A 115,343-nucleotide genomic window follows, 5' to 3' on the forward strand; every position below is an offset into this window, starting at 1 on the left:
CGGGCGAGATCCACGTCGGCGGCGCGGGCGTGGCGCGCGGCTACCTGCGGCGGCCCGAACTCGATGCGCAGCGTTTCGTGCCCGACCCGTTCAGCGAGGTGCCGGGCGCGCGCATGTACCGCAGCGGCGACATGGCCCGCCTGCTCGCCGACGGCAGCCTCGAATACCTCGGCCGCAACGACCAGCAGGTCAAGATCCGCGGCTTCCGCATCGAGCCGGGCGAGGTCGAGGCACGGCTGATGCGACTCGGCGGCGTCGCCGACGCGGCGGTGATCGTGCGCGAGGACCTGCCGGGTGACCGGCGCCTGGTCGCCTACCTCGTGTTCGCCGACGCCAGGGCCGGCGGCGCCTTCGACCCTTCCGGCGCCCGGGCCGCGCTCGGCAGGAACCTGCCCGACTACATGGTCCCGTCAACGTATGTGCCACTGGACTCACTGCCGCTGACGCCCAACGGCAAGCTCGACCGCAAGGCACTGCCCGCGCCCGAGCTTCAGGCCTGGCCCCGGCGGCGCGAGCACGAGCCGCCGCAGGGCGCGGTCGAACAGGCGCTGGCAAGGCTGTGGGCCGAAGTGCTTGGCATCGGGCAGGTAGGGCGCGGCGACAACTTCTTCGAGCTCGGCGGGCATTCGATGCTCGCGGTGCGGCTGGTCGAGCGCATGCAGCGCGAGGGGCTGGAGGTCGACATCCGCCAGCTCTTCACCGAGCCGACGCTGGGTGCACTCGCGGCCAGCGTGGAGCGGAATGGGCAGCCCGCCGCATCGATGCCCGTGCCGCCCAATGCGATTCCCGCGCAATGCGAGCGCATCACGCCGCGGATGCTTCCGCTCGCGAGCCTGACGCAGGCGCAGATCGACCTGATCGCCGCCGGCGTTCCGGGTGGCATGCGCAACATCCAGGACATCTATCCGCTCGCGCCCCTGCAGGAAGGCATCCTGTTCCACCACCTGCTGCAGGGCGAAGGGAAAGGGCAGGGCGATGCCTATGTGCTGCCCGCGCTGCTGCGCTTCCACGATCGTGCGCGGCTCGACCAGTTCGCGGCCGCGCTGCAGCAGGTGATCGCGCGCCACGACATCCTGCGCACCGCCGTGCAGTGGGAGGGGCTGGACACGCCCGTGCAGGTGGTCTGGCGCAACGCCTCGCTGGCGCTGCAGGAACAGCATTTCGACCCGGCCAATGGCGACGTGCAGGCGCAGCTGCAGGCCCATGCCGATGCACGGACCGTGCGCCTGGACCTGCGCCGCGCGCCGATGCTGCAGGCCCATGCGGCCTTCGACCCGGTGTCGCGCCGCTGGCTGCTGCAGCTGCTGCATCACCACCTGACGCTGGACCACACCACCACCGAGCTGATCCTGCACGAGGTGGTAGCGCTGCTGCAGGGGCGCGGCGAAAGTCTTGCCGCGCCGGTACCGTTCCGCGACTTCGTGGCGCGCTCGCGCCAGGGCGTGAGCGAGGCCGAACACGAGGCCTTCTTCGGCGCGATGCTCGGCGACGTGGACGAGCCGACGGCGCCCTTCGGCCTGCTCGACGTGCAGGGCGACTGCTCGCAGGTAGAGCAGGCGAAGTCGATGTTGCCGCCAGCCCTGTCGTCTCAGCTGCGCGCACTCGCCATGCGCCACGGCGTGAGCACCGCCAGCATGTTCCACCTGGCCTGGGCGCGCGTACTGTCTGTTTGCAGTGGCCGCGACGACGTGGTGTTCGGCACGGTGTTGTTCGGGCGCATGCAGGGCGGAGCCGGCATCGACCGCGCGATGGGCATGTTCATCAACACGCTGCCGGTGCGCATCAGGCTTGGCGGGCGAGCTGCGGCGCAGGGGCTGCACGAAACCCATGCGGCTCTGAGCGAGTTGCTTCGCCACGAGCACGCATCGCTCACGCTGGCGCAGCGCTGCAGCGGCCTGGCGCCGAACACACCGGTCTTCTCGGCGCTGCTCAACTACAGGCACAGCCGTAGCGACAGCTTTTCCGGCGAAGGCGAGATCGAGATCGCCGAAGGCATGCACTACCTCGGCGGCCGCGATCTCACCAACTATCCGTTCAGCCTGTACGTCGACGACCTGGGCGGGGATTTCGTGCTTACCGCCGAGATTCATGTCTCGGTGTCCGCGCAACGCGTGTGCGGGCTCGTGGAGCAGGCGCTTCGGGCTCTTGCGCAGGCCCTGGAAGAAGAGCCTGGCAGGGCGCTGTCGGCGCTCGATGTCCTGCCGGCCGAGGAGCGTCAGCGTGTTCTTCATGGCTTCAACGACACGCGTCGCGCGTACGACCCGGCTGCCTTGGTACACGAGGCCTTCGAGCGGCAGGAGGCAGTGCACCCCGAGCGCATCGCCGTGGAGTTCGATGGCGCACAGCTGAGCTACCGCGCGCTCAACGAGCAGGCCAACCGGCTTGCGCGGCATCTGCGCGGACTTGGCGTCGGGCCCGATGTCCGTGTTGCCATCTGCGCCGAGCGCAGCTTCGCGATGGTGGTCGCGATCCTCGCCACGCTCAAGGCAGGCGGAGCGTGCGTGCCGTTGGACCCGGCGTATCCGGCCGAGCGCTTGAGCCACATGCTGCGAGACAGTGCGGCGGCGGTCGTGCTGGGCCAGCAAGCCTCGATCGAAGGGCTCGCACCGCAGGTGGCAGCGGTCCCGCTCGATGAAAAGGACGAAGCCTGGCCCGAAGCCTCCGCCGACAACCTGCAGGTCGAAGGGCTCGCGGCATCGCATCTGGCCTACGTGATCTACACATCCGGCTCCACGGGCGAGCCCAAAGGCGTGGCGATGCCACATCGCGGGCTGGCCAACCTGCTGGAGTGGCAGCGAGAGCAGTTGCCCGAGCCCGCTCGCACGCTGCAGTTCGCGGCGCTGGGCTTCGATGTCGCCTTCCAGGAGATCTTCTCGACGCTGGCCGGTGGCGGCACGCTGGTGCTGGTGCGCGAAGAACTGCGCCAGGATCTTCCCGCGTTGGCCGAGTGGCTGGCGCAGGAATCGGTCGAGCGGCTGTTCCTGCCTTACATCGCGCTGCACAACCTCTGCGAGCTTTGGTCGCAGCGCAGTGCGCCGCTGCCAATGCTGAGGGACGTGATCACCGCGGGCGAGCAGTTGCGCATCACGCCGGCAATCCGCCGGATGTTCGCTCGGCATCCGCAGGCAAGGCTGCACAACCACTACGGACCGACCGAGACGCATGTAGTCACCACGCAGACCCTGAGCGGCGCACCCGAGCAATGGGAAGACCTGCCGCCGATCGGCCGACCCGTCGGCAACGGCCGCGTCTACGTGCTCGATGCCGAGAGAAATCCGGTGCCGGCAGGTGTGGTGGGGGAGTTGTATCTGGGCGGCGTTCAGGTCGCACGGGGCTATCTGTCGCAGCCGCATCTCAACGAAGCGCGCTTCCTGCCCGATCCGTTCGACGGCCGGGAAGGCTCTCGCATGTACCGCAGCGGCGACCTCGGCCGCTGGCGTGCCGACGGCAGCATCGAATACCTGGGGCGCAACGACCATCAGGTGAAGCTGCGGGGCTATCGCGTCGAGCTTGGGGAAATCGAAGCGCAGCTTGCGAAGCTCGACGGCGTCAGAGAGGCGGCCGTGATCGCTCGTGAAGATCTGCCGGGCGACAAGCGGCTGGTCGCTTATCTCGTCCTGGCCGGCGCATTGGACGCATCATCACTGCGCAGATCCTTGCGCGAACGCCTGCCGGACTACATGGTCCCCTCGGCCTACGTTTCACTCGACGCACTGCCGCTGACCCCCAACGGCAAGCTCGACCGCAAGGCGCTACCCGCACCCGAAGGCCACAGCCAGCGCACATACGAGGCACCGCAGGGCGAAGTCGAACAAGCCCTCGCCGACATCTGGTCAGAGCTTCTCGGCATCCAGCAGATCGGATGCGACGACGATTTCTTCGAACTCGGCGGCCATTCGCTGCTGGCCATCCGGTTGCTCGAACAGCTGCGCCGGCGCGGCTGGTCCACCGACATCCGCTCGCTCTTCGCGCACCCGAAGCTGCACGCATTCGCCACCACGATCCGGCGCGAAGAGGACGCGGCAACGGTTCCGCCCAACCTGATCCCGCCGGATTGCCTGGTCATCGAGCCCGAGATGCTGACGCTGGCCCGGCTCGACGCCGCAGCGATCTCGCGGATCGTGCAGGCCACGCCGGGCGGCGCGGCCAACATCCAGGACATCTACCCGCTCGCGCCGCTGCAGCAGGGCATCCTGTTCCATCATCTGCTGGAGCGCGACACCGACACCTACGTGCTGCCGACGCTGCTCGAGTTCGACAGCAGGCCGCGCATGGACAGCTTCGTCGCGGCGCTGTCGCGCGTGATCGAGCGCCACGACATCCTGCGCACGGCGGTCCACTGGGAAGGCCTTTCGGAGCCCGTGCAGGTGGTGTGGCGGCGCGTCGCATTCGTGCCCGAGGAATTGACGCTGGCCGCGGGCACCAATCCTGCGCAGCAGCGCCTGCGCGAGCATCCGCGGGTGCGCGGCCTGCGCATCGACGTGCGCCGCGCGCCCATGCTGAATGGCTTCGCCGCCCGCGACGAAGCCAGCGGGCGTTGGCTGCTGCAGCTGTCTTATCACCACCTCGTGATGGACCACACCGCGCTGGAGCTGCTGGTGGAGGAAATCGAGGCCGTCGAACGCGGCGATGCCGCCCGGCTGCCCGCGCCGGTACCGTTCCGCGACTTCGTGGCGCGCTCGCGCCAGGGCGTGAGCGAAGCCGAACACGAGGCCTTCTTCGGCGCGATGCTCGGCGACGTGGGAGAGCCGACGGCGCCCTTCGGCCTGCTCGATGTGCAGGGCGATGGATCGCGGGTCGATCAGGCGAAGTCGATGTTGCCGCCAGCTCTGTCGTCTCAGCTGCGCGCACTCGCCATGCGCCACGGCGTGAGCACCGCCAGCCTGTTCCACCTGGCCTGGGCGCGCGTACTGTCTGTGTGCAGCGGCCGCGACGACGTGGTGTTCGGCACGGTGTTATTCGGACGCATGCAGGGCGGGCCGGGCATCGACCGCGCGATGGGCATGTTCATCAACACGCTGCCGGTGCGCATTGCGATGGGCGAGCGAAGTGCGGTACAGGGGTTGCGCGAGACGCACGCAGCGTTGACCGCGCTGCTTCGCCACGAGCATGCGTCGCTCACCCTGGCCCAACGCTGCAGCGCGATGCCGGCGCACGTGCCGCTGTTCTCGGCGCTGCTCAACTACAGGCATGGCCATTTCTCGCGTACCGATGTGCTCTACGGCGTGCGCCTGCTCGACGTGCGAGACCGTACCAACTACCCGTTCGGCCTGCACGTGGACGACGACGGCAGCGGCTTCGGGTTGACGGTGCAGGTCGATGCCTCGGTATCGGCGCAGCGCATTGCGCAGTTCGTGCAGCAGTCGCTGCAATCGCTCTCGCAGGCTCTGGAAGAGGACCCGGACAGGGCGCTGATGGCGCTCGACGTGCTGCCCGCCGGGGAACGCCGGCGTGTGGTCCATGACTTCAACGACACGCATCGTGCCTATGACACGGCAGCCTTGGTGCACGAGGCCTTCGAGCGGCAAGCGGTGGCGCATCCCGAGCGCATCGCCGTGGAGTTCGACGGCGCGCAGCTGAGCTACCGCGCGCTCAATGAACAGGCCAACCGGCTTGCGCGGCATCTGCGCGGAATTGGCGTCGGGCCCGATGTCCGCGTCGCCATCTGTGCCGAGCGCAGCTTCGCGATGGTGGTCGCGATTCTTGCCACGCTCAAGGCCGGCGGCGCATGCGTGCCGCTGGACCCGGCGTATCCGGACGAGCGCTTGATCCACATGCTGCGAGACAGCGCGGCGATGGTCGTGCTGGGCCAGCAAGCCTCGATCGAACGGCTCGCGCCGGAGATGGCAGCGGTCCCGCTCGATGAAACAGACGAAGCCTGGGCCGAAGCCTCCGCCGGCAACCTGCAGGTCGAAGGGCTCGCGGCATCGCATCTGGCTTATGTGATCTACACATCCGGCTCCACGGGCGAACCCAAGGGCGTGGCGATGTCTCATCGCGGGCTGGCCAACCTGCTGGAGTGGCAGAGAGAGCAGTTGCCCGAACCCGCGCGTACCCTGCAGTTCGCGGCGCTGGGCTTCGATGTCGCCTTCCAGGAGATCTTCTCGACGCTGGCCAGCGGCGGCACGCTGGTGTTGCTGCGCGAAGAACTGCGCCAGGATCTTCCCGCGTTGGCCGAGTGGCTGGCGCAGGAGTCGGTCGAGCGGCTGTTCCTGCCCTACATCGCCCTTCACAACCTCTGCGAGCTGTGGTCGCAGCGCAGTGCGCCGCTGCCGATGCTGAGGGACGTGATCACCGCGGGCGAGCAGTTGCGCATTACGCCGGCAATCCGCCGGATGTTCGCCCGGCATCCGCAGGCAAGACTGCACAACCACTACGGTCCGACCGAGACGCATGTGGTCAGCACGCACACGCTGAGTGGCCTTCCTGAAAAGTGGAAGGACCTGCCGCCGATCGGCAAGCCGGTCGGCAACAGCCGCATCCATGTGCTCGACGCGCAGCGCAATCCGGTGCCGGTGGGTGTCGTGGGTGAGCTGTACCTGGCCGGAGCCCAGGTGGCTCGCGGCTATCTGTCGCAGCCTGAACTGAGCGCCGAACGATTCGTGCCCGATTCGTTCGGTTCCACAGGCGCGCTCATGTATCGCAGCGGCGACCTCGGCCGCTGGCGTGCCGACGGCAGCATCGAGTACCTGGGGCGCAACGACCATCAGGTGAAGCTGCGGGGCTATCGCGTCGAGCTTGGGGAGATCGAAGCGCAGCTTGCGAAGCTCGACGGTGTCAGAGAGGCGGCGGTGATCGCTCGTGAAGATCAGCCGGGCGACAAGCGGCTGGTCGCCTATCTCGTCCTGGCCGGCGCATTGGACACATCGTCACTGCGCAGTTCCTTGCGCGAACGCTTGCCGGACTACATGGTCCCTTCAGCCTATGTCGCACTCGACGCATTGCCGCAGACCCCCAATGGCAAGCTCGACCGAAGGGCGCTGCCCGCACCCGAAGGCCACAGCCAACGCACGTATGAAGCACCGCAGGGCGAAGTCGAACAGACCCTTGCCGATATCTGGTCAGAGCTTCTCGGCATCCAGCAGATCGGCCGCGACGACGATTTCTTCGAGCTCGGCGGCCATTCCCTGCTGGCCATCCGGCTCATCTCCCGGATCCGCGACCGCCTCGACGCCGAACTCCCGCTCGCCACGCTGTTCGCCCGGCCGCGCCTTGCCGCGCTCGCCGATGCCGTAGCCGAAGCAAGCCCCGGCGCGCTGGGTGTGATCGGGCCCGCCGACCGCAGCCGCCCGCTGCCTTTGTCCCCGGCGCAGCAGCGCCTGTGGTTCATCTCCGGCGTCGATGCGCAGGCCAGCGTCGCGTATCACATCGCCGGTGCATTGCGCCTGCGCGGCGAACTCGATCGTGCGGCCCTGCGCGCCGCTCTGGACCACGTCGTGGCCCGGCACGAGGTGCTTCGCACGCGCTTCGTCGAAACGGACGGCCAGCCCTGGCAGCACATCGATCCGCCGCGCGGCTTCCAGCTGCATGAGCAGGACGCGGGCTCTTCGGACGCGAAGCGCATCGAAGCGCTGTGCCGCGAAGCCGCATCGGAACCCTTCGATCTTGCGGCCGGCCCGCCGATCCGCGGCCGCCTGTTGCGCATCGCTGCGCAGGAGCACGTGCTCGTGGTCTCCATGCACCACATCGTCTCCGACGGCTGGTCGCTGGGCGTGCTGATGCGCGAGTTCGCAGCCGCCTACAGCGCGCTGCGCGAAGGGCACGAGCCTCGCCTGCCCAGGCTGGCGATCCAGTACGCCGACCATGCCGCGTGGCTGCACACCCACCTGCAGGGCGCGGCGCCACAGTCCCGGCTGCAGGATTGGGCCGGGCACCTGCGCGACGCACCGGCGTTGGTCGAGCTGCCGCATGACCGCCCGCGGCCCGCGCTGCAGGACTATCGCGGCGCGAGCATCGAGGCCGGCATCGATGCCGAAACCACGCAGGCCCTGCGCGCGCTCGCCCAGCGGCACGGCGCGACCTTGTACATGGTCGTGCTGGCAGCCTGGGCCGCCGTGGTGTCGCGCTACGGCGGCCAGCGCCAGGTGGTGATCGGCAGTTCGCACGCCGGCCGCGGCCGCGTGGAAGTCGAGCCGCTGATCGGCTGCTTCATCAACACGCAAGCAATGAAGATCGCGCTGGACGGCAGCCCGAGCGTTGCCGACTTGCTGAAGCAGGTGCGCGAGACGGCATTGCAGGCGCAGGCTCGCCAGGACGTGCCCTTCGAGCGCCTCGTCGAGCTGCTGAACCCGCCGCGCTCGATGGCCCATCACCCCGGTGTTCCAGCTGATGCTGGCCTGGCACAACACGCCGCCCATCGCGCTGGAACTCGCGGGACTGGAAGTCGAGCGGGTCGAAAGCCTGCCGGCTGGAGCGCAGTTCGATCTGGCGCTGGATCTGCAGGAAGAGGGCGGCCGCATCGCCGGCAAGCTCAACTACGCCACGGCGCTATTCGACGAGGCGACGGTGCGCCGGCACTGGCAAGCGCTGCTGGCGATGCTGCGCGGCATGACCCAAGGCGATGCGGGCCGGCCGGTCGATCGCATCGCGCTGCTCGACGATGCGGAGCGCCACCGCCTGCTGCACGTCTTCTCCGAAAGCGCGCCTGCATTGCCCGCGCACGCTTTCGCCCATGCCGCCTTCGAGCAGCAGGCCGCGCTGCGGCCACAGGCCATCGCACTCGAACACGACGATGAACGACTGAGCTATGCCGAACTCGACCAGCGCGCCAACCGGCTCGCGCACCACCTGCGCCGCCTGGGCTCCGGCGCCGGGGACCGCGTCGCGCTGTGCCTGCCGCGCGGCTTCGACCTGATCGTCGCGGTGCTGGGCACGCTCAAGGCAGGGGCCGCTTATGTGCCGCTCGACCCCTCGTACCCCGACCAGCGGCTGGCCTGGCAGCTGGAAGACTGCGCACCGGCGGTGCTGCTGACGCATTCCACCTTGCGCATGCGCCTGCATCCACCGTCGCGCTGCACGACGATTGAGCTCGACGCGCACCCACTGCCGGCAGGCGAGCCCATGGAATCGCCCGACCTGCCCGGCGACGGCGCGCACCTGGCCTACGTGATCTACACCTCCGGTTCCACGGGCACGCCCAAGGGCGTGATGGTCGAGCACCGGCAGCTCTCCCACCAGATCGCGGCGCTGCAGGCGCTCTACGGCTTCGGCGCGCAGGACAGGGTGCTGCAGTTCTCCGGCCTGAGCTTCGACGTCGCGGGCGAGGAGATCTTCGGCGCGCTCAGCCATGGCGCGACGCTGGTGCTGCGCACCGACGAGTGGCTCGCCGAGCCCGCGCGCTGGTGCGAGCTGTGCGCCGACCACCGACTCAGCGTGGCCAATCTGCCGACGCTGTTCTGGCAGCGGCTGGCGCTGTCGAGCGAAGCCGTGTTTGCGCCGTCGCTGCGCCAGATCGTGATCGGCGGCGACACAGTCGGCGCGGCTGCGCTCGAGGCCTGGTGGCGGCGCGAGGGCCACCGCCCGGCGCTGGCCAATGCCTACGGGCCGACGGAAACCACGATCAACGCGACTGTCGCGCGTTGTCGCGCCGGGGATTCGCCGCTGGACATCGGTCGCCCGGTCGCCAACGCGCGCATCTATCTGCTCGATGCGCATGGCGAGCCGGTGCCGGTCGGCGCTGTCGGCGAAATCTGGATCGGCGGAGCGGGCGTGGCGCGCGGCTACCTGCATCGCCCCGAACTGACCGCGCAGCGCTTCGCGCCCGATCCGTTCGCGCCAGCTTGCGCGGGCACATCGCCGCGCATGTACCGCAGCGGCGACATCGGCCGCTGGCGCGCCGATGGTTCCATCGAGTTCCTCGGCCGCGACGACCGGCAGCTGAAGATCCGCGGCTTCCGCATCGAGCCCGGCGAGGTCGAGGCGGAGCTGATGCGCATCGATGGCATCCGCGAAGCGGCGGTGATCGCCACGCTGGAGCACAACGAGGAAAGACGCCTGCTGGCCTACGTGGCCGTCGACCCCGCCGGACCGCAGCCCGACCCGGCGCAGCTGCGTGCACGCCTGGCGGAGCGCCTGCCCGAATACATGCTCCCCGCCGCCTTCGTGCCGCTCGACGCGCTGCCGCTGAACGCCAACGGCAAACTCGACCGCGCCACGCTGCCCGCGCCCGACGATGAGGCCCATGCACGGCGCGGCTACCGACCACCCGAGGGCGAACACGAGCAGGCGCTGGCGCTGATATGGGAATCGCTGCTCGGTGTGGCGCGCATCGGCCGTGACGATGGCTTCTTCGAGCTCGGCGGCCATTCGCTGCTGGCGGTGCGCATGGTTTCGCAGCTGCGCCAGCGCTTTGGCGTCGAGCTGGCGCTGACGACGGTGTTCGCGCGGCCGCGGCTCGCGGAGCTCGCCGCCGAGGTGGCGCGCGCGGCGCCCGACGGGGCCGACCCGATCGTCTCCCTGGAGCGCGGCGCGCTGCTGCCGCTCTCGCACTCGCAGCAGCGCCTCTGGTACGTGACGCGCATCGACGCGCAGGCCGGCGCGGCCTACCACCTGCCCGCCGCGCTGCGGCTGCGCGGCGTGCTCGACCGCGTCGCGCTGCAGCGCGCACTGGACCGGATCGTCGAGAGGCACGAGTCGCTGCGCGCGCGCTTCGTCGTGGTCGACGGCCAGCCGCGCCAGCGCATCGAAGAGGCGCAATCCGTGGCGCTGAGCCTGCAGGAGATTGAGGGGGTCGACGCGCTCGACGAGCTCGGCGACAGCGCCCTGCGCGCGCTGTGCCTGGCCGAGGCCGCCGCGCCCTTCGACCTGGAGCGCGAGCCGCCGCTGCGCGTGCGCCTGCTGCGGCTGGCCGCGGACGAGCACGTGCTGCTGCTCACGATGCATCACATCGTCTGCGACGGCTGGTCGCTGGCGGTGCTGGCGCACGAGTTCTCGGTGCTGTACGGCGCGTTCAGCCGTGGCGAACCCGATCCGCTGCCGGCGCTGCCGGTGCGGTATGGCGACTACGTCGCCTGGCAGCGGCGGCGCCTGCAGGGCGGGGCCGCGCAGGCGCAGCTGCGCTACTGGGTAGACCGCCTGCGCGACGCGCCGCCGCTGATCGGCCTGGCCACCGACAGGCCGCGCCCGCCGCAGCAGGACTATCGCGGCGCCAGCATCGAGGTCGGCCTCGACGAGGCGCTGACGCGCGAACTGGGCGCGCTGGCACGGCGCCACGGCGTCACCGTCTACATGGTGGTGCTCGCGGCGTGGGCGGCGGTGTTGGCGCGCCTGGGCGGCCAGCCGCGCGTGGTGCTCGGCAGCGCCGTCGCCGGACGCGACCGGGCCGAGCTCGAGCCGTTGATTGGCTTCTTCGTCAACGCACAGGCCCTGCGCTTCGACATCGACGAGGGCCTCGACGTGAGCGGCCTGCTGCAGCAGGCGCGACAGGTCGCGCTGGAGGCCCAGCAGCACCGCGACGTGCCCTTCGAGCAGGTGGTCGAGGCGCTGAACCCGCAGCGCTCCAGCGCCTACAACCCCGTCTACCAGGTCCGGCTGGCCTGGCAGAACACGCCGCGCGCGCGACTGGCGCTGGAGGGGCTGGCGTTCGACAACCTCGCGAGCCACGCGGGCAGCGCGCAGTTCGATCTCTCGCTCGACCTGGAGCCGACCGGCGAGCGCATCGAAGGCCAGGTCAACTACGCGACCGCGCTGTACGACGAGGCCACGGTGCGGCGCCACTGGCATGCGCTGGTGGCGATGCTGCGAGGCATGGTGGCCGATGCCGCCGTGCCAGTGGACCGCATCGGCCTGATGGCACCGCAGCAACGCGAGCAGGTGCTGCACGGCTTCAATGCCGCAGCCGGTGAAGTCGATGAAGGCGGCGAAGGCGAGCTGCTGCACCGCCTCTTCGAGCTGCAGGCCGCAAGCCAGCCCGGCACGCTGGCGCTTGCGTGCGAAGACGAAGCGCTGGACTACGCCACGCTCAACGCCCGCGCCAACCGCATCGCCTACCACCTGCGCGGCCTTGGGTTGCGCCCCGACGACCGCGTCGCGCTGTGCCTTGAGCGCAGCGTGGATCTGGGCGTGGCGCTCATGGCCACGCTCAAGGCAGGCGGCGCCTGCGTGCCACTGGACCCGGTGCATCCCGACGACCGCCTCGCCCACATGCTGCGCGACAGTGCGCCAGTGGCGGTGCTGACGCAGTCTCGCCTGCTGGCGCACCTGGCGGTGCCCGAAGGATGCGCGGTGCTGCTGCTCGATGGCGCCACATCGCCATGGACGGACGAGCCCGCGCACGATCCCGATCCGGAAGCGGTGGGGCTGACCCCGGCGCACCTGGCCTACGTGATCTACACCTCGGGTTCGACCGGCGAGCCCAAGGGCGTGATGGTCGAGCACCGCAACGTGACCAACTTCCTGCACGGGATGGAGCAACGCATCCACGGCACGGCACCCGACTGCCGGCGCGTGGCATGGAACTCGTCCTTCGGCTTCGACATGGCCGTGAAGGCCTGGGGCCAGCTGGCCTTCGGCCGCAGCGTGTTCCTGCTGCCCGAGCGCACCCGCCTCGATGCGCAGGCGCTGCTCGACTTCCTGGAGCGCCATGCCATCGAGGCGATGGAGTGCACGCCCTCGCACCTGCGCATGCTGCGCTCGGCCGGCTTTCCGCAGCGGCGCGCCACATCGCTGCGCAAGCTGCTGCTGGGCGGCGAGGCGCTCGACGCCGACACCTGGCAAGGCCTTGCCGAAGCGGGCACGGTGCAGTTCCACAACATGTACGGCCCGACCGAGTGCAGCGTGGACGCCACCTGCGGGCCAGTCGCAGGCGCGGTGCCGCACATCGGCCGGCCGATGCCGGGCGCGCGCGTCTACCTGCTCGATGCGCATGGCGAACCGGTGCCCATCGGCGTCGCGGGCGAGATCCACATCGGCGGCGCTGGCGTCGCGCGGGGCTACCTCGGGCGACCGGAGCTCACGGCGGAGCGCTTCCTGCCCGATCCGTTCGCATCCGAGAGCGGCGCGCGCATGTACAGGACCGGCGACCTGGGTCGCTGGCGTGCCGACGGGAGCATCGAATATCTCGGCCGCAACGACCATCAGGTGAAGATCCGCGGCTACCGCATCGAGCCTGGCGAAATCGAGGCAAGGCTCGCGCGGCTGGACAACGTGCGCGAGGCCGCGGTGGTGGCCGATGCGAGCCAGCCCGGCGAGCCCAGGCTGATCGCCTACCTGCTGGCGGAGCAGGGCGCGGCGCCGGAGCCTTCCGCGCTGCGGGCGCAGCTCGGCGCACAGCTGCCCGACTACATGCTGCCCGCCGCCTACGTCGTGCTCCCGGCCTGGCCGCTCAACGCCAACGGCAAGCTCGACCGCAAGGCGCTGCCGATGCCCGACGACAGCGGCATCGCGCGCCGGACCTACGCCGCGCCGCAGGCCGGCATCGAGACCCGGCTGGCGGCGCTGTGGAGCGAACTGCTCGGGGTGGCGCAGGTCGGCCGCCACGACAACTTCTTCGAGCTCGGCGGGCATTCGGCGCTCGCGATTCAGCTGATCCACGCCATGGGCGAGCAGCAGCTGCAGGTCGACGTGCAGATGGTGTTCAACGCCGCGACGCTGGCCGAGCTTGCCGCGGCCACCGTGCAGATGGAGGAGATCGTCCTGTGAACCACCAGACAGCGACCCCGGCCGAGTTGCTCGACGCGCTGGCCTCGCGCGGCCTCTCGCTGCGCCTGGACGGCGAGCGCCTGGCGCTGCAGGGCGATGCGCGGCTGCTCGCCGATTCGGCACTGGTGCAGGCCCTGCGCGAGCGCAAGGCGGAGCTGATCGCGCTGCTGCGCGAGGGCCGGCGTGCCGATCCGCTCGACTACCGCATCGACTACCGCATCGAAGAGAAGGCCGAGACGATCACGCCGCAGATGCTGCCGCTGCTCGGGCTCGCGCTTGGGCAGGACCAGATCGACCGCCTGGTGGCGAAGGTGCCCGGCGGTGTGCGCAACGTGCAGGACATCTATCCGCTCGCGCCGCTGCAGGAGGGCATCCTGTTCCATCACCGCCTGCACCGCGAGAGCGAGGATGGGGGCGACGCCTACGTCATGCCGACGCTGCTGCGCTTCGACAGCCGCCAGCGGCTGGAGGCGTTCGTGCAGGCCCTGCGCGAGGTGATTTCGCGCCACGACATCCTGCGCACCAGCGTGCACTGGGAGGAACTGCAGCAGCCCGTGCAGCTGGTGCAGCGCGAGGCAGGTCTGGAGATCGCGATGCTGGCTCCTGCGCCAGTCGAAGAGGCGCGCGAACGCCTGGGCGCGCTGGCCGATCCGCGCCGCTGCCGCCTCGACGTGCGGCGCGCCCCGATGCTGCGCGGCCACGCCATCGAGGAAGAGGGCAGCGGACGCTGGCTGCTGCAGCTGCTGCATCACCACCTGATCCTCGACCACACGGCCTCGCAGCTTCTGGTGAGCGAGGTCCTGCTGATCCTGCAGGGGCGCCGCGCCGAATTGCCGGCGCCGGTGCCGTTCCGGCACTTCGTCGCGCAGGCGCGGCAGGGCGGGGCGGAAGCGGGCCATGAAGCCTATTTCCGCCGCGTGCTGGGCGACGTGGATGCCACCACCGCGCCCTTCGGGCTGGACGAGGTGCGCGGCGACGGCAGCGGCGTGCTGCAGTCGCGCGGCGAGCTGGAGCCCGGGCTCGCGCGGCGCCTGCGCGAACAGGCGCGGCTGCGCGGCGTGGGCGCGGCCGGCGTGTTCCACCTGGCGTGGGCGCTGGTGCTGGCGTGTTGCAGCGCCCGCGACGACGTGGTGTTCGGCACGGTGCTGTTCGGCCGCCTGCAGGCCGGCGCGGAGGCGACGCGGGCGATGGGCATGTTCCTCAACACGCTGCCGCTGCGCGTGCGCATCGACGGCGAAGCCGACGCTGCACTGCGCCGCGTGCACGCGGATCTTGCCGAGCTGCTGCGCCACGAACACGCCTCGCTGAGCCTCGCGCGGCGCTGCAGCGGGCTGCCGGCCGATGCGCCGCTCTTCACCAGCCTGCTCAACTACCGCTACAGCCCCCGCCAGGACGAAGACGGCATCACGGGCGTGCCGGGCATCGAATCGCTCGGCGGCCACGACCGCACCAACTATCCCTTCGTGCTGCACGTGGACGATCATGGCGACGGCTTCGGCATCACCGCCGAGATCGACCGCTGCGTCGATGCACGGCGAATCCGCGGCTTCGTCGAAAAGGCGCTGCGTTCGCTGGTCGATGCGCTGGAAGCCAGGTCCGGGTTGTCGCTGCGGCGCATCGATGTGCTGCCGGAAGACGAGCGCCGGCGGGTGATGAGCGACTTCAACGCCACCGACGCCGACCATCCGCGCGGCCTGCTGCTGCACCAGCTGTTCGAACGCCAGGCCGCGAAGCGCCCCGATGCGACCGCCCTGGTGTTCGAGGGCCGCAGCCTCAGCTACGCCGAGCTCGATGCACGAGCCAACCGGCTGGCGCGGCGACTGCGTGCGCTGGGCGTGGTGCCTGACGCGCGCATCGGCATCTTCATGCAGCGCAGCGAGATGCTGGTGGTGGCGTTGCTGGCGGTGCTCAAGGCCGGGGGCGCGTACCTGCCGCTCGATCCATCGCATCCGCCGCAACGGCTGCTGGAGATGATCGAAGAAGCCGGTCCGGTAGCCGTGCTCGCCGACGCCGAACTCGCGCCGATGCTGTCGGCCACGGTGCGCACGCTGCCGGTGGATCGCGACGATCTCCTGGAGGCGTTCGCAGGCACCACGCCCGGCACAGGCCTCCACGAAAACAATCTCGCCTACGTGATCTACACCTCCGGCTCCACCGGCCGTCCCAAGGGCGTGATGAACGAGCACCGGGGTATCGTCAACCGCCTGCACTGGATGCAGCAGGCCTACGCGCTGACGCCGGACGACGTGGTGCTGCAGAAGACGCCGCTGGGCTTCGACGTGTCGGTGTGGGAGTTCTTCTGGCCGCTGATGGCCGGCGCGCGGCTGGTGCTGGCCAGGCCCGACGGGCACAGGGACCCCGCCTACCTCTGCGAGCTGATCCGCGCGAGCGGCGTGACCACGCTGCACTTCGTGCCCTCGATGCTGCAGCTCTTCCTTGCGCGGCTCGATGACGTCGGCGATGTGGCCGCCTGCAAGAGCCTGCGGCGCGTGGTCTGCAGCGGCGAGGCACTCTCCGCCGGGCTCGCGCGCCGGTGCCGCGAGCGCCTGCCGCATGCGCGTCTTCACAACCTCTACGGCCCCACCGAGGCGGCGGTGGACGTGAGCGCCTGGACCTGCGGCAGCGACGACGGCGACTCGGTGCCGATCGGCAGGCCGGTCGCCAACACCCGCCTGTACCTGCTCGACGACGCATTGCGCCCGGTGCCGATCGGCGTTGCGGGCGAGCTCTACATCGGCGGCGTGCAGGTGGCGCGCGGCTACCTGAACCAGCCGGAGCTGACGGCGCAGCGCTTCATTGCCGACTCCTTCGGCGGGAGTGGCCGGCTCTACCGCACGGGCGACCTCGGCCGCTGGCGTGCCGATGGCGCGATCGAATACCTGGGCCGGTGCGATTTCCAGATCAAGCTGCGCGGGCAACGCATCGAACCCGGCGAGATCGAGGCGCGATTGCGCGCGATCGACGGCGTCACCGACGCCGTGGTGCTCGCGCGCGAGGACCGGTCGGGCACGCCGTCGCTCGTCGCTTACGTGGTGCCGGCCTCGCCAGATGAAGCATTGGAGCCCGCGCGGCTGCGCGGCCTGCTCGCCGAGCACCTGCCCGAACACATGCTGCCCGCCGCCTACGTGTGCCTCGCCGCGCTGCCGCTAGGCGCCAACGGCAAGCTCGACCGCAAGGCGCTGCCGGCGCCGGACGGCGAAGCCTTCGACCGCCGCGCCTTCGTGCCTCCGCAGGGCGAGGTGGAACAGGCCCTGGCGGAGATCTGGTCGCGGCTGCTCGGCGTGGAGCGCATCGGCCGGCACGACAGCTTCTTCGCGCTCGGCGGGCATTCGCTGCTGGCGGTGCAGATGCTGGAGCAACTGCGCAGGCGCGGCTGGGCCATCGACGTGCGCGCGGTCTTCGACCGGCCGGGGCTGGCCGCGATGGCCGCCGCCGTGCGCACCGCGCCGGACGCGGGCGAGATCCATGTGCCGCACAACGCCATCCCGGCGCACTTCGCACAGCAGCAGGCGGAGTGGGAAACCGAATCGGAAACCGAGGAGTTCAGACTGTGAATCTGGAAGTCGCGAGCACGCAATCGATGGACGCGCCGGCCCTGATCGGCCTGCTCGAAGAACGCCGGGTCCTGGCGCGGATCGAGCAGGGCGAGCTGGTGCTCAAGGCGCCGCGCGGCGTGTTGACGCCCGGCGTGATGGCGTCGCTGAAGCTGCACAAGCAGGCGCTGATGAACTGGGTGGCCGCCAACGACGATCGTGCTGCCGCGGCAACACAGCGGCAGAAGAAGGGGAAGGAGCAGGAGCAGCAGCCGCGCATCACCCCGGGCATGCTGCCGCTGGTGCGGCTGGAGCAGGCGCAGATCGACCGCATCGTCGCCGCCACGCCCGGTGGTGCGGGCAACGTGCAGGACATCTATCCGCTCGCGCCGCTGCAGGAGGGCATCCTGTTCCATCACCTGCTGCAGCAGCAGGGCGATGCCTACCTGACCCGGCTGCTGATGGCCTTCGACAGCCGCGAGCTGCTGGACCGCTTCGTCGCCGCGATGAACGAGGCCATCGCGCGCCACGACGTGCTGCGGACCGCCGTGCAGTGGGACGGACTGCCCGAGCCGGTGCAGGTGGTGTGGCGGCGGGCTCGGCTGGAAGTCGAGACGCTGGAGTTCGATGGCGATGGCGATGGCGATGGCGATGGCGTGCAGGCGCGGCTGCAGGCGCATGCCGACCCGGCCCGCTACCGCCTCGACGTGCGCCGCGCGCCGATGATGCGCGGCTTCGCGGCCTTCGACGAAGCGCAAGGCGGACGCTGGCTGCTGCAGATGCTCTATCACCACCTGGCGATGGACCACGTCACGCTGGAGCTGCTGGCCCACGAGGTGGCCGTGGTGATGCAGGGCCGCAGCGCCGAGCTGCCGCAGCCAGTGCCCTTTCGCAACTTCGTCGCGCAGGCGCGGCTGGGCGCACGCGAAGCCGAGCACGAGAAGTTCTTCCGCGCGATGCTGGGCGACGTCGAGCAGCCGACCGCGCCCTTCGACCTGCTCGACGTGCAGGGCAACGGCAGCGACGCGGTGCAGGCGAAGCTGCGGCTGGCGCCGGCGCTGTGCGCGGACCTGCGGCGCATTGCCCGTGGGCACGGAACCACCGCCGCCAGCGTGTTCCACCTGGCGTGGGCGCAGGTGCTCGCGCGCTGCAGCGGCAATGGCCGCGGCGACGTTGTGTTCGGCACCGTGCTGCTCGGCCGGCTGCAGGGCGGCGAAGGCGCCGACCGCGCCATGGGCATGTTCATCAACACCCTGCCGCTGCGGGTGCGGCTGGAGGGGCGCGGCGCAGGCGCTGCGCTCGGTGAGACGGCCGCCGCGCTCGCGGAACTGCTGCGCCACGAGCACGCATCGCTCACGCTGGCGCAGCGCTGCAGCGGCCTGCCCGCGAACACGCCGCTGTTCTCGGCGCTGCTGAACTACCGCCACAGCCGCGAGCAAGCAGCGGCGCAAGGTGAGCAGGGCGTCACCGGCATCCATCACCTGGAGAGCCGCGACCGCACCAACTACCCCTTCGTGCTGCACGTGGACGACCACGGCGAGGGCTTCTCCATCACCGCCGAGATCGTGAAGCAGGTGGACGCCGCGCGCATCGCCGGCTGGATGCGCGAAACCCTGGAAAACCTCGTGCGTGCGCTCGACCGGGCGCCCGACACGCCGATGCGCGACATCGAGACCCTGCCGGCGGCGGAGCGCGAGCAGGTGCTGCAAGGCTTCAACTCCACCCGCGTTGACCGCGGCGACATCGGCGAACTGGTGCACGCGCTGTTCGAGCGCCAGGCCGACAGCGACCCCTCGGCGCCCGCACTGGAGTCCGCCACCGAACGGCTGGGCTATGGCGAGCTGGAGGCCCGGTCGAACCAGCTGGCCCGGCACCTGCGCACGCTGGGCGTGGTGCCCGACCAGCGCGTGGCGATCTGCCTGGAGGGCGGGGCTGCATCGGTGATCGCGATCGTGGCCACGCTCAAGGCCGGCGGCGCCTACGTTCCGTTGGACCCCGCGCTGCCCGGCGAACGCCTGGTGCACATGCTCGCCGACAGCGCACCGCTCGTGCTGCTCACGCAGGAGCGGCTGGTGCAGCGCCTCGCCGCGCCGCCTGCCTGCGAGCGCGTGCTGCTCGACGACATCGCCGCGGCGCCATGGGCGCAGGCCGCCGCGCCGCGGCCCGACCCGCACGCGCTGGGCCTGCGCGGCGAGCACCTGGCCTACGTGATCTACACCTCCGGCTCCACCGGCGTGCCCAAGGGCGTTGTGATGCCGCACCGCGCGCTGGTCAACCTGCTGGCCTGGCAGCGCGAACAGTTGCCGGGTGCGGCGCGCACCCTGCAGTTCGCGGCGCCGGGCTTCGACGTCGCGTTCCAGGAAATCTTCTCGACGCTGGCCACGGGCGGCACGCTGGTGCCGTTGCCCGAGGAGCTGCGGCGCGACCTGCCCGCGCTAGCCGGCTGGCTCGGCGGGCAGGGCATCGAGCGGCTCTTCCTGCCCTTCATTGCGCTCAATGCCTTGAGCGAGCTGTGGTCGCAGCATGGCGCGGCGCTGCCGCCGACGCTGCGCGACCTGATCGTCGCGGGCGAGCAGCTGCGCATCACGCCGGCGATACGGCGGCTGTTCGATGGCGGCAGTACGGCGCGCCTGCACAACCACTACGGCCCCACCGAAAGCCACGTGGTCACGACGTACACGCTCGCAGGCTCCCCGGACGAATGGGACGACCTGCCGCCCATCGGCACGCCGGTCGGCAACTGCCGGCTGTATTTGCTCGATGCGCAGGGCCGGCCCGTGCCGCGCGGCGTGGCGGGCGAGATCCACATCGCCGGCGCGCAGGTGGCGCGCGGCTATCTGAACCAGCCCGCGCTGAGCGCCCAGCGCTTCCTGCGCGATTCGTTCGCGGACAACGAGCGTGCACGCATGTACCGCAGCGGCGACCTCGGCCGCTGGCGCGACGACGGCACGATCGAGTACCTCGGGCGCAACGACTTCCAGCTCAAGATCCGCGGCCACCGCGTCGAGCCCGGCGAGATCGAGGCGCGCCTCGCGGAGCTGCCCGGCGTGCGCGAGGCGGCTGTGGTCGCGCGCGAGGACGTGCCCGGCGAGAGGCGCCTTGTCGCCTACGTCGTCGCGGACGGCACGCAGGACGCCATCGACCCTGCCGGACTGCGCCGGCAGCTGGCAATCCGTCTGCCCGAACACATGCTGCCGGGCGCCTTCGTGCCGCTCGCGGCCCTGCCGCTGACTCCGAACGGCAAGCTCGACCGCAAGGCGCTGCCGGCGCCCGAGGGCCTGGCCTTCGCCCATCGAAGCTACGAGGCGACGATGGGCGAGATCGAGGACACGCTCGCGCGGATCTGGTGCGAGCTGCTCGGCATGGAACGCGTCGGGCGCAACGACGACTTCTTCGAACTGGGCGGCCACTCGCTGCTCGCGGTGCGGCTGGTGTCGCAGCTGCGCGAGCGGCTCGGCGTGGAGCTGCCGCTGCCGGCGCTGTTCACCCATCCGCGGCTTGCCGACCTGGCGCGTGAGGTGGCGCAGGCGAGCCAGAACACGCTGGGCACGATCGCGCGCGCCGACCGCTCGGCGCCGCTGCCGATGTCCTTCGCGCAGCAGCGGCTGTGGTTCATCGCGCGGGTCGATCCCGAGGCGAGCAAGGCCTACCACGTGCCCGACGCGGTGCGGCTGCGCGGCCCGCTGGACACCGTGGCGCTGCAGGCCGCCTTCGACCGCATCGTCGAGCGCCACGAGGTGCTGCGCACCCGCTTCGTCGGCATCGGCGGCGAGGTGCGGCAGGTCATCGACGCGCCGCGCGGCTTCGCGCTGCTGCACGAAGACCGGCGCGGCATCACGGACGAGGCGCTGGAGCGCATCGTGCGCGAGGAGGCGCTGCGGCCCTTCGACCTTGCGCTGGGCCCGCTGATCCGGGGCCAGCTGCTGGCTCTGGGGCCCGACGACCACGTGCTGCTGGTCACGATGCACCACATCGTCTCTGACGGCTGGTCGGGCGGGGTGCTGGCGAAGGAGTTCTCGGCGCTGTATGGCGCCTTTCGCCAGGGCCGCCCCGACCCGCTGCCGCCGCTGGCCATCCAGTACGCCGACTTCGGCATGTGGCAGCGCCAGTGGCTGCAAGGGCCATTGCTGCAGCAGCAGCTGGAGCAATGGGTGCGGCAGCTGCGCGGCGCGCCGGCCTTGCTCGACCTGCCGACCGACCGGCCGCGCCCGCCGGTGCAGGACTACCGCGGCGCCAACATCGCGGTCGAACTCGACGCGGCGCTGGGCCGGGGCCTGCGCGCGCTGGGCCAGCGCCATGGCACCACGCTGTACATGACGCTGCTCGCGGCATGGGCGGTGGTGCTGGGCCGGCTGAGCGGACAGGAGCAGGTGGTGATCGGCAGCTCGCATGCCGGGCGCAACCGCGTGGAGGTGGAGCCGCTGATCGGCTTCTTCGTCAACACGCAGGCGCTGAAGATCGATCTTTCGGACGGCCCGAGCGTGGGCGCGCTCCTGGCGCAGGCGCGGCAGACGGCGGTGCAGGCGCAGAGCCTGCAGGACGTGCCCTTCGAGCGGCTGGTGGAGGCGCTCAACCCGCCGCGCTCGCTGGCCCACCATCCGGTGTTCCAGGTGATGCTGTCGTGGCACAACACGCCCGAGGCCGGGCTCGACCTGCCCGGCCTGCAGGCGCAGAGCCTCGGCGGCGGCGCGGACAGCGCGCAGTTCGAGCTGTCGCTGGAGCTGCGCGAGAACGGCGAGGGCATTGCCGGCCAGCTCAACTACGCCTGTGCCCTGTTCGACGAGGCCACGGTGCGCCGCCAATGGCAATGCCTGGAAGCGGTGCTGCGCGCCATGGTCGCCGACGACAGCCAGCCGGTGGACCGCATCGACCTGCTCGATGCCGATGAGCGCGAGTCGATCGTGGAAGGCTTCAACGAAAGCCATGCCGCCACCGCCGAGCCCGTGCTGGTGCATGCGCTCGTCGAGGAGCAGGCGGCGCGCCGGCCCGATGCGCCGGCGATCGAATACGCGGGCGAAAGCCTGGGCTACCGCGAGCTCAACGAGCGCGCCAACCGGCTCGCCCATCACCTGCGCTCGCTTGGCGTGAAGCCCGACGACCGCGTGGCGATCTGCGCCGAACGCAGCATCGGGATGGTCGTGGCGATGCTGGCCACGCTCAAGGCCGGCGGCGCGTTCGTGCCGCTCGATCCGGTCCATCCGGACGAGCGCCTGGCGCAGATGCTGGAAGACAGCGGCGCGATCGTGCTGCTGACCCAGCAGCGCCTCGACGCAAGGCTGCAGGCGCCGCAGCGATGCGCACGCGTGCTGCTCGACGCCGAGCTGCCGGACTTGGCCGCGGCGCCGTCCACCAACCCGGATCCGGCTGCCGTCGGCCTCAGGCCCTCGCACCTGGCCTACGTGATCTACACATCGGGTTCGACCGGCGAGCCCAAGGGCGTGATGGTCGAGCACCGCAACGTGGCCTTCTTCCTGCGCGCGATGGAGGCCTGCGTGCACGGCACGGCGCCCGACTGCCGGCGCGTGGCATGGAACTCCTCCTTCGGTTTCGACATGGCCGTGAAGGCCTGGGGGCAGCTGGCCTTCGGCCGCAGCGTGTTCCTGCTGCCCGAGGCCGACCGGCTGGGCGCGCAGGAGCTGCTGGCCTTCCTCGAAACCCATCGCATCGAGGCGATGGAGTGCACGCCTTCGCACCTGCGGCTGATGCAGGGTGCGGGCCTTTTGCAGGGGCGCGCGCCGAGCCTGCGCAAGCTGCTGCTCGGCGGCGAGGCGATCGACGCGGCCACCTGGAGCACGCTGGCGGCCGTCGAAGGGCGGCTCTTCTTCAACATGTACGGGCCGACCGAATGCAGCGTGGATGCGAGCTGCGGCGTCATCGACGGGCGCCGGCCGCACATCGGGCAGGTGATGCCTGGCGCGCGGATCTACGTGCTCGACGCGGCGGGGCAGCCGGTGCCTGTCGGCGTGGCGGGCGAGATCCACATCGGCGGCGCCGGCGTCGCGCGCGGCTATCTCGGCCGGGCCGACCTCAGCGCCGAACGCTTTCCGCGCGATCCGTTCGTGCACGATGCGCAGGCACGCATGTACCGCACCGGCGACCTCGGCCGCTGGCGCGAGGACGGCACGCTCGAATACCTCGGCCGCAACGACCAGCAGATCAAGCTGCGCGGCTTCCGCATCGAGCCCGGCGAGATCGAAGCCCAACTCGCGCGGCTGCCGGGCGTGCGCGAGGCGGCGGTGGTCGTGCGCGAGGACATTCCCGGCGACAGGCGGCTTGTCGCCTACGTGGTGGCCGGCACGGAAACGCCCGATCCGGCGAAGCTGCGCGCCGGCCTGGCCGCGCACCTGCCCGAGTACATGCTGCCTTCGGCCTTCGTGGCGCTGGCCGCGCTGCCGCTCACGCCCAACGGCAAGCTCGACCGAAAGGCGCTGCCCGCGCCCGACGCGCAGGGCCTGGCGCTGGGCCGCTACGAGGCGCCGCGGGGCGAGGCGGAATGCACCATCGCCGCGCTCTGGTCGGAGCTGCTGGGCATTGAGCGCATCGGCCGCCACGACAACTTCTTCGACCTGGGCGGCTACTCGCTGATGGTGTTCCAGGTCATCGAGGGGCTCAAGCAGAAGGGCTACGAGGTCGCGCTGCAGGACGTGCTGCTGGCGCAGCAGCTCAGCGCGCTGGCCGAGCTGATCGGCAAGCCGCGCGAGAACGTGGCGGACGCAAATGCGCAGTGGGTGACCATCCGCAAGGGCGGCAACGCGCGGCGCGCGCTGGTGTTCATCCACGAGCCCAGCGGCGAGGTGCTGTCGTACGAGCGGCTGGCGCGGCACGTCGATCCGGAAGTCGGCCTCTACGGCATCCGCGCCGACCGCGACGCGGTGCAGGCCGGAAGCCGCTACGAGGACCTGGCCGCGGGCTACGTGCGGCTGATCCGCGAGGCGCTGCCGCGCGGGCCCTACCGGCTCGCGGGCTGGTCGGCTGGTGGCGTGCTGGCTTTCGAGGTCGCGCGGCAGCTGATCGCGGCGGGCGAGCGGGTCGAGTTCCTCGGGCTCGTCGACAGCTGGCACCCCGGCGCGGGCGAGCGCGGCGTGTCCGAACTGGGCGAGCAGGACCGCAAGCTGCTGCTGGTGGCCTTCGCCGAGTACTACGGGCGCAAGCTGGAGGCGGGCGAGATCGAGCGGCTTCTCGCGGCCGACGGCCTGCCCGCGGCGATCGCGCTGGCGCGCGCAGAGGGGTGGCTGAAGAAGGACATGAGCCCGGCCGAGTTCGACGCGCGCGCGGGGCTCTGGTTCGAGCTGCGCGCGGCAGCCCATCGCTATCACGCGCGGCCGCTGGAGCTCGATGCGCACCTGTTCTCGGCACTGCCGGGGGATGCGGGCGACCCTACCAACGGCTGGGGCGCGGTCTTCGGCAACCGGCTGCAGGTGCATCCGGTGGGCGGCGACCACTGGAGCATCATGATGGACACCGGGCACGCGGCGCGTGTCGGCGCCGCGATCGATTCGATCCTGGCCCGGCTCGATGGCACGGCGAGTGCGCCTGCCGTGGCCGGCCGCCCACCGGCGCACGGTGCGGCGGTGACGATCAGAAGCGGGGGCACGCAGGCACGCAAGGTGTTCTGCCTGCCGGGGGCGGGTGCCAATGCGACTTCGTTCCTGGAGTTCGCTTCGCGCAGCCCCGGCGACGCCAGTTTCATCGGCCTGGAAGCCCCCGCGCTGCTGGGCCGCGACGGCGAGCCGCCCACGCTGCAGGAGGCGGCGCGGCGCTACGTGGATGCGATCCGCGCGCTGCAGCCGCAGGGGCCCTATCACCTGATCGGCCATTCCTTCGGCGGCTGGGTCGCGCTGGAAGCGGCGCGGCAGCTGGCCGGAGCCGGTGCGACGGTCGCGCCGGTGGTGCTGGTCGACACCGATGCGCCGCGCACCGAAGGTTTCGGCGACCGCGCCCACGCGCTGCGCGAGTACCTGGCACTGATCCGGCTGCAGGGCGGAAAGGAGCACGGGCTCGACGCCAGCACGCTGGCCGTGCTGCCGGCCGGCGAGCAGACGGCATCGGTCTTCGAGGCCATGCGGCGCGCCCGCCTCCTGCCGCCCAGCGCGCGGCGCGCGGACTTCGCGCCGGTGCTGGAGATGTTCTGCCGCCAGTGCGCGATCGGCTACCGCCCCGAGGGCGAGTTCACCGGCCTGGCGTTGCTGCTGCGCGCGGTTTCCGGCGACGAGGACGACGCCGTGAACCTCGACGCCTGGCGCACGCACGAGCCCCGGCTGCGCAGCTTCGACCTGCCCGGCAGCCACCACCTGTCGATCCTCAGGCCGCCGCATGTGGATCGCGTGATCGAGATCGTCGGGCGCCACTGGTACCTGGGGCAGCGCGCATGAGCGGGGCGGCGGCAACCCTCGCGGACTCGCGCGAGGCCGAGGACTTCGAGGACGGCCTTCCGCATCTCATCCACGCCGATGCCGAGCTGGCCGGTGGCAGCACGGCCGATGCCGAGGGCTGGTTCGGCGCAGCGATGCCGCGCCTGGAGCCCATGCTGCTGCGCGCAGGCGCGCTGCTGTTTCGCGGTTTCCCGTTGCGTGAGGCCGAAGACTTCCGCCGCGCGGTCGCGGCGATGGCGCCCCGGCAGCTGCTCGACTACGCGGGCGGCACCTCGCCGCGCAGCAAGGTGGCCGAGGGCGTCTACACCTCGACCGAGTATCCGAAGCAGCTGGAGATTCCGCTTCACAACGAGATGTCGTACAGCCTGCGATGGCCGCAGCGCCTCTACTTCTTCTGCGCGACCGCGCCGCAGGCGGGCGGCGAGACGCCGCTGGCCGATTCGCGGCGCGTGCTGCAGGCGATGCCGGCCTCCATCGCCGAGGAGTTCGAGCGCCGCCAATTGATGTACGTGCGCAACCTCGCGCCGGCGCATGCGCCCTACAACGCGTGGAGCAAGGCCTTCGAGACCTCCGACCGCGAGCAGGTCGAGGCCCATTGCCGCGAGATGGACATCGGCTGCGAATGGCAGCCCGGCGGCGGCCTGCGCATCCACGAGCGGCGGCCCGCCACGCGCGTGCATCCGCTGAGCGGCGAGCGCGTCTGGTTCAACCAGGTGCACCTGTTCCACGCCTCCAATACGCCGACGGGCGCCAAGGTCGATGCGCGCATCGAGGCCGGCTTGCCGATGGCGGCGTACTACGGCGACGGCGGGCGCATCGACGGCACCACGCTGGCCGCCGTGCGCGAGGTGTTGCGCGCGCAGCGGCGCACTTTCGCGTGGCGCCAGGGCGACCTGCTGGTGGTGGACAACCTGCTGGCGGCGCACGGGCGGCTGCCCTTCGACGGGCCGCGCCGCATCCTGGTGGCCATGTCCTGAAGAGATCAACGAACGAAGCTGTGAAAGAACCCATGCAAATCACTTCGACATCCCGCGAGCCGCTGGCGCCCTGGATACGGCAGAACCGCGATCGCATCGACGAGGCGCTGTGGAGCGACGGCCACGTGCTGTTCCGCGGCTTCGAGGTCGGTGGCCTGCCGGGCTTCGAGGACTGCGCGGCCTCGGCCTGCGACGCGCTCTACAGGCACTACGGCGACCTGCCGCTGGCCAGCGCGGGCGACAACGTCTACTTCGCCACGCCGTATCCCAAGCACCTGGAGATCCGCTTCCACAACGAGGCCTCGCACACGCAGAGCTGGCCTTCGCGCCAGCTCTTCTTCTGCCTGGAGCCGGCCTCCGAGGGCGGCGAGTGGACCCTGTCCGACGGACGCCAGGTGATCGAGCGGCTGCCCGCGCAGATGCTCGAGCGCTTCCGCGAGTTGGGCCTGGTGTATCGGCGGCGCTTCATCCGCGGGCTGGACACCTCGTGGCAGCAGTTCTTCAAGGTCCAGACCCTGGACGAGCTGCGCGGGAAGATCGAGGCCAGCGGGCACGAGATCGACGCCATCTCCGAGAACGACATCACCGTGTCGTACCGCACCCATGCCGTGCTGCGGATTCCCGGGCGCGGCACCGAGGCCTGGTTCAACCAGATCCTGCTGCACCACCCCGATGCGCTGCCGGCCGAGGTCGATGCGATGCTGGGCAAGCACTTCCGCCGCGACGAGTTTCCGCGCACGGTGTTCTTCGGCGACGGCAGCCCGATCCCGGCGGACTGGGTGCGCACCATCGACCGCGTGCTGCTGGAATGCTCGGTCCGCATCCCGACCGAGGCCCACGACGTGCTGCTGGTCAACAACCTGCTGATGGCCCACGGCCGCCTGCCCTACAGCGGCAACCGCCAGGTGCGCGTGGCGCTGGGCGACATGCATGAGGTGGCCGCGTGATCCGCCGCCAGCACGTCGCCGCCGACTTCTTTGCTGAAGCCGAGGCCCTGCGCGCGGCCTATGACGAGAAGGTGGGCAACGCCTACCGACAGTCGGTCCAGTGGCAGTACTTCTGCGATCCGCGCATGTACACCTACCTGCGCACGACGCCGCAGCAGGTGTTTCCGCAGCCGCTGTGGCGGCGCTTCGACCGGCACCTGCGGCAGTGGTGCATGGAGCACGCGGGGCTGGTTCCGACCGGCGAGCCCAACCTGCACCTGATGGTCAATGGCTGCACGCTGGGCCTGCACAGCGACTTCCAGAACGGCACGCTGGGCTTCGTCTATTCGCTCACGCGCTGGCAGTCGCGCAAGTTCGCCGGCGGCGAAACGCTGCTGATGCGCGACGGCGTGCCCAGCTACAAGAAACACCACGTGCACGGCGAGGCGCTGTACGAGCTGGTGCCGGCGCAGTTCAACCAGCTGCTGCTGTTCGACGACCGCATCGTCCACGGCACGCCGGCCATCCAGGGCAGCATGGACCCGCTGGAAGCGCGCATCGCGCTGGTCGGTCACCTGCGCGCCGGCTCGCCGGTGGTGGCGGGGCCGCTGGACGAGGCTGCCGCGCGCGAAGTGGTCGCCGGATTCCATCGCGCGCTCGCCGAACCGCTGAGGCCCCTCAGGGACGTGCAGGGCGTGATGAGCTTCCGCCTCGCGGTGGCGGCCGGCGGCGGCGTGGAGTCGGTCGAGGTGCTGACCGACAACTTCGTCACCGCGCAAAGCGGCTACGAAGCGAACGACGAGGTCGCGGCGGCGCGCGCGCTGGTGCTCGATGCGGCGGCGAAGCTGCGCTTTCCGGCCGCGGGCGGGCCCTCGAAGCTCATCGCGCCGGTGCTGCTGCCGCTGCCGGAGCTGCGGCCGGTCGAGATCGCCGTTGCGCATGCCGGTCGCCCGGCCGTGTTGCGCGAGGCGCTCAAGGCGCAGCTGAAGGAGGTCGAGGCGCTGGGTTTCAGGATCGAGCCGCAGGGCGACGACTTCGCGGTGCGCGAGCCGCTGGCGGGCACGATCCGCATCGAGGGCCATCGCGTCGTCGCCTCCTTCGACGCGCCGATGTGGGTGCCCTCGCAGCGCGAGCATTTCCAGGCCGCGCTGAACGAGAAGCTGGGCATGCTGGCCCGCTACGCCGGCTGACGGGACGGCAACGGAGCGCGGGCGATGTCGATGCTCGATGGCGCGATCGTCCTGGTCGCGGTCGGCCTGGGGCTGATCGCGGCGGCGACGAGGCGGGTGAGCGGGCGCGCGGTCTTCGCGGTGTCGGCTGCGTTGCTGGCCGCCTGCGCCTTCCAGCTCTGGCGCGATGGCCTCTATTGGCAATACCTGCCCGTCCATGCGTTGCTTGCGGCGCTGCTGGTGCTCGGATGGAGGCGAAGCCGGCCGGCGCCGCGGCGCGCGCTCGCATGGCTCGGGCGCAGTGGCATCGCGGGGCTGGCCGTGGCGGCGCTGCTCGCGTGGAGCTTCGTGCCGGTGCCGGAGCTGCCCGCGCCGCACGGACCTTATGCGGTCGGCAGCCAGGTGTTCCGATGGGTGGACGGCGAGCGGGCGGAAGATGCGACCGCCGATCCGGATGACCGGCGCAACGTCGTGGTCCAGGCCTGGTATCCGGCAGAACCGGGGCAGGGCGTGGCGCCGCGCTACATCGACGGCCTGGGAAGGCTGCCGTCCTTCGTGTCGCTCATCCCCGGGCTGGCGATGCAGCGCTACGACCGCATCGACGCGCATGCGCGCCTCGACGCGCCGGTGGCTGCGCAACGGGCGCGCTGGCCGGTGGTGCTGTTCTCGCCGGGGTATGGCGCGTCGCGCGCGTTCTATTCCGGGCTTCTTGCCGACCTGGCAAGCCGTGGCTTCGTGGTGCTCGCGCTGGACCATGCCTACGAGGCGCCGGTGGTCGAACTGGCCGACGGCCGGCTCGCGACGCCAACCGAGCGCTTCCTGCCCGACGATCCGGATCGCCTGCGCTACATGAGCGAACGGCAGTCGGTGCGTGCGGCCGACCTGCGCTTCGTCGTCGGGCAGGTCGGCCGGCCCGGCGCCTTCGGGCCGATGCTGTCCGGGCGGCTCGACGCGCAACGCATCGCCGCGATCGGCCATTCCTTCGGCGGCGCGAGTGCGGTAGAGGCGGCCATGGAGGATGCGCGCATCCGCGCCGTCGCCAACATCGACGGAACGCTCTACGGCCGCGCGGCCGCCGATCCGATGCCGGTGCCGTTCCTGCTGCTGGAAAGCGATCACCGCGAGACGCGGCATTCGCGGCACTACCTGCAAGGCAACCTGGCGCTGGTGCAGCACCGCGCGCGCCGGCGGCTATCGCTACCAGATCGCCGAGGCGAATCACTACGGCTTCACGGACGTGCCGCTGTATCTGTCGGCGCCGGCGCGCTTCGCGGCTGCCGCGCTCATCGGCGGGTCGCGCGGCCCGGCGCGGACGCAGGCGGCCGGCAACGACGTGCTGGCCGCGTTCCTCGCGGGGCCGTTGCTGGATGCACCCGTCGACGTCGCTGCTGCAACGGCGCGGCATTCCGGACTTGTTGGCGAAGCGTTCGCGCCGCGATCGGGTGAGCCGGCGGCGAGGGCGGAAGGCGTTCGGCCGTAGTCGAACCGATGCCTCCTTGTCTCTTTCATCGGGGCTCGACAGGCACAGGAATTCTTAGGTTCTCATTCCTGTTCGATGTAATGGAACGCAATGGATCGGCGCGTGAAGCGGCGCCACAGTGCCCCGGTGTCCAGTTTCCGTCGGTGCGCGGAGGCAGGCAGGCAACCGAGGAGAGAAGGCGCGCCGACGTTCATTCACTCGAGCAAGGAGCACAGCCATGTCTTTCAAGATTCTCTGCTGCGACGGCGGCGGCATTCGCGGTGTCATCACGGCGCTGCTGATCCAGGACCTGGACAAGAGTTTCGGCGTCGTCGCCAACGCGAACGGCTTCGCCGGCACTTCCACCGGCGGGCTGATCTCGCTGGGCCTCGTGAACGGCGTGGGCATCGACGCCATCGTCGATCTCTACGAGAACGAGGGTTCCACCATCTTCAAGCCCAACGGCTGGCTGCTGGATGCACAGGCCAAGCAGCAGGACAAGGCGCCCGCGCAGTCGACCGAAGAACTGCTGGGCAGCGGCCCCGGCATCTTCGAGTGCCAGTACGTCAACACCGGCCTGCAGTCGGTCGCCCAGAAGCTTGTGGGCAGCGGCGCGCTGTCTTCCGCCGGCCGCTTCGTGGCGGTCAACTCCGCGCGGCTGTGGGACGCGAGCCAGAACAGCTGGGAGCCGTGCACCATCTCCAACGGCCCGAGCAACGCCTATCGCGGCATCAGCATGGTGGATGCAGCGCTGGCCACCTCGGCCGCGCCGACCTACTTCCCGCCGTACCAGGTGGGCGGCTTCGGCTACTTCGCCGATGGCGGCACCTTCGCCAACAACCCCTCGATGACGGCGATCGTGGAAGCGATCTACCAGGGCTATGCCAGCGGCACGTCCGACATCGTGATGCTGTCGCTGGGCACCGGCGCCAATCCGGTGGGCGTGCCGCCAAGTTCCGTGTCCGATCCGCTCGACTGGGGCGTGACGCACTGGCTCTGGCCGTTCAGCGACGGCGTGGTGCCGGCCACCGCGCTGCTCAACCTCACGATGGATGCCACCGCGGAACTGGCGGCGACCCAGGCCGGCCAGCTGCTCGGCGGCAACTACATGCGCGCCAACCTGCCGCTCGCCCAGCCGTTCGGGCTGGACGACTACAAGAACGTGGGCGAACTGGTGAGCGCGACGCTGAACTACATCGAGACATCGACGCAGTGGGCGCAGGTGCGCAGCTGGGTTCAGGAGAACTGGAACTGAGCGGCCCAGGCCTCAACGCAGCTCGACGGTCTGGCGCAGCAACCCTGATTGCTCGACGCTAGGCCCGACGAGAATCTCGACCTCGCCCGCCTCGAACAGGGGCTGCAGGTCCGGCCCCCAGATAGCGCAGCTCGGCCGCCGGCAGTTCCAGGTTTACCGAACCGGCTTCGCCGGGCTTCAGCCGCAGCTTCGCGTAGCCCTTGAGTTCGAGCAGGGGCCGGGTGACGCGGGCGACCTTGGCGCGAACGAAGAGGAAGACGGTTTCCTCGGCCTCGCGTGCGCCGGTGTTGCGCAGCCTGACGCCGATCTTCAGCGTGCCCTGCTCGTGCACGCCGCGCGGCTCGACCTGGAGCTCGTCGTAGACAAACCGGCCGTAGGTCAGGCCATGGCCGAAGGCATAGAGCGGCGAGTTCTCGACGTCCTGGTACTTGCTCGTGAAGTAGTCGGAGGGACTCATCGGCCGGCCGGAAGGGCGCTGGCCGAAGAAGACCGGCACCTGGCCGACGGCGCGCGGCCAGCTCATCGGCGTGCGGCCGCCGGGGCTTGCCTGGCCCGTGAGGACGTCGGCGATCGCATTGCCGGCTTCGACGCCGAGGAACCACGCGGCCAGCAGCGCGTCGGCGTGTTCGGCCAGCCAGGGCACGACGAGCGGCCGGCCCGAGAACAGGATCGCGATGACGGGGATGCCCTGCGCCTTCGCGCGCGCAGTCACCGCCTCGGCCAGCGCCTGCTGCCGGCCGGCAAGAGAGGGCGTGGCGCGGCTGGCCGCTTCGCCGCTCATGGTGGCGCGCTCGCCCAGGCACAGCAGCACGGCGTCGGCACCGTCGCACAGAGCGACGGCGGCCTCGATGCCGCTCTCGTCGTCGCTCTCGATGGCGACGCCCGGCGCGTGGCGTATATCGGTCTGCGGCAATGCGGCGCGCAGGCCGGCAAGCACGGTGACGGCCGGCTCGTGTTCGCCGGCGCCCCACCACGGACCCTTCATCTCGGTGACCGCATCGGCTAGCGGGCCGACGACGCACAGCGCTTTCGCCTTCGCGGGCAAGGGCAGGGCGTCGCCCTCGTTCTTCAGCATGACGATTGCCTTGCGCGCGGCGTCGCGCGCCACGTCGCGCCGCCCGGCGACGACCGCCGCGGGTTCCGGTGTCGCGCCGCGGCGGTAGGGATCGTCGAACAGGCCCAGCTGCTCCTTGAGCCGCAGCACGCGGCGCACGCTCGCGTCGATCTCCTCGATCGTCACCCGTCCCTGCTCGAGCGCGATGGGCAGGCCCTTGCGGTACGCGTCGGCCATCATGTCGATGTCGACACCCGCCTTCAGCGCCAGCACCGCGGCATCGACCAGGTCGGCGGCCACGCCGTGCTTGATCAGCTCCGCGATCGCGTTGTAGTCGCTGACGATGACGCCGTCGAAGCCCATCTCGCCGCGCAGCCAGTCGCGCAGCAACGGGACGTGCGCCGTCATCGGCACGCCGTTGAGATCGGTGAAGGCGGGCATCAGCGTCGCAACGCCCGCGCGCACGGCCGCCGCGAAGCCCGGCAGGTGCACTTCGTGCAGGGTGCGCTCGGAGATGTCGACCGGGGCGTATTCCCGCCCCGCGTTGACCCCGCCGTATGCGACGAAATGCTTCGCGCACGCGGCCAGCGATTCGGCCGACGACAGGTCGGCACCCTGGAAGCCGCGCACCTTGGCCTGCGCGATGCGCGCGTTGAGCCAGGGGTCTTCGCCGGGGCCCTCCGCGGTGCGGCCCCAGCGCGGATCGCGCGAGACGTCGAGCATCGGCGCGAAGGTCATCGCCAGGCCGTCGGCGGCGCCTTCGCGCGCGGCCTCGTGCGCCGTGCGCTCCCACAGCGCCTCGTCGAAGGTGCCGGCCTCCGCGAGCGGGATGGGAAAGAGCGTGCGATGGCCATGGATGATGTCCAGGCCGATCAGCAGCGGAATGCCGAGCCTCGACTTCTCGACGGCCAGGCGCTGCATCTCGTGCGTGGGCCCGGCGCCGACCATGTTCAGCAGGTTGCCGACGGTGCCGTCGATGATGGACTGCGTGGAGTCTCCCGCGAGCACCGGTCCGGTGACCGTGTAGCTGGAGGCGGTCATCGTGAGCTGGCCGAGTTTCTCGGGCAGCGTCATCCGGGCCATGAGGGTATCGATGCGGCTCATCAGGGATTTCGAATAGAACCCAGGGGACCTAATGATGGCATGCTGCGGGTGAGGGCCATCGGCCGTGTGGCGCCGATGCCTCGATGAAACCGGAAGTGACAGGCCGGGACAACTGCGGACAACTGCGAAAGGAACCGTTCGTGCTGAAGGATGACAAGAGCCCCGGGGCGCTGGCTGCCCTGCCCGACGAAGCCTTGATCGACGCCGTGCAGCGCCAGACCTTCCGCTACTTCTGGGACGGCGCGGATGCCGCCAGCGGCCTGGCGCTGGACCGCCGTACGCTGGTCCGCGCCACGGGCGAAGACCTGGCCGACGAGAGGGTGGCGATCGGCGGCACGGGCTTCGGCATCATGGCGCTGATCGTCGCGGTGGAGCGCGGCTGGGTCTCGCGAGAAGCGGCGCTGGAGCGCCTGGGCCGCATGCGCGACGCGCTCCTTCGCGCCAGGCGCTACCACGGCACCTTCCCGCACTTCATGGACGGGGCGAGCGGCAAGACGATCCCGATGAGCCCGAAGGACGACGCGGGCGACCTGGTCGAGACCTCGTTCCTCTGCATGGGCCTGCTGTGCGCGCGCCAGTATTTCAACGAGGACACGGCCATGGTGCGCCGGTTGCGCGCCGACTTCGACACGCTGTGGCACGAGGTCGAATGGAACTGGTTCACCCAGGGCGGGCGCGACGTGCTGTACTGGCACTGGAGCCCGAACCACGGCTGGGCGATGAACCACGAGGTGCATGGCTGGAACGAGTGCCTCATCACCTACTTCATGGCCGCGGCATCGCCGACCCACGCGATCGATCCGAAGGTCTACCACCGCGGCTACGCCTCCGGCCCCGACTTTCTCAATGGCCGCTCGTACCACGGCATCGAACTGCCGCTGGGACCGCCGAACGGCGGGCCGCTGTTCTTCGCGCACTACTCGTTCTGCGGCCTCGATCCGCGCGGGCTGAAGGACCGCTACGCCGACTACTGGGAGCTCAACCGCCGCCACGTGCAGGTCAACCGCGCGCACTGCATCGCCAATCCGCGCGGCTTCAAGGGCTACGGCGAATCGTGCTGGGGCCTGACCGCGAGCGACGACCCCGACGGCTACCTCGCGCACGACCCGAACAACGACAACGGCACCATCTCGCCCACGGCCGCGCTGGCCAGCCTGCCGTACGCACCCGCCGAGGTGATGAAGGTGCTGCGGCATTTCCTCACCGCGCATGGCGAGCGGCTCTGGCGGGACTACGGCTTCGTCGACGCGTTCTGCGAGTCGCGCGGCTGGTTCGCGGACACCTACCTCGCCATCGACCAGGGCCCGATCGTGGTGATGATGGAGAACCACCGCACGGGCCTGCTGTGGAAGCTGTTCATGAGCGCGCCCGAGGTGCAGGCCGGGCTGCGCCGCCTGGACTTCAGCAGCCCGCATCTGGAGTCGCCCGCGTGGGAGTCGCCTGCGTGAGCTTCGGCGCGGTGAACCGGCAAGACCCGGCGCTCGAGTCCTGGCTCGAACGGCAGCTCTCGCATTCGGCGAGCGCGATGCTGAGCAGCATCTCGCCGGTGTCGATCGTCAAGCACAGGGACGGCTTCGGCCAGACCGTGCGGCCGGTCGCCGGTGCCATCGTCGCCTCGCCCGTCCTCGGCAACTACGACCCCGACCCGGACTACTTCTTCCATTGGTTCCGCGATTCCGCCGTCGTCATCGATGCGCTGCGCCTGCTCCATGCCGACCGGCGCATCGGTGACGAGGCCCTGCGGCACCTGCGCGACTTCACCCGCTTCAGCCTTGCCCTGAACGGACTCGACGGCCGCGCGGTGGTCGCGGTGCAGGACCGCAGGGCGCGCGTGGCGCCCGGACTGCTGCAGTACCTGCGCGAGGACGATGAACTCGCGGGCGTGCACGGCGACGCAGTCGTCGCCGAGACGCGGGTGAACCCCGACGGCACGCTCGACATCCTGCGGTGGGCGCGCCCCCAGCACGACGGACCGCCGCTGCGCGCGCTGGCGCTGCTGCGCTGGGTGGCCGGCGGGCATCTCGATGCCGCGCTGCTGGCCGAGGTCGCGTCGCTGATCCGCTTCGACCTCGACTTCACGCTGCGCCACTGGCGCGAGCCCTCCTTCGACATCTGGGAGGAGGAAAGCGGCCACCACTACTACACGCTGCGCGTCTCGGCGGCCGCGCTGGCCGAAGGCGCGGCGTGGCTGGAGGGACTGGGCGAGACGGCCGAGGCGCGGCGCTGCCGGGAGGAGTCGCAGGCCGTTCTGAGCCTGCTCGACGGCTACTGGGTGGACGAGGAAGCCGATGACGGCGGCCGCGACGGGACGCGCGGCTACTACCGTTCGCGCATGCTCCCGGACGGGCAGCCCAGCCCGAAGGCGCTGGACATCGCCGTGATCCTGTCCGCGATCCACAGTCTCGGCACCGCGCCCGCGCACGGCCCGACCGATGCGCGCATGCAGGCCACGCTGGCGCGGCTCGACGCGCTGTTCGACGCGGCCTACCCGATCAACCACGGCCGCGCTGCTGGCCATGGCGCTGCGATGGGGCGGTACGACGGCGACGTGTACTGCTCGGGCGGCGCGTACTACTTCTCGACGCTCGGCGCCGCCGAGTTCTGCTTCCGCGCCGCGGCGGCGGAGGGCGGCGACGCGCGCCATCGGCGGCAGTGGCTGGAGCGCGGCGACGCCTACCTCGCCACCGTGCGCGCCTACACGCCGAAAAGCGGCGACCTGTCGGAACAGTTCGACCAGCGCAGCGGCGCGCAGACCTCGGCGAAGCAGCTCGCCTGGAGCCATGCCGCCTTCATTTCGTGCGTCTCGGCGCGCCGCGCCGCGCTCGCCGCCAGCCAGGCGCCGCAGCAGGGATGAGCACGAGCCCGGACGACCGCACCGAGCCGGCCGCAAGGGTCGGCGTCTTCGGCCAGGTCGGCGAGCTGCTCGGCGCCCTGCGCGTGTCTCCTGTCGCGAAGAAGCTGGTCGGCCTGCTGGCCGCGATCGTCGTGGTGATCGGGCTCACGGCGTATGGGCAGATCGAGCTCAACAGCTGGAACAAGCCCTTCTACGACGCGATCTCGCGCCGCGACCTGAACGAATTCATCGTGCAGGTCGGCGTCTTCGCGGTGATCGCGGGCGCGCTGCTGGTGCTGAACGTCGCGCAGCGGTGGCTGAGCGAAACCCTGCAGATGAGGCTGCGCGAGGCCGTGGTCAGCGACCTCGTCGGGCTGTGGCTGCAGCCGCGCCGTGCGTTCTGGCTCCAGGCCAGCGGCCCGATGGGGGCTCACCCCGACCAGCGCATGCACGAGGACACGCTGAAGCTGTGCGACCTCTCGGTCAACCTCGGCGTGGGCCTGCTGCAGGCCACGATGCTGTTCGGCAGCTTCGCGAGCGTGCTGTGGGTGCTCTCCAAGGACTTCAGCATCTTCTTCAACGGCCAGGACCACGTGCTGCCGGGCTTCATGCTGTGGGCGGCGATCGGCTACGCGGTCGTCGGCTCGCTGGTCACCTACTGGGTGGGCAATGGCCTGATTTCGCGCAACGCCGAACGCTACGCGCGCGAGGGCGAGCTGCGCTTCTCGCTCACGCGCATCAACGAGCACCTCGACGGCATCTCCCTGGCCGGCGGCGAGGCCGACGAGAAGCGCCGCGTCGCGCTGCATTTCGGCGACGTGCTGCGCGCCACCTCGCGCGTGGTGCTCGGGCTGACCAACCTGACCTGGGCCACCGCGGGCTTCGGCTGGGTCACCGTCATCGCGCCGACGCTGGTGGCGGCGCCGCTGTATTTCTCGGGCAAGGTGTCCTTCGGCGGCCTGATGATGGCCGCCGCGGCCTTCACGCAGGCGCAGTCGTCGCTGCGCTGGTTCGTCGACAACTTCAGCATCATTGCCGACTGGCGCGCCACGCTGCTGCGCGTGACCGACCTGCGACGGATGCTGGCCTCCGACCTGGAATCGCAGGCGGGCGGCAGCCGCATCGCCTACGAGGAGGGCGAAGAAGGGACGCTCGCGATCGATGCGCTCGAGGTCCGCTCCTGGAGCGGCCATGACCGGCTGGACGTGCCGGGGCTCGCCGTGCGGCCCGGCCAGTGCGTGCTGGTCCTCGGCACGCCGGGCACCGAGAAGACGCTGCTGTTCCGGGCGCTCGCGGGCCTGTGGCCCTGGGGCTCGGGCACCGTGCGAAGACCCGTCGGCGAGACGATCCACTACATGCCGCGCGGCACGCCCTACATTCCCCGCGGCACGCTGGCCGAGGTGCTGTCGTATGCGATGGAGCCGGCGACCTATCCGCGGGAAGCGCTGGTGGCCGCGCTGCAGAGCGTTGGCCTGCACCGCCTGGAGCCCCTGCTGGACAGGACGGGCCGCTGGGAGAGCGAACTCAGCATGGACGAGCAGCTGCGCCTGGGCTTCGCCCGCGTGGTGCTGCAGGCGCCGCCCTGGCTGGTGATGGACGAGGCCTTCGGCGCCTTCGACGACGACACGCTCGAACTGATAATCGGCGCGCTGGGCAAGCTCACGCGCACGGGCATCATTCACATAGGCTCGGCCGGCGGGGCGCACGACCGGCTGTTCACGCAGGTGGTGCATCTGGTCAAGGCGCCGCACGACGTGCCCGAGGAGCCGCGACCATGAGACGCAAAGTGTCGACCGTCAGCCGCGTGCGCCGCGCCCTCATGCGGCTGGGTCTCGCGCTGCCTGCCTTGCCCTCGTGGACCTGGGCGGCGGACTTCGGCTTCCGGCCGCCGCGCGATCCGGACGATCCCGCCGCCGAGGGCCTGATGCGCGATCTGGCCGAGCGCATCCTGCCCGTGTACCAGGACGCGGACACCGACTCCTTCCTGGCCAACGTGACCGCCCTGCAGATCGTCAGCGGCGCCTACCGCGCGGCCGCTGGCAGCAGCAAGTCCCTGCGCGAGCGGCGCCAGGGCAAGCCCTTCGACCTGCTGGCCGAGCGGGCGGTGCTCGACGGCATCTATGCGAACGCGCGCATGCTCGAGGCGGACGGGCGCACCGGCTTCGCCGAAGCCTATGCGCGCTCGTTCCACGAACTGGTGTCGCCGCTCGACAACCCGCAGGCGCAGGCCGTCATGGCGCGGCTGGAGATTCCGCCGGCGGCGTTCAGGGAGCCGCTGCGCCAGGCTTTCGACCAGTGGCGCGCGAAGGGCAGCCTGCCGGAGGCCGATGCCCTGGCACTGGTGCGGACCTGGCTGTCCTACCAGTCGCGCCGCGGCTTCAATGCGCTGCTGCCCGAATTGTTCGCGGCGCAGAACGGCAGCCGCTACGTGGCGGAAGCCGACGTGAGGATTCCCGTGCGCGGGGGCGTCATCCATGCCAGCGTGATCCGGCCCGGCCGTGCCGATGGAGGCCTGCCGGCGCTGCTGCGCTTCACGCTCGACCCTTCGGAAGACGACGCCCGCCTGAGCGCCGCCAGGGGTTACGTGGGCGTCACCGCGTACGTGCGCGGGCGCACGCCCGACGGCAAGGGCGCGGTGTGGCCGTTCGTGCGCGACGGCGATGACGCCGCCGCAGTCATCGACTGGATCGCCCGGCAGCCGTGGAGCGACGGCCGCGTCGCGATGCTCGGCGAAGGCTACTCCGGCTACGCCGCCTGGGCGGCGGCCCGCAGGAAGCCGCCGGCGCTCAAGGCCATCGCCACCATCGCGCCGATGGCGCCGGGCATCGACTTCCCGATGGCGGGGCAGATCTTCCGCAACGCCATGGTCCGCTGGGCGCAGGAGCACGCGCTGGCCGAGCCGCTGCACGCCGGCATCGACGCCGACGCGGGCCCCGATGCGGTCTGGCAGGCACTGGACGCGCGCTGGCACCGCGGCAACCGACCCTACTGGGACATCGACCGCGTGCTGCTGGGCAAGCGCAGCAGGCTGATCCGGTCCTGGCTGACGCACCCGAGCCACGACCGCTTCTGGCAGAAGTTCCTGCCCTCGGCGCAGCAGTTCGCGCGCATCGACATCCCGGTGCTCGGCATCGCCGGCTACTACGGCGCCGATGCCGGCGCGCTCTATTTCCACAACGAGCATCTTCGCAACCGGCCGCAGGCCGACACGACGCTGCTGCTCGGCCCCTACGACGCGGGTTCGATCCGGCGCGGCACGGCGGCCACGCTGCGCGGCTACACGACCGACCCCGTCGCGCGCGTCGACCTGCCCGGGCTGCGCTACCAATGGCTAGACCACGTCCTGAAGGGCGCCGACAAACCTTCGCTGCTGCTGGACCGCGTCAATTACCAGGTGATGGGCGCGGACCGCTGGCGCCACGTGCCGGCACTGGAGGCGCCGGAGCGCCCCCGGCTGCGCCTGTACCTCGACACCCGCAGGCGCGACGAACCGCACGGCCTGCTGCCATCGCCCTCCGAGGGCGGCGGCAATGCGCGGCTCGCGGTCGATCTGGCCGATCGACGAGACGCGCGCATCCCCTGGCCGGACGCGTTGCGAGCGGACCGGCTGACGGCGCGCAACGGCATCAGCTTCGCCAGCGATCCGCTGACCGAAGACACCGAAATCGCCGGCAGCCTGCGCGGCGTGTTCGACATCACGCCGTCGCGGCAGGACATGGACTTCAACGTCTCGCTGTACGAGCAGACGGCGAGCGGCGAATACCTGCTGCTGTTCGATCCCTACGACTTCCGCGCCAGCTATGCCGGCCATCGCGTGCGCCGGCGGCTCCTGCGGGCGGGGGAGCGGCAGCTGCTTGCGTTCACCACCGAGCGCGTGACGGCTCGCAGGCTCTCGGCAGGCAGCCGCATCGTGCTGGTGGTCGGCATCAACCGGCGCGCCGACAGGCAGGTCAACTACGGCAGCGGCAAGGACGTGAACTCCGAAACCATCGCCGACGCGAAATGGCCCGTGCGCGTGCGCTGGCACGCGCGCAGCTACATCGAGATCCAGGGCGGCAAGCCCTGATTCCCTGCCGCGCTTTCCCGGTCGCGCTCAGGTGCCGATCACGACGCCTTCGCCGGGCGCCAGTACCAAGGGGCCATCGATCGATCCGGCGCGCTCGGGATCGGTCGATGCCAGCACCACAGGCTGCCGCGGCAACAGCGCTGGCGGCACGGGCGCTGCGGCGGCACCGAAGTTCAGGACAACCACCAGCCGCTGTCCCTCGCACTCGCGCGCGTAGGCGAGAACCTCGTCGCCGGCCTCGAGCGCTTCATGGCTGCCCCGGTGCAGCGCGGGCTTCGCGCGGCGCAGTGCGATCAGGCGCCCGTGGAGCGCCAGCATGGAACGCGGGTCGCGCGACTGCGCCTCGACGTTGCACGTTCGCCAGTCGGCCGCCAGCCGCAGCCACGGCGTGCCGGTCGTGAAGCCCGCGTGTTCCGCGGCGCTCCACTGCATCGGCGTTCTCACCGGATCGCGACCCAGGCCCATGCCGGGCTTGTTCTTCTCGAACGGGTCCTGCACTTCGTCGGCGGGAATGGGAACGTCCGCCATGCCGATCTCGTCGCCGTAGTAGATCGTCGGCGTGCCGCGCAGCGTGAGCAGCAGCATGGCCGCGAGCCGGGCCATGCGCGGCCCGGCGCGGCTCGCGATGCGGGACTTGTCGTGGTTGCCCAGCACCCAGTTCGGCTGGGCGCCGGGGGGCAGGGCGGCTTCGTAGTCGCGCACGAAGCGGTCGATGCGCGCCGCCTGCCACTCGGTCGATATCAGCTGGAAGTTGAAGGGCAGCTGCAGGCCTTCCGCATTCGGGCCGTAGTAGGCGACCAGCCGGTCGAGCGGCAGGTAGAGCTCGCCGATCAGCACGCGCGACGAGCGCGCGTCGCTGAACTCGTCGACCACGTAGCGCATCTCGGCCACGATCGGCTGCACCTCGGGCAGGTCGGTGTTGTAGAGCATCGTCCAGCGCAGGAACGGGTCCTGGCCCTCGACGAAGTCCAGGTTCGGCGGGTTGTCGCGGAACTGCGCGTCCTTGACGATCTGGGAGAGCACGTCCACGCGGAACCCGTCCACGCCGCGCCGCAGCCAGAAGCGCATCACCTCGTACATCGCGGCGCGCACCTCGGGGTTGCGCCAGTTGAGGTCGGGCTGCTCCTTCAGGAACGAATGGGCGTAGTACTGGCCGGTGGCCGCATCGAAGCTCCAGGCCGGGCCGCCGAAGTTGCTGAGCCAGTTGTTGGGCGGCCCGCCGCCGGGGGCGGGGTCGCGCCAGATGTACCAGTCGCGATGCGGATCGCTGCGTGCGCTGCGGCTGTGCACGAACCACGGATGGCGATCGGAGGTGTGGTTGGGCACGAAGTCCATGATGAGCCTGAGCCCCTTCGCGTGGGCCTCCCGCACCAGCGCATCGAAACTATCGAGCGTGCCGAAGCGCGGATCGATGTCGCAGAAGTTGGAGATGTCGTAGCCGAAGTCGGCCATCGGCGACGGGTAGACCGGCGAGATCCAGACGGCATCGACGCCGAGCGAGACCAGGTGGTCCAGCCGTGCCCGGATGCCGTCGAGGTCTCCGATGCCGTCGCCGTCGCTGTCCTGGAACGAACGCGGATAGACCTGATAGACGATGCCGTGCTTCCACCAGTCGTCGGCTGACATCTTGAACCTTTCACCGGTTTGGATCGGGCCATTGTCTACAGAAAGGAAAGCGCGCGGGGACATCGTCGGCGCGCCGATATCGGAAAATCAGGCATGAACCTGCGACAGATCGAGGTATTCCGCGCGGTGATGATCACCGGCTCCGTCAGCGGCGCCGCGCGGCTGCTCCATGTTTCCATTCCGGCCGTCAGCCGGCTGCTCTCGCATACCGAGACGCGCCTGGGCTTCCTGCTCTTCGAACGGGTGAAGGGACGCCTGCATGCCACGGCGGAGGCGCGGCGCCTGTACCTGGAAGTCGAGCAGGTCTATGGCGGCGTGCAGCGCATCGGCAGCCTTTCGCACGAGCTCGCGCTGCGGCGGCGCAGCCTGCTGAGCATTCTCTCGAGCCCGAGCATCGGGCAGACGCTGGTGCCGCAGGCGATCGCGCAGCTGCGCAACGCGATGCCCGACGTGCAGGTCCATTTCCACTGCCTCACGCACGAGGCGCTGAAGGAGCGCATCCTGCAGCAGCGGGCCGACCTGGGCATTTCCACCTTTCCGGTCGACCACCCGAACCTCGCCACCAAACCTCTGGCCAGCAGCCGCCTGATGTGCATCTGCCCGCGCAGCCACCCGCTGGCCGCGTACCAGGAAGTCGGCCTGGACGAGCTGCTGCCCCACGAGTTCATCGGCTATCCGCACGGCTCGCCGCTGGGCCTGCGCATCGACCAGATGTTCGAGACCCGCGATGCCTCGCCGCGCATCAGCGTGGAAGTCACCTCGCCCCAGTACGCCTGCTCGCTGGTGCATGCCGGCGCGGGCGTGGCGCTGGTGGACGAGTATTCGCTGCAGGGCTGGCTGGGTTCGCACTTCGTGGCGATACCGGTGCGCGACGCACTGCCGATCGTGGCCGACCTGGTGTACCTGCAGACCGAGCCGCTGTCGCCCGCGGCCCAGGCGCTGCTGCGCGCGCTGCACAGCGTGCTGCTGCAGCGCGGGCTGGCGCTGCCTCTGGCGGACGACGACGAGATCCTGCGCTGAGCGCGTCCCGAGGGGCTTGCCGCGCCCTGCGCCGGTGCGGCGGGGCGCCTGCGCACCATCGGAAGGCAGGCCTTTAGCACGCTGTTAAACCCGAGCGACAAATCGGAATTCGACGTCGCGCGAACCGCTTCGAATAATCGATTGCACCAGTCACACGGCTGCAACGAAGAAGGTTCAGATGACATCGCGCCCAGGCTCTCCCCCACGTTTTCTCGGCCTCGCCGTCGCCCAGATGGGCCCGGTCCACCTGTCGGACAGCCGCGAGTCCGTGGTGGCACGCCTGGTGGACATGCTGCGCCAGGCCCACAGCCGCGGCGCGGAGTTCGTGACTTTCCCCGAGCTCGCGCTCACCACCTTCTTCCCGCGTTACTGGATGACCGAGGAGGAAGCCCGCGAGCGCTTCTTCGAGCGCAGCATGCCCGGTCCGGCGACGCAGCCGCTGTTCGACGAGGCGCGCAGGCTCGGCGTGGGCTTCTATCTCGGCTACGCGGAACTCACCGGGGACGGGCGCGGCTTCAACTCGGCGGTGATCGTCGGGCGCGACGGCGGCATCGCGGGCCGCTACCGCAAGATCCACCTGCCCGGCCATTCGGAACACAAGCCCGAGGCTCCCTTCCAGCATCTTGAAAAGAAGTTCTTCGAGGTCGGCGACCTGGGCTTCCGCGCCTTCGACACCGATGGCGTGCGCATTGGCATGTGCCTGTGCAACGACCGCCGCTGGCCCGAGACCTACCGCGTGATGGCGCTGCAGGGCGCCGAGGTGGTGGTGCTGGGCTACAACACGCCCTCGCTCAACATCCACTGGAACGAGCCGGCGCACCTGCGCACCACCACGCATCTGATCTCGCTGCAGGCCAATGCCTACCAGAACGGCATCTGGGTGGCGGCGGCAGCCAAGTGCGGCTCGGAAGACGGGCACCACATGATCGGAAGCTCCGTGATCGTGGCGCCGACCGGGGAGATCGTCGCGCGCACGGTGAGCGAGGAGGACGAAGTGATCTGCGTGCGCGCCGACCTCGCGCTGGGCGCGCACTTCCGCGAGCACGTCTTCAACTTCGCCAAGCACCGCCGTCCGGAGCACTACCGCCTGATTGTCGAGCGCACCGGCGCGGGGGATCCGCTGCCGTGAGCGTACGTCAGCCGGCGCCGAGCGCGCTGGGCATCCTGGGCGGCATGGGGCCGCTGGCGGGCGCGACCTTCGCGCTGCGGATGGTGCAGCTGACCGAGGCCGCCGTCGACCAGGACCACATCCCGACGATCCTGTGCAACGACCCGCGCATCCCTGATCGCTCGAGCGCCATGCTGCAGGGCGGCGAGAGCCCGCTGCCGGCCATGCAGCGCGGCATCCGGCTGCTGGAGGCAGCGGGCGCCGGCTGCATCGCCGTGCCCTGCAACACCGCGCACCTCTGGTTCGACGACCTGAAGGGCGCCACCCATCTGCCGTTGCTCAACATCGCCGAGGCGGTGGTGCAGGACCTGCGGGGCCACGGGCTCCTGCAGGGCAAGGTGGGCGTGCTCGGCACGCCGGCCACGCTGGCGCTCGGCCTGTACCAGCGGGCGCTGGAGCAGGCGGGGTACGAGGCGATCGTGCCCGCAGCCGACGACGTGCAGCGCCATTGCGTGGCGGCCATCGCGGCGGTCAAGTCCGGGCAGGTCGATGCCGCCTGGGAACCTGCAGCACAAGGCATCCGCGCGCTGGTCGCACGCGGCGCGAAGGCCGTGGTGCTCGGCTGCACCGAGCTGCCGCTGGCGGTTCCGCATCACCGGCGCGGCGAGTTCGACTGCGTGCTCACGGACTCCATCGACGCGCTGGCCCTGGCCGCGATCGCGCACTGCCGCCTGGGGCACTGAGGCGCCATCCCTTTCCCACTTCCACGAAAGATCCCCTTCCGATGACCCATCGCAAGTTCTCCCGCCCGATGGCCGTGCTGGCCGCCGCCTTCGGCCTGCTGGCAGGCTCGGCCCCTACCTGGGCCGCGTGGCCCGAGAGGCCCATCACCTTCGTCGTGCCCTCGGCGGCCGGCGGCTCGCCCGACGTGCTCTCGCGGCTCGTGACCAACGAGGTCTCGAAGTCGCTGGGCGTGCCGGTGGTCATCGAGAACCGCCCCGGCGCGGCAGGCAACATCGGCATCCTGCAGATCAAGAGCAAGCCGGCCGACGGCTACACCATCGGCTACGGCAACGTGAACACGCTGGCGGTCAACCGCACGCTGTTCAAGAAGCTGCCCTACGACGTGAACCGCGACCTGATGCCGGTGGCCCAGGCCTTCGACCTCTACAACGTGCTGATCGTGCCCAGGGAGTCGCCCATCCAGGACGTGCCCGGGCTGGTGGCCGCGGCGCGCAAGCAGCCGGGCAAGCTGTCCTTCGGCGCACCCGGCATCGGTACCACCGGCCACATGGGCGGCGAGCTGTTCCGCAGCATGGCCGGCATCGACGTGCTCTTCGTTCCCTACAACGGCGGGCCGGCCGCGCTGCAGGACCTGATGGGCGGGCGCATCGACTACCTGTTCGCCAACTCTTCCGAGGTCGGTCCGCTGGTCGCGTCCGGCAAGGTGCGCGCGCTCGCGGTGAGCAGCGCCAGGCGCATCGCCATGCTGCCCAACGTGCCCACGCTGGACGAGGCGGGCATCAAGGGCTACGAGACCGTGGCCTGGGGCGGCGTGGTCGCGCCGCGCGGCACGCCGCGCGAGGTGATCGAGAAGCTCAACGCCGCCATCAACGCCGCGCTGGCCACCCCCAGCGTGCGCGAGGGCCTCGCCAAGCTGGGCGCCGTGCCGGCCGGCGGCACGCCCGCCGACTTCCAGCGCACCATCGACCGCGAGACCAGGCGCTGGGGAGAGCTGATCGAGCGCAACCGCATCGAGAAGCTCGACTGATGGCGGGCCTCGCGACGCCATCGCGGCCGCCGGTGCTCCTGCGCGGCGGCACGGTGATCGACGGCAGCGGCTCCCCGCCGCGCCGCGCGGACGTGCTGCTCGAAGGCGACACCATCGCGGACATCCTGCCGCCGGGAAGCGAGCTTGCCGGCGCCGAGGTCGTCGAGCTCGACGGACTGGCCGTGGCACCCGGCTTCATCGACTCCCACACCCACGACGACGGCTACCTGCTGGCGCATCCGGACATCGTGCCCAAGGTCTCGCAGGGCGTGACCACGGTGGTGACCGGCAACTGCGGCGTGAGCCTGGCGCCCGTTCCGCCTGGCTGCCCGCTGCCGCAGCCGCTGGACCTGCTCGGGCCGCCCGAACTGTTCCGCTACCCGACCTTCTCCGCCTGGATGCAGGCCCTGCGGGAAGCGCCCGCGGCGGTCAACGTGATTCCGCTCGTGGGGCACGCCAGCCTGCGCGTGAGCACGATGGACGACCTGCAGCGGCCCGCGACCTCCGAGGAATGCGCAAGCATGCGCGGGCTGCTGGCCGAAGCGCTGGACGCGGGTGCCTTCGGCATGTCCACCGGCACCTTCTATCCGCCCGCGCAGCACGCCACCACGCAGGAGATCATCGACATCGGCGAGACCATGCGGGGCCGTGGTGGCATGGTCTACGCGGTTCACCTGCGCGACGAATCCGACCGGATCGACGATGCCATCGAGGAGGCCCTGGAGATCGGGCGCGCGCTGGCGGCGCGCGTCGTGTTCTCGCACCACAAGCTGGCGGGCGAGCGCAACCACGGCCGCTCCGTGCAGACGCTCGCGCGGATCGAAGAGGCCGGTGCGATGCAGCCGGTGTGCCTCGACTGCCATCCCTATCCGGCCACCTCGACCATGCTGCGGCTCGACCGCGTGCGGCTGGCGCGCCGCACGCTCATCGCGTGGTCCAAGGGCGATCCGTCCGCCCAGGGGCGCGACTTCGCGGAGCTCCAGCGCGAATGGGGGCTGGACGACGACGCCATGCTGCAGCGGCTCGCGCCCGCAGGCGCCATCTACTTCCTGATGGACGAGCGCGACGTCGAGCGCATCCTGGCGCACCCGCGCACCATGGTCGGATCCGACGGGCTGCCGTTCGACCCGCACCCGCATCCTCGCCAATGGGGCACCTTCACGCGGGTGCTGTCGCGGCTGGTTCGCGACAAGGGCCTGCTGACCCTGGAAGCCGCCGTCCACAAGATGACCGGCCTGGCCGCAGCCAACTACGGGCTGCGCGACAGGGGCCTGCTGCAACCCGGCTTGCGGGCCGACCTGGTGGCCTTCGATCCGCAGCGCGTGACGGATCTCGCGACCTTCGACCAACCCGTGCAGGCCAGCCGCGGCATCGAGGGCGTCTGGGTCAACGGACAGCGGGTCTGGGACGGGCAGCGCCCCACCGGCCTGCGGCCGGGCAGGGTGCTCGAGCGGCACTGATCCGGCATTTCTCTTTCTTTCCTCCTTCCTTCAAAACCGTCGAATCATGAACCCCAAGAAGATCGCCTTGACGTTTCTGTCAGCCATCGGCCTCCTCGGAGGCGCCGGGCAGGCAGGCGCGCAGACGCAGACCCCCGGCCAAGCCCAACGTGGTGATCCTGGCCACCGGCGGCACCATCGCCAGCCGGGGCGCGGACAGCCTGGCGCTCACCGACTACGGGCTGAGCAAGGGTCTCAAGCCCGTGGGCGTCGAGGCATTGGTGGCTGCCGTGCCCGAGATCGAGAAGTTCGCCAACATCACGGGCGAGCAGATCTTCAATGTCGGCAGCTCCAAGCTGGGCATCGACAACTGGCTCACGCTGGCGAAGCGCACCAACGAGATCCTCGCGTCGAAGAACGTCGACGGCGTGGTGATCACCCACGGGACCGACACGCTCGAGGAAACGGCCTACTTCCTCAACCTGGTGGTCAAGAGCGCCAAGCCCGTCGTGCTGGTGGGCTCGATGCGTCCCAGCACCGGCATGAGCGCGGACGGCCCGCTGAACCTGGTCAACGCGGTGGCGCTTGCGGCAAGCCCCTCGGCCCGCGACAAGGGCGTGATGGTGAGCATGAACGAGGTGATCGGCAGCGCGTTCAGCGTGACCAAGACCAACACGACCAACGTCGCCACCTTCAAGAGCCTGGACGGCGGCGACCTGGGCTACATGCAGAACTCGACGCCGTTCTTCGTCGCACAGCCGCTGAAGCGGCACACCGTGCACAGCGAGTTCGATGTCTCCGGTCTGCAGAAGCTGCCGCGCGTGGACATCAACTACACGACGCTGGGCTCGGACGGCGTGCTCATCGACGCGGCCGTGGCCGCCGGCGCCAGGGGCATCGTCAACGCTGGCGTGGGCCATGCGAACATGCCCGAGGTCACGATGCAGAGCCTGAAGGCCGCGCAGCAGAAGGGCGTGGCCGTCGTCGTCGGTTCCCGCACCGTGAGCGGCATCGTCACGCCGACCGGCCCGTTCACCGAAGCCGGCTTCGTGAGCTCGATGATGCATACCGCGCAGAAGGCCCGCATCCTCCTGATGCTGGGGCTGACCAGGACCAGCGATCCCAAGGAACTGCAGCGCATCTTCGAACAGTACTGAGTACCGGGGCCGGGAGTGGAGCCCGGCGCGCCATGGCCCGGCCGCCTTCGCGGCGTGTCCCCGATTTGCTCGCCATGCGGGTCGGGCTGGATATGCTGTGCGCCGTCATCCACTCCCGAGAAAAACACCATGACCTTGCGTTTGCCCTCCTTCCCGCTTCGTTCCATGGCCCTGGCCTGCGGTCTCGCGCTCGGTGCCGCCGCCGGCGCGCATGCCGCGCCCGATGCGAAGCTGCTCGCGGCGGCCGAGAAGGCGCAGCCGGCGGTGATCGACAACCTCAAGGAAATGGTGCTGATCGAATCGGGCAGCCTCAACGTCGACGGCCTGCTCAAGATGGCCGACGTGGTGGAGGGGAGGCTGAAGGCCGCCGGCTTCAAGACCGAGCGCCGCAAGGCGACGGCCGGCGCGGGCGCCGACATCGTGATCGGCACCCTCAAGGGCACTGGGAAGCGCAAGATCATGCTGCAGGGCCACATGGACACCGTGTACGCGGCGGGCATCCTGGGCAGCCAGCCGTACAAGGTCGACGGCAACCGCATCTACGGCCCCGGCATCGCCGACGACAAGGGCGGCCTCGCGGTCATGCTGGCTTCGCTGAAGATCCTGGCCGACGCCGGCTGGCGCGACTACGACACGCTCACCGTGCTGATGAACCCCGACGAGGAAGTGGGCTCGGTCGGCTCCGGCGAGCTGATCGCGACGATTGCCGACCAGCACGACACGGTGCTGTCGTTCGAGCCGACGGCGGCGAAGTCGGTGGCCAAGGGCGAGTCGCTGCTGCTCGGCGCGGCCGGCATTGCCACCGCCACGCTCGAGGTGAAGGGCCGGGCGTCGCACGCGGGCGCCGCGCCTGAACTGGGCCGCAACGCACTGTACGAGCTGTCGTACCAGATGCTGCAGACCAAGGACCTCGCCAAGGACATCCCCGGCGCCACGCTCAACTGGACCGTGGCGCGCGCCACCGGCCCGCTCAACCAGATCACCGAGAAGGCGCAGGCCCAGGGCGACATCCGCATCACCCAGCCCGGCGCCGAGAAGAAGCTCGCCGAGGCGCTGCAGGCGAAGGTCGCCTCCGGCAAGCTGATCCCCGACACAGAGACCACGGTGAAAGTGGAGGTGGGCCGCCCGGCCTTCATCGCGGGAGACAAGGGCCGCGCGCTGGCCGAGAAGGCGCAGGCCATCTACAAGGAAATCGATCGCGAGCTCGTGCTGACGCCGATGACCGGCGGCGGCACCGACGCGGGCTTTGCGGGCCGCTCGGGCAAGGCCACGGTGGTCGAGAGCTTCGGCCTCGCGGGCTTCGGCTATCACGCACGCGACGAGTACATCGAGGTCGACTCGATCGTGCCGCGCATCTATCTCGTCACGCGCCTGCTGACCGAGATCGGCAAGAACTGAGACCGGCGGCAGGCGCCGCCGGGCGCCGCACTATTGCTGCTGCCTGGGGTCGCCGGGCCGGTGCTGCTGGTGCTGTTGTTGCTGCTGCTGCCGTGCCGCGGCCGCGGCGGCCATGCGTTGCTGCTGTTGCTGGGCCTGCTGCTGTTGGTGTTGAGCCTGCTGTTGCGCCTGCTGCTGCGCGCGGGCCTGTTGCTGCTGCATCTGCTGCTGGCGCTGTTGCTGCATGGCCTGCATCTGCTGTTGCTGCTGCATGCGCGCGGCCTGCTGCTGGGCCTGTTGCTGTGCCTGCTGCTGCGCCTGTTGTTGGCGGCGCATCTGCTCCTGCTGGGCCATCTGCTGTTGCTGCTGGCGGGCCTGGTTCTGCGCCTGCTGCTGTTGCTGGGCCTGCTGGCGCTGGATCTGCTCCTGTTGCCGCTGGGCCTGCTGTTGCGCACGCGCTTGCTGATCCGCCTGCTGCTGGCGCCGCATCTGGTCCTGCTGCGTCTGCTGGCGGCGTGATTGTTCGAGCTGGGCCTGCTGCTGGCGTTGTTGCTCCTGCGCGGCCTGCTGTTGCTGGCGCTGCTGTGCGAGTTGCGCCTGCTGGGGTTGCTGGGTCTGCACCAGTCCCCGCGCCTGGCGGGCCTGCTGGTCGCGCGCCTGCTGCTGGGCCTGTTGCTGCATCTGCTGCTGGCGGCGCGTCTGCTCCTGTTGGGCCATCTGCTGTTGCTGCTGGCGGGACTGGTCCTGTGCCTGCCGTTGCTGCATGGCCTGCTGGCGCTGGATCTGTTCCTGTTGACGCTGCTGGGCTTGCTGCTGCGCCCGTGCCTGCTGTTGTTGCTGCTGCTGCTGCTGCTGCGCGAGTGCGGCCTGCTGCTGGAGGCGCTGTTGTTGCTGTTGCTGCGCTTGTTGCTGGGCCTGCTGCTGCTGGGCCTGCTGTTGGGCGAAGAGGGCCCGCTGCTGCTGTTGCTGCACCTGTTGCGCGGCACCCGGCCCTGCAGCGAAGTTGGGCGGCGCTCCCGGCGGGAGCACGCCGCGCGGTCCGCCGTTGTTGTTGTAGATGTTGACGTTGCGCACGTTGTTGACCACCGTGGTCGAGCGCGAGACGTAGGTGCTGTTGTTGTAGACCACCGCCGGCCGCGCGTACGCCGGCTGCACGGCGGGGCCGCGGTCGCGCCAGCGCGGCGCGCCCCAGTTCATGTTCCACGAATGCCAGCCCCAGTCGTGGCGCTCGAGCGCGGCGCCCACGATCACACCCGCGCCGAATGCGAGCGCACCGGCCGCCAGCACCTGGCCGCCGCTGTAGCCCGGCGTAGACACCACCTGCACCGGCGGCGCGTACGCGTAGCCCGGATACACAGGCTGCGGCGCGCCGTAGATCACCTGCGGGTCGTAGGCAGGCACGTACACCACGTCGGGCTGCACCGGCTCGATGGTGATGAACTCCTGCGGCGGTTCGACCACCGCGGGGCCCGCGTACACGGGCTGCACGTCGGGAGCGGGTGCGTAGTTGGGCGGCGGCGCGGCGGTGGCCACGCGCAGCTTGTCGTTGTTCTTGAGGCGGCCCGCCTTCGCCGCGCGCTGGCGCATGACCTGGATCGCGTTCATGACGTCGGCCGGGTCGTTGTAGTAGGCCTGCCCGAGCGCCTGGGTCCACGGGATGTTGCCGGCCATCTGGTCGAGGACGGGGCGGAAGGCGGTGAGCGACTTCACGCTCGGGTCCCACGGCTGCTGGTTGGCGGCATCGGCCAGCGGACCGGCCCTGAGGTTGCGGTTCTGCGCGAGCCAGTCGTGCGCCGCGGTGATCTGGTCGGGATAGGTGGCGCCGGCCAGGATCTGCGCCACCAGCTTGTCGGGGTAGAGCGCGATGGGTGCGACCATCTGGTAGAGCTGCTCGGCGCTCGGTGGCGTGTAGGCGGCCTGCACGGGCGCGGCGGCTGGAGGCTGCTGCTGCGTCTGCGGCACCGAAGGCGGTGGGATGGAAGTCGCCGGATCCTGCGTCGAAGCGAGCGGGGCGGGAGTGTTCGTGGGGCCCTTGTCGCAGCCTGCGAGGACGAGGGCGCCGATGCACAGCGAGATCGTCAACAGCCGCGGGGCAGTAGGGAGTTTTTTTGTCATCTGGATTTCCATGAAGACGCCCGGGGCATGCCCGGACTTCTTCAACGGAACTCGGCAGCAAGCGATGACAGAGCTTGCGCCGCGGATGCAACGGTCTGTGTCGGTTCCGTGCCGTCAAGCCTGTCGGCGCAGAACCACACGGGGCGGAGGCCGCGGCCTCCTAGCCTTCTACTTGGAGCCGCCGGTGTACTTGGTGACGGTGGCCGCGCTCACGTGATAGCCGCTCACGCCCATCATCGAATCGTTGCGCAGCGTCTGCAGCTTGCCGGTGACCCACACGGTGTCCATGGCGCGGAACTTGGCGCCCTTCTGCGGCACCACGTGCAGGATCTGGTTGGCAGGCGGCGGCGGCGTGTGGATGCAGGCGCCGAAGTAGGGCACCAGCAGGAATTCGGTGACCTCGCCCTTGGCTTCTTCGAGAGGCACGATGAAGCCGGGGATCTTGATCTCCGCGCCGTTCATCGCCGGATTGGTCGGCGCGTTGTTCGACACCTCCTGCATCTTCATGAGCAGCTCGTTGGCGCGCGGGTCGCCGTCGTCGAGTGCGCTCAGGTCCATGCCCTTGAACTCCTTGGCCGGGTCCCAGTCCTTGGGCACCAGTTCTTCCCAGGTGATCTGGCGCGGCTGGCCGGTAGCGGGCTTGGCCGCCGTTGCGGGCGATGCCTTTCCGCCCAGCGGATTGGTGGCGGTGGTGTCCTTGGGGGCAGGCTCGGCGGCCCATGCGGCGGCGGCGAGGCCGGCACCTGCGATCAGCATTGAAAGCCGAGTGAAAGCTTTGCTCGTGGACAAGGTCTTCTGTGCGATGGGCATGGTTCAAATCCTCGGCGAGAGGCCGTCTGCAAGGGAGAGGCGATAGGCGCGGATGCCGGGCAGCAGGCTCGCCAGCCAACCGGCGGCCAGCAGGCTCGCCATCAGCAGCCATTCGTTCAGTGTAGGTTCGGAAAGGCTCAGTGTCAGCCCGAACTGCGACTGCAGCCATGGCGAGAGCAGGGCGATGCCAAGCACCGCCATCACCAAGCCCAGCACCACGCCGAGCACCGTGACCAGCGCGCCTTCGAGCGCGAGCAGCGCTAGCACATGGCGCAGGCCCGCGCCCACCGCACGCAGCACCGCGAGCTCTCGGCGGCGCTCGTTCAGACCCGCCATCACCACCGACACCAGCCCCGCGAGGCTCACCAGCGCGACAAGTGCCGACATCAGCAGCAGCGCGTTCTCGCCGATGCCGATCACGCTCCACAGCTCGTCGAGCGCCACGCCAGGCAGGATGGCCATCAGCGGCTCGCCGGTGTAGGTCGAGATCCAGCGCTGCACGCCGAACACGGCAGCGCGGTTCTTCAGGCCCACCAGCACGGCCGTCACGTTCTTGGGCGTGAGGTCGAACTTGCGCACCTGCTCGGGCGAGATGTGCACGCCCGGCATCGGCGCGCCGCCCACCCATTCGAGGTGGATGGCTTCCATCGCCGCGAGGCCGATGTGCACCGTGCGGTCGACCGGCGTGCCGGTGCGCGCGAGCACGCCGACCACGGTGAAGGGCTTGTCCGCATGCTCGGCCACGTTGAGTTCGCCGCTGCCGTGCGCGAGCGTGATCTTCTGGCCCACGTGGTAGCTGAGCTTGTCGGCCACCTCGGCGCCGACCACTGCGTCGAAGAGCTCGCTGAAGGGCTTGCCCTCGCGCAGCTTCAGCGTCTGCCTGTCGCCGTAGCGGAAGCGGGTGAAGTAGTCGGTGGACGTGGCCAGCACCGCGAAGCCGCGATGCGAATCGCCGAGCGACAGCGGCACCACCCAGTCGACGCCCGGATGCGCCGACAGCGCCTGCACGCTCTTCCACGAGATGTTGTTGGTGGCCGCGCCGATGCGGAACACCGAGTACAGCAGCAGCTGCGTGGAGCCGGTGCGCGCGCCGACGATCAGGTCGGTGCCCGAGACGGACGATGCGAAGTTCTCGCGCAGCTCGGTGCGGATGCGTTCCACGCCCAGCAGCAGGAACGTGGAAAGCGCGATGGAGAACACCGTCAGCGCGAGCGTGAAGCGCCGGTTCCAGGCGCTGCGCCATGCGATGGAAAAGAGTGCTTTCATGCATCCACCGCCATCGCGTTGGTGGCGGCGCGGTTGATTTCAGGCAGCAGCACATGCCGCGCGAAGCGCTGCGCGATGCGCTGGTCATGGCTCACGAACACGAGTGCGCTGCGGTGCTCGGCGCAGGCCGTCAGCAGCACGTCGAGGAAGGCTTCGCGCCGGTCCTCGTCGAGCGCGGAGGTGGGCTCGTCGGCGATCACCACCTCGGGCTGGCCGATGAGCGCGCGCGCCGACGGCCACGCGCTGCTGCTGGCCCACCGAGAGCTGCAGCGCCTGGCGGCCCCACAGGTTGCGGTCCAGCCCCATCTGGTCGAGCAGGTGCTCGGCCTCGCCGCGCGAGCTGCCGTTGCGCGACGCATTGGCCTCGCGCCGCTGCGAGAAGCGGCAGGGCAGCAGCACGTTGTCGATCACGCTCAGGTACGGCAGCAGGTTGAACTGCTGGAAGATGTAGCCCACGTGCGCCACGCGGCTGCGGTCGCGCTGCGTGCCCGAGAGCTTCGACCAGTCGTGGCCCAGCAGCGTGACGCGGCCTTCGTCGGCCACCAGCACGCCGGCCAGCAGCGACAGCAGCGTGCTCTTGCCGCAGCCGCTCGGGCCGTGCAGGAACACCGATTCGCCGGCAGTGATGCGGAAGGCCTCGATGTCGATGCACGGAGTCTTGGCCGAGGGCCATGTGAAGCGCAGCGCCTCGGCCGCGAGCACGACGCGCAGGGCCGACGAGGCCTGCGCTGGAGGGAGGTCGCTCACGGTGTCACTTGCCCCAGCTCAGGCGCGCGGGCTGCGAGGCCTGGGCGCCGGCAGGGCGCTTGAGCTGGCGCTTGAACTGGCCCTGCGCGGTGGCGATCTGCGAGTCGATCTGGCGCAGGCCCTTGAAGGCGCCGAACAGGTTCAGGTCGATGAACTTCGCGGCGGCCGCGTTGGTGCAGTTGAAGGAGAAGGTGGCGTCGAGGTCGGCGTGGCCGACGGGCTCGCTGGGGTCGGGGTTGCCGAGGCCCAGCGCGCCGGAGCGCAGGTCGACCGGGCCCAGCTTGCAGTTGGCGGCGGGGTCGACCACGAAGAGCTTGTCGGCCGCGCGCAGCTGGGCCACGGCGTCTTCCACGATCTTCTTCTCGGCGTCGGTCTTGGGGGCGCGTTCGAAGCCGACGATGTTGTCGAGAGGCGATTCCATGTCGATCACCACCGTGGGGCCGTCGACGGCCACGTCGAGCTTGAGCTGGCCGTGCACGTGGGCGTGCTGCTGCTGGGCCTGGGCGGTGAGGAAGGGGGCCGCCGCGAAGAGCGCGGCGGCTGCGATTGCGAGACCGGTGTTGCGTCGGAGTCGGATGTGCTTCATGGTTCGGCGCCTTGCCGGGTCGGCAGCCCCGGCGTGTTGCTCCATTCGCTCCAGCTGCCGGCATAGAGCGCGGTCGTCCCGAATCCCGCGATCTGCATGGCAAGCAGATTCGGCACGGCGCTCACGCCGCTGCCGCACTGGTGGACGACTGTCGCCGCATCGCGTCCCGCGAGCAGCGCTTCGAACTCGGCACGCAATTGCGATGCCGGCTTGAACTTGCCGTCGGGACCGATGTTGTCGGCGAAAGGCCGGTTGAGGGCCCCGGGGATGTGACCGGCGATCGGGTCCAGAGGTTCCACCTCGCCGCGGTAACGGGCACCGGCGCGTGCGTCGATCAGGTTCTGGTCAGGCTGGCCGAGCCGGCGCACCACCATGTCGGTGGTGACGAGCTTCGCGATGGGCTCGCCCGCGACGAAGTTCGACTGGAAGCGCGCGGGCTCCTCGCGGTCGGTGACCTCGCCGCCCGCGGCCTGCCAGGCCTGCAGGCCGCCGTCGAGCACGGCCACCGCGTCGTGGCCCATCCACTTGAGCATCCACCACAGGCGGCCGCAGTAGTTGGCGCCGTTGCGGTCGTACACCACGGCCTGCATGTCGTTGGCGAAGCCGATGCTGGAGAGCCACGCGGCGAACTTCTCGCGGCTGGGCAGCGGATGGCGCCCTCCCGATGCGGGCACGCCGTCTTCCTTTGCCACGACGACTTCGCCGTGCGCGCCGGGGGCACCGTGCTTCGCGCTGAGGTCGGTGTCGAGGTTGGCGTAGAGCGCGCCTGGAATGTGCGCGGCCGCGTATTGCTGCGCGCCGGCTTCGGGCTTCATGAGGTCGAAGCTGCAGTCGAACACCATGAAGGGCTTGCCGCTGGCCTGCAGCTGCTGCAGTTGTTCGGCGGAGATGAGGGTGTCGTACATGGCGCTTGCTCCTTGGGGAATCTGGAAATGCACGCTGCCTGCGTCAGTGTTCCTCGGCCGGCGCCTTGGGCACGGCCCGTTGTCGCAACACGGTTGCAGCAATGCCGCTGGCGATGATAAGGGCCATGCCGGCCCAGCCCGCGGCGTCGATGCGTTCGTGGAACAGCACCACGCCGTAGAACGCCGCGAAGACGATGCCCGAATACTGCAGGTTGGCGACCACCAGCGTGCCGGCCTGCGTCTTGGCGGTGGCGTAGGCGCGCGTCATGCACAGCTGGCCGAGCGCGGCGAGCAGCCCGATCGGCAGCAGCCACAGCGCATGCTGCCATGTCCAGGAGCTGTCGCCCGAAAACCCGGTGAAGGCCGTGGCGATGCCGCCGGCCACGGCCGAGCCGACCGCGAAGTAGAAGACCGTGCGCAGCTCCGGCTCACCGATGCGCGAGAGCGCCACCACCTGCATGTAGGCGAAGGCGGCCGTCAGCCCCGAAAGTAGCCCCAGCAGGCCCGCGAAGCCTTCGTTGCCGTTCACCGTGGGCTTGAGCATGAGCACCACGCCCACGAAGCCCGCGAGCACGGTCATCGCCAGCGTGCCTTGCAGCGGCGGGCGCTCCACGCGGCCGTCGCGTCCGGGCACCGGCACCCAGGCCAGCAGCGCGCCGCCGACCAGGAAGGCCGCGACCCACACGCTGCTCATGTAGTTGAGCGTGACGGCCGTGGCCAACGGCATGTGGGCGATGGCATAGAACCACGCGCCGAGCGACACAACGCCGATGGTGCTGCGCCAGGCATGCATGCCGGGATACTTCGTGGCCAGCGACACGCCGCGGTTGCGTGCCAGCAGCCAGAGGAAGACGATGCCGATCAGGCCGCGCCCGAGCACCATCTCGCCGCTGTTGAACCACGCCGAGGCGACTTTCACGACCACGCTCATCGTGGCGAACAAGAAGGCGCCGAGCACCATCCACAGGGCTTGCACTATTGGTTCTCCCCCAGGCTTCGCGCACTTCGTGTCGCTTCTCCCCACCCCCTCGCCGGGGGGCAACACCAGCGGCCCGGCAAAGCCGGTTCCGCGGTGTTCCTGAAACACCCGTCGATGAGGCAGTCATCGACTCAGGCGTTCTGCATCGCGCTGCGGTACCACTCGTGGAACTGCTGCATGCCGTCTTCCATCGGGCTCTGGTAGGGGCCGGTCTCGTTGTCGCCGCGCAGCATCAGCGCGCGGCGGCCGGCGTCCATGCGCTCGGCGATCTCGTCGTCCTCCACGCAGGTCTCCATGTAGGCGGCCTGCTGGGCCTCGACGAACTCGCGCTCGAAGGCGACGATTTCCTCGGGGTAGAAGAATTCGACCATGTTGAGCGTTTTCGTCGGGCTCACGGGGTGCAGGGTCGACACCGTGAGCACGTGCGGATACCACTCGACCATCACGTGCGGATAGTAGGTCAGCCAGATGGCGCCGTACTTGGGCGGCTTGCCCTCGCGGTACTTGAGCAGCTGCTCCTGCCACTTCTGGTAGACCGGGCTGCCCGCGCGGCCCAGGCGGTTGGCCACGCCCACCGTCTGCACCGAATAGCGCGGCTTGAACTCCCAGCGCAGGTCGTCGCAGGTGACGAAGCTGCCCAGGCCGGGGTGGAACGGGCCGACGTGGTAGTCCTCGAGGTAGACCTCGATGAAGGTCTTCCAGTTGTAGTTGCACTCGTGCAGCTCGACGCGATCGAGCGCGTAGCCCGAGAAGTCGAGGTCGGCCTGCGGGCCGAGGCCGGCCATGTCGGCCGCCACGTCGGGGCCGGAGCCGTCGGCGTTCTTCTCGAACAGCAGGCCGTTCCACTCCGTGAGCGGGTAGTTGTGCAGGTTCAGGCAGGGGTCCTGCTCGAAGTGGGGGGCGCCGATCAGCGTGCCGGTGGTGCGCGGGTCGGCCGCGGCGTAGGTCCAGCGGTGCAGCGGGCACACGATGTTGCCGCCCGACTGGCTCTTCGAGCTGGCCGCGGCCCTGCAGGATCAGGGCCTGGCGGTGGCGGCAGACGTTGGAGATCAGCTCCACGCCCTTGGGCGTGTGGACGAGGGCGCGGCCCTGGTGCTCCTGGGGCAGGGTGTGGAAGTCGCCCATCTCGGGCACGGCCAGGCGATGGCCGACATAGCGGGGCCCTCGCGAGAAAAGGTTCTGCATCTCGCGGGCGAAGAGCGCCTCGTCGAAATACGCGGAAACTGGAAGTTGGCTCGCGGCCTGCTGCAGTTGAAGACTTAAATCAGACATGGAGGACCTGACCAAGCTCCCCACAGGGAGAAAAGGAAGAAAAGAACGGAAGGCGCCGCCAGGAGGATTCGGCGGCCCGAAGCAGTGTTGAACGTCGTCAACGAGAGAAGTTCGCATTGTACCCGGGGCCATTTTTTCGGCCTCCCGGCTTCCCGCGCCGTTTCGCAATGTGCGATCGGCCTCCGCCAGAGGAGGGGGCGGCCCGCCCGCCACTTGTTCCGGTCACGGTCCTAAAATGCCTCGTTTCACCCACGTTTCGCTTGCATGCCCAAGGTGCCCCCTCCTTCCTCGTCCAGCCCGGCGGCAACGCCCGACACGGGTCCGCTGCCAGCCAGTTACGAAGCCGGGCTCCAGGAACTGGAGCAACTGGTCGCGGAACTCGAGTCGGGCCAGCTGCCGCTGGACCAGCTGCTAGTCAGTTACCAGCGCGGCGCGGCGCTGCTGGCCTTCTGCCGCGACAAGCTGCAGGCGGTCGAAGACCAGATCAAGGTGCTCGATTCGGGCAGCCTGAAGGTCTGGACGCCTGAATGAGCGCCGCCACGCTGAATTCCGGCCACTGGGACGCCCGCACGCTCGCCGGCTGGAGCGAACCCCACCTGGCGAATGTCGAGTCTGCGCTGTCGCGCTGGGTCGGTGTCGATGCCCCGGTGCTGCTGGGCGACGCCATGCGCTACGCCGTGCTCGACGGCGGCAAGCGGCTGCGGCCGCTGCTGGTGCTGGCCGCCAGCGAGGCCGTGGGAGGCAACAAGGCCGCGGCCCTGCGCGCGGCCTGCGCCACCGAGCTGATCCACGCCTATTCGCTGGTGCACGACGACCTGCCGTGCATGGACAACGACGTGCTGCGCCGCGGCAAGCCCACGGTGCACGTCAAGTTCGGCGAAGCCGATGCCCTGCTGGCCGGCGACGCGCTGCAGGCGCTGGCCTTCGAGCTGCTCACCCCCGAAGGCGACGAGATTCCCGCCGCCACCCAGGCCCTGCTGTGCCGCCTGCTCGCGCGCGCCGCGGGCAGCCAGGGCATGGCCGGCGGCCAGGCCATCGACCTTGCCAGCGTCGGCATCGCCTTGAACGAAGCGCAACTGCGCGAGATGCACCGCCTGAAGACCGGCGCGCTGCTGCAGGGCAGCGTCGAGATGGGCGCCGCCTGCGGCACGGTGAGCGCTGCCGCGCTGGCCGCGCTGCGCGATTACGGCGCGGCCATCGGCCTCGCGTTCCAGGTGGTCGACGACATCCTCGACGTCACGGCCGATTCGCAGACCCTGGGCAAGACCGCCGGCAAGGACGCCGCGGCCGACAAGCCCACCTACGTGTCGCTGCTCGGCCTCGACGGCGCCCGCGCCCAGGCCCGCCAGTTGCTGGCCGACGCGCTCGCCGCGCTGGAGCGCAGCGGCCTGGCCGATACCGCCGCGTTGCGCGCCTTGGCCCACATGGTGGTCGACCGCGACCGCTGAGAGAAAAGAACAAACCTCCCCCATGGCTGCTCCGCTGCTTCCCACACTCCACGACCCTTCGCCCATCCGCAAATACGACCGGGCCCAGCTGCGCCAGCTGTCCGACGAGGTGCGCGCCTGCGTGCTCGACAACGTTTCCCGCACCGGCGGCCACCTGAGCTCCAATCTCGGCACGGTCGAACTCACGGTCGCGCTGCACCACGTGTTCAACACGCCGCACGACCGGCTGGTGTGGGACGTGGGCCACCAGACCTATCCGCACAAGATCCTCACGGGCCGGCGCGAGCGCATGCCCACGCTGCGGCAGATCGGCGGCATCTCGGGCTTTCCGCAGCGCAACGAGAGCGAGTACGACACCTTCGGCACCGCCCACTCGTCGACCAGCATCTCGGCCGCGCTCGGCATGGCCATGGCTGCCAAGCAGAAGGGCGAGGACCGCTACACCGTGGCCATCATCGGCGACGGCGCGCTTACTGCCGGCATGGCCTTCGAGGCCCTGAACAACGCGGGCGTGTGCGACTGCAAGCTGCTGGTGATCCTGAACGACAACGACATGTCGATCAGCCCGCCGGTGGGCGCGCTCAACCGCTACCTGGCTCAACTGATGAGCGGCAACTTCTACGCCGCCGCCAAGAACGTCGGCAAGAGCGTGCTGCGCAATGCGCCGCCCTTGTTCGAGCTGGCCAAGCGGCTCGAGCAGCATGCCAAGGGCATGGTCGTGCCGGCCACGCTGTTCGAGCAGTTCGGCTTCAACTACGTCGGCCCGATCGACGGCCACGACATCGATTCGCTGGTGCCCACGCTCGAGAACCTCAAGCACCTCGACGGCCCGCAGTTCCTGCACGTGGTCACGAAGAAGGGTCAGGGCTACAAGCTGGCCGAGGCCGACCCCGTGGCCTACCACGGCCCCGGCAAGTTCGACCCGCAGGTGGGGCTGGTCAAGCCGGCCTCGGCACCCAAGCAGACCTTCACGCAGGTGTTCGGCCAGTGGCTGTGCGACACCGCCGCGGCCGACGGCCGCCTCGTGGGCATCACGCCCGCGATGCGCGAGGGCTCGGGGCTCGTCGAATTCGAGAAGCGCTTCCCCGACCGCTACTACGACGTCGGCATCGCCGAGCAGCACGCCGTGACCTTCGCCGCGGGCCTCGCATGCGAAGGGCTGAAGCCGGTGGTCGCGATCTACTCGACCTTCCTGCAGCGCGCCTACGACCAGCTGATCCACGACGTCGCCATCCAGAACCTGCCGGTGGTGTTCGCGCTCGACCGCGCTGGCCTCGTGGGTGCCGACGGCGCGACGCACGCGGGCGCGTACGACATCCCGTTCCTGCGCTGCATTCCGAACATGAGCATCGCCTGTCCGGCCGACGAGCGCGAAACGCGCCAGCTGCTGACCAGCGCATACGAGCAGAACCATCCGGTGGCCGTGCGCTATCCGCGCGGTTCGGGTGCCGGCGCCGCGCCGCATCTCACGCTCGATGCGCTGCCCTTCGGCAAGGGCGAGATCCGCCGCGAAGGCCGGCGCATCGCCATCCTGGCCTTCGGCACGCTGCTGTATCCGGCGCTCACGGCGGCGGAATCGCTCGACGCCACGGTGGTCAACATGCGCTGGGCCAAGCCGCTCGACGTCGAGCTGCTGCTGAAGGTCGCGGGCACGCACGATGCCATCGTCACGCTGGAAGAGGGCGCGATCATGGGCGGCGCGGGCAGCGCGGTGCTCGAGGCGCTGCAGGCGGCCGGCGTGCAGAAGCCGGTGCTGCAGCTGGGCCTGCCCGACCGCTTCATCGAGCATGGCGATCCGGCCAGGCTGCTCGCATCCATCGGGCTGGATGCGATCGGCATCGAGGCGTCGATCCGCGAGCGATTCGTTCGCAATAGCGGCAACAGCGCAGGGTAAACCCGCCCCGGGACGTGTAAGCGCGTTTTTACAATCCCCGGGACTTACACAAAAGTCCCCAACGCGGTCACAAGCCGCGTTTCGTTTTTTCAAAGAACTCGGAGAGCTATCTAATGGATCGTCGTTCCCTCATCAAAAACGCCGGCATCGCCGGCGTTCTGGCTGCCGGCATCGCCCCCGCGGTTCACGCGCAAGCCGCAGTTCGCTGGCGCCTGGCGTCGAGCTTTCCCAAGTCGCTGGACACCATCTACGGCACGGCCGAAGTGTTCGCGAAGAGCGTCAGCGACATGTCGGGCGGCAAGTTCCAGATTTCCGTGCATGCCGGCGGCGAGCTGATGCCCGCGTTCGGCGTGGTCGACGGCGTGCAGAACGCCTCGGTCGAAATGGCCCACACGGCTCCGTACTACTTCTACGGCAAGGACCCGACCTTCTGCCTGGGCTGCGCAGTGCCCTTCGGCATGAACACCCGCCAGCAGAACGCCTGGATGTACGAAGGCAACGGCCTGAAGCTGATGCGCGCCTTCTACGCCAAGTACAACATCATCAACCTGCCCGGCGGCAACACGGGCGCGCAGATGGGCGGCTGGTTCCGCAAGGAGATCAAGTCGGTCGCCGACCTGAAGGGCCTGAAGTTCCGTACCAACCCGTTCGCCGGCAAGGTGCTCGAGCCCTTCGGCGTGATCCCGCAATCCATTCCCGGCGCCGACCTGTACCCCGCGCTCGAGAAGGGCACGCTGGACGGCCTGGAGTGGGTCGGTCCCTACGACGACCAGAAGCTGGGCTTCAACAAGATCGCCCCGTTCTACTACTACCCCGGCTGGTGGGAAGGCGGCCCCGAGCTGGACTTCTACATCAACACCAAGGCATGGGAAGGCCTGTCGGCCGAGTACAAGGCCATCGTCGAAGCGGCTGCCTCGCACGCCAACATCACGATGACGGCCAAGTACGACTCGAAGAACCCGATCGCGCTGAAGCAGCTCGTCGGCTCGGGCACCAAGCTGCGCCCGTTCTCGCAGGACGTGATGAACGCCGCCTTCAAGTCGGCCCAGCAGATCTACTCGGACCTGAACAACACCAACCCCGAGTGGAAGAAGATCTACGGCGACTGGTCGAAATTCCTGGCCGACCAGAACGCCTGGTTCCGCTACACCGAAGGCACCTTCGACCGCTTCATGCAGCAGCAGAAGCTGTAAGAGGCCTCGCCTCGTCGAACAGGAAGCCCTGCCGGTCCCGGCGGGGCTTTTTTTCGTCGATGCGCGGCTTTCCACTTTCCAGCAGGTCCCGCCCGATGCTCCGAACGTCGTCCCTCGCCGCTTTGCTCTTCATGGCCGCGCTCGCTCCGGCCGCCCAGGCCGCCGGCGGCACGGGCAGCTATACGCTGCCGTGGAACACGCCCGGCGAGGTGCTGGAGTACCGTTCCTGCGGCTGCGGCGATTCGTGCTGGGTGGCCGAACTGCGCGATGCGCGCACGAAGGCGCTGAAGGGCCGGCTGCGCTGTGATTGCGAGCGGCTCCACGCCGCGGTGGGTCCGAAGGGCAAGGAGAGGGAGCAGGCTGCCATTTGCCCGGCCGGTGATGGCGCCGACAAGCCGCAGGCCATCGGCGAAGCGATGCAGCGGCTGCTGCGCCGATAGGGTTCGCTATGCCTGCGGCGGCGTGGGCGGAATGGTCCGCTTCGCCACCTGCTCGCCGAAGGCCACGAGCACGGCGGCGTCGGCCGAGTGGAACCAGGTCATGCCGCCGAAGCGCCGGCGCACCAGCAGGCGCGGTGCGATCACGCGCTCCAGCATGCGGATGTGCACCAGCTTGAGCTGCGCCACTTCCTGCGCGCTCACGCGCTTGTCCCAGAGCCAGGTCTGCACCAGCACGTCGCCTTCGAGCCGGGTGCGGCTGTAGACGATCCAGTAGCCGACCCACACCACGCACAGCGCCGCGATGCCCATCACCACCAGCGCGCTGGCCGACCAGTCGGCCGTGCGCAGCGAGGGGAGGCTCCAGATCGCGAAGGCGAAAAGGTCGACGACCAGCACCACCGCCAGCGTGCGCAGCAGCGGCGGGAAGGCGGGGCTTTCGATGATTGCCCCGGCTGCTTCGTCGCCGGGGCTGTTGTCGTCGTCTTGTTGTTTTGGTTCTTCAGCGGGGCCGTGGGCTCGGTCGCTCACGGCTTGGCGGCTTCACCGGAAGCCGGCGGCGCATCGGTGGACGGCGGCGGCGTGGAGGACTCGTCCTTCTTCTCGTTGCCGAACGGGTCTTCCATGTTCACGCCGTTGTTGTCGGGCGAGCTGGGCTGCTCTTCCACCGGCATGTCGAGGTTGACCTTGTCGATGTCGACGACCTTTTCCTTCTCGAGGAACACGGTGACCGTCTGCGGGAAGAAGATCACGATGGCCACCAGCAGCAGCTGCATCGCCACCCACGGCACCGCGCCCAGGTAGATGTCGCGCGACTCCACCTTCTTGGGCAGCGCCCCGTTCTTGAAGAGCGTGTCCGCTATGCCCCGCAAATAGAACAGCGCAAAGCCGAAGGGCGGGTGCATGAACGAGGTCTGCATGTTCACGCACAGCAGCACGCCGAACCACACCATGTCGATGCCCAGCTTGTGGGCCACCGGGCCCAAGAGCGGCAGGATGATGAAGGCGATCTCGAAGAAGTCGAGGAAGAACGCGAGGAAGAACACGAAGATGTTCACCGCGATCAGGAAGCCGACCTGGCCGCCGGGCAGGCCCGAGAGCATGTGCTCGATCCACTTGGCGCCGTCCACGCCCTGGAACACCAGCGAGAACACGCGCGAGCCGATCAGGATGAACACCACCATGGCCGTCAGGCGCATGGTGCCTTCCATGGCGTCCTTCAGCAGCTGCCAGTTCAGGCGGCGGTGGATCAGCGCGAGGACCAGCGAGCCCACCGCGCCCATGGCGCCGGCTTCGGTCGGCGTGGCGATGGCCTTGTCCATGAAGGGCAGGCCGCCCATCGAGCCGAGCACCGCGAAGATCAGGATGGCCGACGGAATGATGCCGCGCAGGCACTTGCCCCACAGCGCCCAGCCGTTGAGCGTGCGCGCACTGGCCGGCAGGCCCGGCACGTAGCTCGGGTAGAGGCGACCGACCATGAAGGTGTAGATCGCGAAGATGATCACCTGCAGGATCGACGGGCCCCATGCGCCCTTGTACATCTGGCCCACGTCGGTGCCGAGCTGGTCGGCCATGACGATGAGCACCAGCGAGGGCGGCACCAGCTGCGTGATGGTGCCCGAGGCCGCCAGCACGCCGGTGGAATAGCGCATGTTGTAGCCGTAGCGCATCATGATCGGCAGCGAGATCATCGCCATCGCGATCACCTGGCCGGCCACCGTGCCGGTGATGGCGCCGAGGATGAAGCCCACGATGATCACCGAGTAGCCGAGGCCGCCGCGCACCGGGCCGAAGAGCTGGCCCATGGAGTCGAGCATGTCCTCGGCGAGCCCGCATTTCTCCAGTACCGCTCCCATCAACGTGAAGAACGGAATGGCGAGCAGCGTTTCATTCGAGAGGATGCCGAAGACGTTCAGCGGCAGGTTGGCCATGAAGCCGGCCGGGAACCAGCCCATCTCGATGGCGAAGAAGCCGCAGATCAGGCCGAGGGCCGAGAGCGAGAACGCGACCGGGAAGCCGATCAGCATGATCACCACGAGCCCCGCGAACATGATCGGGGCGAAATTTTCCATGTGCATTTCTACTTGTCCTGCGGTGCGGGAGAGGGCGGTGGCGTAAGGGCGCGGGGAACTGCGCCCGTCACTGCACCGGCTTCTCGTAGTGCGTGTCCATCTCGATCAGGCCGCGCAGGTAGGCGATGCGCTTGATGATTTCCGAGACGCCCTGCAGGAACATCGCCGCGAAGCCCACGGGCATCAGCAGCGCCGCGGGCCAGCGGATGAGGCCGCCGATGTTGCCCGACATCTCGCCCGTGACCCACATGTTCCAGAAGAAGGGCCAAGTGAGGTAGGTGAAGAGGCCCATCACCGGCAGCAGGAAGAAGATGAGGCCGAAGAGGTCGACGTAGACCGGCCCGTAGCCCTTGAGCTTGCCGTAGATGATGTCCACGCGCACGTGCTCGTTGAAGCGCAGCACCACGGGGGCGCCCAGCATCACGGTGGCCGCGAACAGGTACCACTGGATCTCGAGCCAGGCGTTGCTGCTGAAATCGAGGCCGTAGCGGATGAGTGCGTTGCCGGCCGAGATGAGCGATGCCGCCAGGACGGCGTAGCCAGCGATCTTGCCGAGTTTTTCGCTGATCCAGTCCATGCCGGTCGCGAACTTGAGGAATGCAGACAAGGGGGTGTCTCCCACGAATCCCGAAGGTGGAGCGCCGGCCCCTGGTGGGGGCTGCGCAAAGCCCGCGATGTTACCCCGGTGAACCTTTGTATTGCCTTGCAACCGGGGCAGGGGTTTACCCGGAATGCGGGCCGGCCGGCCGGCGTCGCGGGGGAGCCGGTCGCCATAATCGTCCATGTCCTCGCGCCTTCCGCCTTCCACGCCTTCGGGCGCAGCTGGCCAGCCCCATTCGATCGATTCGCCCGACATGTGCCGGGCCGGCCGGGAGCTTCTTTCGCTGGCGCTGATCGACGCGCGCAACCACACGCTGCACCTTCTGTCGCTCTACGAGCAGGCGCTGGGCGCCGAAGCGCTCGCCCGGCCGCCGGGGTCCGACGAAGACGGCGTGGTGCCCGCGGCCTGGCTGGCCGGCCACATCGGCTGGTTCGCCGAATGGTGGATCGGGCGCAACACCCAGCGTGCCTTCGGCGCCGACTGCCCGATGCGGCCCACGCGGCTGGCCGCCATCGACCCCGGTGCGGACGACTGGTGGAACCCTGCCCATTCCGGCCCGGGACGCCGCTGGCCGCCCGACCTGCCGGACCTCGCCCAGACCAAGGCCTACCTGCTCGAAACCCTGGAAAGCACGCTCGAGCTGCTGGACAACGCCGCCGAGACCGACGCCGGCCTGTACTTCTACCGCCTCGCCCTGTTCCACGAGGACATGCGCGGCGAGCAGTTCGTGGTGATGGCGCAGACCATGGGGCTGCCCCTGGGCGTCGAGCAGGCGCCCATGGCCGTCACGCGCGAGCCGCTGCTGCTGCCGGCCACGCGCTGGGAGCTGGGCATGCCCGAAAGCGGCTTCGCCTTCGCGCAGGAGCGCGCGGCGCACCGGGTGGACGTGCCCGAGTTCGAGATCGACGCCCAGCCCGTCACCTGGAACCAGTACGTCGAGTTCGTCGAGGACGGCGGCTACGACCGCGAGGAGCTCTGGCACGGCGAAGGCTGGCGCTGGCTCTCGGCGCAGGTAGAGGGCCGGCGCGGGCCGCGCCACATCGAGCAGATCGGCGCGGCGCGCAACGGCACGGGCGGCTCGGTGCTGCAGCAGCGCTTTGGCGCCACCGTGCGCGCGGCGGGCCACCACAGTGCCGTGCACCTGAGCTGGTGGGAGGCCGATGCCTGGGCGCGTTGGGCCGGGCGGCGTGTGGCGACCGAGGTCGAATGGGAGATCGCCGCGCATATGGCGGCGCGCCGCGGCTTCCGCTGGGCCGACGTGCACGAGTGGACCGCCGGCACCCTGCAGCCCTGGCCCGGCTATCGGGCCGACCCGTGGAGCGCGGGCACCGAGTTCGATCCGGCAGCGGTCTTCGGACGGGCGCGCGTACTGCGCGGGGCCTCGTTCGCTACGCGCGCGCGCCTGCGCTCGCTGCGCCGCCGCGGTTTCGCGCTGCCCGGGCGCGACGACGGTTTCTTCGGTTTCCGGACCTGCGCGCTCTGACCGGTAGTCAGGCGCTCACCGCTCCCCACCGGCCTCGGAGGCCAAAGGCGGCGCCACTTCCTCCAGCGGCTTGCGCTCCGCATCGGCCGCATGGCGCAGCGCCAGCAGTCCCGCCACGATGACCAGCCCGGCGCCGATGCAGTAGCCCACCATCACCGCACCACGGCTGCCAGTCTCTATCAGCAGGCCGAACAGCAGCGGCGCCGCGAAGCCGCCCGCGCCCATGCCGATCGCGTAGAAGATGGCGATGGCGATCGCGCGCATCTCCAGCGGAAACACCTCGCTCACCGTGAGATACGCAGAGCTCGCCGCGGCCGATGCCAGGAAGAACACCGCCGACCAGCACAGCGCCTGCCCGCGCGCGTCGAGCCAGCCCTGCATGAAGGCCCAGCCGGTCAGCGCGAGGCCGATGCCCGCGAGCACATAGGTCGCCGCGATCATCCGGCGCCGGCCCACGCTGTCGAAGAGCGGTCCCAGCAGCAGCGGTCCCAGCACGTTGCCCAGCGCGAACGGAAAGATGTAGAGCGCCACGTCGCCCTCGGGCACGCCGTAGAAGCGGGTGAGCACCAGCGCGTAGGTGAAGAAGATCGCGTTGTAGAAGAAGGCTTGCGAAATCATCAGCGCCAGCGCGACCACGCTGCGCTGCGGATAGCGCTTGAACAGCACGCGCGCCACCTGGCGCATGGGCGGGCTGTTGGGCCGCGCGGCCGTGTAGTTCACGACGAAGCCCGGCGGCGCCGGCAGCGGGCCGTGCTGCGCCTCGACCTCCGCCTCGATGCGCTCGACGATGCGTTTCGCCTCGTCGGCCCGCCCGTGCGCGACCAGCCACCGGGGGCTCTCGGGCACGTGGCGCCGCACCAGCAGGATGGCCACCGCCAGCACCGCGCCGAGTGCGAAGCCGGCTCGCCAGCCCCACACCGGCCCGATCACGCGTGCGTCGAGCAGCACGAGGCTGAGCGCCGCGCCCAGCGCCGCACCGATCCAGAAGCTGCCATTGATCGCGAGGTTCACGCGCCCGCGCACCCGCGCCGGAATCAGTTCGTCGATGGCCGAGTTGATGGCCGCGTACTCCCCGCCGATGCCCAGCCCGGTGACGAACCGGCACAGTGCGAAGAAGGCGAAGTTCGGCGAGAAGGCCGTTGCCAGCGTGCCGACGGTGTAGACCGCGAGCGTGATGAGAAAGAGCTTCTTGCGCCCGAGCCGGTCGGTCATGCGCCCGAAGAGTAGGGCGCCGAGCACCGCGCCCGCGACGTACACCGAGCCCGACAGCCCGATCTCGCCGGCCGTGAGCCCCAGCGTGTCGGGCCGCTCCAGCACCGCGCCGATGGAGCCCACCAGCGTGACCTCCAGCCCGTCGAGCACCCAGGCCACGCCCAGCGCGATCACCACGCGCCAGTGCCAGCGCGACCAGGGGAGGCGGTCGAGGCGGGCGGGGATGTCTGTCTGCAGCGTGGTCATCGGCGGCCCGACAGATTCTGCGAACCTGCGGGGCGCCGAGGTGTAGGACCGCGCCGCTCGCGGGCGCTGCCTACAGCCGCTGAAAGACGCTAGAAGATCAGGCCGTCTCGGCCAGCGCGTCGGCCAGCGCGTTCACCAGGCGGTCGATCTCGGCCTTCTCCGTGATGAAGGGCGGCGCGAGCTGGATGGTGTCGCCGCCGTAGCGCACGTAGAAGCCCTTCTTCCAGCAGTTCATCGCGATCTCGTACGGGCGGCGCGCGGGCTCGCCCGGCAGCGCGGCGATGGTCAGGCCGGCGGCGAGGCCGTAGTTGCGGATGTCGGTGATGTGCTTGCTGCCCTTCAGGCTGTGCACTGCGTTCTCGAAATGCGGCGCCAGCGCCTGCACGCGGCCGATCATGTCTTCCTTCTGCAGCACGTCCAGCGCGGCGATGCCGGCGGCGCAGGCCACCGGGTGGGCGCTGTAGGTGTAGCCGTGCGGGAACTCGAGCATGTAGTCGGGGCCGCCCGCTGCCATGAAGGTGTCGTAGATGTCCTTGCTCGCGACCACCGCGCCCATCGGCTGCGCGCCGTTGGTGATCTGCTTGGCGATGTTCATGATGTCGGGCGTCACGCCGAAGGCCTCGGCGCCGGTGAGCGCGCCGCAACGCCCGAAGCCGGTGATGACCTCGTCGAAGATCAGCAGGATGTTGTTGGCGGTGCAGATCTCGCGCAGGCGCTTCAGGTAGCCCTTGGGCGGGATCACCACGCCGGCCGAGCCCGCGAAGGGCTCGACGATCACGGCCGCGATGTTCGACGCGTCGTGCAGCGCGATGATGTCCAGCAGGCGGTCGGCCAGCTCGACGCCGTTGTCGGCCATGCCGCGCGTGAAGGCATTGGAGGCGAGCTGCGTGTGCGGCAGGTGGTCGGCCTCCACGCCCTGGCCGAAGAGCTTGCGGTTGGCCGCGATGCCGCCGACCGAGATGCCGCCGTAGTTGACGCCGTGGTAGCCCTTCTCGCGGCCGATCAGGCGCGTCTTGCTCGCCTGGCCCTTGGTGCGCCAGTAGGCGCGCGCCAGCTTCAGCGAGGTGTCGGCGGCTTCCGAGCCGGAGCCGGTGAAGAAGACGTAGTCGAGGCCGGCGGGCGTCATCTCCTTGATCTTGTTGGCCAGCTCGAACGAGAGCGGATGGCCGAACTGGAAGGCGGGCGAGTAGTCGAGCTTGGCGATCTGGCGGCTCACCGCCTCGGTGATCTCGGGGCGGCCGTGGCCCAGGCCCGAGCACCACAGGCCCGAGAGGCCGTCGAAGATCTTGCGGCCGTCGGCGTCGGTGAAGTAGGCGCCCTTGGCTTCCACGACGATCCGCGGATCGGCCTTGAAGTTGCGGTTGCCGGTGTAGGGCATCCAGTGCGCGTCGAGCCAGGCGGCGTCGGTGCGCACGGCGGGCGTCGGTTCGGTGACGGGCGTTGCGATGGTCATGGCGTTTCCCGCGCTGGCGGGTTCCGGGGTGATGGGAATGCGCCGATTGTTCGTAGAGCCTTCAGTGTGGAGAATGGCGCAATATCAATGTTCACTTGACGTTTCATGCAAGTAAAGGCCAAAGCCGAAGACGGTACCCAAAGCGGTGCCCGCAACCGCGCCGTTCTGGGGCAGCTCAGCGACATGGACCTGCGCCTGCTCAAGGTGTTCAAGAGCGTGGTCGACTGCGGCGGCATGGCGGCCGCGGAACTGGAGCTGAACATCGGCACCTCCACCGTGAGCCGCCACGTGAAGGATCTCGAAACGCGCCTCGGACTGGTGCTGTGCCGCCGGGGCAGGGCGGGCTTCGCGCTCACCGCCGAGGGGCAGCGCGTCTACGACGAGACGCTGCGCCTGCTGGCCTCGGTCGACGCCTTCCGCGGCAGCATCGACGACATCCACAACCGCATGGGCGGCCAGCTCGACGTGGCGCTGTTCGACAAGACGGCCACCAACCCGCAGGCGCGCATCGGCCAGGCGATCGCGCGCTTCACCGAGATCGCGCCCGAGGTGCGGCTGGCCGTGCACGTGGGCTCGATCAACGCCATCGAGCAGGGTGTGCTGGAGGGCAACTTCCAGATCGGCATCATCCCGGCGCACCGCGCCTCCAAGAGCCTGGTGTACGCCGACCTGTTCGACGAGACCATGCTGCTGTATTGCGGCGCGGGGCATCCGCTCTTCGGCGTGCGCCACGACAAGCTCACCTGGGCCAGGCTGCGCGAGCACCATTTCGCGGGGCTGGGCTACCACTCGCCCAACATGGAGCTGAGCCACCGCGCGAAGCTCTCGCGCATGGCCACGGGTTTCGACCAGGAGGCGATTGCGACGCTGATTCTTTCGGGGCGCTTCCTGGGCTTCCTGCCAGACCACTACGCGCAGGTGTTCGAGGAGCGCGGGCTCATGAAGGCGGTGCTGCCGGCGCGCTTCAACTACGCGTGCCGCTTCGTGAGCCTGCTGCGGCGTTCTCCGAAGCCGTCGCGGGCGGTGCTGGCGTTCCAGGAGTGCCTGGAGCAGGCGCACCGGAAGAAGAAGTAAAAGAAGTCAGCGCTGCCCGCTCGGCAGCAGCAGGTGCTTGGCGCCGATGTGCGCCTCCATCTCGTGCATGTGCTGCTCGGCATCGACCATGTGCTCGGTCATCAGGCGGCGCACCTCTTCGGCGTCTTCCTTGCGGTAGGCCGCCAGCAGCTGCGTGTGGTAGTCGACGTTCGCCTCGCCGAAGTGGTGATGGTCGAGCGCCTTCTTGTAGACCACGAGGTCGCGCAGCAGGTCGTTGAGGAAGCGGCACATGAAGGAGAGCACCGGATTGGGACAGCTCTCCGCCAGCATGGTGTGGAAGGCCAGCTCTGCCTCGCGCTGGATGCGCAGTTCGTCCTCGCCGGTCGGCTCGATCGTGCACAGCCGCACGTTTTTCTTCGAGCTTCTCGAACTGCTCCGGCGTCAGCTTGCCCACCACGCTCACGGCCAACTCGGGCTCCAGCGCCTTGCGCAGCTGGTAGATGTGATGGCCATCGAGATGGTGGAAGTGCAGGAAGTTGCGCAGCGGCTCCGACGCGTGCTCCACCGACACCTGCTGCAGGTAGGCGCCGCCGCCCGGCCCGGTGCGGATGGAGATCAGGCCGCGCACCTCCAGCGCCTTGAGCGCCTCGCGCACGGTGCTCTTCGAATAGCCGAAGAGTTCGATCAGTTCCTTCTCGTTCGGCAACCGGTCGCCGGGCTGCTTGCGCTCCGCCACGATCCATCGCTTGACGTCTTCGACGATGACGTCCGAGAGCTTCTGCCGCTTAGGACGGTTCTGCCCCACTTTCACTTGCTCACCCCCAGGCTGCGCGCACTTCGTGTCGCTTCGCCCACCCCCTCGCCGGGGGCAATGCCAGCGGCCCGGCAAAGCCGGTTCCGCGGCATTTCACGATCAGATGGAGACGAATTCATGCGTTCGGAGCGATGGAAAAACAGAAGGTGACCTGTAAGCAGGTATTGGGCCCCAAGGGGAGCGCCGCAGATTTTGGCACGGCTGTTGCTAGAGGGTTTTTACCAGCATATTAATCCAATTTATCCGCTTAAATTCGCCGCGATCGCTGGCATCCCTTTTTCCTTACTCCCCACCACGACCGGAGAACTCATGCAACGCAGACAACTTCTTCAGCTGGCCGCCCTGTCGGCTGCCCCCGCCTCGCTCCTGGGCGGCCGCGCCGCCTTTGCCCAATCGGCGGACGCGATCCGATTCGGCTGCCCGGTCCCGATGTCGGGCGCCTTCGCGGCCAACGGCAAGTTCGCCGACCTGGGCATGAAGCTGGCCATCGAGCAGTACGGCAGCGTGCTGAAGCGTCCGCTGGCCTATACGGTGCTCGATACCGAAGGCAAGCCGGCCACCGCCGTGCGCAAGGTGCAGGAAGCCTCGCAGCAGCAGGGCGCGAAGTTCTTCGCGGGCGGCATCCTGTCGTCGGAAGCGCTGGCCATGGGCAAGGAAGCCGAGAAGGCCGGCGGCCTCTTCATCACCACCGCGGGCGCCGACGAGATCACCGGCAAGGACTGCAACCCCGCCACCTTCCGCTGGTCGGTGCCCACCTTCGGTGCGATCGAGCAGACGGTGCGCCCGCTGATCGCTTCCATGCCCAAGGCCAAGCGCTGGTACACCATCACGCCGCAGTACGTGTTCGGCGACGGCCTGCTGAGCGCCGCCAAGAACATCTTCCAGGAGAAGGGCATCGAGCACGTGGGCAACAGCTACCACTCGCTCACCGAGAAGGAGTTCAGCGGCTACCTCACCAACGCCATGGCCGCCAAGCCCGACGTGCTGCTGCTGCTGAACTTCGGCGCGCAGTCGTCGGCTGCGCTGCGCCAGGCGGTGAGTTTCGGCATGCACAAGAACATGACGATCCTCATGGCCTGGGCCTCGGGACTGGAGCAGTTCGACGAACTGGGTGCGGACCTGTGCGACGGCGTCTACTTCGGCGCGCAGTACTGGCACACGGCCGATACGCCGCTCAACAAGGACCTGGTGAAGCGCACGGCCGACAAGCTCAAGATCGTGCCTAACTACAGCCTCGCCGGCTCGTATATCTGCACCAAGATCCTGATCGACGGCATCGTGAAGGCCGGCTCGGTCGACCAGAAGGCGGTGATCGCCGCGCTCGAAGGCATGAAGTACGACGGCCTCACCGGCGCAGAGGAAATCCGCAAGGCCGACCACCAGGTCGTGAAGGACTACTACCTGCTCAAGGGCAAGGCCAAGTCGAAGATGAAGGACGCTGCCGACTACGTCGATGTCGTCAGCTCGGGCAAGTCTTTCCTGGCCGTGGACAAGACCGGCTGCAAGTTGGGCTGACCCCCAGGCTTGCCCACTTCGTGTGGCCGCCTACCCCCTTGCAGGGGGCAACACCTGCGGCCCGGCGAAGCCGGTTCCGGCGGTGTTCCCGAAAGGGAGCGTGCCCGAGCGTCTGCCATTACCTACACCTATGTCCGTCTACCTGCTACAGACCATCAACGGAATCGGCATCGGCATGCTGTATTTCCTGCTGGCGGTCGGCCTGTCCATCGTGTTCGGCCTGCTGCGCTTCGTGAACTTCGCGCACGGGGCCTTCTACCTGCTGGGCGCCTACCTCTGCTTCCAGGCCCTTCAATGGGGCATGAACTTCTGGCTGGCGCTGCTGCTGGTGCCGCTCTTCGTGGGCGCGCTGGGCTGGCTGGCCGAAAAGCTGCTGCTGCGCCGCGTGTATGCCAAGGCGCATGAATTCCACATCCTCGTCACGGTGGGCCTCGCGCTCGTGGTGCAGGAGATGGTGATCGTGTTCTGGGGCCCGCTGGGCAACAGCGTCGCCACGCCCGACCTGCTGCAGGGCGTGGTCATGTGGGGTTCGTTCGTCTATCCGAAGTACCGGCTCTTCGTGATCGGCTTCACGGCAGTGCTCGCGGTGCTGCTGTGGTGGGTGCTCGAGGGCACGCGCCTGGGCAGCGCGGTACGCGCGGGCAGCGAATCGACGGAGATGGTGTCGCTGCTCGGCATCAACGTGTTCCGCGTGTTCAGCCTGGTGTTCGCGCTCGGCGCGGCCACGGCGGCGCTGGCGGGCGTGCTGGCCGCGCCCATCCGGCGGCGCCGAGCCCTTCATGGGCGTGGAGGCGCTGGCCGTGGCCTTTGTTGTCGTGGTGATCGGCGGGCTCGGCAGCTTCGGCGGCGCGCTCGTGGGCGGCCTGCTCATCGGCATCGTGCAGAGCCTCATGAGCACCATCTGGCCGCCGGGTGCGAGCCTGATGGTCTACATCGCGATGGCGGCCGTGCTGCTGCTGCGCCCGCATGGCCTCCTGGGCCGCAAAGCATGAACGGACACGCCATGCCGAGAAAAATCACTTTCTTCCTGGCGCTGATCGCGGTGCTGGGCCTGCCGCTGGTGCTGAGCTCGGGTTCGCTCGCGAGCGAGGTGCTGATCTACGCGCTGGCCGCGCTGGGCTGCAACCTGCTGCTGGGCTACACGGGGCTGCTGTCCTTCGGGCAGGGCATCTTCTTCGGGCTGGGCAGCTACACCATCGCCATCCTGCTCACGCGGCTGAGCCTGCCGATGCCGCTCGCGCTGCTCGCCGCCGTGGCGATGGGCGCGCTGGGCGCGGCGGTGGTGGGCTGGGTGGCCATCCGCCAGCGCGGCACCTACTTCGTGATGCTCACGCTGGCCTTCGCGCAGATGTTCTATTTCATCGCCTACACCGCCACCGGCCTCACCGGCGGCGACAACGGCCTGCTCGACGTGCCGCGCCCCGGCTTCATGGACACGCCCTGGAAGTACTACGCCTTCGTGGCCGTGGTGTTCCTGGTCGCCTTCGGCCTGCTGCTGCGCGTGACCGATTCGGTCTTCGGCCGCACGCTGCTGGCCATCCGCGACAACGAGGACCGCGCCGCCGCCGTCGGCTACGACCTCAAGCGCTTCAAGCTGCTGGCCTTCGTGATCTCGGGCGCCGTCACCGGCCTCGCGGGCGGGCTGCACGCCATGATGACCGGCATTGCGCCGCTGTCGAACGCCGAGTACCACACGAGCGAGATGATCCTGGTCATCACCGTGATCGGCGGCACCGGCAACCTGTTCGCCTCGGTGCTGGGCTCGGCGTTCTACGTGCTGCTGGCCGACTGGCTCTCCACGCTGTGGCCGCGCTGGCTGCTGCTGCTCGGGCTCCTGCTGATCGGCGTGAGCATCGGCATGCAGCGCGGGCTCTGGGGGCTGGGCGAGAGCGCGTGGAAGCGCATCTTCCGAAAGGCACCGACGGTTCCGTCCGAAGCTGTCTCGCCTGCCGCGCAAGGAGAAAAAGCATGAGCGACGTTCTCATTGAAGCCGTCGGCGTCACCAAGCACTACGGCAAGTTCGCGGCGCTCGGCGGGGTCGACCTGAAGATCCGGCGCAACACGGTGCACTCGGTGATTGGCCCCAACGGCGCGGGCAAGACCACGCTGTTCCACATGCTTACCGGCACAGGCACGACCACCGGCGGGCGCATCCTGTTCGACGGCCACGACGTCACGCGTGAGCCCGACCACAAGCGCGTGCAGCGCGGCATGGCGCGCTCCTTCCAGGTCACGGCGCTGTTCGCGAGCCTCGCGGTGCGCGAGAACCTGCGCGTGGCGGCGCAGGGCGTTTCGCCGCGGCAGGCCATGAACTGCTGGCGCGCGCCGGTCGGCGAACTGGCCTGCACGCAAATCGTCGACGAGGTGCTGCAGCGCATCGGGCTGGAGCGGCTGGCGAACACGCCGGCCGCCGAGCTCTCGCACGGCCAGCAGCGCCGGCTCGAAGTGGGTATGGCGCTTGCGGCGAGGCCGAAGGCGATTTTCCTCGATGAGCCGACATCGGGCATGGGCATCGACGACCTCGACGACATGAAGCAGCTGATCCGCGGCCTGCGCGACGCGCACACCGTGGTCCTCATCGAGCACAACATGAACATCGTGATGGACATCTCCGACACCGTCACCGTGATGCAGCTGGGCCGCGTGCTGGCCGAGGGGCTGCCGGGCGACATTCGTTCCGATGCGCGCGTGCGCACCGCCTACCTGGGCAACATGATCACCGGAGGCAAGGCATGAGCGGCGCCCGCAACAACATCCTCGAAGTCGAGAAGCTGCACGCCCACTACGGCAAGAGCCACGTGCTGCAGGGCGTGTCGATGACCGTGGGCGAGGCCGAGCTGGTCACGCTGCTCGGGCGCAACGGCGCGGGCAAGTCGACCACGCTCAAGAGCATCGCGGGCGCGGTCACGCCCACCAGCGGGCGCGTGCGCTTCCAGGGGGCGGACATCGCGGGCATGCCGGCGCACCGTATCGCAACGCGCGGCGTGTGCCTGGTGCCCGAGCACCGCGGCATCTTCAAGCTGCTGACGGTGGAAGAGAACCTGCTGCTCGGCCTGCGGCGCCAGTCGCCCTGGCAGCTGGACGACATCTACCGCATCTTCCCGCGCCTGAAGGAGCGCCGGCGCAACGGCGGCGGGCAGCTCTCGGGCGGCGAGCAGCAGATGCTGGCCATCGGCCGGGCGCTGATGAACCATCCGCGCCTGCTGATCCTCGACGAGCCGGTGGAGGGCCTCGCGCCGGTGATCGTGGAAGAGATCGTCGCGCAGCTCAAGACCATCAAGGCCGCCGGGGTGGCGATTTTGCTGGTCGAGCAGAACCTCGAAGTCTGCGTGCAGCTGGCCGACCGCCACTACATCGTGGAGCAGGGCGTGATCGTGCACGAGGCCGGCAACGAAGCCTTCATGGCCGACCATGAAGTGAAAGACCGCTATCTGGGCGTGGGCCTTGCTTGAGGCTTCCCGCACTTCTCATCTCACTCGCAAAACCATGACATCACATACCGAACTCCGCATCGATGGCCAGCGGCTCTGGAACTCGCTGATGGAGCTGGCGAAGCTCGGCGCCACCGAGAAAGGCGGCGTCTGCCGCATCGCGCTGACCGACCTCGACCGCCAGGGCCGCGACCTGTTCGTGCGCTGGGTGCGCGAGGCCGGCTGCGAGGTGCGCGTGGACGCCATCGGCAACATCTTTGCGCGCCGTGCCGGCCGCAACAACGCGCTGCCGCCGGTCGCCACCGGCAGCCACATCGACACCCAGCCCACGGGCGGCAAGTTCGACGGCAACTACGGCGTGCTCGCCGGGCTGGAGGTGATCCGCACCCTGAACGACGCCGGGGTGCAGACCGAGGCGCCGCTCGAAGTGGCGGTGTGGACCAACGAGGAGGGCTCGCGCTTCGTGCCGGTGATGATGGGCTCGGGCGTGTTCGCCGGCGCCTTCACGCTGGAGCATGCGCTGGCGCAGTGCGACAACGACGGCATCAGCGTGTCCGAGGCGCTGGCTGCCATCGGCTATGCCGGCAGCGCACCCGTCTCGGCGGCAGCGTCGCCCGTGGGCGCGTACTTCGAGGCGCACATCGAGCAGGGCCCTGTGCTCGAAGCCAACGAGCGCGTGATCGGCGTGGTCGAGGGTGCGCTGGGCCAGCGCTGGTACGACGTGGTGGTGCAGGGCATGGAGGCCCATGCCGGGCCCACGCCGATGGAACTGCGCAAGGACGCGCTGCTGGCTGCCTCCGAACTCGTGATCGAGGTCAACCGCATCGCGCTGGCCCATGCGCCGCATGCGCGCGGCACGGTCGGCTGGATCGACAACTATCCCAACTCGCGCAACGTGATCCCGGGCCGCGTGAAGCTCAGCGTCGACCTGCGCGCGGCCGACGACACGGTGCTGTCGGCGCTGGACGCTGCGCTGAAGGAGACCGTGCAGCGCATCTCGGCCAAAGCCAAGGTCGAGATGTCGGTGGAGCAGGTGGTGTACTTCCCGCCGCAGCCCTTCACGCCCAAGCTGGTGTCTGCCGTGCGTGATGCCGCGCAGGCGCAGGGCATGAGCTGGATGAACGTGATCAGCGGCGCGGGCCACGACGCGGTGTATCTCGCTCGCGTGTGCCCCGCGGCCATGATCTTCGTGCCCTGCCTCGACGGCATCAGCCACAACGAGATCGAGGACGCGCAGCCCGATCACCTGGAGGCCGGCTGCAACGTGCTGCTGCAGGCGATGCTGCAAAGCGCGGGGGTGGCATCGTGAAGGGCTGGCGCTTCGCCCTGGCGGCGTTCAGCCTGGCCTGGGCCGCGGCGGCACCGGCCGCCGAGCCCATTCTTGTCGGCCAGTCCGCGGTGCTGACCGGCCCGCTGGCGCCCAACAGCCTTGCGTTCATGGAAGGCCAGAAACTGGTGTTCGACCAGCTGAACAAGGCGGGCGGCATCGGCGGGCGGCCCGTCAAGCTGATCACCTACGACGACGCCTATGCGCCGGACAAGGCCGCGGCCAACGCCGAGAAGCTGCTCGGCACCGACCGCGTGGTCTGCCTCTTCGGCACCATGGGTACGGGCATCGGCGCGGCCATGGTGCCGGTCGCGGCGAAGTACGACAGTTTCATCTTCGGCGGACTGACCGGCGCGGCCGTGCTGCGCGGGCCGAAGGTGCCGATCTACCACGTGCGCGAGTCGTACGCCGACGAGGTGCACCGCGTGATGAATCACCTGAAGACCGTGGGCGTGGTTCGCATCGCCATCGTGTCGAGCGACGACGCCTACGGCAAGGGCATCGAGAAGGACGCGCTGGAGGCGCTGCAGAAGAACGGCCTGTCCCCGGTGCTGTCGCTGCGCTTCGATCCGCAGGAGAAGGAGCTTGCGAGCGTCGCGCAGAAGGTGATTGCCAGCGGTGCGCAGGCGGCGTACGTCATCGCGGCGGGCATGCCGGCGATCAACGTCATCCGCGCGCTGGTCGCGGCGCCGGTGCATCCGCAGATCTACACGAACTCGGTGGCCAGCTCCTTCCTGCTCTACAAGGAGCTGGGCGACAAGAGCCGCGGCATCGTGCTGTCGCAGGTGATGCCGCCGTTCTGGAAGACGCGCTTTCCCATCGTCGACGAGTACCAGCGCGCGCGCAAGGCTGCGGGCAGCGAGGGCGAGGGCTCCTACCTGGGCCTGGAGGGCTACATCACGGCCAAGGCATTCGCCGAAGCGCTGCAGCGCGTGAAGGGGCCGGTGACCACCGAGTCGCTTCGCCGCAGCATCGAGACTTCGCCTCCCGTGGAGCTGGGCGGATACACGCTCGCCTTCAGGCCCGACAACCGCAACGGCTCCAGCTTCGGCGACATCACCATGCTGGCCAGCGGTGGAAAGTTTGCGCAATGAAAGTACTGATCGCACGTCTCAACCACGAAACCAACACCTTCTCGCCGGTGCCCACGCCGCTCGCGGCCTTCGGCCCCGACGGCCCGACCTTCGGCGAGCAGGCCTACCGCGACAACAAGGGCATGCGCACCGCGATGTCGGCCTTCATCGACCTGGCCGAGGCGGCGGGCGCCGAGGTCGTCACGCCGGTGTCGGCCTCGGCCAATCCGAGCGGGCCGGTCGATGCGCAGGCGTACACGGTGCTGACGCAATGCATCGTCGACGCGGCCCCGGGCTGCGACGCCATCCTGCTCGACCTGCACGGCGCGATGGTGGCGCAGAACAGCGTGGACGGCGAAGGCGACCTGTTGGTGCGCCTGCGCGCGGCCGCGCCGGGCGTGCCGATCGGCGTGGCGCTCGACCTGCATGCCAACGTCACGCCGGCGATGGTGGAGAACGCCGACGTGATCGTCGGCTTCAAGACCTATCCGCACGTCGACATGTACGAGACCGGCGAGCACGCCGGCCGCCTGCTGCTCGACCTGCTCGCCGGCCGCAGCAGGCCGGCGATGCGCTGGCACCGGCTGCCGTTGATGGCGCACACGCTGCGCAGCGCCTCCTTCACCGGCGCGATGAAGCGCGCCATCGAGACGGCGTGCGAGGCCGAGAAGGCCGAGTCGCTGGCGGTGTCGATCCTGGCCGGCTTCTCGCTGTCGGACATCGAGGCACCGTGCATGAGCGTGATCGTCGTCGATGCGCATTCGCCCGAGCGAGCGCAGGCCACGGCAGACCGCATCGCGGCGCAGATGTGGGCGGAGCGCGAAGCCTTCGTCTATCGCAGCGAGCCGCTGGCGGAGTCGGTCACGCGCGCGAAGCTGATTGCCGAGGGCGCGACGCGCCCGGTGCTGCTGCTCGACCATGGCGACAACTGCATGTCGGGCGGAAGCTGCGACACCATGGACGTGCTGCAGGAGGCGCTCGCGCAGGGCCTGCACGGCATCGGCGTGGGGCCGCTGTGCGATCCCGAGGCCGTGGCGCAGCTCATCGCGGCGGGCGAGGGTGCGCAGGCGACGGTGGCGCTGGGCAACAAGGTCTCGCTCGCGGGCATCGGCCTCGAGAAGACGCCGGTGCGCCTGACGGGCACGGTGCGCGCCATCTCCGACGGCGAGTACGTGATCACAGGCCCCACCTACACCGGCCAGCGCAGCAGCATGGGGCGCACGGTGCTCTTCGACATCGGCGCGGCGCGCATCGTGGTGACCGAGCGCACGCAGGAGCCGTGGGACATCGGCGTCTTCGAATGCGCGGGGCTCGATCCGCGCAAGGAGCGCTTTCTGCTGCTCAAGTCGCGCATGTACTGCCGGCCCGTGTTCGAACCGCTGTCGGCCGCGCTGGTGGAGTGCGACAGCCCCGGTGTCACCAGTTCGGACTACAGCCTCTTTCCGTTCAGCAAGGTGAGCCGGCCGGTCTTTCCGCTCGACGCACTCTGACTGGCGGGGGCTGCTGCCCCTGTTCCATGACCTGCGACGTCATCGACGCAAATCGCGTGCGACGCGACCATTCCTTCACCCCGCGATGTTGCGGGTCGGAACCCACCAAAGGAATCGTCACCATGAACGCCGCCGCACACGACGCCACCACGATCGCCCAACGCTACATCGCCGTCTGGAACGAGACCGATGCCGCGCGCCGCGCCGCACTCATCGAAGCCGGCTGGACCGCCGACGCGCACTACGCCGACCCGATGGCGCAGGCCAGCGGGCACGAGCAGATCAGCGCTCTCGTCGGCGCGGTGCACCAGCGCTATCCGGGCTTCCGCTTCAACCTGCTGGGCAAGGCCGATTCGCACGGCGACCACCTGCGCTTCTCGTGGACGCTGGGGCCCAGCGGCGCGGAAGATCTCATCCAGGGCACCGACTTCGCGCGGGTCGATGCAGGCAAGCTGCGTTCGGTGACTGGCTTCCTCGACAAGGTGCCGGTCGGCGCCTGAATGCCGAAGGCTGAACGAAGGCTGAACAGCCAGCCGGCGTTTCAGTCCGGCGCGCCGGCGGCCCGTCCGCGCCACAGCTTGCGGTAGACCGTCGCCCGGCTGATGCCCAGCGCCCGCGCGGCCTCGGCCACGTTGCCGCGCGCGTCGGCCACCGCCTTGCGGATCAGCGCCGTTTCCACGTCGCGCAGCCGCGGCCGGTTGTCGGAAACGTTTGCGGGCGCCGTGGCGCCGCTGCCGCCGCGCTGGGGCCGAACCTGCACCCGCAGGCCCGACCAGAGCGGCACCTCGAGCACGGCGTCGCCGCGGCGGGCCGCGTCGAACATCATGTGAAGCGGCAGCGCGAACAGGTCGTTGAAGTTCAGCGCATGCTCGCTGCGCGGCAGCGGCTGGTGCAGCATCTGCCTCGCCGCCGCGTTGGCGCCCGTCACGTTGCCCACGGCGTCGATGCACAGCAGGCCCTCGGTGGCTTCGCTGCCCGCGTTGCCCGGCCAGGCCAGGCGCAGCAGCAGCTCGCAGGGCTCGCGCTTCACCAGCATGTTCTCGATGCTGCGCGCGGAAAGGGTCGCCAGGTGGCGAAGCTCGGGCCGCTCGACCACCTGCACGCCGGTCAGGTCGAGCATGCCGATGCAGTCGCCCCGGGGACCGAAGAGCGGCGCTCCGGCGCAGCTGTAGACGCTGGTGTCGTCGAAGAAATGCTCGCCGCGATGCAGCCAGACCGATTCCTGCTCGGCCAGCGCGGTACCGATGGCGCTGGTGCCGATGGCGCGTTCCGACAGGTCGACGCCGATGCGCGCGAGGTCTCGCGCATAGCGGGTGGCGGCGTCGGTACCGTCGGGTAGCCTGCCCACGTCGACCACGATGCCGTCGGCGTCGGTCAGCACGGCGAAATAGCGGGTGTCGGCGATGGCGCGCGAGAGCTGGTCGATGATCGGGCGGGCCGCGGAGACCAGCGCCCGGTTGCGCTCGGCGACGTCGATGCTGGCCGATCGGCTCACCGGATCGAAACTGACGCGCTGCCGCGGACTGTGACCAGCCTCGATGCAGCGCTGCCAGGAGCGGGTGATCCACGAATCGATGCAGGCGCCGCCGCGAGCACGGGCGGGCGATTCGCCTTCGATCAGTTCGCGGCGGGCTTGGGCAATGGCCAGGGAACGCTCAGGAGGCTGCGAAACGATTGATACAGACATCGTGGTTTTTCGCGCATGTATGCAGGCTTTTCCCGGCCTGCCGGATGGCAAGCTGTTTCATTTTGAGAATTTCGCGCGGTCTGTGCAAGTGTCAAGGGTTTTGCCTAGGATAGTGCGAAAGGTCGGCATCCAAGATGCTTTCGCTCAAACAAGCCATCACCTTTTACGGAGACAGCCAAATGCAGGTCGCTTTCAAGGTCAACGGCCGCCAGGTCACGGTCGACGCTCCTCCCAACACCTTCCTGGTCCATGCTCTGCGCGAGCACCTCCATCTCACCGGAACCCACGTCGGCTGCGACACCGCCCAGTGCGGCGCCTGCACCGTCCACGTGAACGGCCGGGCCGTCAAGTCCTGCAACGTGCTGGTGGCCCAGGCGGCCGGCGCCGAAGTCACCACCATCGAGGGCATTGCGGAGGCGGACGGCACCATGCACCCCATGCAGGCGGCCTTCAAGGAGTGCCACGGCCTGCAGTGCGGCTTCTGCACGCCCGGCATGGTCATGAGCGCCATCGACCTGTGCACCCACCACCCCAAGTCGAGCGAGTCGGAGATCCGCGAGCTGCTCGACGGCAACCTGTGCCGCTGCACGGGCTACCAGAACATCGTGAAGGCAGTGAAGATGGGCGGCGAGGCGATGGCCTCGGGCACTCCCGTCAAGGCAACCGTCACGGCATGAAGGGAGCGACATCATGGGTGCTTCCGACTTCTCGAACCTGCCGCACATCGGCGAAGCTCTACGGCGCAAGGAAGACTATCGCTTCCTGACCGGCGCCGGCAATTACACCGACGACATCACGCTGGCCAACCAGAGCCATGCGGTCTTCGTGCGCTCGCCGCACGCCCACGCTGCCATCAAATCGATCGACACCGCCCAGGCGCTGAAGATGCCCGGCGTGATCGGCATCTTCAGCGGCAAGGACATCGAGGGCAAGATGGGCGGGCTGCCCTGCGGCTGGCTCATCAACAACCCCGACGGCACCCCCATGAAGGAGCCGATGCACCCGATCCTGGCGATCAACAAGGTGCGCTACGTCGGCGACCACGTGGCCATGGTGGTGGCCGAGACCGTCGAGCAGGCGAAGAACGCGGCCGAGGCGGTGGTGGTCGACTACGACGTGCTCCCCGCGCTCGTGAGCGTGGCCGACGCGGCGAAGAAGGCCGGCGGCGTCACCCTGCACGACGAGGCGCCCGACAACCAGTGCTACAAGTGGGCGCTGGGCGACAAGGCGGCGGTCGACGCGGTGTTCGCGAGCGCCGCGCATGTGACGAAGCTCGACCTGGTCAACAACCGGCTGGTGCCCAACCCCATCGAGCCGCGCGTTGCCATCGGCAGCTACAGCCGGGCGAGCGACGACTACACGCTCTACGTGTCCAACCAGAACCCGCACGTCGAGCGCCTGCTGATGACGGCCTTCGTGCTGGGCCTGCCCGAGCACAAGGTGCGCGTGATCGCGCCCGACGTGGGCGGCGGCTTCGGCTCCAAGATCTTCCTGTATGCGGAAGACGTGTGCCTGACCTGGGCCGCCCGGCAGCTCAACCGCAACATCAAGTGGACGGCCGAGCGCTCGGAGTGCTTCCTGTCGGACGCGCACGGCCGCGACCACGTGAGCCACGCCGAGATGGCGATGGACAAGGACGGCAAGTTCCTCGCGCTGCGCGTGCACACCGACGCCAACCTGGGCGCCTACCTGTCGACCTTCTCGACCGCGGTGCCCACCATCCTCTACGCCACGCTGCTGGCGGGCCAGTACACCACGCCGCAGATCTACGTCGAGGTGGATGCCTGGTTCACCAACACCGCGCCGGTCGATGCCTACCGCGGGGCAGGACGGCCCGAGGCCACCTACCTGCTGGAACGCCTGGTGTCGCGCTGCGCCTGGGAAATGAACCTGGGGCAGGACGAGATCCGCAAGCGCAACTTCATCACCGCCTTCCCCTACCAGACGCCGGTGGCGCTGCAGTACGACACCGGCGACTTCCATGCCTGCATGGACAAGGCCCGGGTGCTCGCCGAAGTCGACGGCTACGCGGCGCGCAAGACGGCGAGCGAAGCCAAGGGCAAGCTGCGCGGCATCGGCTATTCGAGCTACATCGAGGCCTGCGGCATCGCGCCTTCGAACATCGCGGGCGCCCTCGGCGCGCGCGCGGGCCTGTTCGAGTGCGGCGAGATCCGCGTGCACCCGACCGGCAGCGTGACGGTGTTCACCGGCTCGCACAGCCACGGCCAGGGCCACGAGACCACCTTCGCGCAGGTCGTGGCGGCGCGACTGGGCATTCCGGTCGAGAACGTCGACGTGGTGCATGGCGACACCGGCCGCGTGCCCTTCGGAATGGGCACCTACGGTTCGCGCTCCATCTCGGTGGGCGGCGCGGCCATCATGAAGGCGCTGGACAAGATCGAGACCAAGGCGAAGAAAATCGCCGCGCACCTGATGGAGGCGAGCGACGCCGACGTCGAGTTCGCCAACGGTGAGTTCACGGTCAAGGGCACCGACAAGAAGATCCCGTTCGGCCAGGTGGCGCTCACGGCCTACGTGCCGCACAACTACCCGCTCGACAAGCTGGAGCCCGGCCTGAACGAGACCGCCTTCTACGACCCGACCAACTTCACCTTCCCGGGCGGCACCTACATCTGCGAGGTCGAGGTCGACAGGCAGACCGGCGAGGTCCGCGTCGACCGCTTCACCGCAGTGGACGACTTCGGCACCATCATCAATCCGATGATCGTCGAGGGCCAGGTGCACGGCGGGCTGGTGCAGGGCATCGGCCAGGCGCTGCTCGAGAACTGCGTCTACGACAAGGAAACCGGCCAGTTGCTCACCGGCAGCTTCATGGACTACGCCATGCCGCGCGCCGGCGACTTCCCGCAGTTCAAGCTCGACACCGTGTGCACCCCGTGCACGCACAACCCGCTGGGCACCAAGGGCTGCGGCGAGGCGGGGGCCATCGGCTCGCCGCCGGCCGTGATCAACGCCGTGCTCGATGCGCTGGCGCCGCTGGGCGTCAAGGATTTCGACATGCCCGCATCGCCCGCCCGCGTCTGGGAAGCGATGCAGGCCGCAGCCGCCAAACCCTGATCAACTAAAACAAAGAAGGAACCACGCCATGTACGCCTTCACACTCGAACGGCCCGCTTCCGTGGCCGACGCCGCCAGGCTCATCGCCGCCGGCGGCAAGCCTCTGGCCGGCGGACAGACCCTCCTTGCCTCGATGAAGCTGCGGCTCTCGGCACCCGAGCAGCTCGTGGACCTGAGCGGCATCAAGGAGCTCACCGGCATCGCGAAGAACGGCAATGCCATCACCATCGGCGCCATGTCGCGCCACCTCGACGTGGCGAACCACGCCGACGTGAAGGCCGCCTATCCGGCGCTGGCCGACCTGGCCTCGCGCATCGGCGACCGGCAGGTGCGAGCCATGGGCACCATCGGCGGCTCGGTGGCCAACAACGACCCGGCCGCCTGCTACCCCAGCGCGGTGCTGGCTTCGGGCGCGACCATCGTCACCTCCAAGCGAGAGATCGCGGCCGACGACTTCTTCCTCGGCCTCTTCACCACGGCGCTGGAGGAGGACGAGCTGATCACCGCGATCCGCTTCCCCATCCCGAAGCGCGCCGTGTACGAGAAGCTGCGCCAGAAGGCGTCCAACTTCCCGCTGGTCGGCGTGTTCCTCGCGCAGTACGACAGCGGCGTTCGCGTGGCGATCACCGGCGCGGGCAACGGCGTGTTCCGCCATGCAGGGCTGGAGGATGCGCTGAACAAGAGCTTCACCGCCGCTTCCGCCGCCGCCGTGAAGATCGACGCGAGCGACCTGAACAGCGACCTGCACGCCTCGGCCGCGTACCGCGCGAACCTGATCAGCGTGCTGACGCAGCGCGCAGTCACCAAGGCCTTGGGCTAAAGAAGCCCGGAGGCGTTCTGTTCGCTTGCCGGAAGACGCGACAGCCTCGCGTCTTCCGCTACGCTTCGCCATGATCTTCCCGAGCATCGACTCCCTCTCCGCCGGACTCATGCAGGCCGGCTATTTCGCCGACCGGCGGCTGGCGACTGCCGTGTTCCTCGCGCTGAAGCTGCAGCGCCCGCTGCTGCTCGAAGGCGAGCCCGGCGTCGGCAAGACCGAGCTGGCGAAGGCGCTGTCGACGGCGCTGGGCCGAGAGCTGCTGCGCCTGCAGTGCTACGACGGTCTGGAGCAGCGCGAGGCGCTCTATGAATGGAACTACGCGGCGCAGCTGCTGCACATGCGCGCCGCCGAGGCCACCGGCGCGGCCCGCGACGTGGAGGCGGAGGTCTACCAGCCGCACTACCTGATCCGCCGCCCGCTGCTGCAGGCGCTGCAGACGCCGCTGCCGGGCGCCGTGCTGCTGATCGACGAGGTCGACCGTGCCGACGAGCCCTTCGAGGCCTTCCTGCTCGAATACCTGGGGGAGTACCAGGTGAGCATTCCCGAGCTGGGCACGGTGCGCGCCGTGGCGCCGCCCGTCACCATCCTCACGAGCAACCGTACGCGCGAACTCAACGACGCAGTGAAGCGCCGTTGCCTCTATCACTGGCTGGACTACCCGGAGCGCGAGCGCGAACTCGCCATAGTGCGCGCGCAGGTGCCCGAGGCCGGCGAGAAGCTGTCGGCCCAGGTGGCGGCCTTCGTCGCGCGGCTGCGCGAGACGCCGTTCGCCAACGCCTTCCAGCGTGCGCCCGGCATCGCAGAGAGCGTCGAATGGGCGAGGGCGCTGATCGCGCTCGACACCGTGGAGCTCGACCCCGAGGTGGTGGTCGACACCGCCGGCATCCTGTTCAAGCAGCGCGACGACGTGGCCGCGCTGACGCAGGAGCTGGCGTCGGATCTGCTCAAGCCCGAGGCGTGAACGGTCGATGGCCACCACCGGCGTGCAGCAACTCGGCGACGTCCGCAGCGGCAAGCTCGCGGGCAACATCGCCGCCTTCGGCCGCGCACTGCGCCGGGCGGGCGTGCGCACCGACGCGATGCGTATCGCGCTGGCCGACGAGGCCGCCACGCTGGTGGGCGTGGAAGACAAGCTCGATCTGAGCGCCGCCATGGAGGCGGTGATGGTCAGCCGCGAGCAGGACCGCATGGTGTTCCGCGAACTCTTCGACGCCTGGTTCCGCGACCCGGAGCTGGCCAACAAGCTGCTTGCCCAGATGCTGCCGAGCGCCGAAGGCAAGGCCGAGCCCTCGAAGCGCCGGCCGCGCGTGCGCGAGGCCCTCAGCGCACCGCGCGCGTTTGCCAAGCCGGTGGAGCCGGCCAAGCCCGATCGCGAAGTCGAATTCGATGCCGCCATGACGTCGAGCGACAGGCAGCGCCTGCAGCACGCCGACTTCAACGCGCTCGGCGCCGCCGAATACCGGCTGGTGGAGCGGCTCGCGCGCGATATCCGCCTGCCCATTCCCGAACTGCCGTCGCGCCGCCTGCGCGTGGCCGGCGAGGCGGGCCGGCAGCATGCCCGCATGCACTGGCCGGGCGTGCTGCACGAGGCAGCGCGCACCGGCGGCGAGATCATGCGGCTGCCACGGCTGGCCCGGCGCGAGCAGCCATTGCCGCTGCTGGTGCTGGTCGACGTCTCGGGCTCGATGGAGCGCTACGCGCGGCTGCTGCTGGCGTTCCTGCATGCCTCTACACGCCGGGCGGGTCGGCGCGACGTGTTCGCTTTCGGCACCCGGCTGACCGACCTGACGCCGGCCTTCCGGCTGGCCGACACCGACGCGATGCTGGGCGCCGCCAGCCTCGCCATCGACGATTTCGCGGGCGGCACCCGGCTCGGCGCCTCGCTGGCAGAGCTGCGCCACGCGCATGCCCGCCGGCTGACCGGCCGCCGCACGCTGGTGCTGGTGATCAGCGACGGGCTCGACACCGGCGAGCCTTCGCTGCTGGAGCATGAGCTGCTGTGGCTCAAGCGCCATTCGCGCCGCCTGCTGTGGCTCAACCCCTTGCTGCGCTTCGAGGGCTACGCCCCTCTGGCGCGTGGGGCCGCCGTGCTGCACCGGCAAGCAGATGCGATGCTGGCGGTTCACAATCTCAGCGCACTCGAACAGCTCGCAGCGAGCCTCGCCGCCCTGATGCGGTCGGGCCGCTAGCGGCGCACGGGAAGGAAGATAAAGGAAACCCACCATGGAAATGCTCGGAAACCGCCGCCTAGGCGTCACCCAACAACAGGCCTGGGAAGCGCTCAACGACCCCGAAACGCTGAAGAAGTGCATTCCCGGCTGCGACAAGTTCGAGCTCACGGGCGAGAACCAGTACAGCGTCGCGCTGGCCGTGAAGATCGGTCCGGTCTCGGCCAAGTTCAACGGCAAGGTGCTGCTGTCGGACATCGTGGCGCCCGACGGCTACAAGCTCACCTTCGAAGGGCAGGGCGGCGTGGCCGGATTCGCCAAGGGATCGTCGAGCGTCACGCTCAAGCCGGTTGCCGTGGAAGCGGCAGCAGCTCCTGCCGGCGATGCCGTCGCGCACGAGGCCGATTCGGCAACGCCGCCCGACGCCGCCCCCACGGGCTGCGAACTCGACTACACCGTGCAGGCCCAGGTCGGCGGCAAGATCGCCCAGCTCGGCCAGCGGCTGATAGACGGCGCCGCCAAGTCCACGGCCGACGACTTCTTCAAGCGCTTCGAGGCCGAGATGCAGAGCCGCTACGGCCCGCCGCCCGCTCCTGCCGCGGAAGCTGCCGAGGCGCCCGCCGAGAAGAGCGGGATGATGTCCGGCCTCATGAAGAAGATCGGCCTCGGCAAGAAGGACGACAAGGACGCGCCCGCCGCTCCCGGCGGCGACGCGGCCTGAACGCGGGACGGCAGCGTCATGGAAAACCTCGACGTCATGGTGCTGCGCACGCTGCGCGACTGGCGGCGTGCCGGCAAGCGCGCGCTGCTGGCGACGGTGGTGCGTACCTGGGGCTCGTCTCCCCGCCCGGTGGGCTCGATCATGGCCCTGGCGGAAGACGGTGCGGTGGTCGGCTCGGTCTCCGGTGGCTGCATCGAGGACGACCTGATCGCGCGCTACAGCCATGCCCACGGCAAGGCGGAAGACGTGCCGCTTGGCGCGCCGCCTTCGCTCGTGAAATACGGCATCACCGCCGACGAGGCGCATCGCTTCGGCCTGCCCTGCGGCGGCACGCTGGAACTGCTGCTCGAATACGCGCCCGACGCCGGCTCGCTCGAACTGCTGGTAGCGCAGCTGGAGCAGGGCAAGCTGATGCAGCGCACGGTGACGCTCGCCACCGGTGCGGTACGGCTCGCCGAAGCCAAGGCGCCCGACGAGCTCACGGTGAACGACACCGAGCTGACCAACACCTTCGGCCCCGAGTACCGCATGCTGCTGATCGGCGCCGGCCAGCTCGCCGAATACCTCGCCACCATGGCCAAGTTCAGCGGCTTCGCAGTCACGTTGTGCGACCCGCGCGCCGAGTACCGCACGGCCTGGTCGCTGCCCGGCGTGCAGATCACGACCGAGATGCCCGACGACGCCGTGACTGCCTTCAAACCCGACCGCCGCAGCTGCGTGGTCGCGCTCACGCACGACCCCAAGCTCGACGACCTCGCGCTGCTGGAGGCGCTGCAAAGCGAGGCCTTCTACGTCGGCGCCATCGGCTCGCGGCGCAATGCCGATGCCCGGCGCGGCCGCATGATCGAGCACTTCGACCAGACCGAGGAGTCGCTCGCGCGCCTGCGCGGGCCCATCGGCATCTACATCGGCAGCAAGACGCCGCCGGAGATCGCGGTGAGCGTGATGGCCGAGATCCTCGCGGTGAAGAACGCGGTGACGCTGCCGCGCGAGATGGAAGTGGCGCAGGCCAAGGAGCGGCTGCTGGCCGCGTGACCGGGGCCGCAACCCGGTTCGATCAGCCCTCGTAGGGCGGGATCGGCCCCTGGTCCGAAGGTGCTGGCGGCGGCACGTCGCCGTTCTTCTGCCGTTCGCGGAACAAGGCGGCGCGCATCAGGAAGATGGTGGTGACCGGCGTAGTGAGCGCCACGAAGAGCACGATCAGCACGCCGTGCAGCGAGAGGCTGTGGCCCTGCACCGAGAAATACACGATGGTCGCGACCGTCATCGACCACACGCCGCCGGTGGCGCCCAGCGTGGGCGCGTGGATGCGTCGGAAGAAGGTCGGCAGCCGCACCAGGCCGAAGGACCCGATGGCCGCGAAGGCCGCGCCCAGCACCGCGAAGACGGCTGTGACGATCTCGGCCCACAGCGGCAGCGGGCCCACGATGAAATCGGTCATCGGAATACCTCCGTGCTTCGCACTGCGGTGCGAGCTTGCTGGTGGCGGCCCGGCGCGGCGCTCATTCGATCACCTCCCCGCGCAGCAGGAACTTTGCCATCGCCGTCGAGCTCACGAAGCCGAACAGCGCGATCAGCATCGCGGCGGCGAAGTACACGTCGCTCGCGTAGACGATGCCCAGCACCAGCATCATCAGCATGCCGTTGATGTAGAGGCAGTCCAGCGCCATCACGCGGTCTTGGGCGGAAGGGCCGATCAGCAGGCGCGCGACGGCGCACAGCATCGCCACCGCCAGCAGGAACAGTGCGAACTTGAGCGACCAGAAAAGGATGGGCGTCATGATTCGAAGATCTCCATCAGCGGACGTTCGTAGCGGCGCTTGATCTGCGCGATGAAGGCGGCTTCGTCGTCGAGGTCGAACACGTGGATCAGCAGGGTGCTGCGGTCGAAGGCCACCTCGCCCCAGGCGGTGCCGGGCGTGAGGCACATGATCATCGAGAGCACCGCGAGGCCGTTGGGGTCGCGCAGGTCGAGCGGGATGCGCACGAAGCTCGCCTGTATGTGTTCGCTGCGGCGCGTGAGCAGCGCGCGCGCCACCGCGAACACCGACACCGACATGTCGTAGAGCACGACGCCGCACAGCCGCAGCGCTACGCCGGGGCGGCGCATGCGCACCGTGGCGGGCCGCAGGCCCTTGGTCAGCAGCGGCACGGCGATGGCGAGCAGCACGCCCGACAACAGCGTGCTCGCTTCGAGCGACTGGTTGAGCAGCAGCCAGATGACGAACAGCGCGAGCGACAGCGGCGGAGAGGGAATCAGGCGTTTCATTGCGCGCCTGCCTTTCCTTCGGCCTTGGCGGTGGGCACCGGGTTCGGCACCTGCCGCGCCTCCATCACCGCCGCGCGATAGGCCGTGGGCGCGCGCAGGCCCTCGGCGGTGGCCAGCGCGTGGCGCATCACCGGCTCGGCCCAGACCGTGAGCGCAATGCAGGCCGCGATCAGCCCGGCCACCGGCAGCACTTCGAGCGCCGGCAGCGACGGCAGGTTGCCGTGCGGCTGGGTCCAGAAATGGCGGATGCCGGTGCGGCTCAGCGCGATCAGCGCAAGGAAGCCCGAGGCGATCAGCAGCACCAGGAAGGTCCAGCCGGTCGTGCCGATCACGCCGCTGCCGCCGCTGCCGTTCATCAGCCCCGAGAGCATCGCGAACTTGCCGACGAAGCCCGACAGCGGCGGCAGGCCGGTCAGCAGCAGCGTGCAGATCATGAAGCTCAGGCCCAGGAAGGCGACGCCGGCCGGAATGGCGCGGCCATAGAGCGCCTGCGCGTCGTCGTCGAGGTTCACGTCGCTCAGCGCGCTCAGGTCTTCCGCCAGGAAGGGCGCGGTGCCGGCGGCCTCGTGCGGCGCCACGCTCATGCCTGCGTTGCGCCAGCGCTCGATCATGTCGATCAGCAGGAAGAAGGCGCTCACCGCGAGGGTGGAGCTCAGCAGGTAGAAGAGCGCGCCGGCCCACACGGCCGGCTGCCCCAGCCCCACGGCGGCGAGCAGCGTGCCGGCCGATATCAGCACGCTGAAGCCCGCGAGGTTGGAAAGCCGCTGCGTACCGAGGATGCCGAAGGCCGCCACGAAGAGCGTGGCGATGCCCGCGCCCACCAGCACCGGCTGGCCGAAGGCGGCCGATGCGCCGGTGTCTGGCGCGAAGAGCACCGTCCACAGCCGCAGCACGGTATAGACGCCCAGCTTGGTGAGCAGCGCGAACACCGCGCCCACCGGCGACACCGCCGAGCTGTAGGCCGGCACCAGCCAGAAGTTGAGCGGCCACGCGCCCGCCTTGGCGAAGAAGGCGGTGAAGAGGATGGCCGTGGCCGCGTGCACCAGTCCGCGGTCGCCCGGCGCGAGTTCGGCGATGCGCATGCCAAGGTCGGCCATGTTGAGCGTGCCGGTCACGCCGTAGAGGATGGCCGCGCCGATCAGGAACAGCGACGACGCCGCGAGGTTGATCGCGATGTAGTGCAGCCCCGCCTGCACGCGCAGCCGGCCCGAGCCGTGCAGCAGCAGGCCGTAGGAGGCCGCGAGCATCACCTCGAAGAACACGAACAGGTTGAACAGGTCGCCCGTGAGGAAGGCGCCGTTCAGGCCCATGAGCTGAAGCTGCAGCAGCGGATGGAAGTGCACGCCCGCGCGGTCCCAGCGCGAGGTGGAGTAGATCGACGCCGCGAAGGCGATGACGCCGGTGAGCGCCACCATCATGGTCGAGAGCCGGTCGGCCACCAGCACGATGCCGAAGGGCGCGCGCCAGTTGCCCGGCAGGTACACGCCGATGGAGCCCGGGCCGCCGCCCGTGTCGGGCGCATTCACCCAGCGCAGCAGCGCCAGCGCGGCCAGCAGGCCGACCAGGCCCGAAACCACGCTCAGCGCCGACTTGGCGCGCCGGCGGTTCTCGCCCAGCAGCAGCATGAGCGCGGCCGTGAGCATGGGCACGAGGATCGGTACCGCCACCAGGTGCGGCATGCTGAACTCGAGCAACTGGTCGAGCAGATGAAAAACCTCCTTCACTCCGCCTCCTGCCGTTCTTCACCGTCCACGTGGTCGGTGCCGGTGATGCCGCGCGAGGCGAGCATCACGACGAGGAAGAGCGCCGTCATCGCGAAGCCGATCACGATGGCGGTGAGCACCAGTGCCTGCGGCATCGGGTCGGCCGTGTTGGCCAGCGTGGCGGTCAGGCCCTTGATGAGCACCGGCTCGCTGTCGACCTTGAGCCGCCCCATGCTGAAGATGAAGAGATTGACCGCGTACGAGATCAGCGTCAGGCCCATGATGACCTGGAAGGTGCGCGGGCGCAGCAGCATGTAGACGCCCGAGCCGGTGAGCACGCCGATGGCGAGCGCGAGCACGATTTCCATCAGCCGGCTCCTCCCTCGGTCGCACCGGCGGCGGTCGCCTCGGCTTCCTTTTCTTTCTGCTCGTCGGCCCAGCGGTGGCTGCGTATCGACTGGTGGGCCAGCGCGGTCAGGATCAGCATGGTGGCGCCGAGCACCAGCGCGAACACGCCGATGTCGAAGAAGAGGGCGCTGGGCACATGCACCTCGCCCAGCAGCGGAAGGTGCAGGTGCGCGGTGTGCGTGGTCAGGAAGGGGTAGCCCAGGAACACCGCGCCGCCGCCCGTGGCCAGCGCCAGCAGCAGGCCCATGGCGATCCAGCGGCGCGGGTAGATGCGCAGGTGCTCTTCGACCCACTCGGTGCCCGAGACGATGAACTGCAGCACCAGCGCGACCGACATCACCAGCCCCGCGACGAAGCCGCCGCCCGGCGCGTTGTGGCCGCGCATGAAGAAGTAGACCGACACCAGCACCGACACCGGCAGCAGCAGCCGCACCAGCACGGCCGGCACCATCAGGTAGCCCACGGCGGTGTCTTTCGCGCGGCGCGGGTTCAGCAGGTCGCTGCTGCCGTCGTCGGCCTGCAGCCGCTGCTGGATCGGCAGGGCCATCGATTCGATGGCCGGGCGGAAGCGCCGCAGCAGCGCATACACGGTGAGCGCGACGATGCCCAGCACCGTGATCTCGCCGAAGGTGTCGAAGCCGCGGAAGTCGACCAGCATCACGTTGACCACGTTGGTGCCGCCGCCCTCGGTGAGCGCACGTTCGAGGAAGAAGGGCGAGATGCTTTGCGGAAAGGTGCGCGTCATCATGGCCCAGGCCAGCGCGGCCATGCCGCTGCCGGCGATGGCGGCGATCAGCAGGTCGCGCCCGCGCCGGCCCCAGGGCTTGAGCCGCGCGCGCGCGGGCTGCACCACGTCCTTGCTGCGCATCGGCAGCCAGCGCAGGCCCAGCAGGATCAGCACCGTGGTGACGGCCTCGACCACCAGTTGCGTCAGCGCGAGGTCGGGCGCCGAGAACCAGATGTAGGTGACGCAGGAGACCAGCCCCGCGCCCGCGGCCAGCATCAGTGCCGCCAGCCGGTGGAACTTGGCCTGCCACGCAGCGGCCACCGCGCAGGTGCCGCCGATCAGCCAGGTCATGGCGAACATCGGCGAGAAGGGCAGCAGCTCGCGCGTGCCGGGCGCGGCGGGCGTGAGCTGCAGGGAAGCGGTCGCGCCCGCAACTGCCACCACCACCAGCAGCAGCAACTGCCACTGCATGCGCTTAGTGCCGAAGAGGCGGCGGCTGCGCCGGCCGGCCTCGCTCAGCAGCGCGATGATGTGTTCGAAGATGACCTGGCCGTCGAAGCGGTGCAGCAGGGGCGTGTTCTCCAGGCCGCCGCTCGCGCGCTGGCGGCGCTGCAGCAGGTACAGCGCGGCGCCGCCGGCCAGCGCCACGAAGCTCATCAGCAGGGGCAGGTTGAAGCCGTGCCACACGGCAAGGCTGTACTCGGGCAGCGTGCCGCCGACGACCGGAGATGCAGCCGCGGCCAGCATCGGCCCCACCGACCATGCCGGTGCCACGCCCACCACCAGGCACAGCAGCACCAGCAGCTCGACCGGCACCCGCATCCAGTGCGGCGGCTCGTGCGGATGCTTGGGCACCTCGTCGCCGCAGGGCGGGCCGAAGAACACGTCGAACACGAAGCGCGCCGAGTACGCCACGCTGAAGATGCCCGCCACCGTGGCGATCAGCGGCAGGCTGAAGTCGACCCACGGCGTGGCCTGGATGAACACCGTCTCGGCGAAGAACATCTCCTTCGAGAGGAAGCCGTTGAGCAGCGGCACCCCGGCCATTGAGGCGCTGGCGATGATGGCCAGCGTGCCCGTGATCGGCATGAGCCGCATCAGGCCGCTGAGCTTGCGGATGTCGCGCGTGCCGGTCTCGTGGTCGATGATGCCGGCCGCCATGAAGAGCGACGCCTTGAAGGTGGCGTGGTTCATCACGTGGAAGACCGCCGCCACCGCCGCGAGCGGGCTGTTCAGCCCCAGCAGCAGCGTGATGAGCCCGAGGTGCGAGATGGTGGAGTAGGCCAGCAGCGCCTTCAGGTCGCGCTGGAACATCGCGATGAAGCCGCCGAGCAGCAGCGTGACGGCGCCAGCGCCGCCCACCAGCCAGAACCACTGCTCGGTGCCCGAGAGCACCGGCCACAGCCGCGCCATCAGGAACACGCCCAGCTTCACCATGGTGGCCGAGTGCAGGTAGGCCGACACCGGCGTGGGCGCGGCCATGGCGCGCGGCAGCCAGAAGTGGAAGGGGAACTGCGCGCTCTTGGTGAAGGCGCCCAGCAATATCAGCGTGAGCGCGACGGGGTAGAGCGCGTGCGCGCGGATGATGTCGCCCGAGGCCAGCACCTTGTCGAGCTCGTAGCTGCCGGTGATGCGCCCCAGCACCAGCACGCCGGCCAGCAGGCACAGCCCGCCCGCGCCGGTGACGGTGAGCGCCATGCGCGCGCCGCGCCGCGCGTCGCGGCGGTGGTGCCAGTAGCCGATCAGCAGGAAGGAGAAAAGGCTCGTGAGCTCCCAGAACAGCACCATCTGGATCAGGTTGCCCGAGAGCACCACGCCCATCATCGCGCCCATGAACGCGAGGAAGAACGAGAAGAAGCGCGGCACCGGGTCGGAGGCCGACATGTAGTAGCGCGCGTACAGCACCACCAGCGCGCCGATGCCCAGCACCAGCATGCAGAACAGCCATGCGAAGCCGTCCATGCGGAACACGAGGTTCAGGCCCAGGGCAGGCAGCCATTCGATCTGCTGGCGCAGCACGCCGCCGTTGGCGATCTGCGGGAAGAACCATGCGGCCTGGATGGCGCAGCCCAGCGCGACCAGCCCTGCCAGCGTCGACTCCCTGTTGCGCGCGTTGGAAGGCATCAACGCGGCCAGCACGCTGGCAATGAAGGGGAGGGCGACGAGAAAGACCAGGGGCATTGGGGTCGATTCTATCGGCCGACCCTATGGAAAGCCTTATCTATAACCGCAAGACATAAGGCAGTTTTTCACCTGGCTTTCATGCGATTCAGGAGGAGAAAGCCTGCACCGTTCGCAGCCCGAGCCAGGTCATGCACAGCGAACCGCCCAGGTGCAGCGCGATGGTGCCCATTGCGAGCCCGAAGCGGCCGCTGGTCAGCATGCCCACCACTTCCGCCGAGAAGCTCGAGAAGGTGGTGAGCGTGCCGAGGAAGCCGGTGATCACCATCAGCCGCCATGCGGGATTGATGTCCGGCAGGCCGCTGAAGACGCCGATGGCCACGCCGATGAGATAGCCGCCGATCAGGTTCACCGCCAGCGTGCCCCAGGGAATGATGCCCCCGGGGCTGAGCCAGAGCGCGAAGCCCCAGCGCATGAGGGCGCCGACGCATGCGGCGAGACAGATGACGATGACGTTCAGCAGCATGGCCGCGATTATCCGCAAGCCGCGCGGCGGCCCGGCCGGGCTACTTCTCGCGGCCCATCACCACGTCCGGCAGGATCGTCACGATGCTCGGAAACAGCGTGATCAGCACGATGCACAGCACCAGGCAGAAGAAGAACGGGATCGCCGCCTTGGCGATCACGTTGCTGTCCTTGCCCGTCATGTTCTGCAGCACGAAGAGGTTGAAGCCCACCGGCGGCGTGACCTCGGCGATCTCCACCAGCAGCACGATGAAGATGCCGAACCAGATCAGGTCGAAGCCCGCCTTCTGGATCATCGGCAGCACCACCGCGCTGGTGAGCACGATCATCGAGATGCCGTCGAGCGCGGTGCCCAGCACCAGGTACACCAGCACCAGCGCGCCGATCAGCGCATAGGGCGACAGGTGCATGCTGTCGACCCACTCCGCCAGCTCGCGCGGGATGCCGGTGAAGGCCATGGTCTTGGTGAGGAAGGCCGCGCCGGCCAGGATGAACATGATCATGCAGCTGGTGCGCGTGGCGCCCATGATGCCGTCCTTGAAATTCTTCCAGGTGAGGCTTCGGCCCCAGGCCGCGATGGCCAGCGAACCCAGCACGCCGAAGGCCGCGCACTCGGTGGCGGTGGCCCAGCCGGCCACCAGCACCCAGACGATGAACACGATCAGCAAGGCGCAGGGAATGAGGTTGCCCGACAGCCTGATCTTCTCCATGAAGGTGGTCGGCGGATCGGCCGGCGGCACCTGGCCCGGGTTGCGCAGGCTCCACCAGCCGATGTAGCCCGAGAACAGCAGCATCAGCAGGAAGCCCGGCAGGAAGCCGGCCAGGAAGATGCGGATGATCGACGCGTCGGCCGCTACCGCGTACACCACCATGGTGATCGACGGCGGAATCAGGATGCCGAGCGTGCCTGCGGTGGCGAGCGAGCCGATCGCCAGCTTCTCGTTGTAGCCGCGGCGCTTGAGCTCGGGCAGCGCCACCTTGGCGATGGTCGCGCAGGTGGCGGCCGACGAGCCCGAGACCGAGCCGAACACGCCGCATCCGAGGATGGTGGTGTGCATCAGGCGGCCCGGCACGCGGTTGAGCCAGGGGCGCAGGCCCTCGAACATCTCCTCGCTGAGCTTGGTGCGAAACAGGATCTCGCCCATCCATATGAAGAGCGGCAGCGCGGCGAGCTCCCAGCTCGCGTTGCTTTCCCAGAAGGCGGAGAACAGGTTCTTGCCCGGCAGCGTGTTGGTGAAGAAGGCCTGGCCGACCCAGCCGACGATGGCCAGTGTCATCGCGATCCACACGCCGCCCGCCAGGAGCAGCAGCATGATCGCGAGCAGCAGCGCGCCCATCCAGAGGTTTTCGAACATCGGGTGTCTTTGTTGCTGTTGTTGTTCAGACGTCGGAGGAGAAGTCGCCCGCCGCGTGGCGCTCCTCTATGGCGCGCTGGTAGCTGGGCTTCTCGCCGCGCACCACGCCGACCAGCTCGTCGATCATGGCGATCAGCAGCAGCCAGCAGCCGATCACGAAGGTCGACTGCGGGATCCAGATCGGAATGACGACCAGGCCCGTCGCCATCTCGGCGAACTCGTAGCTCTCGTAGGTGAAGCTGGTGGCCCAGTAGGTGAGATAGGCCACCGACACCGCGGCCACAAGCAGGCAGCTCACGTCGAGCACGCGCCGGATCTTCGGCGACACCGATTCGAGCAGCAGCGTCACGCGCACGAAGTCGCCGTGGCGGAAGGCATGCGCCATCGCGAAGAACGCGGCGGCGGCGCACAGCCAGGCCACCACGTCGTTGAGCCCGCTCACGTGCCAGTTCATCTGCCGGCCCACGCCGGCCAGGATCATCAGCACGAAGATCAGGAACACGCAGAGCGCGCCTAGCGCGCCTGCACCGTCGTACAGGCGGTCGAGGAAGCGGCGCATGGCTCAGGTCTCCCGCCGGGCCGCCCCAAGGGAGGCCTGCGCCCCCTCGGGGGGCAGCGATACGCGAAGCGATGAGCGTGGGGGCTTCATCATTTCTTCTTGTAGTTGTCGACGATGGCGGCGCCATCGGCACCGGCCACCTTGAGCCAGTCGGCCTGCATGATGCCGCCGACCTGGCGCATGTCGGCGTCGAGCTTGGGCGAGGGCTTGTGGATCTTCATGCCGCGCTCGGCGAGCAGGCGTTTGTATTCCTCGTTCTTCTCCTGCGCCACCTTCCAGCCGCGGGCTTCGGCATCGGCCGCGGCCTTGGCGACGGCGGCCTTGGTGGTGGCGTCGAGCGCGTCGTAGGCCTTCGCGTTCACCAGGATCGCGTTCTTGGGGATCCAGGCCTGGGTGTCGTAGAAGTTCTTGATGTGCTCGTAGGTCTTGGTGTCGTAGCCGGTGGAGCCCGAGCTCATGTAGCTCTCGATCACGCCGGTGGCCATGGCCGCGCTGAGTTCGGCCTGCTGGATCTGCACCGGCTGCGCGCCGATCAGTTCGGCGATCTTGGCCGTGGCCGGGCTGTAGGCGCGCCACTTGATGCCGCGCAGGTCGGCCACCGAGCCGATCTCCTTCTTGGTGTAGATGCCCTGCGGCGCCCAAGGCACCACGAACAGCACCTTGATGCCCTGGGCCGCGAGCAGCTTCTCCATGGCGGGCTTCGACGCGTCGTAGAGCTTGCGTGCCTCGGGATAGGTGGTGGCGAGGAAGGGAACGCCGTCGAGCGCGTAGATCGGGTTCTCGTTGGCGAAGTTGGCCAGCAGGATCTCGCCGGCCTGCGCCTGGCCGCTCTGTACCGCGCGCTTGATCTCGGGCGCCTTGAAGAGCGACGCGTTGGCATGCACCGTGATCTTCACCTTGCCGCCCGTGGCCGCGTCGACGTCCTTCGCGAACTGCGTGATGTTTTCCGTGTGGTAGTTGGTTGCCGGGTAGGCGGTGGGGAGGTCCCACTTGGTCTGGGCGAAGGCCGCGGCGCCGAGGGTCAGGCCCGCGAGGGCAATGCCGAACTTGTGATTCATTGACTCGCTCCGGAATGTAGTGAAAGCAAAACGAAAGGAAGCTTACGTGCAAATTCCGGGCCACTTCCTGAGGCTTTTCCCTGCCATGGCGTGCATGCTCGCGCGCATGAAAAAGCCGCCCGAAGGCGGCTTTGCATATTTCTACCGGAGCGGAATCAGGGCTTGGCGGACTTCGCTTCCTTCGTGCTCTTCGTTGTTCCCTTCGACGAGGCGGGTGCCGCGTCGCCGAAGCCCTTGCCGTTGACCGTCAGACCTTCCGACGAGAGCTTGGCCGCCTTCTTCTCTTTTACGCCCTTCACGCGCTGCATGAAGTCTGGCCAGTCCTTGAACTCGCCTTGCTTGCGTGCGTCGAGGATGCGCTTGGACATCGACGGGCCGACGCCCTTGATGCCGTCGAGATCGGCTTCCGTGCCCTTGTTGACGTCGACCGCGGCGAACGAAGCAACCGCGAACAGCATGGCCGTGGTGGCCAGGATCTTCTTGAACATGTTGATGAAAACTCCCTGTATTTTGTTGATGAGTGACAGCCGACGGAAATGTCGGCCCGCGCTCAACGAGACACGAAAGCAGGGCGTTGACGCATGAAAGCCGTGCCGGCCTTCATGTGACCATTGTTCAGAAACGTGATCAGAGTTCTTCGACGCGGCGGGGAGGATAGCTGTCCCACGCCTGGCAGCCCGGGCAGTGCCAGAAGTACTGGTGCGCCTCGAAGCCGCAGGCCGCGCAGCGGTAGCGCATGAGCGGCCGCGTGGCCTGGTCGAGCGCGCGCTGCACCTGCGGATGGAACTGCTCGTGCTCGAAGCGCTCGCCCGCGAGCCAGCGCGAGGCCGCGACCAGAGAAGGCTGCTGCGCAAGATGCGCGATGTAGCCGTCGCGCGGCGTGGGGTTCGGTTCTTCCGTGGTCGCGGATGGCTTGCCGCCGAGTGCCATCAGCGCCTCGAGCACGTCGATGGAAGGCGACTCGACGTAGCGGCGCTGCAGCAGCTCGAGCGCATCGGCCTCGCGGTGCGCGGCCACGGCGGCCTGCTGCAGCGTGGCGGCATAGAGCGGCAGCGCCAGCGGCGCGGTGTCGCTCAGGGCCACGAGCGTGTCGAAGGCCGCGCTCGCCTCGCCCTTGCGCAGCTGCAGGCTGGCGGTGTCGATGGCCGGGCGCGGGGCCTGCGGCGCGAGTTCGACGGCCTGCGCCAGCAGCTTTTCGGCGCCGGGCAGGTCGCCCGCGGCCACGCGCTCCGTCGCCTGCTCGCAGAGATGGTGCGCGCGGCGCGTGCTGTAGCTGGCCTGGTCGGACTCGTCGAGCTTCTGCGCCACGTCGGCCGCCTGCGCCCATTCACGCGAGCGCTCGTAGATGGCCAGCAGCGCGAGCCGGGCTTCGTTCTCGTAGCGCGTGCCCTCGAGCTTCTGCAGCGCGGCCTCGGCGCGGTCGAGCAGGCCGGCGCGCAAGAAGTCTTGCGCCAGCGCGTGCTGCGCACGCTCGCGGTCGCTGCGGCTCAGGTCGCCGCGGCCCAGCAGGTGTTCGTGCACGCGCACCGCGCGCTGGTATTCGCCGCGGCGGCGGAACAGGTTGCCGAGCGCGAAGTGCAGCTCCTGCGTGTCGGGGTCGTTCTGCACGGCCTCGATGAAGGCGTCGATGGCCTGGTCCTGCTGCTCGTTGAGCAGAAAGTTGAGGCCACGGAAGTAGGCCTTGGGCGCCTGCCGGTTCTCCAGCTTGAGCTGGCGGATGTCGAAGCGCGATGCGAGCCAGCCCAGCACGAAGGCGACGGGCAGGCTGATCAGCAGCCAGCTGGGATCAAAGTCCATGTTGACGTACGGCGGGGAGATCGGTGGCGGAGATGGTCGGCGCTGCTGCCGAGGCAGCAGCCGTGGCGGCCGAAGGGGTGGCCGGCTGGGCGTCGGCTGCGGCCGGTGCCTGCGCCGCTGCGGAGCGATGCTTCCACCAGCCCGGCAGCATGCCCAGCGCTCCCACCACGAGGCCGCCCGCGAAGGCCGCGAGCACGACCAGCACCAGCGGCGCGCGCCAGTAGGTGCCGAAGAAGAAGTAGACGGTCGCGTCGTGCTGGTTGTTCAGCGCGAAGGCGAAGAGCGTAAAAAAAATGGCTGCCTTGAGCAGCCACAGGAGGTATTTCATAGCCGTTCCCGTTGCCGGGAGCATTCTACGTTTGCAGGCATTTAGATCGTCCGCGCGTCAGGCCTTGCGGCCCTTGGCTTCCTTGCCCGCGTCGAGTTCGGCCGTCTTTGCGTCGACTGCTTCGCGCAGTGCCTTGCCGGGCTTGAAGTGCGGCACCCGCTTCTCGGGAATCTGCACGCTCTCGCCCGAACGCGGATTGCGGCCGATGCGCGGCGGGCGCCGGTTGACCGAGAAGCTGCCGAAGCCGCGGATCTCGATGCGGTGTCCGCGCACCAGCGCGTCGCTCATGGCGTCGAGGATGGTCTTGACGGCGTATTCGGCATCGCGGTGCGTGAGCTGTGCAAAGCGGGCTGCGAGTTCTTCGACGAGGTCCGAGCGTGTCATAGGCCAAACATAAACGAAAAACGTGGACGAAAAAAAGACAGAGCGGCCCCAGGGCCTGCTCTGTCTTCCGGTTCAGCTTACTTGCTGTCGTTGTTGTCCAGCTTGGCGCGCAGCAGGGCGCCCAGGCTGGTCGTGCCCGCGTTCTCGCGTGCCGACTGCTGGCTCAGGCTGGCCATGGCGCCTTGCTCGTCGACCATGTCCTTCTGCTTGATCGACAGCTGGATGTTGCGGGTCTTGCGATCCACGTTCACGACGATGGCCGTGACTTCGTCGCCTTCCTTCAGCACGTTGCGGGCATCTTCGACGCGGTCGCGCGAGATTTCCGAAGCACGCAGGTAGCCGACGATGTCTTCGCCGAGGTCGATTTCAGCGCCGCGGGCGTCGACCGTCTTGACCTTGCCGGTCACGATCTGGCCCTTGTCGTTCACCGTGGTGAAGGTGGTGAACGGGTCGCTGTCGAGCTGCTTGATGCCCAGCGAGATGCGCTCGCGGTCCACGTCCACGGCCAGCACGATCGCTTCGACTTCCTGGCCCTTCTTGTAGTTGCGAACGGCGGTTTCGCCGGCTTCGTTCCACGAGAGGTCGGACAGGTGAACCAGGCCGTCGATGCCGGCAGCCAGACCCACGAACACGCCGAAGTCGGTGATCGACTTGATCGGGCCCTTGACGCGGTCGCCGCGCTTGGTGTTCTGCGCGAACTCTTGCCACGGGTTGGCCTTGCACTGCTTCATGCCCAGGCTGATGCGGCGCTTGTCTTCGTCGATTTCCAGGACCATGACTTCGACTTCGTCGCCCAGCGAGACGATCTTGTTCGGAGCGATGTTCTTGTTGGTCCAGTCCATTTCGGAGACGTGCACCAGGCCTTCGATGCCGGGCTCAGCTCGACGAACGCGCCGTAGTCGGCGATGTTCGTGACCTTGCCGAACAGGCGGGTGCCTTGCGGGTAGCGGCGCGAAACGCCCATCCACGGGTCGTCGCCCATCTGCTTCAGACCCAGCGACACGCGGTTCTTCTCGGTGTCGAACTTGAGGATCTTGGCGGTGATTTCCTGGCCGGCCTGAACGACTTCGCTCGGGTGGCGCACGCGACGCCATGCCATGTCGGTGATGTGCAGCAGGCCGTCGATGCCGCCGAGGTCCACGAACGCACCGTATTCGGTGATGTTCTTGACCACGCCGCGCACCACTGCGCCTTCCTTCAGCGTTTCCATCAGCTTGGCGCGTTCTTCGCCCATGCTGGCCTCGACCACGGCGCGGCGCGACAGCACGACGTTGTTGCGCTTGCGGTCCAGCTTGATGACCTTGAACTCGAGGGTCTTGTTCTCGTAGGGGGTCAGGTCCTTGATGGGACGCGTGTCGATCAGCGAGCCCGGCAGGAATGCGCGGATGCCGTTGACCAGGACCGTGAGGCCGCCCTTGACCTTGCCGCTGGTGGTGCCGGTGACGAAGTCGCCCGATTCCAGCGCCTTCTCGAGGGCCAGCCACGAAGCCAGACGCTTGGCGGTGTCGCGCGAGAGGATGGTGTCGCCGTAGCCGTTTTCAACGCTGCCGATGGCAACGGAAACGAAGTCGCCGGCCTGCACTTCGAGTTCGCCCTTGTCGTTCTTGAACTCTTCGATCGGCACATACGCTTCGGACTTCAGGCCGGCGTTGACGACGACGTGGTTGTGTTCGACACGCACGACTTCGGCGGTGATGACCTCGCCCGTGCGCATTTCGGAACGCTTCAGGGACTCTTCGAACAGATCGGCAAAAGATTCAGACATTTAGTTTCCTTCCGTCAGGCAGGGTTGGCAGGCGCTCTTGCGAAATTGCGTGCGGCTGCTGTGGGTCTGTAGACGGCGGTTTTGTGGGCGTGAGCCCGGTTGGTTGAACAACCAGCAAGCCGGTGCGCTGTCGCGCGGAAGGAGCCTGCTGGAGCGGTATGCGCCTACGGATATGCCGTTGGGCGCCAGCTTTTCAAGCGGACCTGAAAAGCTGTCACTTCAGGCCGATCAAGCGGACTTGAACGGCTGAATTTCCTGCCACCAGTCCAACACTGTGTCGATCGATTGCTCGATGGACAACTGCGAGTTGTCGAGGTGGCGGGCGTCCTGCGCCGGCTTCAGGGGAGCGACGCTGCGGGACGAATCCCTGGCGTCACGGGCCTCCAAGTCGGAGCGAAGACTGTCGAGTGTAGTCGAAATTCCCTTTGAAATCAACTGCTTATGGCGCCGTTCGGCGCGCTGGGCGGCGCTGGCCGTGAGGAAGACCTTGAGCGCGGCGTCGGGGAAGATCACGGTGCCCATGTCGCGGCCGTCGGCCACCAGGCCCGGCAGCTGGCGGAAACGCTGCTGCAGGGCCAGCAGCGCCTCGCGCACGGCCGGAAGCGTGGATACGCGGGAGGCGTCCATGCCGGCGGCTTCGGTACGGATCTCTTCGCTGACGTCCTCGCCGTCGAGCAGCACCTTGCCTTCGGTGAACTGCAGGGGCAGGGCGGCGGCCAGGGCGGCGACTTCGGTCTCGTGTTCCGGGTCGGCGCTCAGTCCCCGCGCGGCGCATGGCCAGGCCGGTCACGCGGTAGAGCGAACCCGAATCGAGGTAGTGGTAGCCCAGAAGGCGTGCGACTTCGGCCGCCAGCGTGCCCTTGCCCGAGGCGGTCGGGCCGTCGATGCAGATCACCGGCACCTCGGTGGCCTCGGCCACGGAGAAGAGCGTCTCGAAGTAGTCGGGGAAGGTCTTGGCGACGCAGTGCGGATCGAGGATGCGCACCGGCACGCCCGCCGGATTGAACGCCGCCAGCGAGAAGCACATGGCCACGCGGTGGTCGTCGTAGGTGCGGATGCTCGCGGGGCGCCAGCCGGCCTGCGCCAGCGGATGCACCCGGATGAAATCGGGCCCGGCCTCGACCGTGGCGCCGAGCTTGCGCAGCTCGTTGGCCATGGCGTCGATGCGGTCGGTTTCCTTCACGCGCCAACTCGCTATGTTGCGCAGCGTGGTGGGGCCGTCGGCATAGAGCGCCATCACGGCCAGCGTCATCGCGGCGTCGGGGATGTGGTTGGCGTCGAGGTCGATGGCCTTGAGCGGCCAGGCGCCGCGGCGGATCTCGAGCCAGTTCGGGCCGCTGTCGACCAGCGCGCCCATCTGGCGGGCGGCGTCGCTGAAGCGGATGTCGCCCTGGATGGAGTCGGCGCCCACGCCTTCGATGCGGATGCCTTCCTTGCCGGAAACGCCGGAGGCGATGGCGCCGAGCGCGATGAAATAGCTGGCGGAGGAGGCATCCGCCTCCACGTGGATGTCGCCGGGCGAACTGTAGCGGCTGCCCGCGGGGATGGTGAAGCGCTCCCAGCCGTCGCGATGCACCTGGATGCCGAAGCGTGCCAGCAGGTTCAGCGTGATCTCGATGTAAGGCTTGGAGATCAGCTCGCCGACCACCTCGATCACGATGTCGTTGGCTGCAGCCAGCGGCAGTCCCAGCAGCAGGGCGGTGAGGAACTGGCTCGACACGTCGCCGCGTACGCGGATCGGAGCGTCGAGCGCCAGATCGCCGTGCGGCACCGGATGGATGCGCAGCGGCGGATAGCCGGGGTTGCCGAGGTAGTCGATGCGGCAACCGAGCTGAGTCAGCGCATCGACGAGGTCGCCGATGGGGCGCTCGTGCATGCGCGGAACGCCGCTGAGTTCGAACTCGCCGCCCAGCAGCGACAGCGCCGCCGTCAGCGGGCGCATTGCCGTGCCGGCGTTGCCGAGGAACAGCGGCAGCAGCGCCTCGTTGGGTTTCAGCTGGCCGCCGAGACCGGTGATGCGCAGCGTGCTGCCCGTCTGGTCGATGCCGCAACCCAGGGCGCGCAGCGCGTCGAGCATCACGCGGGTGTCGTCGGAATCGAGCAGGTCGTGGATCGTTGTCGTGCCGCTGGCGAGTGCCGCGAGAAGCAGCACGCGGTTGGAGATGCTCTTGGAGCCCGGCAGCCGGACCGTGCCGGCCGCGCCGGCGAGCGGCGGGAGGTCGAGGAAGGTCGTCGAGAACATCTCAGTTGTCCTGCTGCTGCGACGATGTGTCGGTGGCCGGCTTCCAGGCCGCCCGCGTCCTGCTGGCGGCGGCGATCGACAGCTCGAGGCCGGGCAGGTCGTTCGCGGTCATCATCGCCTCGAAGTCGTCGAGCGCCTTGCGGAACGCGCGGGACTGCTCCAGCACGTGCTCGCGGTTGGCCAGCAGCACGTCGCGCCACATGACCGGATCGCTCGCGGCGATGCGCGAGAAGTCGCGGAAGCCCGGGCCGGCAAGGCTCAGGAAGCGCTCGCCCTGAGGCTGGGCGGCCAGGCCGTTGATGTAGGCGAAGGCCAGCAGGTGCGGCAGGTGGCTCACGGCGGCGAAGGCGCCGTCGTGCTCCTCGTGCGTCATGGTGACGACATTGGCGCCGATGCCGCTCCACACCTGCGTGGCCCGCTGCACGTTGGAGCGCAGCGTGGTCTTCACCGGGGTCAGCACGACCTGGCGGCCAGTGAAGAGCGACGCCTCGGCATGCTCGATGCCCGAAAGCTCCTTGCCGGCAATGGGATGCGCCGGCACGAAGCTCGCGAACTGGCGCTGCAGGCCGTTGCGCGCGGCCTCGATCACGTCGCCCTTGGTCGAGCCCACGTCCATGACCAGCGTCTCGTTCGAGATGCCATGGCGGATTGCCTTGAAGGTGGCTTCGGATGCCGCCACCGGCACTGCCAGCAGCACGATGTCGGCCCCCGACACCGCCAGCAGCGCCGAGGGCGCCGCCACGTCGATCACGCCGAGCTGGCGCGCCCGTTCGGTGGTGGAGGGCGACTTGCTGTACCCCACCACGCGTTTCACCAGCTTCGCGCGCTTGAGTGCGAGCGCGAAGGAGCCGCCCATCAGGCCGCAGCCGATCAGTCCCAGTTGTTCGAACATGCTGTCTCTGTGTGTCTGCCTGCCGCTCAGGCCTTGACGGGATAGGCGCCGAGCACCTTGTAGAAGGCGCAGAGGCCGCGCAGCTCGGCCAGCGCGGCAGCCACGTTGGGCTGCGAGGGATGGCCGTCGAGGTCGATGTAGAAGTAGTACTCCCACTGGCCCGTGCGCGCGGGGCGCGACTCGAAGCGCGTCATCGAGACGTTGTTGAGCTTCAGCGGCACCAGCAGGTCATGCACCGCGCCGGGCCGGTTGGGCACCGAGACGATCAGGCTCGTGCAGTCGCGGCCCGAGGCCGGCGGCATCGCCAGCGTCTGCGGCAGGCAGATCACCGAGAAGCGGGTGCGGTTGTACGAGTCGTCCTGGATCGCGTGCGCCACGATGTGCAGGCCGAAGCGCGTGGAGGCGCGTTCGCCGGCCAGTGCGGCCCATTTGGGATTGGTGGCCGCGAGGCGCGCGCCCTCGGCGTTGCTCGATACGGCGCGCCGCTCGGCATTGGGCAGGTGCTTGGACAGCCAGGTCTGGCACTGCGCCAGCGCCTGCGGATGGGCCAGCACCGCCTCGACGCCTTCGAGCGAGTTGCTGCTGCGCAGCAGGTGGTGGCGAATCAGCAGGCTGACCTCGCCGACGACGTGCGTGGGCGAATGCAGGAAAAGGTCGAGCGAGCGCGTGACCACGCCCTCGGTCGAGTTCTCGACGCCGACCACGCCGTACTGGGCGCTGCCCGCGGCGGTGGCGTGGAACACCTCGTCGAAGCTCGCGCAGTAGATCAAGTCGGCGGCGCCGCCGAAGTATTCGATGGCGGCCTGCTCGCAGAAGGTGCCTTCGGGGCCGAGCACGGCAACGCGCTGCGGCGACTCGAGCGCCAGGCAGGCCGACATGATCTCGCGCCAGATGGCGGCGACATGGATGTCCTTGAGCGGGCCGCCATTGCTCTTCTGCATCTTGTCGATGACCTGCGCCACGCGGTCTGGGCGGAAGTACGGCGTGCCCTCGCGCTTCTTGACCTCGCCGACCAGCTCGGCTACGTGGGCCCGCTCGTTGAGCAGGCTCAGCAGGCGCTGGTCGAGCGAGTCGATCTGCACGCGCAGATCGGCCAGGCTTTCGGAATTGTCGGGAGAGGAGGAGGGCGGTGTGGGTGCGGAGGCGGTCATCGGTGCGAGCGGCTGGGCATGCGCCTAGGCATGCGATCGCTCGAATTCTCGCATGTAGGCCACCAGGGCCTGCACCCCTGCCAGCGGCATGGCGTTGTAAATGCTCGCGCGCATGCCCCCGACCGACTTGTGCCCCTTGAGCTGCAGCAGCCCGGCTTCGCGTGCGCCGGCCAGGAAGGCCTCGTTGCGGCTTTCGTCCGCCAGGAAGAACGGCACGTTCATGCGCGAACGGCAGCCCGGGTCGATGCGGTTGGCGTAGAAGTCGGAGCTGTCGATGAAGTCGTACAGCAGCTTCGCCTTGGCGATGTTGCGCTGCTCCATGGCGGCGACACCGGTATGCGAGCCCTCGGTCTGCTCCAGCAGCCACTTGAACGTCAGCCCCGCCATGTAGATGCCCCAGGTCGGCGGGGTGTTGTACATGGACTGGTTGTCGGCCACCGTCTTGTAGTTGAAGGCGCTCGGGCAGATATCGAGCGCGTGACCCAGCAGGTCGTCGCGCACGACCACGATGGTCAGGCCGGCCGGGCCGAGGTTCTTCTGGGCGCCGCCGAAGGCCAGGCCCACGCGGCTCCAGTCGACGCCGCGCGAGGCGACGTGCGAGGAGAAGTCGATGACCAGCGGAGCGCTGCTGCCCAGCGCAGCCAGGTCGGGCAGTTGCTGGAATTCGATGCCGTTGATGGTCTCGTTCGAGCACACGTGCACGTACGAGGCATCCTTGGAGAGCTGCCAGGTCGCGGGGTCGGGCAGTTTCGTGTGCTGGTCGTCGGCATTGCTGGCGGCCACGCGCGCGCTGCAGTAGCGCTGCGCTTCCTTGTGCGACTTGGTGCTCCAGCTGCCGGTGATGACGAAGTCGGCGGTCTTGCCGCGCGACAGGTTCAGCGGAACGATGGCGTTCTCGCCGAGCCCGCCGCCCTGCATGAACAGGATGTGGAAGTTCGAGGGAATCGCCAGCAGCGTGCGGAGGTCGGCTTCGGCCTGCGTGCAGATCGAGCCGAACTCCTTGCCGCGATGGCTCATCTCCATCACGCTCATGCCGCTGCCCTGCCAGTCGAGCATTTCGGCGGCGGCACGTTGCAGCACCGCTTCCGGCATGGCGGCCGGACCGGCCGAGAAGTTGTAGGGACGCTTGCCGGTCGGGGTCTGCTGCTGGGTCACGTTGCCCTTACTTCTTGGCTGGAGCCTTGGCAGGTGCCTTGGCGGGGGCTGCGCCACCGTCGGTCGGAGCGCCGAGGGCCTTGGCGACGGCGGTGTCGAGTGCCTGCATCTTGGGCTCGACGGTTGCACGCGTCTCGGACACGAGCTTTTCCGTCAGGGCAGTCTGCATCTTGGGGTTGAGTTCCTGGTACTTCTTGCTCAGGGGCGAGTTGATCCAGGCCAGCAGCTGCTTGAGCTCGTCTTCGTTGAAGTTCTGCTCCATCAGCGGGGTGAGGGCGCCCGGTGCCAGCTGAACGGCCTTGTCGCGCACGATGGGGTAGGTCTCGTCGAAGTACTTCTTCAGCTCGGCGTCGGCGGCCTTGGCGGCGGCTTCGCGCTTGGCTTCTGGCACTTGCGTCTGCAGGTACTGCGAACCCGCCTGTGCGATCGGGGCGCTCGACTGCTCGACAAGGCCGCGTGCCAGCGATTCGATGCCGGGACGCTGGATGTCGATGAACTGCTTGATGAGCGTGGCCTTGTCCTGGGCCAGGGCTGCCATCGAGCTGCTCGCCAGGGCGACCGTCAGAAGTGCGAGTTTGATTTTTTTCACTGAGGATTCTCCGTTGAAGATGAGGAAGTATCGTCTGCGTCAGGCTCGGTTTCGCCGTTCGCGTCGTTTTCGACGATACGTTGTAGCCCGCTGAGTTTGGCGCCTTCGTCGAGACCGATCAGCGTAACGCCTTGCGTCGCGCGACCCATTTCACGAATTTCGGCCACCCGGGTGCGCACCAGCACACCCTTGTCGGTGATGAGCATGATCTCATCATCGGCGTGCACGAGAGTCGCAGCAACGACCTTGCCGTTGCGCTCACTCTGTTGAATCGCGATCATGCCCTTGGTTCCCCGGCCGTGACGGGTGTATTCGGTAATGCTTGTTCGCTTTCCGTAACCATTTTCCGTGGCGGTGAGTACGCTCTGCTGCTCGTCCTCGGCCACCAGCATGGCGATCACGCCCTGACCGGCTTCGAGCGACATGCCGCGCACGCCGCGCGCATTGCGGCCGAGCGGGCGGACGTCTTCCTCGTCGAAGCGCACGGCCTTGCCGCCGTCGCTGAAGAGCATCACGTCATGCTTGCCGTCGGTGAGCGCTGCGCCGATCAGGTAGTCGCCCTCGTCGAGGTTGACGGCGATGATGCCGCCCTTGCGCGGGTTGCTGAACTCGTCGAGCGCGGTCTTCTTGACCGTGCCCATCGAGGTCGCCATGAACACGTACTGGTCGGCCGGGAAGTTGCGCTTTTCACCCGTCAGCGCGAGCGCGACGTTGATCTTCTCGCCTTCCTGCAGCGGGAACATGTTGACGATGGGGCGCCCGCGCGAGCCGCGCGAACCCGCCGGCACTTCCCACACCTTGAGCCAGTAGAGCCGGCCGCGGTTGGAGAAGCACAGGATGTAGTCGTGCGTGTTGGCGATGAAGAGCTGGTCGATCCAGTCGTCGTCCTTGGTGGTGGTGGCCTGCTTGCCGCGGCCGCCGCGCTTCTGCGCGCGGTACTCGCCCAGCGGCTGGCTCTTGATGTAGCCGCTGTGCGAGAGCGTGACCACCATGTCGGTCGGCGTGATCAGGTCTTCGGTCGAGAGGTCGTAGGCGCTGTGCTCCACCTGGCTGCGGCGCGCGCCGATCTTCGACTGGCCGAACTCCTGCTTGATGGCACCGAGCTCCTCGCCGATGATGGTCGAGACGCGCTCGGGGCGGGCCAGAATGTCGAGCAGGTCGTCGATCTCGGCCATGACTTCCTTGTACTCGGCAACGATCTTGTCCTGCTCGAGGCCGGTCAGGCGCTGCAGGCGCATCTGCAGGATTTCCTGGGCCTGCGTTTCCGACAGGCGGTAGAGGCCGTCGTTGCCCATGCCGAACTCGCGCTCGAGGCCCTCGGGGCGATAGTCATCCGCGTTGACCACGCCGCCATCGGCGCGCGTGCGCGTGAGCATCTCGCGCACCAGCTTGCTGTCCCAGCTGCGCGTCATGAGCTCGGCCTTGGCGACGGGCGGCGTGGGCGACTCGCGGATGATGCGGATGAACTCGTCGATGTTCGCGAGCGCCACCGCCAGGCCTTCGAGCACGTGGCCGCGCTCGCGCGCCTTGCGCAGGTTGAAGACCGTGCGGCGGGTGACCACTTCGCGGCGGTGCTGCAGGAAGACCTCGATCAGGTCCTTCAGGTTGCACAGCTTGGGCTGGCCGTCGACCAGTGCCACCATATTGATGCCGAAGGTGTCCTGCAGTTGGGTCTGCTTGTAGAGGTTGTTGAGGACCACCTCGGGCACTTCGCCGCGCTTGAGCTCGATGACAAGGCGCATGCCTGACTTGTCGGACTCGTCCTGGATGTGGCTGATGCCCTCGATCTTCTTCTCGTGCACCAGCTCGGCCATGCGCTCCTGCAGCGTCTTCTTGTTGACCTGGTAGGGGAGCTCGTCGACGATGATCGCCTGGCGCTGGCCGCGGTCGATGTCCTCGAAATGGCACTTGGCGCGCATCACGACCTTGCCGCGGCCGGTGCGGTAGCCGTCCTTCACGCCGTTGATGCCGTAGATGATGCCGGCCGTGGGGAAGTCGGGCGCGGGCACGATCTCCATCAGCTCGTCGATGCTGGCCTCGGGGTTGCGCAGCAGGTGCAGGCAGGCGTCCACCACTTCGTTCAGGTTGTGCGGCGGGATATTGGTGGCCATGCCGACCGCAATACCGCCGGAGCCATTGACCAGCAAATTCGGCAGCTGGCTCGGCAACACCTTGGGCTCTTTTTCGGAGCCGTCGTAATTGTCCTGGAAGTCGACAGTTTCCTTGTCGATATCGGCCAGCATTTCATGCGCAATTTTGGCCAGCCGGATTTCCGTATACCGCATTGCGGCCGCGTTGTCTCCATCGACGGACCCGAAGTTGCCCTGGCCGTCGACCAGCATGTGGCGCATCGAGAAGTCCTGGGCCAGGCGGACGATGGTGTCGTAGACCGACTGGTCGCCGTGCGGGTGGTACTTACCGATCACGTCGCCGACGATACGGGCCGACTTCTTGTACGGCCGGTTCCAGTCGTTGTTGAGCTCGTGCATCGCGTAGAGGACGCGGCGGTGCACCGGCTTGAGGCCGTCGCGGGCATCGGGGAGCGCTCGGCCCACGATCACGCTCATGGCGTAATCGAGATAGCTGCTGCGCATTTCCTCTTCGAGACTGATGGGCAGGGTTTCTTTTGCGAAGGAGGTCATGAGCAAGGGGCTGGCGGCAGGAAGGCGAAATTTTACGCTGTGAGGGGTGTCGCACCGCCGCAACACAAGGCGCCTATTCCGCCTCCGTCCTACGCTTCCGGGCCGTCCGGCGGCCTGTTTGCCAAAGACCCTATGGCACAATCGCCTCAACGTTTTGGGTGGTGGTCACTTAAAGCGTCCTTGATTCGCAGCGCGGCTGCGGCTTTTTCCCCAAGAGGAGAACCATGAAGAAACTGAATAAAGTGGCGATGATGTTTGCAGTCGCTGCGCTCGCCACTGCCGCCGGCGCGCAGACCCGTGTCACCGCTGCGGACGGCGGTCCTACGATCGACAACTGGCAAAACGGCACCGGCGAACTGGTTTGGAAGAACGGCACGAACGAACTGTGCTGGCGCGATGCCAACTGGACGCCCGCAACGGCTGCTGCTGGTTGCGACGGCGCTCTGGTTCCTCCCGCTCCGGCTGCCGTGGCTCCGACCCCCGGTACCCCGACTCCCCCGCCCGCTGCTCAAGTCGCCGCTTCGAAGGTGACCTTCGCTGCTGACGCCTTCTTCGACTTCGACAAGTCGGTTCTGAAGCCCGAAGGCCGCGCCAAGCTGACCGACCTGGTCGAGAAGATCCGTGGCGTGAACCTGGAAGTCATCATCGCTGTCGGCCACACCGACTCGATCGGTACGGACGCCTACAACCAGCGTCTGTCGGTGCGTCGCGCCGAAGCCGTCAAGGCCTTCCTGGTCTCGAAGGGCATCGAACGCAACCGCGTCTACACCGAAGGCAAGGGCAAGAAGCAGCCCGTGGCTGACAACCGCACCAAGGAAGGCCGCGCCAAGAACCGTCGCGTGGAAATCGAAGTGGTCGGCACCCGCGCCAACTAATCGATCGATTCCATCGACAATGAAACCCCGCCTCGGCGGGGTTTTTTTATGGCTGCCGAATTCGCGATTGATCTTCGGTAAAGGCTTGCGGTGTTTATCGGACATCGCCCGTTTCATAATCGCTTCATGACAGAAAACCTGAATGCGGACCCGGCCGAACTGGCCAAGTTTTCAGAGCTCGCTCATCGCTGGTGGGATTTGGAAAGCGAATTTCGCCCGCTGCATGAAATCAATCCATTGCGCCTGGAATGGATTGACGGTATTGCGCCAATTTCGCAACGTCGTGTGCTCGATATCGGTTGCGGCGGCGGGATCCTGGCCGACTCGATGGCTCGCAAGGGGGCCGAGGTCCTGGGGATCGACCTCGCGGGCAGGGCGCTCAAGGTGGCGCAGCTGCACGCGCTCGAGGCCGGCACCAAGGGCGTGAAGTACCGCGAGATCAGCGCCGAAGCACTGGCCGCGGAGCAGCCAGGGAGCTTCGACGTCGTCACCTGCATGGAGATGCTCGAGCACGTGCCGCAGCCGGCCTCGGTGATCCAGGCGTGTTCCACTCTTGTGAAGCCGGGCGGATGGGTGTTCTTCTCGACGATCAACCGGAACCTGAAGGCCTTCATGCTGGCGATCGTGGGCGCGGAGTACGTGCTCGGCATGCTGCCGCGCGGTACCCACGAATATGCAAAGCTGATCCGGCCCAGTGAACTGGCCGGCTATTGCAGGGCGGCGGGCCTCGATCTGCGGCACACTCGCGGGCTGGAGCACAACCCTTTGACCCGCCGCTACTGGCTCAGCGACGACACCAGCGTCAACTACATGTTCGCCACGCAGAAGCCGGGATCGCAAGGATGATGGGCGTCGAGACAAAGGCCGTGCTGTTCGACCTCGACGGCACGCTGATCGACAGCGCCCCCGATCTGGGAGCCGCCGCCGACAAGATGCGCACCGATCGTGGCCTCGACTCGCTCCCGCTGGAACGCTACCGCCCCATGGCCGGGGCGGGCGCGCGCGGCATGCTCGGGGTTGCGTTCGGCATCACGCC

Annotated in this window: 78 protein-coding genes and 7 pseudogenes (2 of these 85 cut by a window edge); 46 read left to right on the forward strand and 39 right to left on the reverse strand. The window is 68.9% G+C overall.

The window, feature by feature from the left end; genetic code table 11:
• From ACHMXA_RS12125 to ACHMXA_RS12165, 9 genes and pseudogenes are all read left to right on the forward strand, one after another.
• On the forward strand, positions 1-8,735 hold the 3' portion of the coding sequence (locus ACHMXA_RS12125) for an amino acid adenylation domain-containing protein (protein WP_395320778.1). The gene continues 2,497 nt to the left of window position 1, outside the view; 8,735 of the gene's 11,232 nt are visible here — the last part of the coding sequence; the start codon falls outside the window, past its left edge; it ends in the stop codon at positions 8,733-8,735.
• Positions 8,650-13,638 (forward strand): amino acid adenylation domain-containing protein, encoded by a 4,989-nt coding sequence (locus ACHMXA_RS12130; RefSeq protein WP_395321291.1) that lies wholly within the window; start codon positions 8,650-8,652, stop codon positions 13,636-13,638. The genes ACHMXA_RS12125 and ACHMXA_RS12130 overlap by 86 nt, the downstream gene beginning before the upstream one ends.
• Entirely contained in the window at positions 13,635-17,192 is a 3,558-nt protein-coding gene (locus ACHMXA_RS12135) for a non-ribosomal peptide synthetase (protein WP_176664607.1), read from the forward strand. The genes ACHMXA_RS12130 and ACHMXA_RS12135 overlap by 4 nt, the downstream gene beginning before the upstream one ends.
• A gap of 254 nt (positions 17,193-17,446) precedes the next feature.
• Positions 17,447-25,498 (forward strand): annotated as a pseudogene (locus ACHMXA_RS12140) (amino acid adenylation domain-containing protein); the annotation flags it as partial.
• A 41-nt stretch (positions 25,499-25,539) separates the two neighbouring features.
• Positions 25,540-26,520: a TauD/TfdA family dioxygenase gene (locus ACHMXA_RS12145; RefSeq protein WP_176664609.1), complete on the forward strand. Its 981-nt coding sequence runs from the start codon at positions 25,540-25,542 to the stop codon at positions 26,518-26,520.
• 32 nt (positions 26,521-26,552) lie between these two features.
• On the forward strand, positions 26,553-27,467 hold the full coding sequence (locus tag ACHMXA_RS12150; protein WP_176664610.1) for a TauD/TfdA family dioxygenase: 915 nt from the start codon (positions 26,553-26,555) through the stop codon (positions 27,465-27,467).
• Entirely contained in the window at positions 27,464-28,636 is a 1,173-nt protein-coding gene (locus ACHMXA_RS12155; RefSeq protein WP_176664611.1) for a hypothetical protein, read from the forward strand. Before ACHMXA_RS12150 ends, ACHMXA_RS12155 begins: the two co-directional genes overlap by 4 nt.
• 24 nt (positions 28,637-28,660) lie before the next feature.
• Entirely contained in the window at positions 28,661-30,061 is a 1,401-nt protein-coding gene (locus ACHMXA_RS12160) for an alpha/beta hydrolase family protein (RefSeq protein ID WP_395320781.1), read from the forward strand.
• 251 nt (positions 30,062-30,312) lie between these two features.
• Positions 30,313-31,329: a patatin-like phospholipase family protein gene (locus ACHMXA_RS12165; protein ID WP_176664613.1), complete on the forward strand. Its 1,017-nt coding sequence runs from the start codon at positions 30,313-30,315 to the stop codon at positions 31,327-31,329.
• 58 nt (positions 31,330-31,387) lie between these two features.
• Here the strand turns inward: ACHMXA_RS12165 and ACHMXA_RS12170 are convergent, their stop codons facing one another.
• Positions 31,388-33,487 carry a glycoside hydrolase family 3 N-terminal domain-containing protein gene (locus ACHMXA_RS12170; protein ID WP_395320783.1) on the reverse strand — a complete coding sequence of 700 codons (2,100 nt, stop codon included), beginning with the start codon at positions 33,485-33,487 and terminating at the stop codon, positions 31,388-31,390.
• 140 nt (positions 33,488-33,627) lie between these two features.
• Here ACHMXA_RS12170 and ACHMXA_RS12175 point away from each other — a divergent pair, with 140 nt between their 5' ends.
• From ACHMXA_RS12175 to ACHMXA_RS12190, 4 genes are read left to right on the forward strand one after another with little or no spacing between them, the layout of a single operon-like run.
• Positions 33,628-34,935, forward strand: coding sequence for a glucoamylase family protein (locus tag ACHMXA_RS12175; RefSeq protein WP_371132162.1), 1,308 nt, complete (start codon positions 33,628-33,630; stop codon positions 34,933-34,935).
• The gene (locus ACHMXA_RS12180) at positions 34,917-36,341 is read left to right on the forward strand and encodes a glycoside hydrolase family 15 protein (RefSeq protein WP_371132163.1); all 1,425 of its coding nucleotides are present in this window, start codon (positions 34,917-34,919) and stop codon (positions 36,339-36,341) included. Before ACHMXA_RS12175 ends, ACHMXA_RS12180 begins: the two co-directional genes overlap by 19 nt.
• On the forward strand, positions 36,338-38,098 hold the full coding sequence (locus tag ACHMXA_RS12185; RefSeq protein WP_395320785.1) for an ABC transporter ATP-binding protein/permease: 1,761 nt from the start codon (positions 36,338-36,340) through the stop codon (positions 38,096-38,098). The genes ACHMXA_RS12180 and ACHMXA_RS12185 overlap by 4 nt, the downstream gene beginning before the upstream one ends.
• Positions 38,095-40,386, forward strand: coding sequence for a CocE/NonD family hydrolase (locus ACHMXA_RS12190; RefSeq protein WP_176664616.1), 2,292 nt, complete (start codon positions 38,095-38,097; stop codon positions 40,384-40,386). The genes ACHMXA_RS12185 and ACHMXA_RS12190 overlap by 4 nt, the downstream gene beginning before the upstream one ends.
• A gap of 27 nt (positions 40,387-40,413) precedes the next feature.
• On the opposite strand, the gene ACHMXA_RS12195 is transcribed toward ACHMXA_RS12190, so the two are convergent.
• Entirely contained in the window at positions 40,414-42,012 is a 1,599-nt protein-coding gene (locus ACHMXA_RS12195) for an alpha-amylase family glycosyl hydrolase (protein WP_176664617.1), read from the reverse strand.
• 93 nt (positions 42,013-42,105) lie between these two features.
• Here ACHMXA_RS12195 and ACHMXA_RS12200 point away from each other — a divergent pair, with 93 nt between their 5' ends.
• The 7 genes from ACHMXA_RS12200 to ACHMXA_RS12230 all read left to right on the forward strand — a co-directional run bounded on the left by ACHMXA_RS12200 (position 42,106) and on the right by ACHMXA_RS12230 (position 49,905).
• Positions 42,106-43,032 (forward strand): LysR family transcriptional regulator, encoded by a 927-nt coding sequence (locus ACHMXA_RS12200; protein ID WP_176664618.1) that lies wholly within the window; start codon positions 42,106-42,108, stop codon positions 43,030-43,032.
• 178 nt (positions 43,033-43,210) lie between these two features.
• On the forward strand, positions 43,211-44,161 hold the full coding sequence (locus ACHMXA_RS12205) for an N-carbamoyl-D-amino-acid hydrolase (protein WP_176664619.1): 951 nt from the start codon (positions 43,211-43,213) through the stop codon (positions 44,159-44,161).
• A gap of 44 nt (positions 44,162-44,205) precedes the next feature.
• Positions 44,206-44,883, forward strand: coding sequence for an aspartate/glutamate racemase family protein (locus ACHMXA_RS12210; RefSeq protein ID WP_395321293.1), 678 nt, complete (start codon positions 44,206-44,208; stop codon positions 44,881-44,883).
• 41 nt (positions 44,884-44,924) lie between these two features.
• On the forward strand, positions 44,925-45,911 hold the full coding sequence (locus tag ACHMXA_RS12215) for a tripartite tricarboxylate transporter substrate binding protein (protein ID WP_176664621.1): 987 nt from the start codon (positions 44,925-44,927) through the stop codon (positions 45,909-45,911).
• Entirely contained in the window at positions 45,911-47,371 is a 1,461-nt protein-coding gene (locus ACHMXA_RS12220) for an amidohydrolase family protein (RefSeq protein WP_395320788.1), read from the forward strand. The genes ACHMXA_RS12215 and ACHMXA_RS12220 overlap by 1 nt, the downstream gene beginning before the upstream one ends.
• A 152-nt stretch (positions 47,372-47,523) precedes the next feature.
• A complete protein-coding gene (locus tag ACHMXA_RS12225; RefSeq protein WP_395320789.1) occupies positions 47,524-48,507 on the forward strand; it encodes an asparaginase in 984 nt (327 codons plus the stop codon).
• 129 nt (positions 48,508-48,636) lie between these two features.
• Complete coding sequence (locus ACHMXA_RS12230) at positions 48,637-49,905, forward strand: glutamate carboxypeptidase (protein WP_176664624.1); 1,269 nt, start codon at positions 48,637-48,639, stop codon at positions 49,903-49,905.
• Between the two features lie 30 nt (positions 49,906-49,935).
• Here the strand turns inward: ACHMXA_RS12230 and ACHMXA_RS12235 are convergent, their stop codons facing one another.
• The 8 genes and pseudogenes from ACHMXA_RS12235 to ACHMXA_RS12270 form a co-directional block, all read right to left on the reverse strand.
• Positions 49,936-51,999: a DUF3300 domain-containing protein gene (locus ACHMXA_RS12235; protein ID WP_176664625.1), complete on the reverse strand. Its 2,064-nt coding sequence runs from the start codon at positions 51,997-51,999 to the stop codon at positions 49,936-49,938.
• 168 nt (positions 52,000-52,167) lie between these two features.
• Positions 52,168-52,809 carry a DUF3299 domain-containing protein gene (locus ACHMXA_RS12240; protein ID WP_176664626.1) on the reverse strand — a complete coding sequence of 214 codons (642 nt, stop codon included), beginning with the start codon at positions 52,807-52,809 and terminating at the stop codon, positions 52,168-52,170.
• A gap of 3 nt (positions 52,810-52,812) precedes the next feature.
• Positions 52,813-54,075 (reverse strand): ABC transporter permease, encoded by a 1,263-nt coding sequence (locus tag ACHMXA_RS12245; RefSeq protein ID WP_176664627.1) that lies wholly within the window; start codon positions 54,073-54,075, stop codon positions 52,813-52,815.
• Positions 54,072-54,822 (reverse strand): annotated as a pseudogene (locus ACHMXA_RS12250) (ABC transporter ATP-binding protein). The gene ACHMXA_RS12245 and the pseudogene ACHMXA_RS12250 overlap by 4 nt, the downstream one beginning before the upstream one ends.
• Positions 54,823-54,826: 4 nt before the next feature.
• Positions 54,827-55,408 (reverse strand): DUF2796 domain-containing protein, encoded by a 582-nt coding sequence (locus tag ACHMXA_RS12255; RefSeq protein WP_176664629.1) that lies wholly within the window; start codon positions 55,406-55,408, stop codon positions 54,827-54,829.
• Complete coding sequence (locus ACHMXA_RS12260; RefSeq protein ID WP_176664630.1) at positions 55,405-56,313, reverse strand: sulfurtransferase; 909 nt, start codon at positions 56,311-56,313, stop codon at positions 55,405-55,407. The genes ACHMXA_RS12255 and ACHMXA_RS12260 overlap by 4 nt, the downstream gene beginning before the upstream one ends.
• Positions 56,314-56,356: 43 nt before the next feature.
• Entirely contained in the window at positions 56,357-57,274 is a 918-nt protein-coding gene (locus ACHMXA_RS12265; RefSeq protein WP_176664977.1) for a DMT family transporter, read from the reverse strand.
• Positions 57,275-57,423: 149 nt separating this feature from the next.
• Positions 57,424-58,564, reverse strand: a pseudogene (locus ACHMXA_RS12270) (aromatic ring-hydroxylating dioxygenase subunit alpha).
• A 264-nt stretch (positions 58,565-58,828) separates the two neighbouring features.
• Between ACHMXA_RS12270 and xseB the strand changes: the two are divergent.
• The 5 genes from xseB to ACHMXA_RS12295 all read left to right on the forward strand — a co-directional run bounded on the left by xseB (position 58,829) and on the right by ACHMXA_RS12295 (position 63,539).
• Positions 58,829-59,095, forward strand: a complete 267-nt coding sequence (gene xseB / locus ACHMXA_RS12275) for an exodeoxyribonuclease VII small subunit (RefSeq protein ID WP_007829283.1) — start codon at positions 58,829-58,831, stop codon at positions 59,093-59,095.
• Complete coding sequence (locus ACHMXA_RS12280; protein WP_176664632.1) at positions 59,092-60,012, forward strand: polyprenyl synthetase family protein; 921 nt, start codon at positions 59,092-59,094, stop codon at positions 60,010-60,012. Before xseB ends, ACHMXA_RS12280 begins: the two co-directional genes overlap by 4 nt.
• A 22-nt stretch (positions 60,013-60,034) precedes the next feature.
• On the forward strand, positions 60,035-61,906 hold the full coding sequence (dxs, locus tag ACHMXA_RS12285) for a 1-deoxy-D-xylulose-5-phosphate synthase (protein WP_176664633.1): 1,872 nt from the start codon (positions 60,035-60,037) through the stop codon (positions 61,904-61,906).
• Positions 61,907-62,019: 113 nt separating this feature from the next.
• Positions 62,020-63,099 carry a TRAP transporter substrate-binding protein gene (locus tag ACHMXA_RS12290; RefSeq protein WP_176664634.1) on the forward strand — a complete coding sequence of 360 codons (1,080 nt, stop codon included), beginning with the start codon at positions 62,020-62,022 and terminating at the stop codon, positions 63,097-63,099.
• A gap of 95 nt (positions 63,100-63,194) precedes the next feature.
• Complete coding sequence (locus tag ACHMXA_RS12295) at positions 63,195-63,539, forward strand: hypothetical protein (protein ID WP_176664635.1); 345 nt, start codon at positions 63,195-63,197, stop codon at positions 63,537-63,539.
• A gap of 6 nt (positions 63,540-63,545) precedes the next feature.
• On the opposite strand, the gene ACHMXA_RS12300 is transcribed toward ACHMXA_RS12295, so the two are convergent.
• The 3 genes from ACHMXA_RS12300 to ACHMXA_RS12310 form a co-directional block, all read right to left on the reverse strand.
• Complete coding sequence (locus ACHMXA_RS12300) at positions 63,546-64,067, reverse strand: hypothetical protein (RefSeq protein WP_176664636.1); 522 nt, start codon at positions 64,065-64,067, stop codon at positions 63,546-63,548.
• Positions 64,064-65,614, reverse strand: coding sequence for a TRAP transporter large permease subunit (locus ACHMXA_RS12305; RefSeq protein ID WP_176664637.1), 1,551 nt, complete (start codon positions 65,612-65,614; stop codon positions 64,064-64,066). Before ACHMXA_RS12305 ends, ACHMXA_RS12300 begins: the two co-directional genes overlap by 4 nt.
• 61 nt (positions 65,615-65,675) lie before the next feature.
• A complete protein-coding gene (locus ACHMXA_RS12310) occupies positions 65,676-66,215 on the reverse strand; it encodes a TRAP transporter small permease subunit (protein ID WP_176664638.1) in 540 nt (179 codons plus the stop codon).
• 175 nt (positions 66,216-66,390) lie between these two features.
• Between ACHMXA_RS12310 and ACHMXA_RS12315 the strand changes: the two genes are divergently transcribed.
• Positions 66,391-67,692, forward strand: coding sequence for an SUMF1/EgtB/PvdO family nonheme iron enzyme (locus ACHMXA_RS12315; protein ID WP_176664639.1), 1,302 nt, complete (start codon positions 66,391-66,393; stop codon positions 67,690-67,692).
• 15 nt (positions 67,693-67,707) lie between these two features.
• On the opposite strand, the gene ACHMXA_RS12320 is transcribed toward ACHMXA_RS12315, so the two are convergent.
• Together ACHMXA_RS12320 and ACHMXA_RS12325 are read right to left on the reverse strand one after the other, a co-directional pair.
• Positions 67,708-69,150, reverse strand: a complete 1,443-nt coding sequence (locus tag ACHMXA_RS12320) for an MFS transporter (protein ID WP_176664640.1) — start codon at positions 69,148-69,150, stop codon at positions 67,708-67,710.
• A gap of 97 nt (positions 69,151-69,247) precedes the next feature.
• On the reverse strand, positions 69,248-70,603 hold the full coding sequence (locus ACHMXA_RS12325) for an aspartate aminotransferase family protein (RefSeq protein WP_176664641.1): 1,356 nt from the start codon (positions 70,601-70,603) through the stop codon (positions 69,248-69,250).
• A gap of 105 nt (positions 70,604-70,708) precedes the next feature.
• On the opposite strand from ACHMXA_RS12325, the gene ACHMXA_RS12330 reads away from it, so the two are divergent.
• The gene (locus ACHMXA_RS12330) at positions 70,709-71,677 is read left to right on the forward strand and encodes a LysR family transcriptional regulator (RefSeq protein WP_176664642.1); all 969 of its coding nucleotides are present in this window, start codon (positions 70,709-70,711) and stop codon (positions 71,675-71,677) included.
• 6 nt (positions 71,678-71,683) lie between these two features.
• Here the strand turns inward: ACHMXA_RS12330 and ACHMXA_RS12335 are convergent, their stop codons facing one another.
• Both ACHMXA_RS12335 and ACHMXA_RS12340 read right to left on the reverse strand, forming a co-directional pair.
• A complete protein-coding gene (locus ACHMXA_RS12335; protein WP_395321295.1) occupies positions 71,684-71,968 on the reverse strand; it encodes an FCD domain-containing protein in 285 nt (94 codons plus the stop codon).
• 322 nt (positions 71,969-72,290) lie between these two features.
• Positions 72,291-72,449: pseudogene (locus ACHMXA_RS12340) on the reverse strand (GntR family transcriptional regulator); the annotation flags it as partial.
• A gap of 312 nt (positions 72,450-72,761) precedes the next feature.
• Between ACHMXA_RS12340 and ACHMXA_RS12345 the strand changes: the two are divergent.
• From ACHMXA_RS12345 to ACHMXA_RS12385, 9 genes and pseudogenes are all read left to right on the forward strand, one after another.
• Entirely contained in the window at positions 72,762-73,967 is a 1,206-nt protein-coding gene (locus ACHMXA_RS12345) for an ABC transporter substrate-binding protein (protein ID WP_176664644.1), read from the forward strand.
• 130 nt (positions 73,968-74,097) lie between these two features.
• Positions 74,098-74,959, forward strand: a pseudogene (locus ACHMXA_RS12350) (branched-chain amino acid ABC transporter permease).
• An 11-nt stretch (positions 74,960-74,970) separates the two neighbouring features.
• Entirely contained in the window at positions 74,971-75,939 is a 969-nt protein-coding gene (locus tag ACHMXA_RS12355) for a branched-chain amino acid ABC transporter permease (RefSeq protein WP_395320798.1), read from the forward strand.
• Positions 75,936-76,703, forward strand: coding sequence for an ABC transporter ATP-binding protein (locus tag ACHMXA_RS12360; protein WP_395320800.1), 768 nt, complete (start codon positions 75,936-75,938; stop codon positions 76,701-76,703). Before ACHMXA_RS12355 ends, ACHMXA_RS12360 begins: the two co-directional genes overlap by 4 nt.
• Positions 76,700-77,419: an ABC transporter ATP-binding protein gene (locus tag ACHMXA_RS12365; protein WP_176664648.1), complete on the forward strand. Its 720-nt coding sequence runs from the start codon at positions 76,700-76,702 to the stop codon at positions 77,417-77,419. The genes ACHMXA_RS12360 and ACHMXA_RS12365 overlap by 4 nt, the downstream gene beginning before the upstream one ends.
• Before the next feature lie 34 nt (positions 77,420-77,453).
• The gene (locus ACHMXA_RS12370) at positions 77,454-78,707 is read left to right on the forward strand and encodes a Zn-dependent hydrolase (protein WP_176664649.1); all 1,254 of its coding nucleotides are present in this window, start codon (positions 77,454-77,456) and stop codon (positions 78,705-78,707) included.
• Positions 78,704-79,819 carry an ABC transporter substrate-binding protein gene (locus tag ACHMXA_RS12375; protein ID WP_176664650.1) on the forward strand — a complete coding sequence of 372 codons (1,116 nt, stop codon included), beginning with the start codon at positions 78,704-78,706 and terminating at the stop codon, positions 79,817-79,819. The genes ACHMXA_RS12370 and ACHMXA_RS12375 overlap by 4 nt, the downstream gene beginning before the upstream one ends.
• Positions 79,816-81,288 (forward strand): M81 family metallopeptidase, encoded by a 1,473-nt coding sequence (locus ACHMXA_RS12380; RefSeq protein ID WP_176664651.1) that lies wholly within the window; start codon positions 79,816-79,818, stop codon positions 81,286-81,288. The genes ACHMXA_RS12375 and ACHMXA_RS12380 overlap by 4 nt, the downstream gene beginning before the upstream one ends.
• Positions 81,289-81,410: 122 nt before the next feature.
• The gene (locus ACHMXA_RS12385; protein WP_176664652.1) at positions 81,411-81,788 is read left to right on the forward strand and encodes a nuclear transport factor 2 family protein; all 378 of its coding nucleotides are present in this window, start codon (positions 81,411-81,413) and stop codon (positions 81,786-81,788) included.
• Between the two features lie 41 nt (positions 81,789-81,829).
• On the opposite strand, the gene ACHMXA_RS12390 is transcribed toward ACHMXA_RS12385, so the two are convergent.
• Positions 81,830-82,975, reverse strand: coding sequence for a helix-turn-helix domain-containing protein (locus ACHMXA_RS12390; protein WP_176664653.1), 1,146 nt, complete (start codon positions 82,973-82,975; stop codon positions 81,830-81,832).
• A 179-nt stretch (positions 82,976-83,154) separates the two neighbouring features.
• Between ACHMXA_RS12390 and ACHMXA_RS12395 the strand changes: the two genes are divergently transcribed.
• From ACHMXA_RS12395 to ACHMXA_RS12425, 7 genes are all read left to right on the forward strand, one after another.
• Positions 83,155-83,652, forward strand: coding sequence for a (2Fe-2S)-binding protein (locus ACHMXA_RS12395; RefSeq protein ID WP_176664654.1), 498 nt, complete (start codon positions 83,155-83,157; stop codon positions 83,650-83,652).
• A 13-nt stretch (positions 83,653-83,665) separates the two neighbouring features.
• Positions 83,666-86,053 (forward strand): xanthine dehydrogenase family protein molybdopterin-binding subunit, encoded by a 2,388-nt coding sequence (locus ACHMXA_RS12400; RefSeq protein ID WP_395320804.1) that lies wholly within the window; start codon positions 83,666-83,668, stop codon positions 86,051-86,053.
• A gap of 28 nt (positions 86,054-86,081) precedes the next feature.
• The gene (locus ACHMXA_RS12405; protein WP_395320806.1) at positions 86,082-86,873 is read left to right on the forward strand and encodes an FAD binding domain-containing protein; all 792 of its coding nucleotides are present in this window, start codon (positions 86,082-86,084) and stop codon (positions 86,871-86,873) included.
• A 70-nt stretch (positions 86,874-86,943) separates the two neighbouring features.
• Entirely contained in the window at positions 86,944-87,834 is an 891-nt protein-coding gene (locus ACHMXA_RS12410) for a MoxR family ATPase (protein ID WP_176664657.1), read from the forward strand.
• Between the two features lie 7 nt (positions 87,835-87,841).
• Complete coding sequence (locus ACHMXA_RS12415; protein ID WP_176664658.1) at positions 87,842-89,062, forward strand: VWA domain-containing protein; 1,221 nt, start codon at positions 87,842-87,844, stop codon at positions 89,060-89,062.
• 34 nt (positions 89,063-89,096) lie between these two features.
• Complete coding sequence (locus ACHMXA_RS12420) at positions 89,097-89,762, forward strand: CoxG family protein (protein WP_176664659.1); 666 nt, start codon at positions 89,097-89,099, stop codon at positions 89,760-89,762.
• 18 nt (positions 89,763-89,780) lie between these two features.
• Entirely contained in the window at positions 89,781-90,797 is a 1,017-nt protein-coding gene (locus ACHMXA_RS12425) for an XdhC family protein (RefSeq protein ID WP_176664660.1), read from the forward strand.
• A 22-nt stretch (positions 90,798-90,819) separates the two neighbouring features.
• On the opposite strand, the gene mnhG is transcribed toward ACHMXA_RS12425, so the two are convergent.
• The 21 genes and pseudogenes from mnhG to gyrA all read right to left on the reverse strand — a co-directional run bounded on the left by mnhG (position 90,820) and on the right by gyrA (position 113,432).
• Positions 90,820-91,203, reverse strand: coding sequence for a monovalent cation/H(+) antiporter subunit G (gene mnhG, locus ACHMXA_RS12430; RefSeq protein ID WP_176664661.1), 384 nt, complete (start codon positions 91,201-91,203; stop codon positions 90,820-90,822).
• A 61-nt stretch (positions 91,204-91,264) separates the two neighbouring features.
• On the reverse strand, positions 91,265-91,543 hold the full coding sequence (locus ACHMXA_RS12435) for a K+/H+ antiporter subunit F (RefSeq protein ID WP_019654754.1): 279 nt from the start codon (positions 91,541-91,543) through the stop codon (positions 91,265-91,267).
• On the reverse strand, positions 91,540-92,031 hold the full coding sequence (locus tag ACHMXA_RS12440; protein ID WP_176664662.1) for a Na+/H+ antiporter subunit E: 492 nt from the start codon (positions 92,029-92,031) through the stop codon (positions 91,540-91,542). The genes ACHMXA_RS12435 and ACHMXA_RS12440 overlap by 4 nt, the downstream gene beginning before the upstream one ends.
• On the reverse strand, positions 92,028-93,710 hold the full coding sequence (locus ACHMXA_RS12445) for a monovalent cation/H+ antiporter subunit D (protein ID WP_395321297.1): 1,683 nt from the start codon (positions 93,708-93,710) through the stop codon (positions 92,028-92,030). The genes ACHMXA_RS12440 and ACHMXA_RS12445 overlap by 4 nt, the downstream gene beginning before the upstream one ends.
• 41 nt (positions 93,711-93,751) lie before the next feature.
• Positions 93,752-94,102, reverse strand: a complete 351-nt coding sequence (locus ACHMXA_RS12450) for a Na+/H+ antiporter subunit C (protein WP_093199043.1) — start codon at positions 94,100-94,102, stop codon at positions 93,752-93,754.
• On the reverse strand, positions 94,102-97,050 hold the full coding sequence (locus tag ACHMXA_RS12455; RefSeq protein WP_395320811.1) for a monovalent cation/H+ antiporter subunit A: 2,949 nt from the start codon (positions 97,048-97,050) through the stop codon (positions 94,102-94,104). Before ACHMXA_RS12455 ends, ACHMXA_RS12450 begins: the two co-directional genes overlap by 1 nt.
• Before the next feature lie 88 nt (positions 97,051-97,138).
• Positions 97,139-97,516 carry a fluoride efflux transporter CrcB gene (crcB, locus tag ACHMXA_RS12460; protein ID WP_395320813.1) on the reverse strand — a complete coding sequence of 126 codons (378 nt, stop codon included), beginning with the start codon at positions 97,514-97,516 and terminating at the stop codon, positions 97,139-97,141.
• A gap of 40 nt (positions 97,517-97,556) precedes the next feature.
• The gene (locus tag ACHMXA_RS12465) at positions 97,557-98,870 is read right to left on the reverse strand and encodes a TRAP transporter large permease (RefSeq protein ID WP_176664665.1); all 1,314 of its coding nucleotides are present in this window, start codon (positions 98,868-98,870) and stop codon (positions 97,557-97,559) included.
• Between the two features lie 25 nt (positions 98,871-98,895).
• Complete coding sequence (locus tag ACHMXA_RS12470) at positions 98,896-99,429, reverse strand: TRAP transporter small permease (RefSeq protein ID WP_395320815.1); 534 nt, start codon at positions 99,427-99,429, stop codon at positions 98,896-98,898.
• An 89-nt stretch (positions 99,430-99,518) separates the two neighbouring features.
• The gene (locus tag ACHMXA_RS12475; RefSeq protein ID WP_176664667.1) at positions 99,519-100,487 is read right to left on the reverse strand and encodes a TRAP transporter substrate-binding protein; all 969 of its coding nucleotides are present in this window, start codon (positions 100,485-100,487) and stop codon (positions 99,519-99,521) included.
• A gap of 155 nt (positions 100,488-100,642) precedes the next feature.
• Complete coding sequence (locus ACHMXA_RS12480) at positions 100,643-100,975, reverse strand: helix-hairpin-helix domain-containing protein (RefSeq protein ID WP_176664668.1); 333 nt, start codon at positions 100,973-100,975, stop codon at positions 100,643-100,645.
• A 139-nt stretch (positions 100,976-101,114) separates the two neighbouring features.
• Entirely contained in the window at positions 101,115-102,284 is a 1,170-nt protein-coding gene (gene lapB / locus ACHMXA_RS12485; protein WP_176664669.1) for a lipopolysaccharide assembly protein LapB, read from the reverse strand.
• A complete protein-coding gene (locus ACHMXA_RS12490) occupies positions 102,274-102,612 on the reverse strand; it encodes a lipopolysaccharide assembly LapA domain-containing protein (RefSeq protein WP_395320818.1) in 339 nt (112 codons plus the stop codon). Before ACHMXA_RS12490 ends, lapB begins: the two co-directional genes overlap by 11 nt.
• 57 nt (positions 102,613-102,669) lie before the next feature.
• Positions 102,670-102,996 (reverse strand): integration host factor subunit beta, encoded by a 327-nt coding sequence (locus tag ACHMXA_RS12495; protein ID WP_019654766.1) that lies wholly within the window; start codon positions 102,994-102,996, stop codon positions 102,670-102,672.
• Between the two features lie 77 nt (positions 102,997-103,073).
• Positions 103,074-104,761 (reverse strand): annotated as a pseudogene (gene rpsA, locus ACHMXA_RS12500) (30S ribosomal protein S1).
• Positions 104,762-104,989: 228 nt separating this feature from the next.
• Positions 104,990-107,003, reverse strand: a pseudogene (locus ACHMXA_RS12505) (bifunctional 3-phosphoshikimate 1-carboxyvinyltransferase/cytidylate kinase).
• A 1-nt stretch (position 107,004) separates the two neighbouring features.
• Positions 107,005-107,895, reverse strand: a complete 891-nt coding sequence (locus tag ACHMXA_RS12510) for a prephenate dehydrogenase/arogenate dehydrogenase family protein (RefSeq protein ID WP_176664673.1) — start codon at positions 107,893-107,895, stop codon at positions 107,005-107,007.
• 26 nt (positions 107,896-107,921) lie between these two features.
• Positions 107,922-109,046 carry a prephenate dehydratase gene (gene pheA, locus ACHMXA_RS12515; RefSeq protein WP_126022918.1) on the reverse strand — a complete coding sequence of 375 codons (1,125 nt, stop codon included), beginning with the start codon at positions 109,044-109,046 and terminating at the stop codon, positions 107,922-107,924.
• Positions 109,047-109,070: 24 nt separating this feature from the next.
• Positions 109,071-110,138 (reverse strand): 3-phosphoserine/phosphohydroxythreonine transaminase, encoded by a 1,068-nt coding sequence (serC, locus tag ACHMXA_RS12520; RefSeq protein WP_395321299.1) that lies wholly within the window; start codon positions 110,136-110,138, stop codon positions 109,071-109,073.
• 70 nt (positions 110,139-110,208) lie between these two features.
• Complete coding sequence (locus tag ACHMXA_RS12525) at positions 110,209-110,790, reverse strand: DUF2059 domain-containing protein (RefSeq protein ID WP_176664675.1); 582 nt, start codon at positions 110,788-110,790, stop codon at positions 110,209-110,211.
• The gene (gyrA, locus tag ACHMXA_RS12530; protein ID WP_176664676.1) at positions 110,787-113,432 is read right to left on the reverse strand and encodes a DNA gyrase subunit A; all 2,646 of its coding nucleotides are present in this window, start codon (positions 113,430-113,432) and stop codon (positions 110,787-110,789) included. Before gyrA ends, ACHMXA_RS12525 begins: the two co-directional genes overlap by 4 nt.
• Before the next feature lie 224 nt (positions 113,433-113,656).
• On the opposite strand from gyrA, the gene ompA reads away from it, so the two are divergent.
• From ompA to ACHMXA_RS12545, 3 genes are all read left to right on the forward strand, one after another.
• On the forward strand, positions 113,657-114,307 hold the full coding sequence (gene ompA / locus ACHMXA_RS12535) for an outer membrane protein OmpA (protein WP_093199080.1): 651 nt from the start codon (positions 113,657-113,659) through the stop codon (positions 114,305-114,307).
• A gap of 126 nt (positions 114,308-114,433) precedes the next feature.
• Positions 114,434-115,153 carry a bifunctional 2-polyprenyl-6-hydroxyphenol methylase/3-demethylubiquinol 3-O-methyltransferase UbiG gene (ubiG, locus tag ACHMXA_RS12540; protein ID WP_176664677.1) on the forward strand — a complete coding sequence of 240 codons (720 nt, stop codon included), beginning with the start codon at positions 114,434-114,436 and terminating at the stop codon, positions 115,151-115,153.
• Positions 115,150-115,343, forward strand: the start of a protein-coding gene (locus tag ACHMXA_RS12545) for an HAD family hydrolase (RefSeq protein WP_395320823.1). It continues 475 nt past the right edge of the window; only the first 194 of its 669 coding nucleotides appear in the window; its start codon is at positions 115,150-115,152; its stop codon lies beyond the right edge, outside the window. Before ubiG ends, ACHMXA_RS12545 begins: the two co-directional genes overlap by 4 nt.

Origin of the sequence: Variovorax sp. UC74_104 (assembly GCF_044055375.1) — a bacterium.
Classification (GTDB): domain Bacteria; phylum Pseudomonadota; class Gammaproteobacteria; order Burkholderiales; family Burkholderiaceae_C; genus Variovorax.

Excerpts from the sequence above, each read along its gene's own strand:
- ACHMXA_RS12335 (WP_395321295.1), bottom strand. The coding sequence starts at position 71,968 with ATGCTGGCGGAGAGCTGTCCCAATCCGGTGCTCTCCTTCATGTGCCGC.
- ACHMXA_RS12475 (WP_176664667.1), bottom strand. The coding sequence starts at position 100,487 with ATGAATCACAAGTTCGGCATTGCCCTCGCGGGCCTGACCCTCGGCGCC.
- ompA (WP_093199080.1), top strand. The coding sequence starts at position 113,657 with ATGAAGAAACTGAATAAAGTGGCGATGATGTTTGCAGTCGCTGCGCTC.
- ACHMXA_RS12440 (WP_176664662.1), bottom strand. The coding sequence starts at position 92,031 with ATGAAACGCCTGATTCCCTCTCCGCCGCTGTCGCTCGCGCTGTTCGTC.
- ACHMXA_RS12295 (WP_176664635.1), top strand. The coding sequence starts at position 63,195 with ATGCTCCGAACGTCGTCCCTCGCCGCTTTGCTCTTCATGGCCGCGCTC.
- ACHMXA_RS12465 (WP_176664665.1), bottom strand. The coding sequence starts at position 98,870 with ATGTTCGAAAACCTCTGGATGGGCGCGCTGCTGCTCGCGATCATGCTG.
- ACHMXA_RS12365 (WP_176664648.1), top strand. The coding sequence starts at position 76,700 with ATGAGCGGCGCCCGCAACAACATCCTCGAAGTCGAGAAGCTGCACGCC.
- ACHMXA_RS12480 (WP_176664668.1), bottom strand. The coding sequence starts at position 100,975 with ATGTTCAAGAAGATCCTGGCCACCACGGCCATGCTGTTCGCGGTTGCT.
- ACHMXA_RS12355 (WP_395320798.1), top strand. The coding sequence starts at position 74,971 with ATGCCGAGAAAAATCACTTTCTTCCTGGCGCTGATCGCGGTGCTGGGC.
- ACHMXA_RS12305 (WP_176664637.1), bottom strand. The coding sequence starts at position 65,614 with ATGCACATGGAAAATTTCGCCCCGATCATGTTCGCGGGGCTCGTGGTG.
- ACHMXA_RS12255 (WP_176664629.1), bottom strand. The coding sequence starts at position 55,408 with ATGAAGCACATCCGACTCCGACGCAACACCGGTCTCGCAATCGCAGCC.
- ACHMXA_RS12260 (WP_176664630.1), bottom strand. The coding sequence starts at position 56,313 with ATGTACGACACCCTCATCTCCGCCGAACAACTGCAGCAGCTGCAGGCC.
- ACHMXA_RS12360 (WP_395320800.1), top strand. The coding sequence starts at position 75,936 with ATGAGCGACGTTCTCATTGAAGCCGTCGGCGTCACCAAGCACTACGGC.
- ACHMXA_RS12200 (WP_176664618.1), top strand. The coding sequence starts at position 42,106 with ATGAACCTGCGACAGATCGAGGTATTCCGCGCGGTGATGATCACCGGC.
- ACHMXA_RS12215 (WP_176664621.1), top strand. The coding sequence starts at position 44,925 with ATGACCCATCGCAAGTTCTCCCGCCCGATGGCCGTGCTGGCCGCCGCC.
- ACHMXA_RS12450 (WP_093199043.1), bottom strand. The coding sequence starts at position 94,102 with ATGGAAATCGTGCTCGCGCTCGCCATCGGCGTGCTCACCGGCTCGGGC.
- ACHMXA_RS12435 (WP_019654754.1), bottom strand. The coding sequence starts at position 91,543 with ATGACGCCCATCCTTTTCTGGTCGCTCAAGTTCGCACTGTTCCTGCTG.
- ACHMXA_RS12165 (WP_176664613.1), top strand. The coding sequence starts at position 30,313 with ATGTCTTTCAAGATTCTCTGCTGCGACGGCGGCGGCATTCGCGGTGTC.
- crcB (WP_395320813.1), bottom strand. The coding sequence starts at position 97,516 with ATGCTGCTGAACGTCATCGTCATCTGTCTCGCCGCATGCGTCGGCGCC.
- ACHMXA_RS12235 (WP_176664625.1), bottom strand. The coding sequence starts at position 51,999 with ATGACAAAAAAACTCCCTACTGCCCCGCGGCTGTTGACGATCTCGCTG.
- ACHMXA_RS12380 (WP_176664651.1), top strand. The coding sequence starts at position 79,816 with ATGAAAGTACTGATCGCACGTCTCAACCACGAAACCAACACCTTCTCG.
- ACHMXA_RS12240 (WP_176664626.1), bottom strand. The coding sequence starts at position 52,809 with ATGCCCATCGCACAGAAGACCTTGTCCACGAGCAAAGCTTTCACTCGG.
- ACHMXA_RS12170 (WP_395320783.1), bottom strand. The coding sequence starts at position 33,487 with ATGAGCCGCATCGATACCCTCATGGCCCGGATGACGCTGCCCGAGAAA.
- ACHMXA_RS12265 (WP_176664977.1), bottom strand. The coding sequence starts at position 57,274 with ATGGTGCTCGGCGCCTTCTTGTTCGCCACGATGAGCGTGGTCGTGAAA.
- ACHMXA_RS12195 (WP_176664617.1), bottom strand. The coding sequence starts at position 42,012 with ATGTCAGCCGACGACTGGTGGAAGCACGGCATCGTCTATCAGGTCTAT.
- serC (WP_395321299.1), bottom strand. The coding sequence starts at position 110,138 with ATGCCGGAAGCGGTGCTGCAACGTGCCGCCGCCGAAATGCTCGACTGG.
- ACHMXA_RS12495 (WP_019654766.1), bottom strand. The coding sequence starts at position 102,996 with ATGACACGCTCGGACCTCGTCGAAGAACTCGCAGCCCGCTTTGCACAG.
- dxs (WP_176664633.1), top strand. The coding sequence starts at position 60,035 with ATGGCTGCTCCGCTGCTTCCCACACTCCACGACCCTTCGCCCATCCGC.
- ACHMXA_RS12210 (WP_395321293.1), top strand. The coding sequence starts at position 44,206 with ATGGGGCCGCTGGCGGGCGCGACCTTCGCGCTGCGGATGGTGCAGCTG.
- ACHMXA_RS12370 (WP_176664649.1), top strand. The coding sequence starts at position 77,454 with ATGACATCACATACCGAACTCCGCATCGATGGCCAGCGGCTCTGGAAC.
- gyrA (WP_176664676.1), bottom strand. The coding sequence starts at position 113,432 with ATGACCTCCTTCGCAAAAGAAACCCTGCCCATCAGTCTCGAAGAGGAA.
- ACHMXA_RS12315 (WP_176664639.1), top strand. The coding sequence starts at position 66,391 with ATGTCCTCGCGCCTTCCGCCTTCCACGCCTTCGGGCGCAGCTGGCCAG.
- ACHMXA_RS12230 (WP_176664624.1), top strand. The coding sequence starts at position 48,637 with ATGACCTTGCGTTTGCCCTCCTTCCCGCTTCGTTCCATGGCCCTGGCC.
- ACHMXA_RS12190 (WP_176664616.1), top strand. The coding sequence starts at position 38,095 with ATGAGACGCAAAGTGTCGACCGTCAGCCGCGTGCGCCGCGCCCTCATG.
- ACHMXA_RS12150 (WP_176664610.1), top strand. The coding sequence starts at position 26,553 with ATGCAAATCACTTCGACATCCCGCGAGCCGCTGGCGCCCTGGATACGG.
- ACHMXA_RS12160 (WP_395320781.1), top strand. The coding sequence starts at position 28,661 with ATGTCGATGCTCGATGGCGCGATCGTCCTGGTCGCGGTCGGCCTGGGG.
- ACHMXA_RS12385 (WP_176664652.1), top strand. The coding sequence starts at position 81,411 with ATGAACGCCGCCGCACACGACGCCACCACGATCGCCCAACGCTACATC.
- ACHMXA_RS12445 (WP_395321297.1), bottom strand. The coding sequence starts at position 93,710 with ATGCCGCACCTGGTGGCGGTACCGATCCTCGTGCCCATGCTCACGGCC.
- ACHMXA_RS12280 (WP_176664632.1), top strand. The coding sequence starts at position 59,092 with ATGAGCGCCGCCACGCTGAATTCCGGCCACTGGGACGCCCGCACGCTC.
- ACHMXA_RS12455 (WP_395320811.1), bottom strand. The coding sequence starts at position 97,050 with ATGCCCCTGGTCTTTCTCGTCGCCCTCCCCTTCATTGCCAGCGTGCTG.
- ACHMXA_RS12325 (WP_176664641.1), bottom strand. The coding sequence starts at position 70,603 with ATGACCATCGCAACGCCCGTCACCGAACCGACGCCCGCCGTGCGCACC.
- ACHMXA_RS12425 (WP_176664660.1), top strand. The coding sequence starts at position 89,781 with ATGGAAAACCTCGACGTCATGGTGCTGCGCACGCTGCGCGACTGGCGG.
- ACHMXA_RS12490 (WP_395320818.1), bottom strand. The coding sequence starts at position 102,612 with ATGAAATACCTCCTGTGGCTGCTCAAGGCAGCCATTTTTTTTACGCTC.
- ACHMXA_RS12185 (WP_395320785.1), top strand. The coding sequence starts at position 36,338 with ATGAGCACGAGCCCGGACGACCGCACCGAGCCGGCCGCAAGGGTCGGC.
- ACHMXA_RS12220 (WP_395320788.1), top strand. The coding sequence starts at position 45,911 with ATGGCGGGCCTCGCGACGCCATCGCGGCCGCCGGTGCTCCTGCGCGGC.
- pheA (WP_126022918.1), bottom strand. The coding sequence starts at position 109,046 with ATGACCGCCTCCGCACCCACACCGCCCTCCTCCTCTCCCGACAATTCC.
- ACHMXA_RS12245 (WP_176664627.1), bottom strand. The coding sequence starts at position 54,075 with ATGAAAGCACTCTTTTCCATCGCATGGCGCAGCGCCTGGAACCGGCGC.
- ACHMXA_RS12145 (WP_176664609.1), top strand. The coding sequence starts at position 25,540 with ATGAGCGGGGCGGCGGCAACCCTCGCGGACTCGCGCGAGGCCGAGGAC.
- ACHMXA_RS12330 (WP_176664642.1), top strand. The coding sequence starts at position 70,709 with ATGCAAGTAAAGGCCAAAGCCGAAGACGGTACCCAAAGCGGTGCCCGC.
- lapB (WP_176664669.1), bottom strand. The coding sequence starts at position 102,284 with ATGGACTTTGATCCCAGCTGGCTGCTGATCAGCCTGCCCGTCGCCTTC.
- ubiG (WP_176664677.1), top strand. The coding sequence starts at position 114,434 with ATGACAGAAAACCTGAATGCGGACCCGGCCGAACTGGCCAAGTTTTCA.
- ACHMXA_RS12415 (WP_176664658.1), top strand. The coding sequence starts at position 87,842 with ATGGCCACCACCGGCGTGCAGCAACTCGGCGACGTCCGCAGCGGCAAG.
- ACHMXA_RS12420 (WP_176664659.1), top strand. The coding sequence starts at position 89,097 with ATGGAAATGCTCGGAAACCGCCGCCTAGGCGTCACCCAACAACAGGCC.
- ACHMXA_RS12395 (WP_176664654.1), top strand. The coding sequence starts at position 83,155 with ATGCAGGTCGCTTTCAAGGTCAACGGCCGCCAGGTCACGGTCGACGCT.
- ACHMXA_RS12400 (WP_395320804.1), top strand. The coding sequence starts at position 83,666 with ATGGGTGCTTCCGACTTCTCGAACCTGCCGCACATCGGCGAAGCTCTA.
- ACHMXA_RS12390 (WP_176664653.1), bottom strand. The coding sequence starts at position 82,975 with ATGTCTGTATCAATCGTTTCGCAGCCTCCTGAGCGTTCCCTGGCCATT.
- ACHMXA_RS12410 (WP_176664657.1), top strand. The coding sequence starts at position 86,944 with ATGATCTTCCCGAGCATCGACTCCCTCTCCGCCGGACTCATGCAGGCC.
- ACHMXA_RS12470 (WP_395320815.1), bottom strand. The coding sequence starts at position 99,429 with ATGCGCCGCTTCCTCGACCGCCTGTACGACGGTGCAGGCGCGCTAGGC.
- mnhG (WP_176664661.1), bottom strand. The coding sequence starts at position 91,203 with ATGACCGATTTCATCGTGGGCCCGCTGCCGCTGTGGGCCGAGATCGTC.
- ACHMXA_RS12345 (WP_176664644.1), top strand. The coding sequence starts at position 72,762 with ATGCAACGCAGACAACTTCTTCAGCTGGCCGCCCTGTCGGCTGCCCCC.
- ACHMXA_RS12510 (WP_176664673.1), bottom strand. The coding sequence starts at position 107,895 with ATGTTCGAACAACTGGGACTGATCGGCTGCGGCCTGATGGGCGGCTCC.
- xseB (WP_007829283.1), top strand. The coding sequence starts at position 58,829 with ATGCCCAAGGTGCCCCCTCCTTCCTCGTCCAGCCCGGCGGCAACGCCC.
- ACHMXA_RS12320 (WP_176664640.1), bottom strand. The coding sequence starts at position 69,150 with ATGACCACGCTGCAGACAGACATCCCCGCCCGCCTCGACCGCCTCCCC.
- ACHMXA_RS12290 (WP_176664634.1), top strand. The coding sequence starts at position 62,020 with ATGGATCGTCGTTCCCTCATCAAAAACGCCGGCATCGCCGGCGTTCTG.
- ACHMXA_RS12205 (WP_176664619.1), top strand. The coding sequence starts at position 43,211 with ATGACATCGCGCCCAGGCTCTCCCCCACGTTTTCTCGGCCTCGCCGTC.
- ACHMXA_RS12405 (WP_395320806.1), top strand. The coding sequence starts at position 86,082 with ATGTACGCCTTCACACTCGAACGGCCCGCTTCCGTGGCCGACGCCGCC.